General features: G+C 61.1%; 109 protein-coding genes (1 of these 109 running past the window's edge). 81 read left to right on the plus strand and 28 right to left on the minus strand.

Features of this window, described 5'->3' with window-relative positions; genetic code table 11:
- Positions 1–96 precede the first annotated feature (96 nt).
- From fadI to sixA, 3 genes are all read left to right on the plus strand, one after another.
- Positions 97–1407, plus strand: a complete 1311-nt coding sequence (gene fadI / locus WCL58_RS07650; RefSeq protein WP_336850816.1) for an acetyl-CoA C-acyltransferase FadI — start codon at positions 97–99, stop codon at positions 1405–1407.
- The gene (gene fadJ / locus WCL58_RS07655; protein ID WP_087763421.1) at positions 1407–3572 is read left to right on the plus strand and encodes a fatty acid oxidation complex subunit alpha FadJ; all 2166 of its coding nucleotides are present in this window, start codon (positions 1407–1409) and stop codon (positions 3570–3572) included. Before fadI ends, fadJ begins: the two co-directional genes overlap by 1 nt.
- A 388-nt stretch (positions 3573–3960) precedes the next feature.
- Positions 3961–4443: a phosphohistidine phosphatase SixA gene (gene sixA, locus WCL58_RS07660; protein ID WP_004936230.1), complete on the plus strand. Its 483-nt coding sequence runs from the start codon at positions 3961–3963 to the stop codon at positions 4441–4443.
- Positions 4444–4510: 67 nt separating this feature from the next.
- On the opposite strand, the gene smrB is transcribed toward sixA, so the two are convergent.
- Positions 4511–5041, minus strand: coding sequence for an endonuclease SmrB (smrB, locus tag WCL58_RS07665; protein WP_004936226.1), 531 nt, complete (start codon positions 5039–5041; stop codon positions 4511–4513).
- A 170-nt stretch (positions 5042–5211) separates the two neighbouring features.
- Between smrB and prmB the strand changes: the two genes are divergently transcribed.
- The 6 genes from prmB (at position 5212) to WCL58_RS07695 (ending at position 9890) form a co-directional block, all read left to right on the plus strand.
- Positions 5212–6144: a 50S ribosomal protein L3 N(5)-glutamine methyltransferase gene (gene prmB / locus WCL58_RS07670; protein ID WP_033648158.1), complete on the plus strand. Its 933-nt coding sequence runs from the start codon at positions 5212–5214 to the stop codon at positions 6142–6144.
- Positions 6145–6209: 65 nt separating this feature from the next.
- Positions 6210–7295: a chorismate synthase gene (aroC, locus tag WCL58_RS07675; RefSeq protein ID WP_033635387.1), complete on the plus strand. Its 1086-nt coding sequence runs from the start codon at positions 6210–6212 to the stop codon at positions 7293–7295.
- A 5-nt stretch (positions 7296–7300) separates the two neighbouring features.
- A complete protein-coding gene (mepA, locus tag WCL58_RS07680; RefSeq protein ID WP_336850818.1) occupies positions 7301–8128 on the plus strand; it encodes a penicillin-insensitive murein endopeptidase in 828 nt (275 codons plus the stop codon).
- 3 nt (positions 8129–8131) lie between these two features.
- Entirely contained in the window at positions 8132–8938 is an 807-nt protein-coding gene (locus WCL58_RS07685) for a sulfite exporter TauE/SafE family protein (RefSeq protein ID WP_025303718.1), read from the plus strand.
- 80 nt (positions 8939–9018) lie between these two features.
- Positions 9019–9576, plus strand: a complete 558-nt coding sequence (locus WCL58_RS07690; RefSeq protein WP_336850819.1) for an elongation factor P hydroxylase — start codon at positions 9019–9021, stop codon at positions 9574–9576.
- 32 nt (positions 9577–9608) lie between these two features.
- Positions 9609–9890 (plus strand): YfcL family protein, encoded by a 282-nt coding sequence (locus WCL58_RS07695; protein WP_016926855.1) that lies wholly within the window; start codon positions 9609–9611, stop codon positions 9888–9890.
- 41 nt (positions 9891–9931) lie between these two features.
- On the opposite strand, the gene mnmC is transcribed toward WCL58_RS07695, so the two are convergent.
- The gene (mnmC, locus tag WCL58_RS07700) at positions 9932–11953 is read right to left on the minus strand and encodes a bifunctional tRNA (5-methylaminomethyl-2-thiouridine)(34)-methyltransferase MnmD/FAD-dependent 5-carboxymethylaminomethyl-2-thiouridine(34) oxidoreductase MnmC (protein ID WP_336850821.1); all 2022 of its coding nucleotides are present in this window, start codon (positions 11951–11953) and stop codon (positions 9932–9934) included.
- A gap of 170 nt (positions 11954–12123) precedes the next feature.
- Between mnmC and fabB the strand changes: the two genes are divergently transcribed.
- A complete protein-coding gene (gene fabB, locus WCL58_RS07705; RefSeq protein ID WP_016926857.1) occupies positions 12124–13344 on the plus strand; it encodes a beta-ketoacyl-ACP synthase I in 1221 nt (406 codons plus the stop codon).
- Between the two features lie 212 nt (positions 13345–13556).
- Positions 13557–13778, plus strand: a complete 222-nt coding sequence (locus WCL58_RS07710; RefSeq protein WP_004936201.1) for a hypothetical protein — start codon at positions 13557–13559, stop codon at positions 13776–13778.
- 63 nt (positions 13779–13841) lie between these two features.
- Here WCL58_RS07710 and apbE read toward each other — a convergent pair whose 3' ends face one another.
- On the minus strand, positions 13842–14873 hold the full coding sequence (gene apbE / locus WCL58_RS07715; RefSeq protein WP_070915272.1) for an FAD:protein FMN transferase ApbE: 1032 nt from the start codon (positions 14871–14873) through the stop codon (positions 13842–13844).
- 154 nt (positions 14874–15027) lie between these two features.
- Here apbE and WCL58_RS07720 point away from each other — a divergent pair, with 154 nt between their 5' ends.
- A complete protein-coding gene (locus tag WCL58_RS07720) occupies positions 15028–16140 on the plus strand; it encodes an SLC13 family permease (RefSeq protein ID WP_336850822.1) in 1113 nt (370 codons plus the stop codon).
- Here WCL58_RS07720 and pepT read toward each other — a convergent pair.
- Positions 16137–17384 carry a peptidase T gene (gene pepT / locus WCL58_RS07725; protein ID WP_084827334.1) on the minus strand — a complete coding sequence of 416 codons (1248 nt, stop codon included), beginning with the start codon at positions 17382–17384 and terminating at the stop codon, positions 16137–16139. The genes WCL58_RS07720 and pepT overlap by 4 nt on opposite strands.
- Before the next feature lie 217 nt (positions 17385–17601).
- Here pepT and WCL58_RS07730 point away from each other — a divergent pair, with 217 nt between their 5' ends.
- Positions 17602–18498, plus strand: coding sequence for an endonuclease/exonuclease/phosphatase family protein (locus WCL58_RS07730; protein WP_142110291.1), 897 nt, complete (start codon positions 17602–17604; stop codon positions 18496–18498).
- Between the two features lie 27 nt (positions 18499–18525).
- On the opposite strand, the gene pdxR (WCL58_RS07735) is transcribed toward WCL58_RS07730, so the two are convergent.
- A complete protein-coding gene (gene pdxR / locus WCL58_RS07735) occupies positions 18526–19959 on the minus strand; it encodes a MocR-like pyridoxine biosynthesis transcription factor PdxR (RefSeq protein ID WP_197779466.1) in 1434 nt (477 codons plus the stop codon).
- 93 nt (positions 19960–20052) lie between these two features.
- Between pdxR (WCL58_RS07735) and WCL58_RS07740 the strand changes: the two genes are divergently transcribed.
- Complete coding sequence (locus WCL58_RS07740) at positions 20053–20508, plus strand: rhodanese-like domain-containing protein (protein WP_089186250.1); 456 nt, start codon at positions 20053–20055, stop codon at positions 20506–20508.
- A gap of 4 nt (positions 20509–20512) precedes the next feature.
- Here the strand turns inward: WCL58_RS07740 and flk are convergent, their stop codons facing one another.
- Positions 20513–21541, minus strand: a complete 1029-nt coding sequence (gene flk, locus WCL58_RS07745; RefSeq protein ID WP_089186249.1) for a flagella biosynthesis regulator Flk — start codon at positions 21539–21541, stop codon at positions 20513–20515.
- Positions 21542–21746: 205 nt separating this feature from the next.
- Between flk and WCL58_RS07750 the strand changes: the two genes are divergently transcribed.
- The 4 genes from WCL58_RS07750 to WCL58_RS07765 are packed head-to-tail and all read left to right on the plus strand — an operon-like array spanning position 21747 to position 25401.
- Positions 21747–22109 (plus strand): hypothetical protein, encoded by a 363-nt coding sequence (locus WCL58_RS07750; protein ID WP_047730175.1) that lies wholly within the window; start codon positions 21747–21749, stop codon positions 22107–22109.
- A gap of 49 nt (positions 22110–22158) precedes the next feature.
- A complete protein-coding gene (locus tag WCL58_RS07755) occupies positions 22159–24195 on the plus strand; it encodes a protein-disulfide reductase DsbD family protein (protein WP_336850824.1) in 2037 nt (678 codons plus the stop codon).
- Positions 24192–24908 (plus strand): DsbA family protein, encoded by a 717-nt coding sequence (locus WCL58_RS07760; protein WP_038876482.1) that lies wholly within the window; start codon positions 24192–24194, stop codon positions 24906–24908. Before WCL58_RS07755 ends, WCL58_RS07760 begins: the two co-directional genes overlap by 4 nt.
- The gene (locus WCL58_RS07765; RefSeq protein WP_084827340.1) at positions 24901–25401 is read left to right on the plus strand and encodes a protein disulfide oxidoreductase; all 501 of its coding nucleotides are present in this window, start codon (positions 24901–24903) and stop codon (positions 25399–25401) included. Before WCL58_RS07760 ends, WCL58_RS07765 begins: the two co-directional genes overlap by 8 nt.
- Here WCL58_RS07765 and pdxR (WCL58_RS07770) read toward each other — a convergent pair.
- Positions 25398–26864 (minus strand): MocR-like pyridoxine biosynthesis transcription factor PdxR, encoded by a 1467-nt coding sequence (gene pdxR / locus WCL58_RS07770; protein ID WP_084827341.1) that lies wholly within the window; start codon positions 26862–26864, stop codon positions 25398–25400. The two genes, WCL58_RS07765 and pdxR (WCL58_RS07770), sit on opposite strands and share 4 nt — an antisense overlap.
- Before the next feature lie 172 nt (positions 26865–27036).
- On the opposite strand from pdxR (WCL58_RS07770), the gene WCL58_RS07775 reads away from it, so the two are divergent.
- Together WCL58_RS07775 and WCL58_RS07780 are read left to right on the plus strand one after the other, a co-directional pair.
- Positions 27037–28032, plus strand: coding sequence for a DMT family transporter (locus WCL58_RS07775; RefSeq protein ID WP_049200152.1), 996 nt, complete (start codon positions 27037–27039; stop codon positions 28030–28032).
- Between the two features lie 156 nt (positions 28033–28188).
- Positions 28189–28818, plus strand: a complete 630-nt coding sequence (locus WCL58_RS07780; protein ID WP_336850826.1) for a CatB-related O-acetyltransferase — start codon at positions 28189–28191, stop codon at positions 28816–28818.
- 34 nt (positions 28819–28852) lie between these two features.
- Here the strand turns inward: WCL58_RS07780 and WCL58_RS07785 are convergent, their stop codons facing one another.
- The 3 genes from WCL58_RS07785 to WCL58_RS07795 are packed head-to-tail and all read right to left on the minus strand — an operon-like array spanning position 28853 to position 31809.
- Positions 28853–30370, minus strand: coding sequence for a tripartite tricarboxylate transporter permease (locus WCL58_RS07785; RefSeq protein WP_016926872.1), 1518 nt, complete (start codon positions 30368–30370; stop codon positions 28853–28855).
- An 11-nt stretch (positions 30371–30381) separates the two neighbouring features.
- Entirely contained in the window at positions 30382–30813 is a 432-nt protein-coding gene (locus tag WCL58_RS07790) for a tripartite tricarboxylate transporter TctB family protein (protein ID WP_049200155.1), read from the minus strand.
- 15 nt (positions 30814–30828) lie between these two features.
- Entirely contained in the window at positions 30829–31809 is a 981-nt protein-coding gene (locus WCL58_RS07795) for a Bug family tripartite tricarboxylate transporter substrate binding protein (protein WP_336850828.1), read from the minus strand.
- Positions 31810–32085: 276 nt separating this feature from the next.
- On the opposite strand from WCL58_RS07795, the gene WCL58_RS07800 reads away from it, so the two are divergent.
- From WCL58_RS07800 to WCL58_RS07810, 3 genes are all read left to right on the plus strand, one after another.
- Positions 32086–32415 (plus strand): hypothetical protein, encoded by a 330-nt coding sequence (locus tag WCL58_RS07800; RefSeq protein WP_049200156.1) that lies wholly within the window; start codon positions 32086–32088, stop codon positions 32413–32415.
- 167 nt (positions 32416–32582) lie between these two features.
- Complete coding sequence (gene tctD / locus WCL58_RS07805) at positions 32583–33257, plus strand: transcriptional regulator TctD (protein ID WP_038876462.1); 675 nt, start codon at positions 32583–32585, stop codon at positions 33255–33257.
- Positions 33244–34662, plus strand: coding sequence for a sensor histidine kinase (locus WCL58_RS07810; protein WP_087763413.1), 1419 nt, complete (start codon positions 33244–33246; stop codon positions 34660–34662). Before tctD ends, WCL58_RS07810 begins: the two co-directional genes overlap by 14 nt.
- Here WCL58_RS07810 and WCL58_RS07815 read toward each other — a convergent pair.
- Positions 34659–35579, minus strand: a complete 921-nt coding sequence (locus tag WCL58_RS07815; RefSeq protein ID WP_336850829.1) for a DMT family transporter — start codon at positions 35577–35579, stop codon at positions 34659–34661. The two genes, WCL58_RS07810 and WCL58_RS07815, sit on opposite strands and share 4 nt — an antisense overlap.
- A gap of 117 nt (positions 35580–35696) precedes the next feature.
- On the opposite strand from WCL58_RS07815, the gene WCL58_RS07820 reads away from it, so the two are divergent.
- The 15 genes from WCL58_RS07820 (at position 35697) to hisP (ending at position 50004) form a co-directional block, all read left to right on the plus strand.
- Positions 35697–36470 (plus strand): AraC family transcriptional regulator, encoded by a 774-nt coding sequence (locus tag WCL58_RS07820; protein ID WP_038876456.1) that lies wholly within the window; start codon positions 35697–35699, stop codon positions 36468–36470.
- 53 nt (positions 36471–36523) lie between these two features.
- Positions 36524–37645: a 4-phosphoerythronate dehydrogenase PdxB gene (gene pdxB, locus WCL58_RS07825; protein WP_336850831.1), complete on the plus strand. Its 1122-nt coding sequence runs from the start codon at positions 36524–36526 to the stop codon at positions 37643–37645.
- Between the two features lie 110 nt (positions 37646–37755).
- Positions 37756–38766, plus strand: coding sequence for an aspartate-semialdehyde dehydrogenase (locus tag WCL58_RS07830; protein WP_060420019.1), 1011 nt, complete (start codon positions 37756–37758; stop codon positions 38764–38766).
- Positions 38766–39587 (plus strand): tRNA pseudouridine(38-40) synthase TruA, encoded by an 822-nt coding sequence (gene truA / locus WCL58_RS07835; protein ID WP_055311861.1) that lies wholly within the window; start codon positions 38766–38768, stop codon positions 39585–39587. Before WCL58_RS07830 ends, truA begins: the two co-directional genes overlap by 1 nt.
- Before the next feature lie 78 nt (positions 39588–39665).
- Positions 39666–40328: a DedA family protein gene (locus tag WCL58_RS07840; protein ID WP_004936130.1), complete on the plus strand. Its 663-nt coding sequence runs from the start codon at positions 39666–39668 to the stop codon at positions 40326–40328.
- Between the two features lie 232 nt (positions 40329–40560).
- Positions 40561–41469, plus strand: a complete 909-nt coding sequence (gene accD / locus WCL58_RS07845; RefSeq protein ID WP_004936126.1) for an acetyl-CoA carboxylase, carboxyltransferase subunit beta — start codon at positions 40561–40563, stop codon at positions 41467–41469.
- 190 nt (positions 41470–41659) lie between these two features.
- Positions 41660–42925 carry a bifunctional tetrahydrofolate synthase/dihydrofolate synthase gene (gene folC / locus WCL58_RS07850; RefSeq protein ID WP_047730185.1) on the plus strand — a complete coding sequence of 422 codons (1266 nt, stop codon included), beginning with the start codon at positions 41660–41662 and terminating at the stop codon, positions 42923–42925.
- Positions 42926–43675: a cell division protein DedD gene (gene dedD / locus WCL58_RS07855; RefSeq protein ID WP_336850832.1), complete on the plus strand. Its 750-nt coding sequence runs from the start codon at positions 42926–42928 to the stop codon at positions 43673–43675.
- A gap of 234 nt (positions 43676–43909) precedes the next feature.
- Positions 43910–44410: a colicin V production protein gene (cvpA, locus tag WCL58_RS07860; protein WP_004936119.1), complete on the plus strand. Its 501-nt coding sequence runs from the start codon at positions 43910–43912 to the stop codon at positions 44408–44410.
- Between the two features lie 21 nt (positions 44411–44431).
- Complete coding sequence (gene purF / locus WCL58_RS07865; RefSeq protein WP_049200165.1) at positions 44432–45949, plus strand: amidophosphoribosyltransferase; 1518 nt, start codon at positions 44432–44434, stop codon at positions 45947–45949.
- A 131-nt stretch (positions 45950–46080) separates the two neighbouring features.
- Positions 46081–46653: a UbiX family flavin prenyltransferase gene (locus tag WCL58_RS07870; RefSeq protein ID WP_336850834.1), complete on the plus strand. Its 573-nt coding sequence runs from the start codon at positions 46081–46083 to the stop codon at positions 46651–46653.
- Positions 46654–46956: 303 nt separating this feature from the next.
- Positions 46957–47739, plus strand: a complete 783-nt coding sequence (hisJ, locus tag WCL58_RS07875) for a histidine ABC transporter substrate-binding protein HisJ (RefSeq protein ID WP_019453740.1) — start codon at positions 46957–46959, stop codon at positions 47737–47739.
- A gap of 82 nt (positions 47740–47821) precedes the next feature.
- Complete coding sequence (locus WCL58_RS07880; RefSeq protein WP_049200166.1) at positions 47822–48508, plus strand: histidine ABC transporter permease HisQ; 687 nt, start codon at positions 47822–47824, stop codon at positions 48506–48508.
- The gene (locus WCL58_RS07885) at positions 48505–49209 is read left to right on the plus strand and encodes an ABC transporter permease (RefSeq protein ID WP_038876436.1); all 705 of its coding nucleotides are present in this window, start codon (positions 48505–48507) and stop codon (positions 49207–49209) included. The genes WCL58_RS07880 and WCL58_RS07885 overlap by 4 nt, the downstream gene beginning before the upstream one ends.
- Positions 49210–49230: 21 nt before the next feature.
- Positions 49231–50004, plus strand: coding sequence for a histidine ABC transporter ATP-binding protein HisP (hisP, locus tag WCL58_RS07890; RefSeq protein WP_038876434.1), 774 nt, complete (start codon positions 49231–49233; stop codon positions 50002–50004).
- Between the two features lie 7 nt (positions 50005–50011).
- Here hisP and WCL58_RS07895 read toward each other — a convergent pair whose 3' ends face one another.
- From WCL58_RS07895 to yfcG, 3 genes are all read right to left on the minus strand, one after another.
- Positions 50012–50926: a TIGR01777 family oxidoreductase gene (locus WCL58_RS07895; RefSeq protein ID WP_087763410.1), complete on the minus strand. Its 915-nt coding sequence runs from the start codon at positions 50924–50926 to the stop codon at positions 50012–50014.
- Between the two features lie 16 nt (positions 50927–50942).
- On the minus strand, positions 50943–51314 hold the full coding sequence (folX, locus tag WCL58_RS07900) for a dihydroneopterin triphosphate 2'-epimerase (RefSeq protein ID WP_025303682.1): 372 nt from the start codon (positions 51312–51314) through the stop codon (positions 50943–50945).
- A gap of 111 nt (positions 51315–51425) precedes the next feature.
- The gene (gene yfcG, locus WCL58_RS07905) at positions 51426–52055 is read right to left on the minus strand and encodes a GSH-dependent disulfide bond oxidoreductase (protein WP_055317045.1); all 630 of its coding nucleotides are present in this window, start codon (positions 52053–52055) and stop codon (positions 51426–51428) included.
- A gap of 233 nt (positions 52056–52288) precedes the next feature.
- Here yfcG and yfcE point away from each other — a divergent pair, with 233 nt between their 5' ends.
- Together yfcE and yfcD are read left to right on the plus strand one after the other, a co-directional pair.
- Complete coding sequence (yfcE, locus tag WCL58_RS07910) at positions 52289–52840, plus strand: phosphodiesterase (RefSeq protein WP_038876428.1); 552 nt, start codon at positions 52289–52291, stop codon at positions 52838–52840.
- Positions 52841–52939: 99 nt separating this feature from the next.
- Complete coding sequence (gene yfcD / locus WCL58_RS07915) at positions 52940–53485, plus strand: NUDIX hydrolase YfcD (protein WP_004936086.1); 546 nt, start codon at positions 52940–52942, stop codon at positions 53483–53485.
- Between the two features lie 54 nt (positions 53486–53539).
- Here yfcD and WCL58_RS07920 read toward each other — a convergent pair whose 3' ends face one another.
- Positions 53540–54559 (minus strand): LacI family DNA-binding transcriptional regulator, encoded by a 1020-nt coding sequence (locus tag WCL58_RS07920; protein WP_038876425.1) that lies wholly within the window; start codon positions 54557–54559, stop codon positions 53540–53542.
- A gap of 310 nt (positions 54560–54869) precedes the next feature.
- On the opposite strand from WCL58_RS07920, the gene WCL58_RS07925 reads away from it, so the two are divergent.
- The 7 genes from WCL58_RS07925 (at position 54870) to WCL58_RS07955 (ending at position 60089) form a co-directional block, all read left to right on the plus strand.
- On the plus strand, positions 54870–55313 hold the full coding sequence (locus WCL58_RS07925) for a PTS sugar transporter subunit IIA (protein WP_038876423.1): 444 nt from the start codon (positions 54870–54872) through the stop codon (positions 55311–55313).
- 92 nt (positions 55314–55405) lie between these two features.
- Positions 55406–55687 carry a PTS sugar transporter subunit IIB gene (locus WCL58_RS07930; protein WP_025303676.1) on the plus strand — a complete coding sequence of 94 codons (282 nt, stop codon included), beginning with the start codon at positions 55406–55408 and terminating at the stop codon, positions 55685–55687.
- A gap of 23 nt (positions 55688–55710) precedes the next feature.
- Positions 55711–57090 carry a PTS ascorbate transporter subunit IIC gene (locus WCL58_RS07935; protein WP_004936074.1) on the plus strand — a complete coding sequence of 460 codons (1380 nt, stop codon included), beginning with the start codon at positions 55711–55713 and terminating at the stop codon, positions 57088–57090.
- Positions 57091–57103: 13 nt separating this feature from the next.
- Positions 57104–57955 (plus strand): transketolase, encoded by an 852-nt coding sequence (locus WCL58_RS07940; RefSeq protein ID WP_084827352.1) that lies wholly within the window; start codon positions 57104–57106, stop codon positions 57953–57955.
- On the plus strand, positions 57948–58922 hold the full coding sequence (locus WCL58_RS07945) for a transketolase family protein (protein ID WP_336850835.1): 975 nt from the start codon (positions 57948–57950) through the stop codon (positions 58920–58922). The genes WCL58_RS07940 and WCL58_RS07945 overlap by 8 nt, the downstream gene beginning before the upstream one ends.
- Positions 58923–59130: 208 nt before the next feature.
- A complete protein-coding gene (locus tag WCL58_RS07950) occupies positions 59131–59670 on the plus strand; it encodes a hypothetical protein (protein ID WP_084827354.1) in 540 nt (179 codons plus the stop codon).
- Positions 59667–60089, plus strand: coding sequence for a putative T6SS immunity periplasmic lipoprotein (locus tag WCL58_RS07955; RefSeq protein ID WP_084827355.1), 423 nt, complete (start codon positions 59667–59669; stop codon positions 60087–60089). The genes WCL58_RS07950 and WCL58_RS07955 overlap by 4 nt, the downstream gene beginning before the upstream one ends.
- A 71-nt stretch (positions 60090–60160) precedes the next feature.
- Here WCL58_RS07955 and pta read toward each other — a convergent pair whose 3' ends face one another.
- Together pta and ackA are read right to left on the minus strand one after the other, a co-directional pair.
- The gene (gene pta, locus WCL58_RS07960) at positions 60161–62320 is read right to left on the minus strand and encodes a phosphate acetyltransferase (protein ID WP_049203683.1); all 2160 of its coding nucleotides are present in this window, start codon (positions 62318–62320) and stop codon (positions 60161–60163) included.
- Between the two features lie 74 nt (positions 62321–62394).
- Positions 62395–63597 carry an acetate kinase gene (gene ackA, locus WCL58_RS07965; protein WP_055312511.1) on the minus strand — a complete coding sequence of 401 codons (1203 nt, stop codon included), beginning with the start codon at positions 63595–63597 and terminating at the stop codon, positions 62395–62397.
- A 358-nt stretch (positions 63598–63955) separates the two neighbouring features.
- Between ackA and yfbV the strand changes: the two genes are divergently transcribed.
- From yfbV to WCL58_RS07985, 4 genes are all read left to right on the plus strand, one after another.
- On the plus strand, positions 63956–64411 hold the full coding sequence (gene yfbV, locus WCL58_RS07970; RefSeq protein WP_004936061.1) for a terminus macrodomain insulation protein YfbV: 456 nt from the start codon (positions 63956–63958) through the stop codon (positions 64409–64411).
- Between the two features lie 143 nt (positions 64412–64554).
- The gene (locus tag WCL58_RS07975; protein ID WP_016926898.1) at positions 64555–65049 is read left to right on the plus strand and encodes a YfbU family protein; all 495 of its coding nucleotides are present in this window, start codon (positions 64555–64557) and stop codon (positions 65047–65049) included.
- A gap of 17 nt (positions 65050–65066) precedes the next feature.
- Positions 65067–65723, plus strand: coding sequence for a sugar phosphatase (locus tag WCL58_RS07980; RefSeq protein WP_336850837.1), 657 nt, complete (start codon positions 65067–65069; stop codon positions 65721–65723).
- A 79-nt stretch (positions 65724–65802) separates the two neighbouring features.
- A complete protein-coding gene (locus WCL58_RS07985; RefSeq protein ID WP_336850838.1) occupies positions 65803–67653 on the plus strand; it encodes an SLC13 family permease in 1851 nt (616 codons plus the stop codon).
- Positions 67654–67680: 27 nt separating this feature from the next.
- Here WCL58_RS07985 and yfbR read toward each other — a convergent pair whose 3' ends face one another.
- Both yfbR and WCL58_RS07995 read right to left on the minus strand, forming a co-directional pair.
- Positions 67681–68280, minus strand: a complete 600-nt coding sequence (yfbR, locus tag WCL58_RS07990) for a 5'-deoxynucleotidase (RefSeq protein ID WP_025303666.1) — start codon at positions 68278–68280, stop codon at positions 67681–67683.
- 107 nt (positions 68281–68387) lie between these two features.
- Complete coding sequence (locus WCL58_RS07995; RefSeq protein ID WP_004936047.1) at positions 68388–69602, minus strand: pyridoxal phosphate-dependent aminotransferase; 1215 nt, start codon at positions 69600–69602, stop codon at positions 68388–68390.
- A gap of 856 nt (positions 69603–70458) precedes the next feature.
- Between WCL58_RS07995 and lrhA the strand changes: the two genes are divergently transcribed.
- The 14 genes from lrhA (at position 70459) to nuoN (ending at position 87177) form a co-directional block, all read left to right on the plus strand.
- Positions 70459–71403, plus strand: coding sequence for a transcriptional regulator LrhA (gene lrhA, locus WCL58_RS08000; RefSeq protein WP_004936045.1), 945 nt, complete (start codon positions 70459–70461; stop codon positions 71401–71403).
- 707 nt (positions 71404–72110) lie between these two features.
- A complete protein-coding gene (gene nuoA / locus WCL58_RS08005; protein ID WP_025303663.1) occupies positions 72111–72548 on the plus strand; it encodes an NADH-quinone oxidoreductase subunit NuoA in 438 nt (145 codons plus the stop codon).
- 15 nt (positions 72549–72563) lie between these two features.
- Positions 72564–73238, plus strand: a complete 675-nt coding sequence (locus WCL58_RS08010) for a NuoB/complex I 20 kDa subunit family protein (protein ID WP_004936039.1) — start codon at positions 72564–72566, stop codon at positions 73236–73238.
- A gap of 96 nt (positions 73239–73334) precedes the next feature.
- The gene (gene nuoC, locus WCL58_RS08015; protein ID WP_004936036.1) at positions 73335–75131 is read left to right on the plus strand and encodes an NADH-quinone oxidoreductase subunit C/D; all 1797 of its coding nucleotides are present in this window, start codon (positions 73335–73337) and stop codon (positions 75129–75131) included.
- Between the two features lie 2 nt (positions 75132–75133).
- The gene (nuoE, locus tag WCL58_RS08020; RefSeq protein WP_004936034.1) at positions 75134–75685 is read left to right on the plus strand and encodes an NADH-quinone oxidoreductase subunit NuoE; all 552 of its coding nucleotides are present in this window, start codon (positions 75134–75136) and stop codon (positions 75683–75685) included.
- Complete coding sequence (gene nuoF / locus WCL58_RS08025; protein WP_004936030.1) at positions 75682–77028, plus strand: NADH-quinone oxidoreductase subunit NuoF; 1347 nt, start codon at positions 75682–75684, stop codon at positions 77026–77028. The genes nuoE and nuoF overlap by 4 nt, the downstream gene beginning before the upstream one ends.
- 76 nt (positions 77029–77104) lie before the next feature.
- Entirely contained in the window at positions 77105–79843 is a 2739-nt protein-coding gene (nuoG, locus tag WCL58_RS08030) for an NADH-quinone oxidoreductase subunit NuoG (protein ID WP_336850841.1), read from the plus strand.
- Positions 79840–80817, plus strand: coding sequence for an NADH-quinone oxidoreductase subunit NuoH (nuoH, locus tag WCL58_RS08035; RefSeq protein WP_004936022.1), 978 nt, complete (start codon positions 79840–79842; stop codon positions 80815–80817). The genes nuoG and nuoH overlap by 4 nt, the downstream gene beginning before the upstream one ends.
- Before the next feature lie 14 nt (positions 80818–80831).
- On the plus strand, positions 80832–81374 hold the full coding sequence (gene nuoI / locus WCL58_RS08040) for an NADH-quinone oxidoreductase subunit NuoI (protein WP_025160170.1): 543 nt from the start codon (positions 80832–80834) through the stop codon (positions 81372–81374).
- A 13-nt stretch (positions 81375–81387) separates the two neighbouring features.
- The gene (gene nuoJ, locus WCL58_RS08045) at positions 81388–81945 is read left to right on the plus strand and encodes an NADH-quinone oxidoreductase subunit J (protein WP_019453717.1); all 558 of its coding nucleotides are present in this window, start codon (positions 81388–81390) and stop codon (positions 81943–81945) included.
- On the plus strand, positions 81942–82244 hold the full coding sequence (gene nuoK / locus WCL58_RS08050; RefSeq protein ID WP_004936014.1) for an NADH-quinone oxidoreductase subunit NuoK: 303 nt from the start codon (positions 81942–81944) through the stop codon (positions 82242–82244). Before nuoJ ends, nuoK begins: the two co-directional genes overlap by 4 nt.
- Entirely contained in the window at positions 82241–84088 is a 1848-nt protein-coding gene (nuoL, locus tag WCL58_RS08055) for an NADH-quinone oxidoreductase subunit L (RefSeq protein ID WP_336850843.1), read from the plus strand. The genes nuoK and nuoL overlap by 4 nt, the downstream gene beginning before the upstream one ends.
- Before the next feature lie 95 nt (positions 84089–84183).
- Positions 84184–85713 carry an NADH-quinone oxidoreductase subunit M gene (nuoM, locus tag WCL58_RS08060; RefSeq protein WP_336850845.1) on the plus strand — a complete coding sequence of 510 codons (1530 nt, stop codon included), beginning with the start codon at positions 84184–84186 and terminating at the stop codon, positions 85711–85713.
- Between the two features lie 6 nt (positions 85714–85719).
- The gene (gene nuoN, locus WCL58_RS08065) at positions 85720–87177 is read left to right on the plus strand and encodes an NADH-quinone oxidoreductase subunit NuoN (RefSeq protein WP_033635324.1); all 1458 of its coding nucleotides are present in this window, start codon (positions 85720–85722) and stop codon (positions 87175–87177) included.
- Between the two features lie 65 nt (positions 87178–87242).
- Here nuoN and WCL58_RS08070 read toward each other — a convergent pair whose 3' ends face one another.
- From WCL58_RS08070 to WCL58_RS08080, 3 genes are all read right to left on the minus strand, one after another.
- A complete protein-coding gene (locus WCL58_RS08070) occupies positions 87243–87608 on the minus strand; it encodes a helix-turn-helix domain-containing protein (RefSeq protein WP_072022352.1) in 366 nt (121 codons plus the stop codon).
- An 18-nt stretch (positions 87609–87626) separates the two neighbouring features.
- Positions 87627–87887 carry a type II toxin-antitoxin system RelE family toxin gene (locus WCL58_RS08075; protein ID WP_033635320.1) on the minus strand — a complete coding sequence of 87 codons (261 nt, stop codon included), beginning with the start codon at positions 87885–87887 and terminating at the stop codon, positions 87627–87629.
- A 125-nt stretch (positions 87888–88012) separates the two neighbouring features.
- On the minus strand, positions 88013–88888 hold the full coding sequence (locus WCL58_RS08080) for a LysR family transcriptional regulator (protein ID WP_159318310.1): 876 nt from the start codon (positions 88886–88888) through the stop codon (positions 88013–88015).
- A 289-nt stretch (positions 88889–89177) separates the two neighbouring features.
- On the opposite strand from WCL58_RS08080, the gene WCL58_RS08085 reads away from it, so the two are divergent.
- Entirely contained in the window at positions 89178–90413 is a 1236-nt protein-coding gene (locus WCL58_RS08085) for an MFS transporter (protein ID WP_060439364.1), read from the plus strand.
- A 130-nt stretch (positions 90414–90543) separates the two neighbouring features.
- Positions 90544–91053: a DUF1097 domain-containing protein gene (locus WCL58_RS08090; RefSeq protein WP_070915304.1), complete on the plus strand. Its 510-nt coding sequence runs from the start codon at positions 90544–90546 to the stop codon at positions 91051–91053.
- Here the strand turns inward: WCL58_RS08090 and WCL58_RS08095 are convergent.
- Positions 91033–92016: a LacI family DNA-binding transcriptional regulator gene (locus WCL58_RS08095; protein WP_336850847.1), complete on the minus strand. Its 984-nt coding sequence runs from the start codon at positions 92014–92016 to the stop codon at positions 91033–91035. The genes WCL58_RS08090 and WCL58_RS08095 overlap by 21 nt on opposite strands.
- A 268-nt stretch (positions 92017–92284) precedes the next feature.
- Between WCL58_RS08095 and idnO the strand changes: the two genes are divergently transcribed.
- From idnO to menE, 8 genes are all read left to right on the plus strand, one after another.
- On the plus strand, positions 92285–93049 hold the full coding sequence (gene idnO, locus WCL58_RS08100; protein WP_060439368.1) for a gluconate 5-dehydrogenase: 765 nt from the start codon (positions 92285–92287) through the stop codon (positions 93047–93049).
- Positions 93050–93071: 22 nt separating this feature from the next.
- Positions 93072–94103 (plus strand): L-idonate 5-dehydrogenase, encoded by a 1032-nt coding sequence (gene idnD / locus WCL58_RS08105; protein ID WP_060420060.1) that lies wholly within the window; start codon positions 93072–93074, stop codon positions 94101–94103.
- Between the two features lie 81 nt (positions 94104–94184).
- Entirely contained in the window at positions 94185–94496 is a 312-nt protein-coding gene (elaB, locus tag WCL58_RS08110) for a stress response protein ElaB (RefSeq protein ID WP_025160172.1), read from the plus strand.
- A 379-nt stretch (positions 94497–94875) separates the two neighbouring features.
- Positions 94876–96552, plus strand: a complete 1677-nt coding sequence (menD, locus tag WCL58_RS08115) for a 2-succinyl-5-enolpyruvyl-6-hydroxy-3-cyclohexene-1-carboxylic-acid synthase (protein ID WP_187322626.1) — start codon at positions 94876–94878, stop codon at positions 96550–96552.
- Positions 96549–97319, plus strand: coding sequence for a 2-succinyl-6-hydroxy-2,4-cyclohexadiene-1-carboxylate synthase (gene menH, locus WCL58_RS08120; RefSeq protein ID WP_060439372.1), 771 nt, complete (start codon positions 96549–96551; stop codon positions 97317–97319). The genes menD and menH overlap by 4 nt, the downstream gene beginning before the upstream one ends.
- An 11-nt stretch (positions 97320–97330) precedes the next feature.
- Positions 97331–98188: a 1,4-dihydroxy-2-naphthoyl-CoA synthase gene (gene menB / locus WCL58_RS08125; RefSeq protein WP_033635308.1), complete on the plus strand. Its 858-nt coding sequence runs from the start codon at positions 97331–97333 to the stop codon at positions 98186–98188.
- Positions 98188–99171 carry an o-succinylbenzoate synthase gene (gene menC / locus WCL58_RS08130; RefSeq protein WP_060420069.1) on the plus strand — a complete coding sequence of 328 codons (984 nt, stop codon included), beginning with the start codon at positions 98188–98190 and terminating at the stop codon, positions 99169–99171. Before menB ends, menC begins: the two co-directional genes overlap by 1 nt.
- Positions 99159–100544, plus strand: coding sequence for an o-succinylbenzoate--CoA ligase (gene menE, locus WCL58_RS08135; RefSeq protein ID WP_180547518.1), 1386 nt, complete (start codon positions 99159–99161; stop codon positions 100542–100544). The genes menC and menE overlap by 13 nt, the downstream gene beginning before the upstream one ends.
- A gap of 43 nt (positions 100545–100587) precedes the next feature.
- On the opposite strand, the gene katA is transcribed toward menE, so the two are convergent.
- Positions 100588–102024 carry a catalase KatA gene (gene katA, locus WCL58_RS08140; protein ID WP_060420075.1) on the minus strand — a complete coding sequence of 479 codons (1437 nt, stop codon included), beginning with the start codon at positions 102022–102024 and terminating at the stop codon, positions 100588–100590.
- Between the two features lie 338 nt (positions 102025–102362).
- On the opposite strand from katA, the gene WCL58_RS08145 reads away from it, so the two are divergent.
- The 3 genes from WCL58_RS08145 to WCL58_RS08155 all read left to right on the plus strand — a co-directional run bounded on the left by WCL58_RS08145 (position 102363) and on the right by WCL58_RS08155 (position 106283).
- The gene (locus WCL58_RS08145; RefSeq protein WP_180548722.1) at positions 102363–102902 is read left to right on the plus strand and encodes a YfaZ family outer membrane protein; all 540 of its coding nucleotides are present in this window, start codon (positions 102363–102365) and stop codon (positions 102900–102902) included.
- Positions 102903–103102: 200 nt separating this feature from the next.
- Entirely contained in the window at positions 103103–105280 is a 2178-nt protein-coding gene (locus tag WCL58_RS08150) for a TonB-dependent receptor (RefSeq protein ID WP_443004962.1), read from the plus strand.
- 7 nt (positions 105281–105287) lie between these two features.
- Entirely contained in the window at positions 105288–106283 is a 996-nt protein-coding gene (locus WCL58_RS08155) for an ABC transporter substrate-binding protein (RefSeq protein WP_060439380.1), read from the plus strand.
- A 34-nt stretch (positions 106284–106317) separates the two neighbouring features.
- Here WCL58_RS08155 and tyrP read toward each other — a convergent pair whose 3' ends face one another.
- The gene (gene tyrP, locus WCL58_RS08160; protein WP_004935940.1) at positions 106318–107526 is read right to left on the minus strand and encodes a tyrosine transporter TyrP; all 1209 of its coding nucleotides are present in this window, start codon (positions 107524–107526) and stop codon (positions 106318–106320) included.
- Positions 107527–107771: 245 nt separating this feature from the next.
- Here tyrP and WCL58_RS08165 point away from each other — a divergent pair, with 245 nt between their 5' ends.
- Entirely contained in the window at positions 107772–108968 is a 1197-nt protein-coding gene (locus WCL58_RS08165) for a nicotinamide mononucleotide deamidase-related protein YfaY (RefSeq protein ID WP_049200188.1), read from the plus strand.
- Between the two features lie 3 nt (positions 108969–108971).
- Here the strand turns inward: WCL58_RS08165 and WCL58_RS08170 are convergent, their stop codons facing one another.
- On the minus strand, positions 108972–110180 hold the full coding sequence (locus WCL58_RS08170) for an FAD-dependent oxidoreductase (RefSeq protein ID WP_336850852.1): 1209 nt from the start codon (positions 110178–110180) through the stop codon (positions 108972–108974).
- Positions 110181–110296: 116 nt separating this feature from the next.
- On the opposite strand from WCL58_RS08170, the gene WCL58_RS08175 reads away from it, so the two are divergent.
- Together WCL58_RS08175 and WCL58_RS08180 are read left to right on the plus strand one after the other, a co-directional pair.
- Positions 110297–111118 (plus strand): AraC family transcriptional regulator, encoded by an 822-nt coding sequence (locus tag WCL58_RS08175; protein WP_060420087.1) that lies wholly within the window; start codon positions 110297–110299, stop codon positions 111116–111118.
- A 231-nt stretch (positions 111119–111349) separates the two neighbouring features.
- Positions 111350–111502, plus strand: coding sequence for a Hok/Gef family protein (locus WCL58_RS08180; RefSeq protein WP_004935921.1), 153 nt, complete (start codon positions 111350–111352; stop codon positions 111500–111502).
- Between the two features lie 59 nt (positions 111503–111561).
- Here the strand turns inward: WCL58_RS08180 and yfaE are convergent, their stop codons facing one another.
- Together yfaE and nrdB are read right to left on the minus strand one after the other, a co-directional pair.
- Positions 111562–111822 (minus strand): class I ribonucleotide reductase maintenance protein YfaE, encoded by a 261-nt coding sequence (gene yfaE, locus WCL58_RS08185; RefSeq protein WP_033653779.1) that lies wholly within the window; start codon positions 111820–111822, stop codon positions 111562–111564.
- A 3-nt stretch (positions 111823–111825) separates the two neighbouring features.
- Positions 111826–112243, minus strand: partial view of a class Ia ribonucleoside-diphosphate reductase subunit beta gene (nrdB, locus tag WCL58_RS08190; protein ID WP_019453694.1) — the 3' portion only. Its footprint extends 713 nt past the window's final position; 418 of the gene's 1131 nt are visible here — the last part of the coding sequence; its start codon lies beyond the right edge, outside the window; it ends in the stop codon at positions 111826–111828.

A 112243-nucleotide genomic window follows, 5' to 3' on the forward strand; every position in this document is an offset into this window, starting at 1 on the left:
CGGTTTGCCAAATGTAACCGTTTGGTTAACAATGACCTCATCAGGTCAGACCTCTTTCTGCCCATTGCGCTGACGTTATTTTCTTCAGGAGCATTTATGAGTAAGGCACTGCCGTTGGTGACCCATCATGGTGACCGCATTGCGATTGTGAATGGACTACGTACCCCCTTTGCCAAACAGGCGACTGCCTATCACGGCATTCCGGCGGTGGATTTAGGGAAAACGGCGGTGAGCGAGCTGTTGGCGCGCAGCGGTATCGATCCGCAGCTTATCGAACAGCTGGTGTTCGGCCAGGTGGTGCAAATGCCCGAGGCGCCGAACATCGCGCGTGAAATCGTGCTGGGCACCGGCATGAGCGTCCATACCGACGCCTACAGCGTGTCGCGCGCCTGTGCCACCAGCTTCCAGGCGATCGCCAACGTGGCGGAGAGCATCATGGCCGGCAGCATCAGCGTCGGCATCGCCGGCGGGGCGGACTCTTCTTCCGTTTTGCCGATCGGCGTCAGCAAGGCGCTGGCACGCACGCTGGTGGACGTCAACAAGGCGCGTACGCTGTCGCAGCGTCTCAAACTGTTCAGCCGGCTGAAATTCCGCGATCTGATGCCGGTGCCACCGGCGGTGGCGGAGTATTCCACCGGACTGCGCATGGGCGATACCGCCGAGCAGATGGCGAAGAGCCACGGCATCACCCGCGAGGCGCAGGATGCGCTGGCGCACCGTTCCCACGAGCTGGCGGCCAAAGCCTGGCAGCAGGGGTGGCTGCGCGATGAGGTGATGACCGCCTACGTACCGCCGTACCGCGCGCAGCTTTCTGAAGACAACAACATCCGCAAAGATTCCAGCCTGGCGTCCTACGCCAAGCTGAAACCGGCGTTCGATCGCAAGCACGGTAGCGTCACCGCGGCCAACAGCACACCGTTGACCGACGGCGCGGCGGCGGTGTTGATGATGAGCGAGTCGCGCGCCAAAGAGCTGGGGCTGCAGCCGCTGGGCTATTTGCGCAGCTTCGCCTTCGCCGCCATCGACGTGTGGGAAGACATGCTGCTGGGGCCTTCCTACGCCACGCCGCTGGCGCTGGATCGCGCCGGTATCGGCCTGGCCGATCTGACGCTCATCGACATGCATGAAGCCTTCGCCGCGCAAACGCTGGCTAACCTGAAGATGTTCGCCAGCGAAGAGTTCGCCCGCGAGAAGCTTGGCCGCAGCCAGGCGATCGGCGAAGTGGACATGGACAAATTCAACGTCCTGGGCGGTTCCATCGCCTACGGCCACCCGTTCGCCGCCACCGGCGCGCGCATGATCACCCAGACGCTGCATGAGCTGAAACGCCGCGGTGGCGGGCTGGGCCTGACCACCGCCTGCGCCGCCGGCGGGTTAGGGGCCGCGATGATCGTGGAGGTGGAATGATGAGCTTTGAAAACGCATTGCATGAACAGCGCGCCAAACCGTCGGCCTTTCAGCTGACGATTCGCCCCGACAACATCGGCGTGATCGCCATCGACGTACCGGGCGACAAGGTGAATACGCTCAAGGCCGAGTTCGTCGAACAGGTGAACGACGTGCTGATCCGGGCGCAACAGCATACCGCGCTGGAAGGGTTGGTGATCGTTTCCGGCAAGCCGGACTCGTTTATCGCCGGCGCCGACATCACAATGATTGCCGCCTGCACCAGCGCCAAAGAGGCGGAAACGCTGGCCAAGAAAGGGCAGAGCACGCTGGCGCAGATCGCCGCGTTCCCGGTGCCGGTGGTGGCGGCCATTCACGGTGCCTGCCTGGGCGGTGGGCTGGAACTGGCGCTGGCCTGCCACGGCCGCGTCTGTTCGCTCGATGACAAAACCGCGCTCGGGCTGCCGGAAGTGCAGCTGGGCCTGCTGCCGGGCTCCGGCGGTACGCAGCGCCTGCCGCGCCTGGTCGGCGCCGCCAAGGCGCTGGACATGATCTTGACCGGCAAGCACATTCGTGCCCGCCAGGCGCTGCGCATGGGGTTGGTGGACGACGCCGTGCCGCAGTCGATTCTGTTGCAGACCGCTATCGAGCGGGTGAAACAGGGCTGGAAACATCAGCGCGAGCTGCCGTGGCAGGATCGCCTGCTCAACGGCCCGCTGGGCAGAAATCTGCTGTTCAGCATCGTGCGCAAGAAAACGTTGGCGAAAACCCACGGCAACTACCCGGCGGCGGAGCGCATCATTCAGGTGGTGCGCACCGGGCTGGATCACGGCAGCGCCAGCGGTTATGAGGCCGAAGCGCGCGCCTTCGGCGAACTGGCGATGACGCCGCAGTCGGCGGCGCTGCGCAGCCTGTTCTTCGCCTCCACCGCGCTGAAAAAAGAGCGGGGCGGCAATGCTCAGCCGCGCGCCCTGCACCGCGTCGGCATTCTCGGCGGCGGTCTGATGGGCGGCGGCATCGCCTGCGTCACCGCCACCCGCGGCGGTTTGCCGGTTCGCATCAAAGACATCAATGAAACCGGCATCAATCACGCGCTGAAATACAGCTGGGACGTGCTCGGCAAGCGGGTGCGCAGCAAGCGCATGCGCCCGGCCGAGCGGCAAAAACAGATGATGCTGATCTCCGGCTCTACCGATTACACCGGCTTTGAACAGGTGGATGTCGTGGTCGAGGCGGTGTTTGAAGATTTGGCGCTGAAGCAGCAGATGGTGGCCGAGGTCGAAGCAAACTGCGCGCCGCATACCGTGTTCGCCTCCAATACCTCCTCGCTGCCTATCGGCCGCATCGCCGAAAAAGCCCAGCGGCCGCAGCAGGTGATTGGCCTGCACTACTTCAGCCCGGTGGACAAGATGCCGCTGGTGGAAGTGATCCCGCACGCCGGCACCAGCGAAGAGACCATCGCCACCACCGTGGCGCTGGCGCACAAGCAGGGCAAGACCGCCATCGTGGTGGGCGACAGCGCCGGTTTTTACGTCAACCGCATCCTGGCGCCGTACATCAACGAAGCGGCGCGCTGCCTGCTGGAAGGCGAGCCGATGGAGTCGCTGGACAAGGCGCTGGTGGACTTCGGTTTCCCGGTCGGCCCCATCACCCTGCTGGATGAAGTGGGCATCGACGTCGGTACCAAGATCATCCCGGTACTGGTCGAGGCGCTGGGGCCACGCTTCGCCGCGCCGGCTGCGTTCGATGCGGTGCTGAAAGACGGGCGCAAAGGGCGCAAGAACGGCCGCGGCTTCTATCTCTACCCGAGCGAAGGGCAACAGCGGCAGCGGCGCAAACGTGCGGATACCTCATTGTATACGCTGCTCGGCGTCACGCCGAAGGCGCACATGCTGCCGGCGACCGTCGCTCAACGCTGCGTGATGATGATGCTGAACGAAGCGGCGCGCTGCCTGGACGAAGGCGTGATCCGCAGCGCGCGCGACGGCGACATCGGCGCAGTGTTTGGCATCGGCTTCCCGCCGTTCCTCGGCGGCCCGTTCCGCTATATGGACGAACTCGGCGCCGAGAAAGTGGTGAAGACGCTGGACTACCTGCGTCAGCAGCACGGCGAGCACTTCGCCCCGTGCGAACGCCTGCAGCGCATGGCGCAGCAGGGCGAGCGCTTTTACCCGCTGGGGAGCTGAACGCAGGGCGGCCCGATTTGCACTATAGTTGCAACAGGGCCGCGTTGTGATCGCCATCACTCCTTGCAACAGCGTCAGCCGGTGAGGCTGTACAGCGAGGCGGAGGCAGCGGTAAGTTAGCTTGACCGCCATCAATAAATTTCATGGCGGCAAGGTTAAAATTTAACCCGTTGAATTGCTTGTTCTGTGAGCAATCGAGGTTTGCCCGGAGAGGATTGCTGTAAAAAACAGCGTTTTCTTTACGCAAACTTTCAGGCAAAATGCCCGGCCGCCATAAAGAGACGGCGCGTTATCGTTTTAAAGCTTTGGCTTTGGGTTGTAAAACTCGGCGGTACAGCACGCACGGCGTTTCTGTATAGCGTTACTTTGTCAACAACAGCGGTGCAATATGCAAGTTTTGATTATGCGTCACGGAGAGGCGGCGCTCGAGGCAGCCAGCGATGCGGTAAGGCCCCTTACCCTATGCGGCCGCGACGAGTCCCGTCAGATGGCGGCCTGGTTGAACACCAAGTCTGTGGATATTGAACGCGTGCTGGTCAGCCCCTATCTGCGGGCCGAACAGACGCTGGCGACGGTGCGTGAAGCCTTGACGCTGCCGGAGGGCGAAGAAGTGCTGCCCGAGCTGACGCCGGGCGGCAACGCCGAACAGGTCGGCAGCTACCTGCAGGCGCTGGCGATGCAAGGGGTGAGCTCGGTGCTGATCGTGTCGCACCTGCCGCTGGTGGGCTATCTGGTGGCCGAACTGTGCCCGGGTGAGTGCCCGCCGATGTTCGCGACCTCGGCGATTGCCAACGTCGATCTGCCGGCGGACGGCAGCTACGGCAAGTTTGAATGGCAGGTCAGCCCGTCGCAGGTGATGGCCAAAGTGTGAGCCGCGGATGCGGTGCGGAATAAACTCAGGGCGATGTCTGACATCGCCCTGAGTCGTTTCTGCGGGTCTACTCGGCCAGCTCCACCAACAGCAGGATGGCGGCGTTGCCGCCCCATTCCTTCGGCGCCTGGTGGAACGCCAGCACGTCGGGATGCTGCGCCAGCCACAGCGGCGTTTGCTGTTTGAGAATGTGCTTGCCGTGCCCGTGCATCACGCAGGCGCAGTGCACGTGTTCGCGTTTGCAGGCGGCGATCAGCGCCCCCAACTCCTGCTTGGCCTGCAGCTGGGTCAGGCCGTGCAAATCGAGAAACAGCTCCGGCGAATAATCGCCGCGTCGCAGCTTCTTCAGCTCATACGGGCTGCTGCCGGGGCGCACGTAGCGCGTGGGGCCCTCTTCTTCCAGCTGCGGCTGGTATTCATCTGAAAAATAATAGCTGGCATCGACCTGCTCCTGCAGCAGCCGCTGCGGGGCAATCTGTTTGACCTTGGGTTTCGGCGGGCGGTGGACGATGGTGTCCTGGCGCAGCTTTTTCGCGCCCGCCACCGACTCTCTGAAGAGCTGTTGTTCGTCTTTGCTCAGAGGGGGCTTGTTCTTCATGCTTCATTCACCGGAAATCGTTTATTTCGCTAGTTTACCTTGTGAACGAGCGCTGTCGACGCAAAACTCGGGCCAGAATGAAAAGCGCGAGGGGCAAGCGTGATTTGTCGCGGGCTTCATGGCAAACTATGCGGCTAAATCATGAAACACAGCGCCTGCCGGAGGGCAAATTGGACAAAATTTTCGTCGACGAAGCAGTGAACGAACTGCACACCATTCAAGATATGCTGCGCTGGACGGTAAGCCGTTTCAACGCCGCCAATATCTACTATGGTCACGGAACCGATAATCCGTGGGACGAAGCGGTGCAATTGGTGCTGCCAAGCCTGTTCCTGCCGTTGGATATTCCGGAGGACATGCACACCGCCCGTCTGACCTCCAGCGAGCGCCATCGCATCGTTGAGCGCGTGATCCGCCGCGTCAACGAGCGCATCCCGGTCGCCTACCTGACCAACAAGGCCTGGTTCTGCGGCATGGAATTCTACGTCGACGAGCGCGTGCTGGTGCCGCGTTCGCCGATCGGCGAGCTGATCAACGATCGCTTCAGCGCGCTGATCCCACACCCGCCACGCCATATCCTCGACATGTGCACCGGCAGCGGCTGTATCGCCATCGCCTGCGGCTACGCTTTCCCGGAGGCGGAAGTGGACGCGGTGGACATCTCCAGCGAGGTGCTGGCGGTGACCGAGCGCAACATTCAGGCGCACGGCGTCGAACATCAGGTGATCCCGATCCGTTCCGATCTGTTCCGCGACGTTCCCGCGATCCAATACGATCTGATCGTCACCAACCCACCGTACGTCGATGCGGAAGACATGTCCGATCTGCCGCAGGAGTTCCGCTTTGAGCCGGAGCTGGGCCTGGCGGCGGGCAGCGACGGCCTGAAGCTGGTGCGCCGCATCCTGGCCTGCGCGCCGGACTACCTGACCGACGACGGCGTGCTGATTTGTGAAGTGGGTAACAGCATGGTACACCTGATGGATCAATATCCGGACATTCCGTTCACCTGGCTGGAGTTCGAAAACGGCGGCGACGGCGTGTTCATGCTGACCAAACAGCAGCTGGTGGATTGCAAGGAACACTTCAGCCTCTACCGCAGCTAAACCGCATTTCCAGGGCCCGCACGGCGGGCCTCATAACGATAAAAGACTAACGGTAAGGAGCCGTGATGGCAGGAAACAGTATTGGGCAGATTTTCCGCGTCACCACCTTCGGTGAATCTCACGGGGTGGCGCTGGGTTGTATCGTCGACGGCGTGCCGCCCGGCATTCCGCTCACCGAAGCCGATTTGCAACACGATCTGGACCGCCGTCGTCCGGGCACCTCGCGTTACACCACCCAGCGCCGCGAACCGGATCAGGTGCGCATTCTCTCCGGCGTATTCGAAGGCGTGACCACCGGTACCAGCATCGGTTTGATCATTGAGAACACCGATCAGCGCTCACAAGACTACAGCGCCATCAAAGACGTGTTCCGTCCCGGGCATGCCGACTACACCTACGAACAAAAATACGGCCTGCGCGACTATCGCGGCGGCGGCCGTTCTTCGGCGCGTGAAACCGCCATGCGCGTCGCGGCGGGCGCTATCGCCAAGAAATACCTGCAGCAGAAGTTCGGCGTGCAGGTACGCGGCTATCTGGCGCAGATCGGCGACGTGACCTGCGAGCTGAAAGACTGGGATCAGGTCGAGCAGAACCCGTTCTTCTGCCCGGATCCGGACAAGCTGGAAGCGCTGGACGAACTGATGCGCGCGCTGAAAAAAGAGGGCGACTCCATCGGCGCCAAGGTCAGCGTGATCGCAGAAAACGTGCCGGTTGGCCTGGGCGAGCCGGTATTTGACCGTCTCGACGCCGATCTGGCGCATGCGCTGATGAGCATCAACGCGGTGAAAGGCGTTGAGATCGGCGACGGGTTTGCCGTGGTGACCAAACGCGGCAGCGAAAACCGCGATGAAATCACCCCGGAAGGCTTCCAGAGCAACCATGCCGGCGGCATTCTCGGCGGCATCAGCAGCGGCCAACCGGTGGTGGCGCATCTGGCGCTGAAGCCGACCTCCAGCATCATGGTGCCGGGCCGCACCATCAATCGCCAGGGCGAAGCGGTGGAAATGGTCACCCGCGGTCGCCACGATCCGTGCGTGGGCATCCGCGCCGTGCCGATCGCCGAAGCGATGATGGCGATCGTGCTGATGGATCACCTGCTGCGTCAGCGTGCGCAAAACGGTGATGTGGTTTCCGACGTGCCTCGCTGGTAATCGCCATGAAAAACTGGATGTTGGGCCTGGTGGCCCTGACGGCCTCCGCCTCCGCCATGGCGCTGACGCCGTGGCAGAAAATCGATCACCCGGTGGCCGGCGCGCCGCAGGCGGTGGGCGGTTTCGCCAACGGCTGCATCATCGGCGCGCAGCCGTTGCCGCTGAACTCACCGAACTACCAGGTGATGCGTACCGACCAGCGCCGCTATTTCGGCCACCCGGATCTGCTGGCGTTTATTCAGCGCCTCAGCAGCCAGGCGAACCAGAAAGCGCTGGGCACGGTGCTGATCGGTGATATGGCGATGCCGGCCGGCGGCCGCTTCAGCAGCGGCCACGCCAGCCACCAGTCGGGGCTCGACGTCGACATCTGGCTGCAGCTGCCGCGCCAACGCTGGAGCGCGCAGCAATTGCTGAAACCACAGCCGATCGATCTGGTATCAGGGGACGGCAAACAGGTGGTGGCCAGCCAATGGCAGTCGCAAATTGAGTCGCTGATCAAGCTGGCGGCGCAGGACGCGGAGGTGACGCGCATCTTCGTTAACCCGGCGATCAAGCAGCGCCTGTGCCTGGATGCCGGCGCCGATCGCGCCTGGTTGCACAAGGTGCGCCCGTGGTTCGGCCATCGTGCGCACATGCACGTGCGCCTGCGCTGCCCAGCCGGCAGTCTGGAGTGCCAGGAGCAGGATACGCCGCCGCCGGGCGACGGCTGCGGCGCCGAACTGGCGAGCTGGTTCGTGCCGCATCAGCCTAACGCCAAGCCGGGCAAATCCGTGCCGCCGCCGTTACCGCCGACCTGTCAGGCATTGCTGGATCACCATTTCTCAGCGGAATAACACATGGACTGGTTTGTCATTGGCCCCGAGATGCTCGGGGTGTTGTTTGCGGTAGCGCTGCTGGCGGGGTTTATCGACTCCATCGCCGGCGGCGGTGGGTTGCTGACGGTACCGGCCCTGCTGGCGGTGGGGGTTCCCCCGGCGCAGGCGCTGGCCACCAACAAGCTGCAGTCGGTCGGCGGCTCCTTCTCCGCCAGCCTGTACTTTATTCGTCGGCGTGCGGTGAACCTCAACGACCAAAAGCTGACGATATTTCTGACGCTGATCGGTTCGATCGCCGGCGCCATTCTGGTGCAGCATATGCGCGCCGATTTGCTGCGGCAGATGTTGCCGTTGCTGGTGATCGGCATCGGCCTCTATTTCCTGCTGATGCCGCGGCTGGGTGAGGAAGATCGTCAACGCCGCCTCGGGGCCTTGCCGTTTGGGCTGGTGGCCGGTGGCTGCGTCGGGTTTTACGACGGTTTCTTCGGCCCCGGCGCCGGGTCTTTCTACGCGTTGGCCTATGTGACGCTGTGCGGTTTTAACCTCGCCAAGTCCACGGCGCATGCCAAGGTGCTGAACTTCACCTCCAACGTCGGCGGGTTGGCGCTGTTCATCATCGGCGGCAAGGTGGTGTGGAGCATCGGTTTGGTGATGCTGGTGGGGCAGGTGCTGGGGGCGCGTCTGGGGGCGCACATGGTGCTGACCCGCGGGCAGAAGCTGATTCGGCCGATGATCGTGATCGTCTCGCTGGTGATGAGCCTCAAGCTGCTGTACGACAATCACGGCGCGGAAATTCAGCAGTGGTTGACCGCCTTGGTGCACGGTTAAAGATGAAGAGGGGGCGTTGCTTACGCGCCCTGTCTTATCGGGTATAATGGCCTCTTTATTTTTGTGGTTATAGAGTTTTTATGTCAGACACGCAGACCCGCTATCACTATGAACAGCTGATCGAGATCTTCAATCAGTGCTTCAGCGATGATTACAACACCCGCCTGGTGAAGGGCGACGACGAGCCTATCTATCTGCCGGCCGACGACGAACTGCCGTATCACCGCATCGTGTTCGCCCATGGCTTCTACGCCAGCGGCCTGCACGAAATCTCGCACTGGTGCATCGCCGGCGAAGCGCGCCGCCAGCTGGTGGACTTCGGTTACTGGTATTGCCCGGACGGGCGCGACGTGCAAACCCAGAGTGAATTCGAAGCGGTAGAGATCAAACCGCAGGCGCTGGAATGGATGTTCTGCGTGGCGGCCGGTTTCCCGTTCAACGTCAGCTGCGACAACCTGAACGGCGACTGCGAGCCGGATCGCATCGCGTTCCAGCGCAAGGTGCGCGCCCGGGTATTGGCGCTGCTGGAGCAGGGAATACCCACACGGCCTGCGCGCTTTATTCAGGCGTTGCAATCGTTCTACAATACGCCACCGTTGGCGGCCGAGCATTTTCCGTACCCGGAAGATCTCAACTGACGCCACAGCCCGCTATTTAATGAGGAAATTTGATGATCGCAGAATTCGAAGCGCGCATTTTGGCGCTGATTGATGACATGGTAGAGCACGCCAGCGATGATGAACTGTTTGCCGGTGGCTACCTGCGCGGTCATCTGACGCTGGCGGTGGCCGAAGCGGAAGAACAGGGTGAGCACACTGCCGAAGCGCTGAAGGCGCGGGTGGAAGAGAGCCTGCACAAGGCGATCGCCGCCGGGGAACTCTCGCCGCCGGATCAGATCCTGGTGCGCGGCATGTGGGAAAACCTCTATCAGGCCGCCACGCCTGCCGCCTGACCGCCATGCCGGGGCGCATCACCGCGCCCCTCATTTATGAATTAAACCGCACGCCCTTTCAGCAGCTTTCGTACCCACATCCGATTCGGATTCAACGCCGCCAGCAGACGCGCATCGCCCGGTAACGGTTCGCCGAACAGCTGCGCCGCCAGAATTTCCGCTGCGAGCGGCGCCGAGCACAGCCCGCGCGATCCCAACCCGCCGATAGCAAACAGGCCGGGATAGACCGGCGCATCGGCGACGGTTTCGCCGCGCTGGTTCTGCCGCTGCAAATCCTGATACTGCGTCACCGTGGCCTGATAGTCCGGCAGCGCGCCGACCATCGGCAGATGATCGCGGGTGGCGCTGCGCACGCCGCAGCGCGCCTGATGAGCGCTGACGTCCACCTGCTGCGGCCAGGCCTGTTCCGGCAGGCAGCGCAGCAGGCGCTCGCGGTTTTCCTGTTGCTCCTGCTCGCGGTAGTCGGTGGTGGTGTCGCCACGCTGGTAGCTGGCGCCGATGCAGTGTTGGCCGTTGTTGGCGTTGACCGGCGTCAGGTAGCCGTCGTAGCACAAGACCTGTTTCAACTGACCGAGGGCCGGCGAGCTTGGGATGTGCGACACCTGCCCGCGCACCGAGTACAGCGGCAGGGCTTGCGTCGGCGCCAGCTCGGCCAACCGGTGTCCGTTGGCCAGGATCACCGTCGCATGGCGGTGGCTTTCGCCGTGGGTGAAGTCGATGCGCCAGCCGTTTTCTTCACGCGCCAGCGCCTGCGCGTCGTGCCGGTAGCGGCAGACCAGACCCTGCCGCTGCGCCAGCGCGATAGCGCCGCGCGTCAGCTCGGCCGGGCAGAGCCAGCCGCCCTGCGGGTAGGTGATGCCGCCGAAGCCGGTATCGACGCCGCACAGTTCGCTGAGTGTCTCGCGGTTGGCCGCCATCGCCAGCGCCGGCGGCCAGTCGGTTTTCAGCATATTGGCGATCTTGACCCCGCTCTTTTCGTCGTAGGCCAGCTGGCTGACGCCGCACCACTGGTGATCAAAGGTGACGCCTTGTTGCAAGAGGGTGTCGTATTGACGACGGGCGAAGGGAAACGCGGCGCTGAAGAAACTCTCCAGCGCGTCGCCGCTGCCGTTCAACAGAGGATAAATCGCCCCCTGACGGTTGCCGGAAGCGCCCTCGGCCGCCTGCTCGTCGGCGCAGTACAGCGTGACGCTGGCGCCGCGCCGCAATAAGGCCAACGCGGTGAGCGCGCTGGCGACGCCGCCGCCGATCAGGGCGATGTCGGCGGTGTTGTCCGCCGCCGGACGCCGATACCAGGGTGCCGGGTGGGGTGTAGGCTGCGTATCGGCCGGCAGACCGCCGGCGAGCATCTCACGTTTTTGGCCGAAGCCTTTGCAACGGTTGACCTGAAAACCGGCCTGCTGCAAGCCGCGGCGCACGAAGCCGGCGGCGGTAAAGGTGGCGAAGCTGCCTTCCGGCCGGGCGAAACGCGCCATGGCGGCGAACAGTTGCTCGGTCCACATGTCGGGATTTTTGGCCGGTGCGAAGCCGTCGAGGAACCAGGCGTCGACCTGGTTATTCATGCTGGCGTCGAACTGAGGCAGCAATTCGTTGACGTCACCGAACCACAGATCGAGCGTAATGCGGCCTTCGGCCAACAGCAGGCGATGGCAGCCCGGCAGCGGCAGCGGCCATTGGGCGCGCAGCTCGTCGGCATAGGGAGCCAGCTCCGGCCAGCGCGCATGCGCCGCCGCCAGATCGGCCTGCTGCAGGGGGAATTTTTCAAAGCTGATAAAGTGCAGGCGTTGCAGCGCGGCGTCCGGCTCGGCCTGGCGGAAGCCCGCGAAGGCCTGCCACAGGGTCAGGAAATTGAGCCCGGTGCCGAATCCGGTTTCCGCCACCACCAACAGCGGGCGCGGGTGAGTGGCGAAACGCTGCGGCAGCCGGTTGCCGTGCAGGAAGACATAGCGGGTTTCTTCCAGCCCATCCTGATTGGAAAAATAGACGTCATCAAACTGTTTCGAAACAGGTGTACCCTGTTCGTTCCAGGTTAGCGTTGCGGTTTGGATGGGGGCGTGGTTCACGGTCAATAGCTCGAAATTCAAGGGATGCCGCGAATTCTAACGGCGCTGGCGCCCTGGCGCAAACTGGACAACAATAAAGCTGAAAAACGCTGATCGGACTTGTTCGGCTTACATCTGTACGCTAAAGTGCGATGCAAAATCCCGTAGGTAAATAGTGGAAGAGGTATTGAATGAAACGTGCAGTGATTACTGGCCTGGGAGTTGTCTCCAGCATTGGTAATAACCAGCAGGAGGTCCTGGCGAGCCTGCAGGAAGGACGTTCTGGGATCACTTTCTCCCAGGAACTGAAGGATTCCGGCATGCGTAGTCACGTATGGGGGCAAGTTAAGCTCGACACGACCGGCCTGATCGACCGCAAGGCGGTGCGTTTCATGAGCGATGCTTCCATCTATGCCTTCCTGGCGATGCAAGAAGCGATCGCTTCTTCCGGCCTGAAGGAAGAAGAGTATCAAAACAACCCGCGCGTGGGCCTGATCGCCGGTTCCGGCGGCGGTTCTCCGCGCTTCCAGGTGTTCGGCGCCGATGCGATGCGCAGCCCGCGCGGCCTGAAAGCGGTTGGCCCGTACGTGGTCACCAAAGCCATGGCTTCCGGCGTTTCCGCCTGCCTGGCGACGCCGTTCAAAATCCACGGCGTAAACTACTCCATCAGCTCCGCTTGCGCGACCTCTGCACACTGCATCGGTAACGCGGTTGAGCAAATTCAGCTGGGCAAACAGGACATCGTGTTCGCCGGCGGCGGCGAAGAGCTGTGCTGGGAAATGGCCTGCGAGTTCGACGCGATGGGCGCGCTGTCCACCAAGTACAACGACACGCCGGAAAAAGCCTCCCGTACCTACGACGCCGATCGTGACGGTTTCGTCATCGCCGGCGGCGGCGGTATGGTCGTGGTTGAAGAACTGGAGCACGCGCTGGCGCGCGGTGCGCACATCTATGCAGAAATCGTTGGCTACGGCGCAACGTCTGACGGCGCCGACATGGTTGCGCCATCGGGCGAAGGCGCAGTACGCTGCATGAAGATGGCGATGCAGGATCTGGATGCGCCTATCGACTACATCAACGTGCACGGCACCTCCACGCCGGTAGGCGACGTGAAAGAGCTGGGCGCGATTCGCGAAGTGTTCGGCGACAATACCCCTGCTATCTCCTCCACCAAGGCGATGACAGGTCACTCGCTGGGCGCCGCAGGCGTGCAGGAAGCGATCTACAGCCTGCTGATGCTGGAGCACGGCTTTATCGCGCCGAGCATCAACATCGAAACCCTGGATGAGCAGGCGGCCGGCATGAACATCGTGACTCAGCCGACTCAGCGCGAGCTGACCACCGTGATGTCCAACAGCTTCGGCTTCGGCGGCACCAACGCCACCCTGGTGATGCGCAAACTGGCGAAATAATTCCGCCTGAGCTTCATCTCGTCATCAAGCCCGCGTTTTCGCGGGCTTTTTACCGTTCAAAGCCCGCCGGGCGAGCGCTCGGAGTTTTCCCAAATCACATCCCCTGACACATCATTACCTCGCCATTACACGCGTTGGGCATACAATAGCCAGGTAGCGTGATTATCGCTCGGCGTGGCTTTCTAAAGTGATCGAACATTGAGGCAAGAAGTATGAAAAAGTTAATTGCGGTTGGGTTACTGTCGGCCGTGTTGGCCGGATGCGCCACTGATTCTCCCTGCGTTCCGGTCTACGATGACCAGGGGCGTCTGGTGCACACCAACACCTGCATGAAGGGCACCACTCAGGATAACTGGGAAACCGCGGGCGCGATCGCCGGCGGCGCGGCGGCAGTGGCCGGTCTGACCCTCGGCATCATCGCGCTGACCAAGTGATCGGCGCGGCGCCTGCGGGCGCATGCAACCAGCCCGGCCATTGCGTGCCGGGCTTTTTTTATCTCACTGCACCAAAAACGCCTTGAACTGCGGCGTCATCACGGCGCTAAAGCCGTCGTCGGTTTTGCTGATCAGGTAGACCGCCAGCCCTTTCTCTTCGGCAAGTTTCAACGCTTTCTCCGTGCCCAGCACCATCAGGCCGGTATCCCAGCCGTCGGCCTCGAGCGCGGTGGGGGCGATCACCGTGGCGGAAACCAGCCGGTGGTTGATCGGCCTGCCGGTGGTCGGATCGATGACATGAGAGTAGCGCTGGCCGTTTTGTTCAAAGTAGTTGCGGTAGCTGCCGGCGGTGCTGATGCCGTAACCGTGCAGATCCACCAGCGCCTGCACCGCGTTTTCACGGTCGGTTGGCTTTTGGATTGCCACCCGCCAGGGTTTGCCCTGGCCGTTGACGCCGCGTGAAGAGACCGCGCCGCCGACCGATACCAGGTAGTTGGTAATGCCGTTGCGGTTCATCAGGCGCACCAGTTCATCGGCACCGTAGCCTTCGCCCAGCGTCGAGAGATCGACGTACATGTCCGGCAGATCTTTTTGCAGCCACTCCCCGCGATTGTCGCTGATAAGCTTCAGGTGCTGCAGGCCGATGCGCTGCTTCGCCGCGTCGATCTGCGCCTGTTCCGGCACCTTGACCGGATGCTTGTCGGGGCCGAATCCCCACAGGTTCACCAGTGGGCCAACGGTAATGTCCATGGCGCCGCCGGTATCGCGGCCGATGCGCTGGGCCATCAGCACGATGTCCGCCATGCCGCGCGGGATCGGCTGCGGTTCGAGGCTGGCGCTACGGTTAAATTGCGACAGCACCGAGTCGGCGCGGTAGGTGGAGATATCGTCGTTGGCCCGTTCGAGCACCGCGTCGATCTGCCGCTGCAGTTCTTGCTTGCCGATCGCGACGTCACCGCTGACTTTAACGCTGTAGAAGGTGCCCATGGTCTTGCCGTCGATAGCGATTTGCGGGCGGGAGGAGGCATCGTCGCAGGCGGCGAGCAGGGCGCATAAGGCGCTGAGCAACGCCCCTTTGGCGAACAGGGAAGCCATAACATGTCCTTTGAAAACGAGAAAGCCGCTACAAATAAAGTAAAGCGCGGCAAATGGAAAGCGGATAAAGGTAAAATAGCATTTTGCTGGCGTTGCGGCTGCGCCTGAGCTAACGTCTCGCTCATGCTTTTCGCTGAGGTTTCAAGCTGCCACCATGAGTGCAACCGCCATTTCCCGGCTTATCCATCCCTTTGTCAAAGACCGTTTCCTGCATGCGCTGTTGCTGGCCGGCGTGGCGATGTTCGCCTTTCATCCGCAGCCGCTGGCGGCGCTGGGCGGGTTTATCGACGGCCGCACCCTCATTACCCTGTTGGGGCTGATGCTGCTGACCAAAGGCGTCGAGGTCAGCGGCTACTTCGACTTCGTTGGCCGCAAGATTATCAACCGGCTGCATAGCGAACGGCGGCTGGCGCTGTTCCTGGTGTTTTCCGCCGCGCTGCTGTCGTCGTTTCTGACCAACGACGTGGCGCTGTTTATCGTCATTCCGCTCACCATCACGCTGAAAAAGCTATCGGCGCTGCCGGTGGGCCGTTTGATCATCTTTCAGGCGCTGGCGGTGAACGCCGGTTCGCTGCTGACGCCGATCGGCAACCCGCAAAATATCCTGCTGTGGAGCCGCTCCGGCCTTTCTTTCCTCGGCTTCATCGGCCAGATGGCGCCGTTTGGCGCCGCGATGATGCTGAGCCTGTTGGCGTTGACCTGGTTCAGCTTCCCGGCGCGCGACATCGTGAAAACGCCGAATACCGAGGGCTACCCCTATCAACGGCCGCTGTTGCTGAGCTGCGTGGGGCTGTATGCGACCTTCCTGCTGTGCCTGGATATCGGTCTGCCGCTGTATGGGCTGCTGGCGGTGTTCGCCGGCTTTTTGTTGCTGGCGCGCCGGGTGCTGTTGCAGATCGACTGGAGCCTGATTTTCGTGTTCGCCGCCATGTTTATCGATGTTGGCCTGTTTACCCGCCTGCCGCCGCTTCAGCCGGCGTTTGCCGCTATCGCCGGGCTGAGCGACGGCGGGGTGTATGCGCTGGGCGTCGGGCTGTCGCAGATCGTCAGCAACGTGCCGGCCACCATTTTGCTGCTCAACTATGTGCCCTCCAGCGCGCAGTTGGCCTATGCGGTCAATGCCGGCGGCTTCGGGTTGGCGGTCGGCTCGCTCGCCAACCTGATTGCGCTGCGCATGGCGGGGGAGCGCAAGATCTGGTTGCGCTTCCACTATTACTCGCTGCCGTTGCTGGCGTGGGCCGCGCTGGTCGGCTGGCTGTTGAGCTAGCCCGGATTACCGCTCTGCCGGGCGGCCAACAGGCAAATGCTGCGGGTTACCTGGTAGGATTTCACAAAGGCGCTGACGGGTAAAAACTCGAAGCGCGAGTGGAAGTTATGTGCGCCGGTGAAGTAATTGGGCGTCAGGATGCCGCGGCTCGAGAGCGCCGCGCCGTCGGTGCCGCCGCGCATCGGGATCACCTTCGGCGGGATGCCGTGGGCGGCAAGGGCGCCAAAGATCAGATCGATGGCGCGCCGATCTTCGCTGATTGCGTTGCTGATGTTGCTGTAGATGTCGCTGATGCTGCAGCTGACGTTGGCGCGCGGATAATTGGCCGCCACCTGACGCACCGTCTCCTCAAGGCGGGTTTTGCGCGCCTCGAAGGTGGCGCGATCGAAGTCGCGAATCGACACCTTCAGCGTCGCCTGATTGGCATTGGCGGCCAGATCCGTGAACCAGAAATAGCCCTCGCGCCCGTCGGTGTGTTCCGGGGTATCCTGCACGTCGAATCGGTTGATGATGTCGTTGGCGATGCGTATCGGGTTGATTAACACGTTTTTCGCCGACATCGGGTGGGCGGTTACCCCTTCGATGCGGATCTCCGCCGCCGCCGCGTTGAAATTCTCGTAAACCACTTCACCCAGTTCGCAGCAGTCGATGGTGTAGGCGAAATCGACGGCGAAACGCTGCAGATCCAGCGCCTTGGCGCCGCGCAGGCCGATCTCTTCATCCGGCACGAACGCCACTACGATATCGCCGTGGCGATCGGCGGCGGTCAGGTTGGCCAGCAGCGTCATCACCACGGTGACCGCCGCCTTGTTGTCGGCGCCCAGCACGCTGGTGCCGTCGCTGAACAGGATCTCTTCGTTCCGGTAGGGCAGGATCTCCGGGTGCTCGGCGGTGCGCAGCCAGATATCTTGCTCGGCGTTCAGGCATAAATCTTCGCCGGTGAAGCGCAGGCGCTGCGGGCGAATTTCGGGCGACAGGCCGACGTCCACGGTGTCGATATGGGTGATGAAGCCGATGCGCGGCGCGCCGGGTTGGGTGCCGGGCTTGCGGGCGGTGACGGTGGCGTGGTCGTCTATCTGCACGTCGGCCAGGCCGAGCCGGCGCAGCTCTTCCGCCAGCAGCTGTGCCATCTCATGCTGCCCCGGCGTGCTGGGCAGGGTGGTTGCGGCGGCGTCGCTCTGGCTGGTCACCGCCAGGTAGCGGAAGAAACGTTCGGTGAGCTGTTCGGCAATCGGGCTGGTCATCGGAACTCCTCGCGGTTGGCAATCTACCGGTTTTAAAACGAAATCAGCCGTTTGTCCAACGATGCAATGCGTAAACCGCCAGAATGCGAAGCATCGCGCAGAAACAAAAAATAGCGGTGAAACTAGGAAATCGTCGCAGGTTTCTGCGGCAAAATCGGTGTTAGCTGTGGGCCGGGAAGCGCCCGCATAACACTTATCTGTTCCTCAAGGAGAATTCATGCACACCGGTCACGCTCTGCTTATCACCATACTGTCCCTTGGCCTCTCTCCCAGCGCCTGGTCCTCTGCCGACACCGGACATGCCAACAGCAACGCCAACAGCCGCGAAGTGGCCAGCGCGCTGGGCGGCCTGAAAAACAAAACCTACGAACTGGAACAGGCGCCGAAGATCCGCGTCGCCAGCTTCAATATCGCCGCCGGCAAGGTCAGCGACATGACCGCCATCGCCAAGGCGATTCGCGCGATGAACGTCGACGTGGTGGCGCTGCAAGAGGTGGATAAGCTCACCGCCCGCAGCGGCCGCGTCGATCAGGCGGCGGAGCTGGCGAAGCTGACCGGCATGCAAGCGGTGTTCGGCCGGGCGATCGACTTCGACGGCGGTGAATATGGCCTGGCGTTTCTCTCCAGGTATCCGCTGCACGACGCCGTGATCTATCCGCTGCCGTCCGGCCAGCGCGAACAGCGCATTGCCTTCAGCGCCAAGGTCGACGTGCCGGAGTTCCCGGCGCCGATCACCCTGTTCAACACCCACCTCGATACCAAGGAAGACCCGACAATGCGCCTGGATCAGGTGCGGGAGCTGAACGATCGCACCATAGAAGTGCGCGGTATCAAGCTGCTGTTCGGCGACATGAACGATGTGCCGGGCAGCGTGACCTGGCTGGAATTGAGCCGCTATTGGAACGACATCATGCCTAACGGGCAGGATGGCCGCAGCTGGCCGGCGGAAAACGCCGAGATCAAGGTGGATTACCTCTTCACCGGCAACGCGCAGCGCTGGCATCTGGACAGCCTGACGGTACCGAACGCCAGCGGCGACTGGAACGGCGTGCATTGGCCGGCGGTGAGCGACCACCTGCCGCTGGTGGCGGAAATGCGCCTGACCGAGCAATAAGCCGGTCGGCATTCCGTTGGGGCCGGGCTAAGCCACGGCGATCTGCGCCAGCCGCTCGACGGCGCTGCGGATCTCGCCCGGCGTCAGGGCCGAAAAGCCCAGCAGCCAGCCGTCGCGCTGCGCCTGCGCCGTCTGGTATTGTGCCGTCAGCCGGGGCGTGAGGATGCCGAGCCGCTGCGCCTGTCGGCTGAGCGCCGCCTCCTGGCCGGGCGGCAGCCAGACGCTGAGCTGCAGGCCGCCGGCGGCGGGAGCGGGCGTGGCGAAGTGGCCGAGTTTTTCGCGAACTTCCGCCAGCAACACATCGCGCCGGCTACGGTAGAGCTGGCGCATGTAGCGGATATGCGCGGCAAAGTGCCCCTGGCGGATGAATTCGGCGGTGACCGCCTGCATCAGCTGCGCGCTGTGGCCGTCATACACCGTGCGCGCGGTGACGAACGCGTCAACCAGCGTGGGCGGGACGATCAGGTACGCCAACCGCAGCGAAGGGAACAGCGATTTGGAGAAGGTGCCGAGGTACAGCACCCGGCCACGGCGATCCAGGCCCTGCATCGCCGGTATCGGCAGGCCGTCGTAATGAAACTCGCTGTCGTAATCGTCCTCGACGATCCAGGCCTGCTGCCTGTCCGCCAGCGCCAGCAGCGCCAACCGGCGTGCCAGGCTGAGCGCTGCGCCGGTTGGGTATTGGTGCGAGGGCGTCAGATAAATCAAACGAGGGTCGGGCAAGGAGGGGTCAGCGCGCAGGCCGTCGCCGTCCACCGCGACCGGCGTCAGGGCGGCTCCGGCGCTGATAAAGGCGTTTCTTGCCCCGGTGTAACCCGGTTCTTCCATCCAGACGCTGTCGCCGCTGTCCAGCAGCAGCGTGGCGATCAGCTGCAGCGCCTGCTGCGAACTGGTCAGCACGATAACCTGCCGTGCATCGCAGATCACGCCGCGCGTTTGATTGACGTGGGCGGCAATCGCTTCACGCAGCGGCAAATAGCCCTGAGGGTCGCCGTAGCGCAGCAGGCTTTCTCCCTGTAGCCGCAGGCGCTGTGCGGTCAGTTGCTTCCACAAGGCCAGCGGAAACGCGCGCAGATCCGGCGAACCGGCGGCAAACGCCCGTGGCTGCTGCGGATCGCGGCAGCCGCCGGTTTGTACGATCTGTTGGCCGCGCTGCGAAAGGCGCGGTATGCCGGCAGCGGTCGCCGGCGGCGGTGATTTGGCGATGATAATCGCCACAAAGGTGCCCTGGCCGACGCGGCGCTGCAGGTATCCCTCCGCCTCCAACTGACCGTAGGCCGCTTCGACGGTCACTCGCGAGAGGCCCAGATCGCTGGCCAGCACCCGGCTGGAAGGCAGGCGTTGCCCAATGCTCAATGCCCCTTGGTGGATGGCCTGCCGCAATGCGCCGCACAGGCGATCGCGCAGCGTGCCGGCGGTGTGGGGCGATTGCTGAAACAACGTGACCAGCGAGTGCCGCATAATGGGTCTTATCACAGTTGGGAAATGGGTATCAATCATAAGACCAAAATGGGGCACTATTGTCATCTGTCTTGATACACGGGAGTGAGTGGTATGTCGAAAGAATCATTAGTGCTGGCTTTTCCTCCGGCGGCGCCGGAAGAGAGCCTGGCCTACCTGGCGGCCAAACTGAGCCGCTATGCGGATGCCTGGGACGTGGCGGAGGATCTGCGCAATGGCGTGGAGGGGGTGGTAGTGATAGACACCCGCGCGGAGGCGATGTACGCCGCCGGGCATATTCCCGGTGCGCTCAGTTTGCCGCATCGCCTGATGGATGAAGCCGGCACGGCGCAGCTGGATCGCGAAAAAGTGTATGTGACCTACTGCGACGGCATCGGTTGCAACGGTTCCACCAAGGGCGCTTACAAGCTGGCGAAGCTGGGATTCCGGGTGAAGGAGCTGATCGGTGGGCTGGACTTCTGGCTGCGCGACGGCCATCCGTTGGCCATCGGCGAACAGCCGGGATCGTTGCGCGATCGGGCGGCTGTTGCGGACTGCGGCTGCGCCTGAGGCGTTAAAACACCAGCGCCAGCACGATCGCCAGCGCCAACAGCAGCAGGATCAGCGCGACGGCGGGTTTGCTGAGCGCTTTTTGCAGCGGCAGCGGCAGGGCGGCGATCAGCGGGTTGAGCAGCGGCTGCGGATCGACAGGGTGGCTGACGATAGCCTGGGCCTGGCCGGCTTTTTCCAGGCGGCGGGCAAACAGTTGATGAATGGCGTCGCTCATTTGCGGATGCGTCAGCGGCGCATTGGCACCGCAGTTGAAGCGCGCCTGGCAGTAGTCGTTCATCTGCTGCAGCTCTTGCTCGTCCGCCGGCTGCTTGAGTGCCGCCAGCAGATTGTTCAGCGTCGGCGCGCTCTGCGGGCTGAGAGCCACCTTCACTTGCAAGAATTGGTTTAACAGCTGGAAGTGGCGCGCAGGGAGCGGATCGTTGGTTTTCACGCCCGCCAGATCAAACAGCGTTTGCCAGATTTTAGCCGGCGCTTCGCCGGTGGCCGCGCTGAGTTTGGTGACCTGCTGCTGCAGGCTCTGATGCTCTGCGGGCAGCAGCGGGCGATCGCTGGTGGCGGTTTGCTGCGGCTGAGGAATGGTCAGGCCGCCGGTCTGCAACAGATTCAGCACCTGCTGCAGCTGTGGTGGGCTCAGCTGGCTCAGTACCGTGTGGCCGAACTGCTGGCGAATAAAGTCGCTGACCGCCTGGCGGTTGTTGCCCTGCGGCAGCAATTCGGCCAGCTGTTGCAACAGCTGGCGCCCGGCGTGGTTTTGCTGCGCCTGCGTCAGGCGCGTTTGCAGCAGCTGTTCCGCCGGTTGAAAATGGCGCGCCAGCAGTTCACCGCCGTTGTCGGCGCCGAGCTCGTGGCGCAGAGTCGCCCAGATCTCCGCCGATTTTGCCGGGCTGAGCGTCATGATTTTCACGATCAGCTTTTCCAGCGTCGTGCGCTGTGCCGGAGAAAGGGGTTGATCGTCAGTGGCCGCCGTTTTGCCCGGGGAGGGAGGGCGTTCGCCGGCGATTGGGGTGCCCGGCCCACTCAAAGGTTGCATATCACCAGTCCTTCGCTGTGTATCCCCGCAGAATGCCTGGAGGAGAGAATCATCATCGTACCCGGCGAAAAGCGCAGGCTTACCCGCTATGATACCTGTAAATCGCCGCCATCAATACCGCCGCTCAGACATTTCTTTACCGACAAAACGTTGCTAATCGCGCCCGCGTCGCTAAGATAACCCCAGACCCGAACATGAGGATGGCATGGTTAAACGGCAGCGGATTGCAAAATGGTTTTTATGCCTGGCTTGCCTGGTGGTGCTGACGTGCATGACCCAGCGCATGGCGGGCCTGCATGCGCTGCAGCAAACGCTGGGGATCCCGGCCGCCACCGCCGTTCAGTCCAGTGACACCGCCGCCGAAGCGCAGCCGACGCCCTGTGAACTGAGCGCCAAGTCATTGCTGGCCGCGCCGCCGGTGATGTTCGAAACCGTACTGTTCGGGCTGGGCCTGCTGCTGGCGCTGTTGGCGCCGACCATTGCCGCGCGCCTGCGTATTCCTCCTCCTCGCGCCATTTCACCGCCCACCCTCAGGGTGCACCTTCGATTATGCGTTTTCCGTGAATGAGTTAATCGCCCGTTTTTCGCGGTGAATTAATCATTTATGGAGAATTAACATGTTGAAAATTATCAGGCTGGCCTGCGCTTGCCTGTTTATGCTGTGGCTGCCTGCCTTGCAGGCGGCGGACAGCGGCTGGCTGCAAAACCCGGCCAACGATCATGCCAAGGTGCGGCTGCGTGCCGACACGTCACAGCCGGGGGAGACCCGCCTGCTACTGTCGGTCGAGCTGCAAAAGGGCTGGAAAACCTACTGGCGTTCCCCAGGCGAAGGCGGCATCGCGCCGGCTATCGTCTGGCAGGGCAACCCGCCGCCGGCGACCTGGCACTGGCCGACGCCGCAGCGTTTCGAGGTGGCCGGCATTTCCACCCAGGGCTATCACGATCGGGTCACGCTGCCGATCGTGATGTCAGGCCAGATATCCGGCCCGCTGGCGGGCACCCTGACGCTATCCACCTGCAGTAACGTCTGCATTCTGACCGACTACCCGTTCAGCCTGGATCTGACGACGCCGAACGATCCGCAGTTTAACCACGACTTCGCGCAGGCGATGGGACAGGTGCCGATCGCCGCCGGGGTGGCGGAGAGCGTCAAGGCCGGTTACCGCAACGGCGAGCTGCAGATCGCCGCCGAACGCGCCGCCGGCTGGCAGCAGCCCGCGCTGTTCTTCGATACGCTGGCGGATGCCGATCTCGGCAAGCCGCAGGTCGAGACCGACGGCGCTCAGCTGTTGGTGCGAGTGCCGGTCAGCGATGGCTGGGGCGATGCGGCGCCGGATCTGCGCGGCAAAACGCTGACGCTGGTGATCGACGACGGCGGCATGGCGCAGCAGATTACGCTGCCGATTGGCGATCCGCTGGCCGCGCCCGCCGGTGCGGCATTCCCGCTATGGCAGGCGGTATTGATGGCGCTGGCGGGCGGGTTGATCCTCAACCTGATGCCGTGCGTGCTGCCGGTGCTGGGCATCAAGCTTGGCTCCATCCTGCAGGTGGAACGGCGCGATCGGCGCAGCGTGCGTTTGCAGTTCCTGGCGTCGTCGTTGGGTATCGTCGCCTCGTTTATGGCGTTGGCCTTACTGATGACGCTGCTGCGGCTCGGCAACCATGCGCTCGGCTGGGGCATTCAGTTCCAGAATCCATGGTTTATCGGTTTTATGGTGCTGGTGACGCTGCTGTTCAGCGCCAACCTGTTTGGCCTGTTCCATCTGCGCCTCTCGTCCGATCTGAATACGTCGCTGGCGACCCATAATGGGCACGGTCTGAGCGGCCATTTCTGGCAGGGCGCGTTTGCCACGCTGCTGGCGACGCCGTGCTCGGCGCCGTTTCTCGGCACGGCGGTGGCCTTCGCGCTGGCGGCGTCGCTGCCGGTGCTGTGGGGCATGTTCATCGCGCTCGGCATTGGCATGAGTCTGCCGTGGCTGCTGATCGCCGCCTGGCCATCGCTGGCGCTGCGCTTGCCGCGCCCCGGTCGCTGGATGAATACCGTCAAGCTGGCGATGGGGTTGCTGATGCTGGCGTCGTCGCTGTGGCTGCTGAGCCTGCTGAGCAATCATATCGGCGTGCAGGCCACGCTGTGGCTGGGAGCGTTGGCGCTGCTGGCGTTGCTGCTGGCGGTGTGGCGTCAGCAGGGCGCACGGTTGGCGGCCAAGCTGGCGGCGGGCACGTTGGTGCTGGCGGGCGTGGCCTTGCTGGCCGGATCGCTGACCGCCGGCCTGTGGCGCCAGCCGTTGCAGGATCGGGTGCAGTGGCAACCGCTGAGCGAGCAAGCGATTACCGAGGCGCTGGCCCAGCATAAGCGGGTGTTCGTCGACGTGACCGCAGACTGGTGCGTGACCTGTAAAGCCAATAAATTCAATGTGCTGCTGCGCGATGACGTACAGCGCGCGCTGAGCGCCGACGACGTGGTTGCGCTGCGCGGCGACTGGAGCCGCCCGTCGGCCGACATCAGCGCCTTCCTGCAAAAGCGCGGCAGCGTCGCCGTGCCTTTCAACCAAATCTATGGCCCCGGCAGCCCGGACGGCGAGGTGTTATCCCCGCTGTTGACCCGTGACGCCGTGCTGCAAACGCTTTCCCATGCCAAAGGAACCGAACAATGAAAAAGCTACTGATTTTACTGATGATTATCGCCGCCCCGGTGTGGGCCGCCGAGCCTTTCACCCCGGCACAAGAGGCGCGTATCAAAGAGATGATCCGCGAAACGCTGGTGTCCAACCCGGACATTCTGGCGCAGGCGGTGGACGCCTGGCAGCAGCAAACCGCCGGCCAGCAAATCAGCCAGGCTATCAAGCAGAACGCCAAAACGTTGTACCAGGATCCGGCCAGCCCGCGCCTCGGCGCCGCCAACGCCAAACTGACGCTGGTGACCTTTACCGACTATAACTGCCCGTACTGCAAGCGTTTTGATCCGATGCTGGAGAAGATCGTCAAGCAATACCCGGACGTGGCGCTGGTGGTGAAGCTGCTGCCGTTCAAGGGCGAAAGCTCGGTCAGTTCGGCGCGCGTGGCGCTCACCACCTGGCAACAGCACCCGGATCAATTCTGGGCCCTGCACCAGCGGCTGATGGCGAAAAAGGGCTTCCACGACAACGCCAGCATCGCCGCCGCGCAAGAGAAAACCGGCGTCAAGGCGGTGGCGCCCAGCGAACAGAGCATGACCACGCTGCGCACCAATATGGAGCTGGCGGAACAACTGGGCGTGCAGGGGACGCCGGCGACGCTGATCGGCGATCGGATGCTGCCGGGGGCGGTGTCGTATGAAGAGCTGGAAGCGATGGTGAAGCAGCAGCTGGCGAAGGCCAACCATGGCTAAGCTCAAGCGCTGGGGGCGCGAGTTGCTGCTGCTGGCGCTGATCGCGCTGGCGGTGGTGACGGTGATGGATTGGCTGAACGCGCCGCAGGCGCCGCCGGCCTTCGATGCTCAGACCCTGACCATGCTGGACGGCGAGCGCGTGTCGTTGGCGCAGCTCAGCCATGAGCGGCCGCTGCTGGTTTACTTCTGGGCCAGCTGGTGTGGCGTCTGCCGCTTCACTACGCCGGACGTCGCCCGTTTGCAGGCGGCGGGCGGCAACGTGCTGACCGTCGCGCTGCGCTCGGGCGACGATACCCAGGTGAAACACTGGCTGGCGCGCAAACGGCTGGCGCTGCCGGTGGTCAACGATCCGGCCGGTACGCTCTCGGCGCAGTGGCAGATTGGCGTGACGCCGACCTTCGTGGTGGTCTCGCAGGGCAAGGTGGTGCAGAGCACCACCGGCTGGACCAGCTACTGGGGGATGAAGCTGCGGCTGTGGTGGGCCGCCGTCTAACCGGCGCTTTTCTCCGTTATCACCTCCTCAATCGCCCGGCACAGCCGGGCGATACCTTCTTCAATCTGCGGCGGCGAGTTGGCGGCGAAGTTCAGCCGCAGGCCGTGCGCGCCCAGCTGTTCCTGCGCATAAAAGCATTCGCCGCGTGCGAAGGTTACGCCGTGCCGCCAGGCGACCGGCATCAGTTCGGTGGTGGTCACCGTCGCCGGCAGCGTCAGCCAGATAAATAAGCCCCCCTGCGGCGTTTCGAAGCGGCACCCCGGCGGCAGCCGCCGTTGCAAGGCATCAATCATCACCTCCAGATGGCGGCGGTAGACGCGCCCGGCGCGCCGCAGTTGCTTGTCGTAACGGCCGACGGTGACGAACGCGTCCAGCGCCCGCTGGATCAGGCTGGAACTGGTGAAGCTGTCGACGTGTTTCAGCCTGGCGAAACGCTGATAGTGTTCGCTGTCCGCCACCAGATAGCCGATGCGCATGCTGGGCAGCAGCATTTTGGAGAAGGTGCTGACGTAGATCACCGCGCCCGGCTGCGCCAGCGCGCGCAGCGACGGCAGCTGTTTGCCTTGATAACGCAGATCGCCGACGAAGTCGTCCTCCAGGATCACCACGCCGGCCTGTTGGGCGACAGTCAGCAGGCGTCGCCGCCGCGCCTCGCTCAGGCAGCGGCCGGTCGGGTTGTGGAAATTGGGGATGGTGTAGATCAGTTTGGGGCGGTGGCGTTCCAACAACTCCGGCAACAAATCCACCCGCATGCCGTGGCGGTCGCCCGGTACGGTGACGATATTGATGCGGTGCTGGCGCAGCAGGCCCAGCGCTTCGGCGTAGGTCGGCTCTTCGACGATCACTGTATCGCCCGGCGCCAGCAGGCTTTGCACCACCAGACTGATGGCGTGCTGCGAGCCGTTGGTGATCAGCACCTGTTCCGCCTGCGTGGGGATGCCCTGCGCGCTGAGAATGCGGCTCAGCGTATCGCGCAGCGGGTAGTAGCCGCAGTATTCCCCGTAGCTGAAGGCCTCTTCCGCATGGCGGCTGAGCACCGACAGCAGCACTTTGCGAAACGCCTCCAGCGGAAACACCTTAGGGCTGCCGACGCCGGCGGCGAAGTTGATCAGCCCCTCCGGCAGCGGGGCGTCGGCGTAGCCGTCCAGCCGCGAGGTGAGGGTGGTGAAGCTCTCCAGTGGGAATGGGGCATCGCTGCTCGGCCGGGCCGGGCGCGCCTGCGCCTGCGGGTGCGCGACATAGGCGCCGCTGCCGCGCCGCTGATGCAAAAAGCCCTTGGCCGCCAGTTCGGCGTAGGCGTTATCCACCGTTAAACGGCTGACCGCCAGTTCGGCCGCCAGGGTGCGCGTCGAGGGCAGTTTGTCGCCATCGACGAACACGCCGGTGAGGATGGCGCGCCGCAGCGCTTCTTCGATCTGTAAATAGAGCGGAACGTCCTGCTCGCGATCCAACGGGATATGCATGCGAAATTGGCCCGGTTATGGAGAGTGATTTTTACTATACCCCATGTCAACAGGGCTTCAAGCGCAGAAAAGTGGCCTGCATGACAACGCCGTAAAGTGGCTATAGTGAGAAAAAATGGCCGCGTTACACTGTCCACCTGAGCATTTACGTCGCCATTTCTCCGAGGATCTCATGTCATTACCGTCAGGCGTTTCCGCCCGGCCGGCGCTGCCCGGCGCGCGCCTCTTTCAGGGCAGCCACCAGGGTTACGTCATCGCTATTATCAGCGCCATGTTGCTGGCCTTTACCGCCATTATCATCCGCGCGCTGACCGAGTACTATCACCTGCCGACCTTCGTGCTGGCGTTCTGGCGCGCGGCGCTGGTGGCGCTGGTGCTGTTGCCGCTGCTGTTGCTGGTGAAACCGCAGTGGGCGCGCCTGCGCCGTGAACAGGTGGTGTTCTACGCACTTTACGGGCTGCTGCTGGCGCTGTTCAACAGCCTGTGGACGCTGTCGGTAGCGCTGAACGGCGCGTCGGTGGCGACCATTCTGACCTACTGCTCGGTGGGCTTTACCGTGTTCCTCGGCTGGGTGATGTACAGCGAACGCCTGACGCTGCGCCAATTGCTGGTGATCGCCATCAGCCTGGGCGGTTGCTTCCTGGTCAGCAACGGCGACAGCATGGGGAACAGCCACTTCGATCTGCTGGGGCTGTTGGTCGGGATGCTGTCGGGCATCGGTTATACCCTGTATACCCTCGGCGGGCGGGTGGCCAGCGAACGCGGCTATCCGGTGTGGAACACCATCCTGTACGTGTTCGGTTTTTCGGCGCTGTACCAGCTGGTGTTCAACGCGGCGCTGACGGCGTTCCCGCTGGCGGCGTTCCACGGCATGGCCGGCTCTCTGTGGTTCCTGTCGCACGGCGCACAGGGCATCCAGTGGAGCGGCTGGCTGTTGCTGCTGGCGCTGGCCGCCGGGCCGACGCTGCTGGGCTTCGGGCTGTACAATATCAGCCTGAAAACGCTGCCGCTGGCGGTGGCCAACCTGATCCTGTCGCTGGAGCTGGTGTTCACCGCGGTGATCGCCTATTTCCTGCTGGGGGAGAGCATGAATCAGCTGCAGCTGCTGGGCAGCGCGCTGGTGATGGGCGGGGTGCTGCTGTTGAAAAGCAAGACCGCCGAGGCGTGATCGGCTACCATTACGCCTCGCAAGAGAGGCCGTAATGATGAATAACCCGAGATTGAAACGAGCGCTTATCGCTTGAATGACCGTGTTGAGTGAACGACAACACGGCCACAGACATTCCGTTCCGTGGCTTTTATTCCCGTAACAAGAGAATACGCCATGTCCGAAAAACACTGGTCCAAAACCGAGCTGCTGCATCAGACGGTGACCAACCCGAATATAATCGTCAAAGGCACCCACAGCTACTACAGCGACTGCTGGGATAACGGCTTCGAGCGCTCGGTAGTGCGCTATCTGCACGGCGACGCGGTCAGCCGGCAATGGCAGCCGCTGGGCGAAATAGACCGCCTGCTGATTGGCGATTACGTGTGCATCGCAGCCGAAGCGGTGATCCTGATGGGCGGCAACCATACCCATCGCATCGACTGGCTGAGCCTGTATCCGTTTATGGCAACCATCAAGCAGGCGTACCTCTCTAAAGGCGACACCCGGCTGGGCGACGGTTGCTGGATCGGCATGCGGGCGATGCTGATGCCGGGAATCTCGATAGGCGAAGGGGCGATCGTCGCCGCCGGCAGCGTGGTGGCCGGCGATGTTGAGCCTTATGCCATCGTCGGCGGTAACCCCGCGCGGTTTATCCGTTGGCGGTTCGCGCCGGAGGTCATCGCGCGGTTGCTTGCCTTGCGCCTCTATGACTTGTCCGAGGCGGACTTTGCGGTGATTCAGCCCCTGCTCGCCGATGACGATATCGAGGCGTTGGAAAGGGGGATTGCGGCCCTACGCCGTTAAATACAACGGGCGGGGGATCCCCGCCCGTTTCGCGTTACTCGGCTTTGGCCTCGGCCGCCGGTTGGCGGCGTTTGCGCATCAGGCGCAGCAGCGGCGGCAGCGCCAGTACCGCAACCGCCAGCACCAGCAGCGTTTGCGCGATGCTGCTGCTCCACAGAATGCCGAACTCGCCGTTGCTGATCGACAGCGCGCGACGCAGATTCTGCTCCAGCATCTCACCCAGCACGAAGCCCAGAATCAGCGGCGACATCGGGAAGTGCATTTTGCGCAGGATGTAGCCGAACACGCCCAACCCGACCATCAGCAACAGGTCGAAGGTGGTGCTGTGCACCGCATAAACCCCCACCGCCGACACTGCGGCGATCGCCGGCACCAGGAACCACAGCGGGATGGTCAGCATGCGGGTGAACAGGCCGACCAGCGGCAGGTTCATGATCAGCAAAATGACGTTGGCGATCAGCAGCGCGGCGATCAGCCCCCAGACGATATCCGGCTGTTCGGTGAACATCGCCGGGCCGGGGGTGATGTTGTACAGCGTCAGCGCACCCATCATCACCGCCGTGGTGCCGGAACCCGGCACCCCCAGCGTCAGCATCGGAATGAACGAACCGCAGGCCGAGGCGTTGTTGGCCGCTTCCGGCGCCGCTACGCCGCGGATGTCACCCTTGCCGAAGGTGTCGCTGTTGCCGCTGATTTTCTTCTCGGTCATGTAGGTCAGCGCACTGGCGATAGTGGCGCCGGCGCCCGGCAGAATGCCGACGAAGAAGCCGATCACCGACGAGCGCAGGGTTGGGCCTGCGCACTGCGCCGCCTCTTTGCGGTTGAACAGCAACCGGCCGGTTTTACGCACCAGCTTTTGCCCGGCGCTGGTGCTTTCCAGCATCAGCAGGATTTCGCTGACCGAGAACAGGCCGATCACCACCACGATAAACTGCACGCCGTCGGAGAGGTGCACGCTGTCAAAGGTAAAGCGGTAAACGCCGGTGTTGGCGTCGACGCCCACCGTCGCCAGCCCCAGGCCGATCAGCGCCGCCAGCAGCGATTTCAGCGGGTTTTGGCTCATCATGCTGCCGAGGCAGGCGATGGCGAACACCATCAGAGCGAAATACTCCGCCGGGCCGAAGGCCAGTGACCAGCGGGCCAGCAGCGGCGCGAACAGGATGATGCCGCCGATGGCGATCATCGATCCAACGAACGAACTGACCGCCGAGATGGACAACGCCACGCCGGCGCGCCCCTGCTGCGCCATCGGGTAGCCGTCCAGCGCGGTCATGATCGCCGCCGCGTCGCCCGGTACGTTAAGCAGTATCGACGAGATGCGCCCGCCGTACTCGCAGCCGATATACACCGTCGCCAGCAGGATCAGCGCCGATTCGGCCGGCAACTTGAGGGCAAACGCCAGCGGCAGCAGGATCGCCACGCCGTTGATCGGCCCGAGGCCCGGCAGCAGGCCGACGATGGTGCCGACGAAGCAGCCGATCAGGGCGATAATCAGGTTCTGCGGCACCAGCGCCACTTCGAACCCTTGAGTCAAATACATCCAGGTATCCATCATCGCTCCCGTTAGCTCAGCCAGGCGCCGAGCGGCAGTGTGACATCGAGAAGTCGGTCAAAGGCGTAATACAGCGCTGCGCCCATGACGACGCCGGAAATGGCCGCCGCCGGCAGGCTGGCTTGAAACAGCAGGCCGATGCTGAACGTCAGCAGCGCGGTCGCCAGCGGGAAGCCCAGCCATTCAAAGCCCCAGGCATACAGCACCAGGGTGATCACCAGCACCAGCAGCCGCTGCAGCACCTTGTTGTGCGGCCACTCCACCGCCTGCGGGCGGCGCAGCAACAGCAGGGCCGCGCACAGCGCCATCAGGCTGAGGATCGCCAGCGGGAACGGGCGCGGCCCCAGCGGTTCATAGCTGTATTCGCTTTGGATGCCCCAGCCGATGAACAGCCCGCCGATACACAGCAGCAGCCAGAAGCCGGCAAAAATACGATCGCTCATGGTTTTCCCCTGCGGTTATTTGGCCAGGCCGAACACTTTTGCCTGCTCACGGTATTGGGCAACCTGATTCTTCACGTAGGCGTCCAGCTCTTTGCCGGTCATGTTGAATTCGAACAGGCCGCGCAGATCGCGCTGTTGCTTGAATTCGTCGGTCGCCATCATTTTCTGGAAGGTGTAGATCCACCACTGATACTCTTCATCGCTGACTTTCGGCCCGACGTAGAAGCCGCGAATGATCGGCCACACCAGGCTGTATCCCTGCTCTTTGGCGGTGGGAATGTCGGCCAGCTGGCCCGGCAGACGTTGCTCGGCATACACCGCCAGCACGCGGATCTTGTCGCCCTGCAGATAAGGCACCATCTCGCTCAGGTCACCGGAGACCGCCTGGATATGGTTGCCGAGCAGCGCGGTGACCGGCTCACCGCCGCCTTCGAATGCCACATAGCGCATCTTGCGCGGATCCACGCCGACTTCGCGCGCCAGCAGCGCGGTTTTCATCCAGTCCTGGCTGCCGATGGAGGCGCCGGCGCCGAACACCACGCTGTTGGGATCTTTTTGGAAGGCGTCCATCAGGTCTTTCAGGGTTTTGTAAGGCGAGTCGGCGCGCACCGCGATCATGCCGTAGTCGGTACCGACCGCCGCCAGCCATTTCACGTCGTCCACGTTATAGCGGCCGAACTTGCCCTGGGCCAGATTGAGCAGCGAGCCGCCGGAGAAGGCCACCACGGTGCCGAACTCCGCCGGGCGCTGCGCGACGATGGCGTTGTAGGCCACTGCGCCGACGCCGCCGGGCATATAGGTGACGCGCATCGGCTTATCGATGGCCTTGGTGTCCTGCAGCGACACCTGAATCAGCTTGCAGGTCAGATCGAAGCCGCCGCCGGGCTTGGCCGGCGCGATGCATTCGGTGCGTTTGGGCGCTTCCACGGCAAAGGCCTGATTGGCCGCCAGCAGCAGGGCGGCGGCGGTAAAGGTACGGGTCATTATTTTTTTCATTGTGACTTGCCCTCGGTATTGTTCTGGTTGTGAAATCCCGCCGGGTGCGGTTGCAGGATTGTTAAAACAACAACCTTTCATTTACCTTTCAGCGGTCGGAAAAGTTTCCAGTCTGTGATTGGGGTCGCTTGTCGCGAGCGGAGAGCGGGTGCGCTACCATAGAAAGGAAGAGAAGAACAGGGGGCAAAACCGGCCAAAATCCTGCGTAATATCAGGTTTGCGGTTCTGCTTTCGCGATAGAATCATGAGCAATGAAATGAATAGAGACGCAGTAATATGTTTTCGTTAGGGAAATTGTTTGGTGGCAGGGACAGCGCCAAAGTGTGCGCGATTAAACGGCTGCCGGAGGTCTATGCAGAGATGACCGGTGAAACCGGGCAGTGTCGTTTAAAGCGGCTGCGCGCCGATATTGGCGTATTTGAGCTGCATTTCGTCAATGCCGACGGTGAAAAGTATGCCTGCCAGATGACCGCCTGCGTGACCGGCATCGATCTGGTGTTTGCCGCCAACAATCGCTCCGTGCTGGTTTCTTCACCGTTTACCGCCGACAAGCTGCGCCCGGTGCTGGACATTGCCGTTGCCGACAGCCCGATTCCGCTGATCTGATACCGGCCTGCGATCGCGCTCCATATGCATAATTGTGTGCCAGCTCCCAAAACTGGCGGCGCGGCGCTCTTTTATCCCCTTATTTTCCATGCCATTCTCTGTTATCGATCTGTTAACAAGCGCGCTATCGGCGTCAGGTTGTTCAGGTAAATCAATGGAATGGAAACATGCGACTGTTATTGGTTGAAGATCACCCCGAGCTGTCTCACTGGTTGCAAAAGGCGCTGACCGGCGCCGGCTTTGCCGTCGACGTCGCCCCGGACGGCGTGGCGGCCGATCATCTGTTGCTCAACGAACGCTATGCGCTGGCGGTGTTGGATGTGGCGCTGCCGCGTTTGAACGGCCTGGATTTGCTGGCGCGCCTGCGCAAGCGCGGGCAGGATCTGCCGGTGCTGCTGCTGACGGCGCGCACCGACGTGGCCGATCGGGTGAAGGGCCTGAATCTGGGGGCGGACGATTACCTCACCAAGCCGTTCGAACTGGACGAGCTGGAAGCGCGCATTCGGGCGCTGCTGCGCCGCAGCGTCGGCGCCGCGCAGCCGGCGTTACAGTACGGCGCGTTGACCTATCACGACGAAGGCTATTTCCTGCTGGAAGGCAAGCCGCTGGCGCTGACGCCGCGCGAACTGGCGGTGTTGACCGCGTTGATGCACCGCCGCGGCCGCCCGGTGGCCAAGCAGCAGCTGTTCGAGCAGGTGTTTACGCTGTCCGACGAGGCCAATCCGGAGAGCATCGAGCTTTACGTACACCGTTTGCGGAAAAAGCTGCAGGGCAGCGACGTGGCAATCATCACGCTGCGCGGTCTGGGTTACAGCCTGGAGCGGTGCAATGCGGTGGTTTAACGCGCCGCGATCGTTGTTCTATCAACTGCTGCTGTTTTTTGGCCTGCCGCTGGTGGCGTTGGGCGGCATCTCGATCTACACCCACTATTTCAGCGCCATGAGCGCCGCCACCCTGGCTTACGATCGCACGCTGCTGGCGTCGGCGCGCACCGTGGCGGAGCGGCTGGTGGTGCGCGACGGCAAGCTGGCGGTTGATGTGCCCTATGTGGTGCTCGACAGCTTCGAGCGCAACATGAACGATCAGCTCTATTACGAGGTGATCTCGCCGCAGGGGAAAAGCATTTCGGGCTATGACGATTTGCCGTCGTTGCCGCCCCATATCCCGCGTTCCACGCTCTACCCGGCGCTGGTGCATTTTTACGATGCGGAATACCTAGGCCGGGCGATCCGCGTGGCGGCGCTGTTTCAACCGATCAACGAGTCGGGCGTGAGCGGCATGGCGACCATTCTGGTGGCGGAAACCCTGGAGTCGCGCCGTTACCTGGCGCGACAGATGATGATCGCGGCGCTGTTGAGCCAGGGCACGGTGGTGGTGTTGACCCTGATTCTGGCGTTCGCGCTGCTCAAGCGGGTGTTGAAGCCGATGCGCAAGCTCTCCGGCATCATGCTGCGGCGCGATCCGGGCGAGCTGACGCCCCTGCCGCGGGTATTGCCGTGGTCGGAGATGCAGCCGCTGCTGGTGGCGTTCAATCGCTATATCGAACGGCTGCGGCTGATGGTGGCGCGCCAGGAGCGTTTCAGCGCCGATGCTTCGCACCAACTGCGCACGCCGCTGGCGGTGTTGAAGACTCAGGTTGGGGTAGCGCTGGCCAGCGACCGGCCGCAGCAGTGGCGCGAAAGCCTGCAGGCGATGAGCGCGACGCTGGATAATACCGTGGCGCTGACCGACCGCCTGCTGCATCTCTCACGCCTGAAGGCCAGCGAGCACCGGGCCGAGCGCCAGCTGCAGCCGGTCAATCTGGCGCAGGTGCTGCGCGACGCCTGTTTTTCCCGCTTGCCGCAGGCGCGCAGTAAACAGATCGATCTCGGATTTGAAGGCGAGGCGGCGTGCCAGGTGGCGGGGGAACCGCTGCTGTTGGCCGAACTGTGCGCCAACCTGCTGGACAACGCGCTGAAATACACGCCGCGTCAGGGCGTGGTGACCGCGCGCCTCACTCAGGATCAGGCGGCAGGGGAAGGCGTGCTGGAGATTGAAGACAGCGGCCCCGGCATCGCCTTGCAGGACAAGGCGCTGGCGCTGCAGCCGTTTCATCGGCTGGACAACGTGGGCGATCAGCCGGGCGCCGGCCTGGGGTTGGCGCTGGTGAAGGACATCACTGCGTATCACGGCACCCGCCCGGAGCTGCTGAGCTCCGCCGCGCTGGGCGGCCTGTTGGTGCGGGTGCGTTTCAGGCTGCTGCCTTAGGCCTGTTCTTTGCAGGATTCGACGTCGGCCGCCGGGGCTTTGGCTTTACGCGTCAGCGGCGTGCGCAGCCGCTGCGACAGAATAACGCCCAGCAGGGTGATGCCGCCGCCGATCAGGTGGTAACCGTGCAGCTGCTCATGCAGGAACAGCACGGCGATAGCGGCGGTAAACACCGGCGCCAGGTTCATAAAGATCGAGGCGGTATTGGCGCCCAGGCGCATCACGCCCTGGATCCACAGGAACGGGGCGATAATCGAAGCCGGAATGCCGGCGAACAGCACCAGCGGCAGGTTATGGCCGTTCAAGCCGACATCCTGCGCCATCAGGAAATTAGGCAGCAGCAACAGCACGCCGAACAAGATCTGCACGTACAGCGATTGCCAGTTCGGCAGCGCGATGGCCCAGCGTTTGGTCAACACGCCATACAGCGCGTAAGAGGCGGTGGCGAGCAGCATCATCAATTCCCCCTTGCCGATACCGTGCTGCAGCAGCACGCCGGGCTGACCGCCGCTGACCAGCCAGATCAGGCCGCAGAAGGAGAGTATGCTGCCGAGCAGCACGCCGACGGTTGGTGCAATGCGCAGCAGTACGATGCTGATCAGGATGGTCAGCAGCGGGATCAGCGATACGATGATGCCCATAAACAGCGCGCTGACGCTGTGTGCGGCGTAATACGCCAGGCTTTGGTACAGCACCATGCCCAGCAAACCGAGGATCATCAATTTCCACCAGTTGGCGCACACCTGCGCCCAGTTGCGCAGCACGCCCGGCAGCACGAACGGCGTCAGGGCAATCAACGCCAGCAGCCAGCGGTAGAGCGAGATGGCCGCCGGATCGATGGCGGTGGCGGAGAGTTTGCTGACGACGGCGTTAATCGACCAAATCAGCACGGCCAACAGCGGGAAAAGCATATTCATGATAATTATTCTCAATAACGTCCAACATGCTGGCTAGTCTACGCGTGTCCGGTTTATCATATATAGCGATATCCAGACAAAAATCGGCGTAAACAAGACAAATCACGGGACGAAACCATGCCAGAAATCCGCCATTTCCCCGAGTCGCTGATCCCGGCGCCGAAGCCGGTGCAGTTCCGCTGCGAGGAGTTCAACGCGCGCACCGAATTCCAGCCGCACAGCCACACCTGGGGCCAGTTGATGTGGGTCAAAGCCGGGGTGATGGTGCTGCGCATCGGCGGGCAGCGCTTTCTGGCGCCGCCGGAGTTCGTGCTGTGGGCGCCGGCCGGCATCGAACACTCCTGCTATAACCAGCGGCTGGCGCAGTGCCGCATGGTGGACATTACGCCGGCGCTGTGTGCCGGCATGCCGGCCGACCCTTGCCTGGTGAGCGTGACGCCGATATTCCGCGCCATCGCCGAGGATTTCTATGCGCGTAAGCAGTACATTCCGCAAACGGAAGAGGATTTGCGCCTGTGCCAGGTGCTGATCGACCAGCTGCGCCTGTCGCCGCGCCAGCAAACCTATCTGCCGTCGTCGGACGACAAATTTTTGGCGCCGGTGCTGGAAGCGCTGGAGCACTGCCCGGCGGACAACACCTCGCTGGCGGCGTGGGCGGCTCGGGTCTACACCACCGAGCGCACGCTGTCGCGCCGCTGCCAGCAGGATCTGGGCATGTCGTTCAGCGAATGGCGCCAGCGCCTGCGTTTCCTGCATGCCGTGTCGCTGCTCGAGCAGGGCAAGACCGTGCAGGACGTGGCGCTGGACGTCGGCTACAGCTCCGCGTCGGCGTTTATCGTCATGTTCCAGCAGATCGCCGGCACCACCCCTGAGCGCTTTCGCCGTGCCTGATTCAGTGGCACACTATTTCGCAGACAAATAGCCGTAAACCGTCGGAGAACGCAGTGAAAATTCTGGTTGATGAAAATATGCCGTACGCGGCCGAGCTGTTCAGCCGCCTGGGCGACGTGCAGGCAGTGCCGGGCCGCCCGATCCCGCGTGAGGCGCTGGCGGATGCCGATGCGCTGATGGTGCGTTCGGTCACCAAGGTCAATGAAGCGTTGCTGGCCGGCAGCCGCATCGGCTTTGTCGGTACCGCCACCGCCGGCACCGATCACGTCGATGACGCCTGGCTGCAACGGCAGGGCATCGGCTTTTCCGCCGCACCGGGCTGCAACGCCATTGCGGTGGTCGAGTATGTGTTCTCTGCCTTGATGCTGCTGGCCGAACGCGATGGCTTCCATCTGCGGGATAAAACCGTCGGCATCATCGGCGTGGGCAACGTCGGTTCCCGCCTGGACGCGCGCCTCAAAGCGCTGGGCGTGCGCACGCTGCTGTGCGATCCGCCGCGTGCCGATCGCGGCGACGCCGGGGAGTTTTGGCCGCTGGAGAAGCTGGTGGCCGAGGCCGACGTGTTGACCTTCCATACGCCGCTGAATAAATCCGGCCCATACCATTCGCTGCATCTGGCGGACGCCGATCTGTTGGCGGCGCTGCCGGACAACTGCATTCTGATCAACGCCTGCCGCGGGCCGGTGGTGGATAACGCCGCGTTGTTGCAGGCGCTGGAAAAGGGCAAAAAGCTGAGCACGGTGCTGGACGTGTGGGAACCGGAGCCGGATCTCTCCTTGCCGCTGCTGGCGCGGGTGGATATCGGCACTGCACACATCGCCGGGTATACGCTGGAAGGCAAGGCGCGCGGCACCACTCAGGTGTTCGAAGCGTTCAGCCGCCATCTGGGGCAGCCGCAGCAGGTGGCGCTGGCCTCGCTGCTGCCGGTGCCGGAGTTCAGCCAGATCCGCCTCAACGGGCCGCTGGATGAAGCGCGGTTAAAACGATTGATGCACTTGGTGTATGATGTGCGCCGCGATGATGCGCCGCTGCGCAAAGTCGCCGGACAACCGGGCGAATTCGATCGCCTGCGCAAGCACTATCAGGAACGCCGCGAGTGGTCGTCGCTGGCCGTGCAATGCGATGACAGCGCCAGCGCCGAGCTGCTCGGCAAGCTGGGTTTCAGCGTGGCATAGCGCGTAAGGTTGTCTTAAGCCAACGCCGCTACAGTGAGCGGCAAAGATTATCGGGCGGTGATTGCACTGCCCGTCTGCTTTTATGAATGAAATACTCTGGAGAAAACCCGATGTCTGACGGCTGGAATATCGCGCTGCTCGGCGCCACTGGCGCGGTAGGTGAAGCGTTGCTGGAATTGTTGCAGGAACGCCAGTTCCCGGTGGGTGAGCTCTATCCTCTGGCAAGCGAACGCAGCGCGGGCGCCAATGTGCGCTTCAACGGCAAGTCTCTTCTGGTGCAAAACGCCGAAGAGTTCGACTGGTCACAGGCGCAGCTGGCCTTCTTCGTCGCCGGCAGCGAAGCGTCCGCGCGCTATGCCGAAGAAGCTGGCAACATGGGCTGCCTGGTGATCGACACCAGCGGCCTGTTCGCCATGGAGCCGGATGTGCCGCTGGTGGTGCCGGGCGTTAACCCGCAGGTGCTGGCGGATTACCGCAACCGCAATATCGTGGCGGTGGCCGACAGCATGGTCAGCCAGCTGCTGACGGCGATCAAGCCGCTGACCGAACAGGCGGGGCTGTCGCGTCTGCACGTCACCACGCTGATGTCGGTATCGTCGCGCGGCAAGGTGGCGGTGGACGACTTGGCCGGCCAGAGCGCGCGCCTGCTGAACGGCATCCCGGCCGAGGAAGGCGTTTTCGGCAAGCAGCTGGCGTTCAACCTGTTGCCGCTGATTGCCGACGAGCAGGGTAGCGTGCGCGAAGAACGCCTGATCGTCGATCAGGTGCGCAAGGTGCTGCAGGATGAAGGGCTGCCGATTTCGGTGAGCTGCGTTCAGTCGCCGGTGTTTTACGGCCACGCGCAGGTGGTGCACCTGGAAGCGCTGCGCCCGCTGTCCGCCGAAGAGGCGCGCAGCGAGCTCGAAGAGATCGAGGACATTCAGCTGAGCGAAGAGGACGATTACCCGACTCAGGTCACCGACGCCTCCGGCAGCGATGCGCTCAGCATCGGTTGTCTGCGTAACGATTACGGCATCCCCGAGCTGTTGCAGTTCTGGACGGTGGCGGACAATGTGCGCTTCGGCGGCGCATTGATGGCTATCGAAACCGCCGAGCGTTTGGTGCAGGAGCAGATGTACTGATGTCTGAGGTGGTCTCGCCCGTTCAGCCAACGCTGAAAATTGCGCTGGGCATCGAATATGACGGCAGCCGGTACTACGGCTGGCAGCGGCAGCAAGAAGTGGCCAGCGTGCAGCAACGCCTGGAGCAGGCGTTGAGCAAGGTGGCGGATGCGCCGATTAGCGTGCTGTGCGCCGGGCGTACCGACGCCGGGGTGCACGCCACCGGGCAGGTGGTGCATTTCGAAACCACCGCGCGCCGCAAGGACGCCGCCTGGACGATGGGGGTAAATACCCATCTGCCGCCGGATATCGCGGTGCGTTGGGTGAGCCCCGTTGCCGACGATTTTCACGCGCGTTTCAGCGCCACCGCGCGCCGCTACCGCTATATTATTTTCAACCATCGCTACCGGCCGGCGGTGCTGCAACAGGGGGTGACGCATTTTTATCACCCGCTGGACGCCGATCGCATGCATCGGGCGGCGCAGGCGCTGCTGGGCGAAAACGACTTCACTTCGTTCCGCGCGGTGCAATGTCAGTCGCGCACCCCGTGGCGCTGCGTAAAACACGTTAAGGTTACGCGCTACGGCGAATATATTGTGGTAGATATCAAGGCGAATGCCTTCGTGCATCACATGGTTCGCAACATCGTCGGCAGCCTGATGGAGATCGGCTGCGGCAATCAGGATGAGAACTGGATGGCCGAGTTGCTGGCGCTGAAGGATCGCAACCTGGCGGCGGCGACGGCGCGAGCCGAGGGGCTGTATCTGGTTGCCGTGGATTACCCTGACCACTTTGGTCTACCGCGGCCGCCGATGGGGCCGCTGTTTTTACCCGACGATTAAACGCCGGCACGCCTGAAAGCGTCGCTCCCTTGTGCTTCTGCCGGGTGATTGAAACACTCGGCATCAATGAGAGAATTTATGGATATCATCAAGTTTATTATTGATTTCATTCTGCATATTGATGTGCACCTGGCCGAACTGGTCGCACAATACGGCATGTGGGTCTACGCTATTCTGTTCCTGATTCTGTTTTGCGAAACCGGTCTGGTGGTGACGCCGTTCCTGCCGGGGGATTCCTTGCTGTTTGTCGCCGGTGCGCTGGCGGCGTTGCCGACCAACGATCTGAACGTGCATACCATGGTGGCGTTGATGGCCGTGGCGGCGATCATCGGCGATGCGGTGAACTACACTATCGGGCGGCTGTTCGGCGAGAAGCTGTTCAGCAACCCGAATTCGAAAATTTTCCGCCGCAGCTACCTGGACAAGACGCACCAGTTCTATGAAAAACACGGCGGGAAAACGATTATTTTGGCGCGATTCGTGCCGATCGTGCGTACTTTTGCGCCGTTCGTCGCCGGGATGGGGCATATGTCCTATCGCCACTTCGCCGCCTACAACGTGATTGGTGCACTGGTTTGGGTGCTGCTCTTCACCTATGCTGGCTACCTGTTCGGCGATCTGCCGGTGGTGCAGGAGAACCTGAAACTGTTGATCGTAGGGATCATCATCGTTTCGATTCTGCCGGGCGTGATTGAAATTTGGCGCCACAAGCGCGCGGCCGCCCGCCAGCAAAAACAGTAAAAACATCGTTTAACCTGTCGGTTCGACCAGTTTTTTGTCCACAGCGTCGGGCCGATATGGTTTAATGAGCGACATTATGGTCTGTTCCTGCGAACAACCCTGAAGCCGATGCCTCAGTCGCCGCGCTTGCCGCGCCGCGAACGGGCATTTTTTCATTGGGGTGTTTTCGGGGGGATTGTTAAAGCATGAACAGCGGACTGGCGTGTGCCAGGTTCAAACAGAAAGGTCATCGATGAGCTGGATTGAACGAATTCTTAACAAAAGCAATATCACACAAACCCGTAAGGCGAGCATTCCTGAAGGGGTCTGGACCAAATGCGACAGCTGCGGCCAGGTTCTCTACCGCGCCGAGCTGGAGCGTAATCTGGAAGTGTGTCCGAAGTGCGACCACCACATGCGTATGGGCGCGCGCGCGCGTCTGCATACCCTGCTGGACGAAGGCAGCGAAGTGGAGCTGGGCAGCGATCTGGAGCCGAAAGACGTTCTGAAATTCAAGGATTCCAAGCGCTATAAAGATCGCCTGGTCGCCGCACAGAAAGCGACCGGTGAGAAAGACGCGCTGGTGGTGATGAAGGGCACGCTGTATGGCATGCCGATCGTCGCAGCCTCCTTCGAATTCGCCTTCATCGGCGGCTCGATGTCTTCCGTGGTCGGCGCGCGCTTCGTGCGTGCGGTTGAGCAGGCGCTGGAGGACAACTGTCCGCTGGTGTGCTTCTCCGCCAGCGGCGGCGCGCGCATGCAGGAAGCGCTGATGTCGCTGATGCAGATGGCGAAAACCAGCGCGGCGTTGGCCAAAATGCAGGAGCGCGGCTTGCCGTACATCTCCGTGCTGACCGACCCGACCATGGGCGGCGTCTCCGCCAGCCTGGCGATGCTGGGCGACATCAACATCGCCGAGCCGAAAGCGCTGATCGGCTTTGCCGGCCCGCGCGTCATCGAGCAGACCGTGCGCGAGAAATTGCCGCCGGGCTTCCAGCGCAGCGAGTTCCTGATCGAAAAAGGCGCGATCGACATGATTGTTCGCCGTCCGGAAATGCGCCAGACGCTGGCGAGCATTCTGTCCAAGCTGACCAACCAGCCGCAGCCGCATTTCGATGAGGCCGCGCCGGTCATTGAGCCGGAGCAGCAGGCCGACGCCTGAGGCAAAGACAGATCCCGCCCGGGTTCAGCCGCCACTTTGTGGCTAAGTGACGGCTGATGCCCGTTCCCTGCCGGCCGCAGCCCTCTCGCTGCGGTTTGCAGGCTGGCGGCAGTCACGAAGCGCATCGCCTTTACCGCGGTGAGGGTGGTGCCCTGATGGATTAATGAACCCAAGTTCAGTGATGGGACTCATGCAAAACCACCAAATTCCTCAAGCCACGTCGCCATTGAGCTCGTGGCTTTATTATCTGGAACGTCTGCACAGCCAGGCGATCGAACTCGGCCTTGAGCGCGTACAGCGCGTCGCGGCGCATCTGGATTTACTGACCCCCGCTCCCACGGTGTTCACCGTTGCCGGCACCAACGGCAAAGGCACCACCTGTCGCACCCTCGAAGCCATTCTGCTGGCCGCCGGCCTGCGCGTCGGCGTCTACAGTTCGCCGCATCTGGTGCGCTATACCGAACGCGTGCGCATTCAGGGGGAAGAGCTGAGCGAAGCGGAGCACAGCCGCTCGTTCGCCGCCATTGAAGCCGGCCGCGGCGAAACGTCGCTGACCTATTTCGAATTCGGCACCCTGTCGGCGCTGCAGCTGTTCAAACAGGCGCGGCTCGACGTGGTGATCCTGGAAGTGGGGCTGGGCGGGCGTCTCGACGCCACCAACATCGTCGATCCGAGCGTGGCGGTGATCACCAGCATCGCGCTCGATCACACCGACTGGCTGGGCAACGATCGCGAAAGCATCGGCCGCGAGAAGGCCGGTATTTTCCGCAGCGGCAAGCCGGCGGTGGTGGGCGAACCCGACATGCCGGACAGCATTCGTCAGGTTGCCGAAACGCTGGGCGCGCCGCTGTATCGCCGCGGCGAAGCCTGGAGCTTCAGCGAGCAGGGCGATCGCTGGCAGTGGCAGGGCGGCGACACGCTGCTGACCGATCTGCCGACGCCGAACGTACCGCTGGCCAACGCCGCTACCGCGCTGGCGGCGCTGAACTGCTCCCCGCTGGAAATCGACGAACGCGCGATCTTCACCGGGCTGCAACAGGCGACGCTGCCGGGGCGTTTCCAGATCGTGCGGCGGGAGCCGACGCTGATCCTCGACGTGGCGCACAACCCGCACGCCGCCGGCTATCTGGCCGGGCGCCTGGCCAAACTGCCGCGCGACGGCGGCAAGGTGCGCGCGGTGGTGGGCATGCTGTCGGACAAAGACATCGCCGGCACGCTGGCCTGCCTCAGTGAGCAGGTGGATGAATGGTACTGCGCGCCGCTCGACGGGCCGCGCGGTGCCAGCGTCGAACAGCTGGCGCAACATCTGACGGAACCGCGCCGCTTTAATGATGTCGAAACTGCCTGGCGGCAGGCTATGCAGGATGCTGATAAACAGGATATTGTGATCGTCTGTGGATCGTTCCACACCGTGGCGCAGGTGATGGCGGCGTTAGACGAGATGCGGGGAGTGTGAGTGGCGAGTAAATTTCAGAACCGACTGGTCGGAACCGTGATTCTGGTGGCGCTGGGGGTAATCATCCTGCCAGGGCTGCTGGACGGCAAAAAGAAGCATTACGAGGATGAATTCGCGGCCATTCCGTTGGTGCCGAAGGCGGGCGATGTCGAAGAGAACGACGTGCTGCCGCCGGTGACGCAGCCGCTGCCGGCACAGCCGCCGGAAGGAGCGGGCGCGCTGGTCGAGCAGCAGGCGACCAACGAAGCGGCGGCGCAACAGGCGGCGCGGCAGACTGCTCAGCAGCCGACGCAGGTGGCACCGCCTCCGGTCGAAACGCGTCCTCAACCGGTGCCGCAGCCCAAGCCGAAACCGGTAGAAACCAAACCGGTAGAAGTGAAGCCGAAACCGGCACCGCAACCGAAGCCGGTAGAAGTGAAGCCGGCGCCGAAGCCGGAACCAAAACCTGAACCGACGCCGAAGCCTGAACCGGCACCGCAGCCGAAACCGGCGGAAGAAAAAGCGCCGGCTGGACAAGCCTATGTCGTGCAGCTCGGGGCGTTGAAAAACGCCGCCAAGGCGAATGAGATTGTCGCCTCGCTGCGCCTCTCGGGCTATCGCGCCTTTACCGTGCCGTCAACGCCGGTGCAGGGGCAGATCACCCGCATCTACGTTGGCCCGGACGCTTCCAAGCAGAAGCTGCAGGCGGCGCTGCCGTCGCTGAACTCGATCAGCGGGCTGAGCGGGCAGGTGAAACCGTACGGCCGTTAAACCCCGCGGGGGCGCAGCACGATGCGCCCCTGAATTAAGGAGTGGTGGAGAGAAAGCGAGAAAAACCGCGCCTTTTACAGGCGAAATCACCTATGTAGGCGCGGCGATTGGGAATTTTTTGATCGCCGCTTTTTATTTGTAACGTGGTAGGAAATCCCCTACGCAAACGTTTTCTTTTTCTGTTAGAATTCGCCGCGAATTGGATGCAGGGGCGATTCATCATTGGAATAGTTCATGGTCTGGATTGATTACGTCATTATAGCGGTGATTGGATTTTCGGCTCTGGTGAGCCTGATCCGAGGGTTTGTTCGCGAAGCATTGTCACTTGTGACATGGGGATGTGCGTTTTTTGTTGCCAGCCATTTCTACTCTTACCTTGCGGTCTATTTCACTCGTTTTGAAGATGAACTGGTGCGAAACGGCATCGCGATCGCGATTTTGTTCATCGCGACCTTGATCGTAGGGGCTATTGTTAACTATGTGATTAGCTCACTGGTAGAGAAAACCGGGTTGTCGGGCACCGACCGCGTGTTGGGCATCTGCTTCGGCGCGCTGCGCGGAGTGTTGATCGTCGCGGCGATCCTGTTCTTCCTGGACACCTTTACCGGCTTCTCACAAAGCGCCGACTGGAAACAGTCGCAGCTCATTCCCCAGTTCAGTTACGTCATCAGGTGGTTCTTTGACTACCTGCAGAGCACGTCGAGTTTCTTGCCGACCCAATTGCCGGGGCGGTAGCGCTGATGAGGAAAAGACAACATGTGCGGTATTGTCGGTATCGCCGGTTTCATGCCGGTAAACCAGTCGATTTATGATGCGCTGACGGTGCTTCAGCACCGTGGCCAGGATGCCGCAGGCATCGTCACCATTGACGCCCACAACGGGTTCCGTTTGCGTAAAGCCAACGGCCTGGTGAAGGATGTGTTTGAGGCGCGCCATATGCAACGCTTGCAGGGCAACATGGGCATTGGCCATGTGCGTTACCCGACGGCCGGCAGCTCGAGCGCCTCTGAGGCCCAGCCTTTCTACGTCAACTCGCCGTTCGGCATTACGCTGGCCCACAACGGCAACCTGACCAACGCCCATGAGCTGCGCCAAAATCTGTTCGAAAGCGGCCGCCGCCATGTCAACACCACCTCCGACTCGGAAATCCTGCTGAACGTGCTGGCCAGCGAGCTGGACCGCTTCCCGCACTACCCGCTGGAGGCCGACAACATCTTTACCGCGGTCGCCGCCATGCATCAGCAACTGCGCGGCGCTTACGCCTGCGTGGCGATGATCATCGGTCATGGCCTGCTGGCGTTCCGCGATCCGAACGGTATTCGTCCGCTGGTGATCGGCAAGCGCACGCTGGAGGATGGCCGCAGCGAGTACATGGTGGCTTCGGAGAGCGTGGCGCTGGATACCCTGGGCTTTGAGTTCCTGCGCGACGTGGCGCCGGGCGAAGCGGTGTACATCACCACCAAGGGCCAGCTGTTCACCCGCCAGTGCGCGGAGAACCCGAAAACCAACCCGTGCCTGTTCGAATACGTTTATTTCGCGCGCCCGGACTCCTTTATGGACAAGATCTCGGTCTACAGCGCCCGCGTGCGCATGGGCCAGAAGCTGGGTGAGAAGATCGCCCGCGAGTGGGAAGATCTGGACATCGACGTGGTGATCCCGATTCCGGAAACCTCCTGCGACATCGCGCTGGAGATCGCGCGCATTCTCGAGAAGCCATACCGCCAGGGCTTTGTGAAGAACCGCTACGTCGGCCGCACCTTCATCATGCCGGGCCAGCAGGCGCGTCGCCAGTCGGTGCGCCGCAAGCTGAACGCCAACCGCGCCGAGTTCCGCGACAAGAACGTGCTGCTGGTGGATGATTCCATCGTGCGCGGCACCACGTCGGAACAGATCGTCGAGATGGCGCGCGAAGCGGGCGCAAAGCGCGTGTATCTGGCTTCCGCCGCGCCGGAAGTGCGCTTCCCGAACGTCTACGGCATCGACATGCCGAGCGCCAACGAACTGATCGCCCACGGGCGTGAAGTGGATGAAATCCGCCAGATCATCGGCGCCGACGGGCTGATTTTCCAGGACCTGGACGATCTGATCGAAGCGGTGCGCGAAGAGAACCCGGACATCACCCAGTTCGAATGTTCGGTGTTCAACGGCATCTACGTGACCAAAGACGTCGACCAAAGCTATCTGGAATACCTGGAGTCGCTGCGCAGCGACGACGCCAAGGCGCTGCGGGTGCAAACCGAAGCGGAAAATCTGGAACTGCACAACGAAGGCTAACCGCCTGCGTTGATCCCTCAGGGTGCATCGCCGCGTCTGCGGCGGTGCACCTTGCTCCTCTGACTTGCTTATCCCTCGCCATTGCGGCAAAGTCTGCCTGATCTTACTTTTTACGGCAGAGGCCATTTTCCATGAAACGACTCATCATCGGCATTTCCGGCGCCAGCGGCGCTGTCTACGGCGTGCGCCTGTTGCAGGTTTTGCGCGACGTCGCAGAGGTGGAAACCCATTTGGTGATGAGCAACGCGGCAAGACAGACGCTGGCGCTGGAAACGCCGTACAGCCTGCGTGAAGTGCAGGCGCTGGCCGATGTGGTGCACGACGCGCGCGACATCGCCGCCGGCATCTCCTCCGGCTCCTTCAAGACCCTGGGCATGGCAATCCTGCCCTGCTCGATCAAAACCCTGTCCGGCATCGTTAACAGCTACAGCGACGGGCTGCTGACCCGTGCCGCCGACGTGGTGCTCAAAGAGCGCCGCCGTTTGGTGCTGTGCGTGCGGGAAACGCCGCTGCATTTGGGGCACCTGCGGTTGATGACCCAGGCGGCGGAGATGGGGGCGGTGATCATGCCGCCGGTGCCGGCGTTTTACCACCAGCCGAAAAACGTGGAAGACATCATCGATCAGACCGTCAATCGGGTGATCGATCAGTTTGATATCGAACTGCCGACCGACCTGTTCACCCGCTGGCAGGGTGCTAATTAACAGTTTTATCCCTAAATTGGTACATTTGTGCAACACCGCACTGAATTGGGGCGGAGTATGCACCATAATGATCCCACTTCATCACGCTCACTGTTTCATGGCGCCGCCTTGTCGCGGCTGCCAGTGGCGCGGCCCCGACCGGCCGATTTAATTTTGCGGTTATCGTCCCAGGAAACAGTATTGTGAAGGCCGGAGCCGTTCCCTCCGCCCGTAGCACCGAATGTGGCACGATTACTGCAAATTGATTTGGTGGGGAAAGTAATGCCCGTAGTGGCATCAAAAAAATCAATTTGAGGGTAATTTATGAAAAAGCGGGTTTTGATTTTGCCGTTAGTTCTGGCTTTGAGCGCCGCCAGCAGCGCCTTTGCCGCCATTCCTTCCACGCTGAAGATTGGCACCGATCCGACATACGCGCCGTTTGAATCCAAAAACGCCAAAGGCGAGCTGGTCGGCTTTGACATCGATTTGGCCAAAGAGCTGTGCAAACGCATCAATACCCAATGCACCTTCGTGGAGAGCGACTTCGACGCGCTGATCCCATCCCTCAAGGCGAAGAAGATTGACGCCATTATCTCTTCGCTGTCCATCACTGAAAAACGCCAGCAGGAAATCGCCTTTACCGACAAGCTGTATGCCGCCAACGCGCGTCTGATCGCGCCGAAGGGCTCCAAGCTGCTGCCGACCGCCGAAGCGCTGAAAGGCAAGAGCGTGGGCGTGCTGCAGGGCACCACCCAGGAAGCCTACGCCAACGCCATGTGGCAGCCGAAAGGGGTGACCGTTGTGCCTTACCAGAACCAGGATCTGGCTTATGCCGACCTGGCCTCCGGCCGTATCGATGCCGCCTTCCAGGATGAAGTGGCGGGCAGCGACGGCTTCCTGAAACAGCCGCCGGGCAAAGACTATGCGTTCGCCGGCGAATCGGTGAAGGATGACAAGTTCTTCGGCGTCGGCACCGGCATGGGGCTGCGCAAGACCGATACCGAGCTGAAAGCGGCGCTGGACAAAGCCTTCGCCGAGATGCGTAAAGACGGCACCTACGACAAATACGCGAAAAAGTACTTCGACTTTGACGTCTACGGCGGGTAATCCGCTTCCCGTTCCATGCTGTGACTGCGGGGCCGGTGCGCCGGCCCCGATGGTTCGGATCCTAGACCACAGGGTGAAGTAGATGCTGCAAGGCTATTCCCAACTGATTTTCGAGGGGGCTCTGGTGACGTTGGAGCTGGCCCTCAGTTCCGTGGTGCTGGCGGTGGTGATCGGTCTGATCGGCGCCGGTGGCAAACTGTCTCATAACCCCTTTATCTCCGGCCTGTTCGGCGCCTATACCACGCTGATCCGCGGCGTGCCCGATCTGGTGCTGATGCTGCTGATCTTTTACGGTTTGCAGATCGCGCTGAACAACATCACCACGCTGCTGGGCTTCGCGCAGATCGATATCGATCCGCTCGGCGCCGGCATCATTACCCTCGGCTTTATCTACGGCGCTTATTTTACCGAGACCTTCCGCGGTGCCTATCTGGCGGTGCCGAAAGGACAGATCGAAGCGGCGACGGCCTACGGCTTCAGCGGCGCGCAGATCTTTCGGCGCATTCTGTTCCCGGCGATGATGCGTTTCGCCTTGCCGGGCATCGGCAACAACTGGCAGGTGATCCTGAAGGCGACGGCGCTGGTGTCGATCCTCGGCCTGAACGACGTGGTGAAAGCCACGCAGCTGGCGGGGAAAGGCACCTATCAGCCGTTCTTCTTCGCCATCGTGGCCGGCGTGGTTTACCTGATCTTCACTACCGTTTCCAACGGCGTGCTGCTGTGGCTTGAACGGCGTTACTCACTGGGCGTCAAGAGGGCCGAGCTATGATTGAGATCCTGCAACAGTATTGGCAGTCGCTGCTGTGGAGCGACGGCTACCGCTTCACCGGCGTGGCGGTAACGCTGTGGCTGCTGATCGCCTCGGTGGTGATGGGCGGGCTGCTGGCGATCCCGATGGCGGTGGCGCGCGTCTCTTCCATCCGCTGGGTGCGTTTCCCAGTGTGGCTCTACACCTATGTGTTTCGCGGTACGCCGCTGTACGTGCAGCTGCTGGTGTTCTACTCCGGCATGTACAGCCTTGAGATCGTGCGCGGCAGCGAGTTTCTCAACGCATTTTTCCGCAGCGGGCTCAACTGCACCATCCTGGCGCTGACGCTCAACACCTGTGCCTATACCACCGAGATCTTCGCCGGGGCCATCCGCTCGGTGCCGCACGGTGAAATCGAGGCCGCCAACGCCTACGGTTTCTCGCGCTTCAAGATGTATCGCTGCATCATTTTGCCTTCGGCGCTGCGCACCGCGCTGCCGGCTTACAGCAACGAAGTGATCCTGATGCTGCACTCCACCGCGCTGGCGTTTACCGCCACCGTGCCGGATCTGCTGAAGATCGCGCGCGACATCAACGCCGCGACCTATCAGCCGTTCTACGCCTTCGGCATCGCGGCGGTGCTGTACCTGATCATCTCCTACGTGTTAATCAGCCTGTTCCGCAAGGCTGAAAGACGCTGGATGGCACACGTTAGTCACTGATAAATGACGGGAAGAAAAACCATGTCTGAGAATAAATTAGCCGTCACGGAACTGCATAAACGCTATGGCGACCACGAAGTGCTGAAGGGTGTCTCGCTGGCGGCCAACGCCGGGGATGTGATCAGCATCATCGGCTCCTCCGGCTCCGGCAAAAGCACCTTTCTGCGCTGCATCAACTTCCTCGAGAAGCCGAGCGAAGGCTCGATCAGCCTGAACAACGAAGACATTCGCATGGTGCGCGACAAAGACGGCCAGCTGAAGGTGTTCGACAAAAAGCAGCTGCAACTGTTGCGCACCCGCCTGACCATGGTGTTCCAGCATTTCAATCTGTGGAGCCACATGACGGTGCTCGAGAACGTGATGGAGGCGCCGGTGCAGGTGCTGGGGCTGAGCAAGGCCGAAGCGCACGAGCGCGCGGTTCGCTATCTGGATAAGGTGGGTATCGATGAGCGGGCGCGCGGCAAATACCCGGTGCACCTGTCGGGCGGCCAGCAGCAGCGCGTTTCTATCGCCCGCGCGTTGGCGATGGAGCCGGAAGTGCTGCTGTTTGACGAGCCGACGTCGGCGCTGGATCCCGAGCTGGTGGGCGAGGTGCTGCGTATCATGCAGAAGCTGGCGGAGGAGGGGAAAACCATGGTGGTGGTGACGCACGAAATGGAGTTTGCGCGCCACGTTTCCAACCACGTGATCTTCCTGCACAAAGGGTTGATTGAAGAGCAGGGGCCGCCGGCCGAGCTGTTCGGCAACCCCAAAAGCCCGCGCCTGCAGCAGTTCCTGTCCGGCGCGTTGAAGTAACTTCAGATCAGCGGGCTTCGGCCCGCTGATTAATCACGTCATCCAGAGCCTGTTCCAGCTCCAGATAGCGGAAGTGGAAGCCGGCCTCCTCCAGCCGCTTCGGTACCGCCCGCTGGCCGCCGAGCACCAGCACCGCCGCTTCCCCCATCAACAAACGCATGACGAACGCCGGCACCCGCAGAAACGCCGGGCGATCGAGCACGTTGGCCAATTGGGCGGCGAACTGTTCGTTATGCACCGGGTAGGGAGCGACCATGTTGAACGGGCCGGTCAGCGTGGCGTGATCCAGCAGATAAATAATGGCGTTGACCATGTCTTCGAGATGGATCCACGGCAGGTATTGGCGACCGTCGCCGATCGGGCCGCCCAGCCCGAAGCGGAACGGCGGCAGCATTTTAGCCAGCGCGCCGCCCTGTGGCGCTAGCACCACGCCGGTGCGCAGCAGGCAGACCCGGGTGGCGTCGCTCTGCGCCTGCAGCGCCAGCGCTTCCCAGCGTTGGCACAGCTGGTGGGTGAATTCGTCGTGCGGCGGCTCCTCTTCGGTGACCACCGCCTGCCCCTGGTCGCCGTAGTAGCCGACGGCGGAACCGGAAATCAGCACGCCGGGCGGCGTGCTGCCGGCCTTGATAAGCTGCGCCAACCGCTCGGTCAGATCCCAGCGGCTATGGCACAGCCGCTGTTTCTGCTGTGCGCTCCAGCGCTTGTCGGCGATAGGTTCGCCGGCCAAATTGATCACCGCATCGAAGTCATCCAGCGACTGCCGGTCGTCCAGCGTTTGCCAATAGCTCGGCTGGTCGCCCAGCCTGGCCCGGGCTCGCCGTTCGTCTCGCGTCAGCACCGTAATGTGGTGAGAAAGCGCCAGCAGCCTGGCCGTCAGGCTGCTGCCTATCAATCCCGTTGCGCCGGTGATCAGGATCCGCATGGTCGACCTCCCTGAGTTAGTCCCGGCGGTAGCTCATGGTCATGGAGACCGAATCGGCGTAGCGCAGGGCCAGAAGTTTATCTATCTCCACTTCAGCATAGGTCACCCAGGCATGTTCTTTTACGATATCGAGCACATCCTGCGTTAATTTTTCCAGCAGCGCGAAACGGTTATCTTCCACATGGCGGATGATCGCTTTGGTGATGGTGCGGTAGTTGAGCGCGTCGGCGATGTCTTCGCTGTTGCGCGCCTTGTCCGCCGGGTAGTGGATCACCACGTTAATCAGGACGTCCTGTCGGTTGTTGATTTCTTCTTCCTTGATACCGATGAACGTGCGCAACCGCAGATTTTTAATGCGAATAACGGCGTCGGGTTGACTGAAAGACATCAGCGATTCTCCATAGGTCTGATTATTGGCGTTCAGAATACACGGAAAGTAGGGAAATGATAACGCAGGGGCGATGTGACTCCCCGGCGGCGGGGAGTCGGGGAGCGGGGGTTAGCCCTGTTCAGCCAGCTTATAGGCGCGCTCGGTCGCCGGGCGGTTGCTGATGCGCTCGAACCAGTTGCGCACCGCCGGGTAATCCGCCAGATCGATGCGCTGGCGCGGATGCGACACCACCCACGGGTAGGTGGCGATATCGGCGATGCTGTAGTTGTCGCCGCCCAGGTACGGGTGCTTTTGCAGTTCGGCTTCCAGCACGCCGTACAGCCGCTTGGTCTCCAGCTGGTAGCGCTCAATGGCGTAAGGCACCGGCTGCGGCGCGTAGTGGTTGAAGTGGTGATTCTGCCCGAGCATCGGCCCGAAACCGGCCACCTGCCAGAACAGCCACTGCAGGGTGGCGGCGCGTTCGCGCAGGCCCTTGCTCAACAGCTTGCCGGTTTTCTCCGCCAGATACAGCAGGATTTCCCCGGACTCGAACAGGCTGATTGGCGCGCCGCCGTCCACCGGTTGCTGATCGACGATCGCCGGGATTTTGTTGTTGGGAGAAATGCTCAGAAAGTCCGGTTTGTACTGCTCGCCGGCGCTGATGTTTACGCGATGGATACGGTAGGGTAAGCCGACCTCTTCCAAAAACAAGGTGATCTTGTGACCATTGGGAGTAGGCGCGTAATACAGGTCAATCATGTTGCCTCCTGCGGTAAGGTGATCTGTAATTCATTACACGTTGCTGCGGTCTTCGCCGCGCACAAAGGTATATCAGAGATCCAACAATAGCAGCTAAGGATAGCAGGCTATGTGGGATTCGTCCGATGCTATCTGCGCGGTTGGATCACAATTCTCCACCGGGGCGGACGGCGGTTTGCCGCACGGCGCCGGCGCGGTAAAATGGCGCTTATTTCCCTCTATAGGACAAGGTTATGAAGCTGATGTTCGCCTCGGATATTCACGGATCGCTGCCGGCCACCGAACGCGTGCTGGAATTGTTCGAACAAAACGGCGCCGACTGGTTGATTCTTCTGGGTGATTTGCTGAATCACGGCCCGCGCAACGCGCTGCCGGCCGGGTATCAGCCCGCTCAGGTTGCCGAACGATTGAATCGCTATAGCGACAAGATCATCGCCGTTCGCGGCAATTGCGACAGCGAGGTCGATCAGATGCTGCTGACGTTTCCCATCGAGGCGCCCTGGCAACAGGTTTTACTGCAAAAAAGACGATTGTTTTTGACCCACGGTCACCTTTATCATCCCTCGGCACTGCCGCCATTATCCCGCGGTGACGTCCTGGCCTACGGCCATACGCATCTGCCGCAGGCGGAGCGGCAGGGTGAGATCTATTGCTTCAATCCGGGCTCGGTCAGCATTCCCAAAGGGGGCTTTCCGGCCAGCTACGGCATGTTGGATCGGGGCACTTTGCGCGTGCTGACGCTCGACGACGGCAAGGTCGTCGCGGAAGTGGCGTTAACACGCTAAACGCACTAATTTATACACACACAATAAAAATCTTTGAAAAACACTCATTGATTAACCAGCGCGCGGGATGCATCGCGCCAAAATAGAAGGTTTTAGAGGATGGCGGAACAGGGTCAGGCTGCAGATACCGAATGGGTTGATATCGTCGACGAGCAAAACGAGGTGATCGCGCAATCCAGTCGTCAACAGATGCGGGCGGAGCGGCTGCGTCATCGTGCTACCTATATTGTGGTGCATGATGGGATGGGAAAAATTCTGGTGCAGCGTCGCACCGAGATCAAGGACTTCTACCCGGGCTGGTTGGACGCAACGGCGGGTGGCGTAGTGCAAAGCGGTGAAAACGTGCTGGATTCGGCGCGCCGCGAGGCGGAAGAAGAGCTGGGCATTGCCGGTGTGCCTTTCGCCGAACACGGTCTGTTCTACTTCGAAGAAGAGCAGTGCCGGGTGTGGGGCGCGCTGTTCAGCTGCGTATCGCACGGCCCGTTCGCGCTGCAGGAAGAAGAAGTGGCCGAGGTGTGCTGGCTGACGCCGGAAGAGATCACCGCGCGCTGCGACGAGTTTACCCCGGATTCGCTGAAGGCGCTGTCGCTGTGGCTGACGCGCAACAACGAACAGGATTACGGTAAGCCGCTCGACAACCACTGAGACGCCAACGCGTGAGAAAGCCGGTCATCGACCGGCTTTTTTTATGGCGCGGATTCAGCAGCTGTCGCGGCGGCACAGCGTGGCGGGCAGGGAGCCTGCCGGCAGCCAGGGCTGCTCGTTCAGGCGCGCCAGCAGCGCCTGGCCGGCCTGAATGCCGATGTCGCGATGCGGAATGGTCATGGTGGTCAGCGGCGGCTGGCAGACCCGGCTGAACTCGCTGTTGCCGAACCCCACCACCGCCAGATTGTCCGGCACCTTGATGCGCCGCCGTTGGCATTCATACAGCGCGCCGCCGGCCAGTTCGTCCGAGGCGCACACCAATGCGTCCAGTTCCGGCCAAGCCAGCAGGAATTCTGGCAGCTGCTGCGCGCCGGTGCTGAAGCTAGCGGGCTGCGCGGCGTTGATCACCCGATGCGGCGACATATGGTTGCGCAGCAGCGCCTTGTGCCAGCCCTGCAGGTGCTGCTGGAAGATCCACTGTTCCTGATTGGCGCACAGCAGCCCGATGTTCTGGTAGCCGCTGGCGATCACCGTTTGCGTCAGCTGATACATGGCCGCCACGTAGTCGATGCCGATGCTCATGTCGATAGGATCGGCGCGCACGGCGCCGATCTCCACCACCGGAATGTTGGCGGCGATCAGCGCGTTGCGGGCATTTTGCGAATGCTCGACGCTGAGCAGCACCGCCGCCGCCAGGTTGTAAGAGAGCAGGGTCTCCAGCAATTTCTCTTCGCGTTCGAGGTGATGCTGCGACTCCGCCAGCATGATGTGATAACCGGCCGGCTGCAGCACTTTCTGCAGGCCGGCGAACATCTCGGCGCAGCCGGATTCGGACAGGCTGGGCACCACCATGGCGATGGTGTAGGACGAGGCCGACGCCAGCGAACTGGCGGCCAGGTTGGGCAGATACCCCAGTTCGCTCACTGCGGCTTCAATCTTCTCGCGCAATTTGTCTGAAACCTGCTCCGGCGTGCGCAGCGCGCGCGACACCGTCATGGTGCCGACGCCCGCCAGCTGCGCTACGTCAGCCAACGTCACCCTGCCCGTGCTGCGTCGTTTTTTACCGATCGACATGCCTAATCCCGACTGAAATGCGCGCGCGGCGCATAAAAATGGTGAGGGTGGGAAGCCGACGGCGCGGCTTCGACGATCCCCGTATGCGGCACATTCTACCCCGTTACCCGAAAGAGCGAGAAAAAATTGTGGTTAACGCCATGCCGCGGCGCGGCGTTTTGATAGCGCTATCACAGATCTGCATGATAGCGCTTTGGTAGCGCTATCTTTGTGATATCCATCACTGTGTGGCCGGGTGGGGTTGATTAAAGTTTTACCGTCGTCGGTGAATTAATCACCGGCCGAAACCATCAACCTTTAGGAGGGTAACGTGCTGAAAGAGTGGCTGACCGCCGATCATATACAGCTGTGCGAACGGGTGGAGGACTGGCGCCAGGCGGTAACGCTGAGTGCGCAGCCGCTGCTGCAAGACGGCGTGATCACGCCGAATTACCTGACGGCCATCTTTCATCAGCAGGAGAAGCTCGGGCCTTACTTTGTCCTGGCGCCGGGCATCGCCATGCCGCACGCCCGGCCCGAAGAGGGCGCCAACGCGTTGGGATTATCGCTGTTGAAGATCCATCAGGGGGTGAACTTTCATTCCGCGGATAACGATCCAGTTCAGGTGGTGGTGATGCTTTCGGCGCCCGACGGCGACAGCCACATCGAATTGATTTCGCAACTGGCGGAATTATTTTCAGACAATCAGGCCATGGAGGCGTTATTTCACGCCAAAGATAAACGGCAAATCGAGGATATTATCGCCCGCTATTAACGCTTAATCACCAGGAACACTATTAATGCTAACAACGCCGGGAATATGACCGGCGGCGCTACCCTACACGCTAAATTCAACAGGTGGATATTATGAAAATCATGGCGATTTGCGGTTCCGGTCTCGGCAGCAGTTTTATGGTGGAAATGAACATTAAAAAGGTGCTGAAAAAGATGGGCGTGGAGGCCGAGGTCGAACACTCCGATCTGTCGTCCGCCACCCCCGGCGCCGCCGACGTGTTCGTGATGGCGAAAGACATCGCCGACAGCGCCAGCGTACCGGCCGAGCAGCTGGTGGTGATCAGCAACATCATCGACATTAATGAGCTGGAAGCCAAGCTGCGCGCTTACTTCGAAGCCCACTCAATCATCTGAATAAAACGATTGGCGAGGTGGATATGTTTATCCAGGAAACGCTTAAGTTTGTGGTGGATATATTAAAGGTGCCTTCGGTGCTGGTCGGGCTTATTGCGCTGATCGGTTTGCTGGCGCAAAAGAAATCGTTTTCCGACGTGGTAAAAGGCACGGTAAAAACCATTCTCGGCTTTATCGTTTTGGGCGGCGGCGCCACGGTATTGGTCGGATCGCTCAATCCGCTGGGCGGCATGTTCGAACACGCGTTCAATATTCAGGGCATCATTCCGAATAACGAAGCCATTGTCTCCATCGCGCTGGAGAAATACGGCGCCTCCACCGCGCTGATCATGGCGTTCGGCATGGTGGCGAATATCGTGGTGGCGCGCTTCACCCGGCTGAAATACATCTTCCTGACCGGCCACCACACCTTCTACATGGCCTGCATGATCGGCATCATCCTGACGGTGGCGGGCTTCGAGGGCGTGCAGCTGGTGTTTACCGGCGCGCTGACCCTGGGGCTGGTGATGGCGTTCTTCCCGGCGATCGCCCAGCGCTATATGCGCCGCATCACCGGCAATGACGATATCGCCTTCGGCCACTTCGGCACCCTGGGCTACGTGCTGTCCGGCTGGATCGGCTCGAAGGTGGGTAAAAACTCGCGCTCGACCGAGGAGATGAACCTGCCGAAAAACCTCAGCTTCCTGCGCGACAGCTCCATTTCGATCTCGATGACCATGATCGTCATCTACCTGATCCTGGCGATCTGCGCCGGGCGGGCCTATGTGGAAAGCGAGCTCAGCGGCGGCCAGAACTACCTGGTGTATTCGATCATTCAGGCCATCACCTTCGCCGCCGGGGTGTTCATCATCCTGCAGGGCGTGCGTTTGATTCTGGCGGAAATTGTGCCGGCGTTCACCGGCTTCTCGGAAAAGCTGGTGCCGAATGCGCGGCCGGCGCTGGATTGCCCGGTGGTCTATCCCTATGCCCCCAACGCGGTGCTGATCGGCTTCCTGTTCAGCTTCCTTGGCGGATTGGCCGGGCTGTTCCTGCTGGGGCAGCTGAAGATGGTATTGATCCTGCCCGGCGTGGTGCCGCACTTCTTCACTGGCGCTACCGCCGGGGTGTTCGGCAACGCCACCGGCGGGCGGCGCGGCGCGATGCTGGGCGCCTTCGCCAACGGGCTGCTGATCACCTTCCTGCCGGTATTGCTGCTGCCGGTGCTGGGGGCGCTGGGCTTTGCCAACACCACCTTCTCCGACGCCGACTTCGGCGCGATCGGCATCCTGCTGGGCAATATGGCGCGCTTTATGTCGAAGGAGATGATCATGCTGGCGATCGTCGCCGTGTTCGCGCTGCTGGTGGCGCATAACTTCCTGGGAAAACGCAAAGGCGCGCCGGCCGCTGACCGCGTCGAGAAATAACGAGGGCAGACTGATGAACTACACAACGAGCGAAACGGAAATTGAAGAGCTGTATACCCTGGCGCGGGCGATCCGCCTGGAAACGCTGAAAGCGCTGACCGGGCTGGGCTTCGGCCACTACGGCGGCTGTATGTCGGTGGTGGAGACGCTGGCGGTGTTGTACGGCAGCGTGATGCGCATCGATCCGGCGGATCCGGACTGGCCGGAGCGCGATGACTTCGTGCTGTCGAAAGGGCACGCCGGCCCGGCGCTGTACAGCACGCTGGCGATCAAGGGCTACTTCCCGCTGGCGGAGCTGAAGACCCTCAACCAGAACGGCACGCGTCTGCCGAGCCACCCGGATCGGCTGCGCACGCGCGGCGTGGACGCCACCACCGGCTCGCTGGGGCAGGGTGTGTCGATCGCCGCCGGCATGGCGTTGTCCCATCGGCTGGCGGGGCGCCGCAATCGGGTGTTCAGCATCCTCGGTGACGGGGAACTGAACGAAGGGCAGTGCTGGGAGGCGTTCCAGTTTATCGCCCACCACAATCTGAACAACCTGACGCTGTTCATCGATTACAACAAGCAACAGCTGGACGGCGCGCTGGACGAGGTGATCCAACCGTTCGATCTGGCCGCCAAGTTCCGCGCCTTCGGCTTTGAGGTGCAGACCATCAAGGGCGACGACATCGCGGCGCTGCTGGCGGCGGTGGCGCCGGCGCGCGGCGGTGAACAGCGGCCGCTGGCGATCGTGCTCGACAGCATCAAAGGGCAGGGCGTGGCCTATCTGGAAAACCTGTCGAACTCTCACCACCTGCGCCTGACGCCGGACGTGCAGCAGGAAATCGAAAAAGCCATCGCCGAACTGGAGGCCGCCCATGTTTAACGTAGTGACGCAGTTGGAAAACGACGCCGTCGAAATGCGCAAAGTCTACGCCGGCGCGGTGCGTCGGCAGATTGAGGCGGGCGCGCCGATCATCGCGCTGGAGGCGGATCTGATGAGCTCGATGGCGATGGACGGCGTGCACAAGGATCATCCGCAGCACGTGATCAACTGCGGCATCATGGAGGCCAACGTGATCGGCGTCGCCGCCGGGCTGTCGCTCACCGGCCGGGTGCCGTTCGTGCATACCTTTACCGCCTTCGCCAGCCGCCGCTGTTTCGATCAGCTGTTCATGTCGCTGGATTATCAGCGCAACAACGTCAAGGTGATCGCCTCCGATGCGGGGGTGAGCGCCTGCCACAACGGCGGTACCCACATGTCGTTCGAGGACATGGGCATCGTACGCGGGTTGGCGCATTCGGTGGTGCTGGAAGTGACCGACGCCACCATGTTCGCCGACATTCTGCGCCAGTTGATGGATCTGCGCGGTTTCTACTGGGTGCGCACCATCCGCAAGCAGGCGACGCGCATCTACCAGGAAGGCTCGCGCTTTACCATCGGCAAGGGCAACCTGCTGCGCGACGGCGAAGACGTCACGCTGATCGCCAACGGCATCATGGTGGCGGAGGCGCTGAAGGCGGCGCAGATGCTGGCGCAGCAGGGCGTCAGCGCGGCGGTGATCGATATGTTCACCCTCAAGCCTATCGACCGTGAACTGATCAAAACCTACGCGGCCAAAACCGGGCGCATCGTCACCTGTGAAAACCACAGCATTCATAACGGGCTGGGATCCGCAGTGGCGGAGGTGCTGGCGGAAGAGTGCCCGACGCCGATGCGGCGCGTGGGGGTGAAGGAGCGTTACGGCCAGGTGGGCACCCAGGCATTTCTACAGCAGGAGTACGGCCTGACCGCCGAGCATATTCTGGAGGCTGCCGGGCAATTGCTGCAAAAACAGTTCTCGAGTCAATAACAACTGCTGTAACGAATGAGGTCTGGTGCTATGTATAAAGCACATACCTTCCTGCCTAGTATCTGAGTTATGACTCACACGTTATCAACTGAGAAGCCCCTTAAGGGGCTTTTTGTTTTTAATGGATAATAGATGGCCAATGCTTGGGTAAAAAGAGATAATAAAAACAATCTAATAAATACAATAAGTTATATTCATGGAGTGAATAATGATAACAACAAGAGGCTCGTTCAGAAGGCTGACGCTAGGCGAGATCACACTATCCCGTTTTCTCTATAAAAATGCCATCGACTACAGTCTTGTTAAAGTGCATAACGCGAGCTATTTCCCGTTTGGTTTGCAGAATGAGGAAACGGCCGTTACGCCTAATGGTGAACTTTATTGGCCTGAAAAACACTTCAGGGAAGATTTTTCCACAGAAACAACGCGCTACCTATGGTGGTTCATGCATGAAATGGCCCACGTATGGCAGTATCAGATGGGGATGAACGTCCGGCTGCGGGGAATAATGAGCTGGGCGGTAACTTATAAATACTCGCTGCCTGATTACTACTCCTTAGCTGATTATGGTATGGAGGCACAAGCCAGCCTTCTTGCAGATTACTTCATCCTTTCTCGTTATGGCAAAGAACGGTGGTTTGAGGTGAAACTGATGCAAGGTATTATAGGTCCTGATTTGAAAAGCCGTTATGAGCATGTTTTGAAAGGATTTCTTAATTCTCCTGCCGACAGGAAAAACCTGAAATGAGAAGAATCTATACCCTCATCATGATGATGTTGCTCAGTGGCTGTATGCTTGAAAAGCAACGTTTTTACGCTGCGGACATTACGCTGCGGGGAAATGATCTCTGTTTCTCTTTACCGCAAGCCTACTCAACACAGAGTGGCAGGGTCAGTCTGGTCAGCATCGCTATTGAACAACGGTTGGATAGTCAAACGCATGAGCTCTGGCGCAGGACCACTCTACCACCGAAGCCCGTTGAGACGATTACGCCCGGCCAATGTATCCCATACTCGTTCAAGGCATTTGAGAGCAATGCGCTATACACCGTGGCAATCAGTACCGTGGATCCTCAGGATGCTGATTCCAAACGTTTCTGGCAGCGCAGTTTCTCACTGAAAATCAGCGACGGCCAGATTTTGCAGGTTATTGCCAGCGCGGAGTAATAAAGCGAGAGAAGGGATGAATGAAATAGCAAGGGCCGGCAATGCCGGCCCTTGTTTCGTTTGGCGATGAATTACGCCTTGGCGGCAGCGTCAGCCTGGGAAGACTGGATCGCCGTCAGCGCAACGGTGTAGACGATATCGTCAACCAGTGCACCGCGCGACAGGTCGTTCACCGGCTTGCGCATGCCTTGCAGCATCGGCCCGATGGAGACCAGGTCAGCGGAACGCTGTACCGCTTTGTAGGTGGTGTTGCCGGTGTTCAGATCCGGGAAGATGAACACGGTCGCCTGGCCGGCTACCGGTGAGTTCGGCGCCTTGGACTTGGCAACGTCGGCCATGATGGCGGCGTCGTACTGCAGCGGGCCGTCGATGATCAGGTCCGGGCGTTTTTCCTGCGCCAGACGGGTCGCTTCGCGCACTTTCTCGACGTCGCTGCCCGCACCGGAGTTGCCGGTGGAGTAGGAGATCATCGCTACGCGAGGCTCGATGCCGAAGGCCGCGGCGGAATCCGCAGACTGGATGGCGATCTCAGACAGCTGCTCGGCGGTCGGATCCGGGTTGATCGCGCAGTCGCCGTAGACCAGTACCTGGTCAGGCAGCAGCATGAAGAACACGGAGGACACCAGCGAGCTGCCCGGCGCGGTTTTGATCAGCTGCAACGGCGGACGGATGGTGTTGGCGGTGGTGTGAACCGCGCCGGAGACCAGACCGTCGACTTCGCCTTGTTCCAGCATCAGGGTGCCGAGCACCACGTTGTCTTCCAGCTGCTCGCGCGCGACCACTTCGGTCATGCCTTTGCTCTTGCGCAGCTCAACCAGACGCGGCACGTAGTTTTCACGTACGGCGACCGGATCGACGATTTCGATGCCTTTGCCCAGCTCAACGCCTTGCGCTGCCGCGACGCGCTGGATCTCGTCCGGGTTGCCGAGCAACACGCATTCCGCGATGCCGCGTTCGGCGCAGATGGCTGCCGCTTTCACGGTGCGCGGCTCGTCGCCTTCCGGCAGCACGATGCGTTTGCCGGCTTTACGCGCCAGCTCGGTCAGCTCGTAACGGAACGCCGGTGGAGACAGACGGCGTGAACGTTCGGAGGTGGCGGTCAGCGAGTCGATCCACTCGGTGTTGATGTGGCTGGCCACGTAGTTCTGCACTTTCTCGATGCGCTGGTGGTCGTCCGCCGGCACTTCGAGGTTGAAGCTCTGCAGGCTCAGCGAGGTCTGCCAGGTGTTGGTGTCGACCATGAACACCGGCAGGCCGGTCTGGAAGGCGCGTTCGCACAGCTTCTTGATCGGCTCGTCGATGGCGTAGCCGCCGGTCAGCAGGATGGCGCCGATTTCCACGCCGTTCATCGCCGCCAGGCAGGCGGAGACCAGCACGTCAGGACGGTCTGCGGAGGTCACCAGCAGAGAGCCCGGGCGGAAGTGTTCCAGCATGTGCGGGATGCTGCGCGCACAGAAGGTCACGGACTTCACGCGGCGAGTCATGATGTCGCCTTCGTTGACCACGCGGGCCTTCAGGTGGCGAGCCATGTCGATGGCGCGGGTGGCGATCAGATCGAAGCTCCACGGCACGCAGCCCAGAACCGGCAGCGGGCTGTTGGCGAACAGCTGCGCAGGATCGACGTGGGCGATGCTGGCTTTGGTGGAGTCGTCGAAGATTTCGGATAGGTCAGGACGGGTGCGGCCCTGATCGTCGACCGGTGCGTTCAGCTTGTTGATGATTACGCCGGTGATGTTTTTGTTCTTGCTGCCGCCGAAGCTGGTGCGCGCCAGTTCGATGCGCTCTTTCAGCTGCGCCGGGGAGTCGTTGCCCAGCGCCAGCACGAAGACGATCTCGGCGTTCAGGGTTTTGGCGATCTCGTAGTTCAGCGCGTTGGCGAACTGATGCTTGCGGGTCGGCACCAGGCCTTCGATCAGCACCACTTCCGCGTCTTTGGTGTTCTCGTGGTAGCGCGCCACGATCTCTTCCATCAGCACGTCTTGCTGGTTGGAGCTCAGCAGGCCCTCAACGTAGTCCATGCGCAGCGGTTCGGCCGCCGTAATGGTGGAGTTGCTGCTGCGGATGATGGTGGTGGTCTGGTCGAGCGCGTTGTCGCCGGTGCGCGGTTGAGCGATAGGCTTGAACACGCTCAGACGAACGCCTTTTTGCTCCATGGAGCGGATGACACCCAGGCTGACGCTGGTCAGGCCGACGCTGGTGCCGGTGGGGATCAACATAATAGTACGTGACACAGAATAGTCCTCTTCACGATTAACATGAGGCTAAAACAACACCGTCAGCCTGGGCTGACGGTGTTTTGAGAGCATTACGCGGTCAGGCGGGATGCGTCCTGCGCGATGACCAACTCTTCGTTGGTCGGGATCACCAGCGCCAGGCGGCTGCCGTCTTTGGTGATGGCGCCGGATTTGCCGAAGCGAGCGGCCATGTTGCGGTCGTGGTCGATTTCGAAGCCCAGCAGGCCCAGTTTGTTCAGGGTCAGCTCACGCACCATGCCGGCGTTCTCGCCGATGCCGCCGGTGAAGATCACCGCGTCCAGACGGCCTTCCATCAGGGCGCTGTATGCGCCGATGTATTTGGCCAGACGGTGGCAGAACACGTCCATGGCGCGTTTGGCGTCGGCTTTGCTGTCGTAGTTGTCTTCAACGTAACGGCAGTCGCTGGTGACTTCGGTCAGGCCCAGCAGGCCGGATTCTTTGGTCAGCATCTTGTTGATCTGGTCAACGCTCATGCCCAGAGAATCGTGCAGGTGGAAGATGATAGCCGGATCGATGTCACCGCTGCGGGTGCCCATCACCAGGCCTTCCAGCGGGGTCAGACCCATGGAGGTGTCAACGCACTGGCCGTTGCGCACTGCGGTAACGGAACCGCCGTTGCCCAGGTGGCAAGTGATCACGTTCACTTCTTCTACCGGCTTGTTCAGCATCTTCGCGGCTTCCTGAGTCACGTAGAAGTGGCTGGTGCCGTGTGCGCCGTAGCGGCGAACGCCGTGGTCGCGGTACAGGCTGTACGGCAGGGCGTACAGGTAAGATTCTTCCGGCATGGTCTGGTGGAACGCGGTGTCGAACACGGCAACGTTCTTGTCGGCCAGGTTAGGGAAGGATTTCAGCGCTTCCGCGATGCCGATCAGGTGAGCCGGGTTGTGCAGTGGTGCAAACGGCACGGAATCTTTGATACCCTGCAGAACTTCGTCGTTGATCACGGCGGAAGCGGTAAACTTCTCGCCGCCGTGCACGATGCGGTGGCCGATAGCGGTCAGCTGCGCAGAAAGCTCTGGTTTTTGTGCCAGAATAGTATTAACAATGAAGTTCAGCGCTTCGCTGTGTGCAGCGCCGGCCCCCAGGGCAGCTTCGTGTTTGGCGCCGTCCATTTTCCACTTGATGCGAGCTTCAGGCAGGTGGAAACACTCGGCCAAACCGGAGAGGAATTCGTCGCCGTTAACGGCATCGATGATGGCGAATTTCAGAGAAGAACTGCCGCAGTTAAGAACCAGTACTAGCTTACTCGACATGGAAGTACCTACTTAAATAGTCGTGTTGTTAAAAGAAAATCGAAAACACGTGGTGAATTAATCGTCAATCAGACAACAAGCGTAGCGCATAGTGCCGATGACATTTATGATTAACATCATGTGAAGTGCACAAATCACAGGATGATGGAAAAACCGATGATTTCTCTGCGGTTTAAATAATCTTGATTTTTATAGGGCTAAAAGTTGACAAAATTTGCGTCATCTTCTACCGGCCACAAGGCCGGCTTAGGATACCGATAGCCCGGTGCAAACACAAAATAAATTTAAAGCTTCAAATTTTTTAGTATGGTCTCTGGCAGCACGCTTTTAGTTTCTTTACGTGACGTTGAGGTACGCAATGACGAGCAAACCGTCCGGTTCCGTAAGCTGGTTTCAGGTCTTCCAGCGCGGGCAGCATTATATGAAAACCTGGCCGTCGGACAAACGTCTGGCACCGGTCTTTCCGGAGAACCGCGTTGCGCGTGCCACCCGTTTCGCTATCCGTTTCATGCCGCCGTTGGCGATTTTCACGCTGACCTGGCAGATCGCGCTTGGCGGTCAGCTCGGCCCGGCGATCGCTACCGCGCTGTTCGCCTGCAGCCTGCCGATGCAGGGACTGTGGTGGCTGGGGCGCCGTTCGGTCACGCCGCTGCCGCCGACGCTGCTGCAATGGTTCCATGAGGTGCGCAACAAGCTGACGGAAGCCGGGCAGGCGGTCGCGCCGCTCGAAGGCACGCCGACCTATCAGACGTTGGCCGATCTGCTCAAACGTGCTTTTAAGCAGCTGGACAAAACCTTCCTCGACGATCTGTAACTGAGAAAAGGCCGCGTTGATGCGGCCTTTTTCGTCAAAGCGCCAATAACCCCGGTTTAAATCAAAGAACGGTCGAGTTGTGATTTCCTGCGTTCTTGCGCTGTGCGATGCTCCCGCCATCACACAGAAATGAGGAAATCCTGATGGAAATGACCAACGCCCAGCGGCTGATCCTGTCGAACCAGTACAAGATGATGACCCTGCTCGACCCGGACAACGGCGACCGTTATCGCCGGCTGCAAACCATCGTCGAACGCGGCTTCGGGTTGCAAATGCGCGAACTGGATCGCGACTTCGGCGAACTGAGCGAAGAGGTGTGCCGCACCATCATCAACGTGATGGAGATGCACCATGCGCTGCAGGTTTCCTGGGGCAACCTGAAAGAGAAGCAGGATCTGGACGAGCGCCGCCTGGCGTTTCTCGGCTTCGACGCCGCCACCGAAGCGCGCTACCTGAGCTACGTGCGTTTCCTGGTCAGCACCGAGGGGCGTTATACTCACTTCGATTCCGGCAGCCACGGTTTCAACGCCCAGACCAAAATGTGGGAAAAATACCAGCGTATGCTGGCGATCTGGCTGGCCTGTCCGCGCCAGTATCACCTGAGCGCCGTTGAGATAGCGCAAATCATCAATGCTTGATTAAGAAGAGGTTTTCTGTGGAGTGTAAGGGTTTTCTGTTCGATCTTGATGGCACCCTGGTGGATTCATTGCCGGCGGTAGAGCGCGCCTGGACGCACTGGGCCGAGCGCCGCGGTGTCAACCCGCAAGCGGTGCTGGATTTCATTCACGGTAAACAGGCCATTACTTCTCTGCGCCACTTTATGCCGGGCGAAAGCGAAGCGGAAATTCAGCGCGAGTTCCAGCTGCTGGAGCAGGCCGAAGCGCAGGATACCGACGGCGTTCGCGCGCTGCCGGGCGCGATTGCGCTGCTGGAGCGCCTGAACGCGCTCGGTATCCCTTGGGCGATCGTCACCTCCGGTTCGGTGCCGGTGGCCGGCGCTCGCCGCCAGGCTGGCGGTTTGCCATTGCCGGAGGTGTTCATCACCGCCGAGCAGGTTAAACACGGTAAGCCACAGCCCGACGCCTATCTGCTGGGCGCCGAGCGCCTGGGGCTTGCGCCGCACGAGTGCGTGGTGGTTGAAGACGCGCCGGCCGGCATTCTCTCCGGCCTGGCGGCGGGCTGCCAGGTGATTGCGGTCAACGCGCCGGCGGATGCGCCGAAGCTGGAGCAGGTCGACCTGCGGCTGGATTCGCTGGCGCAGATCGCCGTCGATAAAACGGCGCAGGGCGCGATCGTTCGCCGGCTGGCCTGAGCGGCATTATCTTCACCCTAATTGATTAGACCCCGCTTCGGCGGGGTTTTTTTATGCTATTTTTTAGACCCTTGGACATTTGCCGGATGAGGCCGTTTTGAACAGCGAATTACTGTGGGTGCTGAGTTTACTGCTGATTGCCATCGTGCTGTTTACCACCAACAAGCTGCGCATGGACGTGGTGGCCCTGTTGGTGATCATCGCCTTCGTGCTGAGCGGCACGCTCAGCCTGCAGGAGGCGACGGTCGGTTTCAGCGATCCCAACGTGATTTTGATCGCGGCGCTGTTCGTGATCGGCGAAGGGCTGGTGCGCACCGGCGTGGCCTATCAGGTGGGGGACTGGCTGGTGAAAGTGGCCGGCAGCAGCGAAACCAAAATGTTGATGCTGCTGATGGTGACGGTCGCCGGGCTGGGGGCGTTCATGAGCTCGACCGGCGTGGTGGCGATCTTTATCCCGGTAGTGCTCAGCGTGACGGCCAGAATGAAGATCGCGCCGGGGCGGCTGATGATGCCGCTCAGCTTCGCCGGGCTTATCAGCGGCATGATGACGTTGGTGGCCACGCCGCCCAACATGGTGGTCAACAGCGAGCTGGTGCGAGAAGGCATCCATGGTTTCGGTTTCTTCAGCGTGACGCCCATTGGCCTGGTGGTGCTGGCGCTGGGCGTCGGTTACATGCTGATCGCCCGGCGTTGGCTGGGCAGCGGTGAAACGGGCAAAGCCAGCGATGACTGGCAGCGCCGTACCTTCCGCGATTTGATCCGCGACTACAAGCTGACCGGTCGCGCGCGGCGGCTGGCTGTCCGCAGCGCTTCGCCGCTGATCGGGCGTTCGCTGGATGAACTGCACCTGCGTGCGCGTTATGGCGCCAACGTGGTGGGTATCGAGCGCTGGAAACGCTTCCGGCGGGTGATGGTCAGCGCCTCTGGCAGCACCGAGCTGCGCGAGGGCGACGTTCTTTTGATCGACATGTCGGACAGCCAGGTCGATCTGCGCGAATTCTGCGGCGAGCAGCGGCTGGAGCCGATGGTGTTGCGCGGCGATTACTTCTCTGAACAGTCGCGCAACGTCGGCATGGCGGAAGTGTCGCTGATCCCGGACTCGGCGCTGCTGGGCAAAAGCCTGCGCGAAGCGGCGTTCCGCAGCCGCTACGATCTCAACGTGGTGGGCATCCGCCGCCACGGCGAGACGCTGGGCGGCAAGCTGGTGGACGAGCCGCTGGAGCTGGGCGACATTTTACTGGTGATCGGCGACTGGAAGGCGATCCGTCAGCTGCAGGCCAAAACCCACGACTTTATCGTGCTCAACTTGCCGGCCGAGGTGGACGAAGTGGCGCCGGCGATCACGCAGGCGCCGCACGCGCTGTTTTGCCTGGCGCTGATGGTGGCAATGATGTTGACCGACGAAATCCCCAACCCCATCGCGGCGCTGATCGCCTGCCTGCTGATGGGCAAGTTTCGCTGTATCGATATGGAGAGCGCCTATAAATCGATCCATTGGCCGAGCATTATTTTGATCGTCGGGATGATGCCGTTTGCGCAGGCGCTGCAAAAGACCGGCGGGGTGGATCTGATCGTCAGCGGGCTGATGGACATCGCCGGCGGCGCGGGGCCGCGCGTGATGCTGCTGTGCCTGTTCGTCTTGTGCGCCACCATCGGCCTGTTTATTTCCAACACCGCGACGGCGGTGCTGATGGCGCCGATCGCCATCGCCGCCGCGCGCGAAATGGGCGTCTCGCCATACCCGTTCGCGATGATTATCGCCATCGCCGCGTCCGCCGCCTTTATGACGCCGGTCTCTTCACCGGTCAACACGTTGGTGCTGGGGCCGGGCAATTACAAGTTCGGCGATTTCGTGCGTCTCGGCGTGCCGTTCACTCTGCTGGTGATGGCGGTCAGCGTGATTGTGGTGCCGTGGCTCTACGGCTTTTAACGGCGCAGCGAGGCTGCGCCGGCGGGGTTACAGCGAACTGTCGAGGCTGATTTCGTCCAATGACAGGCTGAAGCTGGGAATGAACACGTCCATGAAGTAGTCCATTTCCGGGCTGCGGCGCTGTTCCAGGGTTTTATCCAGCCGCGCCTTGGCCAGGGTGAATTCGTTGTTGCCGGCAGAGAGTTCCTCCAGGCATTTCAGGTAGGCGCACAGCGCGTCTGCCTGCTTCACTACCTGCTTTTCATCTTCGCTGTAGTAGTGCTCATCGAGAATGGTGCGGAAATCGTTGCGCAGCTCCGCGGGGATCATGTCCAGCAGCTTTTGCTGGGCGATCTTTTCGATCTTCTTGTATTCATGGGCGATCTGCGGATTGTAGTACTTGATCGGCGTCGGCATGTCGCCGGTGATCACTTCGCTGGCGTCGTGGTACATCGCCAGCAGCGCAACGCGGTCGGCGTTGAGGTTGCCGTTGAATTTGCGGTTCTTGATCACCGCCAACGCGTGGGCGACAAAGGCCACCTGCAGACTGTGTTCGGAGACGTTCTCGGTACGCACGTTGCGCATCAGCGGCCAGCGGTTGATCAGTTTCAGGCGGGACAGATGGGCGAAGAAATGGCTCTGGCTCATGGTGCTCTCTTTAACGGCAAGTGAGGGCCCCATTGTGAAGCAGTGACGGCGAATTTTGCAACCGGGCAATGAGAGAAGGGCGCAGCAAGGCGCTGCGCCCCAGGCGATTACTGGTGGTAACCTTCCAGGAAGCGGCCCAGTTTGCCGACCGCCATTTCCAGTTCGTCTACGCGCGGCAGGGTGACGATGCGCACGTGATCCGGGTAAGGCCAGTTGAACGCGGTGCCCTGCACCAGCAGCACTTTTTCCTGCAGCAGCAGATCAAGCACCAGCTTCTGGTCGTCGTGGATGTTGAAGCGCTTGGCGTCGATGCGCGGGAACATATACAGCGCGCCCTGTGGCTTCACGCAAGAGACGCCCGGAATGTCGTTGAGCAGTTCCCAGGTGCGATTGCGCTGTTCGTACAGGCGGCCGCCAGGCTGAATGAATTCGCTGATGCTCTGATAACCGCCCAGCGCGGTTTGAATGGCGTGTTGCATCGGCACGTTGGCGCACAGGCGCATCGAAGCCAGCATCTCCAGCCCTTCGATATAGCCTTTGGCGTGTTTCTTCGGCCCGTTCAGCACCATCCAGCCCTGGCGGAAGCCCGCCACGCGGTAGGTTTTCGACAGGCCGTTGAAGGTCACGGTCAGCAGATCCGGCGCCAGCGCGGCGATCGAATGGTGCTCGGCTTCGTCATACAGGATCTTGTCGTAGATCTCGTCGGCGAAGATGATCAGGTTGTGTTGACGGGCGATCTCGACGATCTGTTCCAGCAGCGCTTTGCTGTAAACCGCGCCGGTCGGGTTGTTCGGGTTGATGATCACGATGCCGCGGGTGCGCGGGGTGATCTTGCTGATGATGTCGTCCAGATCCGGGAACCAGCCGGCCTGCTCATCGCACAGGTAGTGCACGGCCTTACCGCCGGAAAGCGATACCGCAGCGGTCCACAGCGGGTAGTCCGGCGCCGGCACCAGCATTTCGTCGCCGCTGTTGAGCAGCGCCTGCATGGATTGGACGATCAGCTCCGAGACGCCGTTGCCAATGTAGATATCCTCAACGGTCACGTCACGCATGTTGCGCGCCTGGTAGTGCTGCATGATCGCTTTACGCGCCGAGAAGAGGCCTTTGGAATCGGAGTAGCCTTGCGCCGTGGGCAGATTGCGGATCACGTCGACCAGGATTTCGTCCGGGGCGTCGAAACCGAACGGGGCAGGGTTGCCGATGTTCAGTTTCAGGACTTTGTTGCCTTCTTCTTCAAGACGTTTAGCTTCTTTAAGCACCGGGCCGCGAATGTCATAGCAGACGTTGTCCAGTTTGCTGGATTTCTCAATGGGGGACATAAAAAGTTGAGCCTTTTGCTGGGATAGGGGCGCTCCTACCGTGGGACGCCGCAACCCGCCCAATGTACTCCTGGCGTAGTTGCTTTTGAAGGGTTTTGCACGCCTTTGGTGCAAATGCATGTCGTAACGGGGGATTTTAGTTATGATAAGCAAAGGTAAAGTTATTTTGTGGTTCATAATTTCATGAACTATAATTTTACTAGGGTTTTGTTCTGTAAAATCCCGCCTCGATAAACGCGACGTGCCGGCGATCGTGGCTGGCAGCAGTGAACTGATAAGCCGAAAGGGAGAATAGGCTTCAATAAACTGTAAAGGAACGATAATACCGGAGTTGTCTGATAGCGGGGTGTCAGTTAGCGCACCACACTAAGAAAAATGACATATTTACATTAGCTTTACTTTATATTTTACCTTAAGCATTGTTTATGTGGTTATAGGATTATTATTTAAAGCAAAAATCTTACTGATTGAATTTATTAAATTCATTGAGTGGTAACACGAAGTCGGTAGCGTTAATTATTTATCTTTTTTGCTCTGTAATGCAGTCTGAACGCCGGTTGATAAGGGTTCTCAGTAGCACGAATGGAGTGGAAATTAGGCAGTATGAATGAGTAAAATCTCAGGTTCGGTGGGGGTTTTCCCTTTTCACCGGTATTCAGTCCCCCGCGTTCTATAAGCACCATCGATAGATCGCATTTTAAAAAGCGATAGAGGTAACGAATCATAAGTAATTTTTTTGCCCTCCACTTATGAGTGGGGTACTGTCATAACAGGCTCCGTCCTTTTCAACGGCGTCTGAGAAACACACCAGGGTAGTAGTTCGTAAATTAGAATTTAAAAAAGTGAAGAATACACTATGACAACTGCAAATCGTCCGATACTTAATCTCGACCTCGATCTGCTAAGAACCTTTGTTGCGGTTGCTGATTTGAATACCTTTGCGGCGGCGGCGGTTGCCGTATGCCGTACTCAATCAGCCGTCAGTCAACAAATGCAGCGATTAGAGCAACTGGTCGGCAAAGAACTGTTTGCCCGCCATGGGCGTAACAAACTCCTGACTGAGCATGGTATTCAGCTTCTCGGTTATGCCAGGAAGATCCTGCGCTTTAACGACGAAGCCTGTACCTCGCTGATGTACAACAATATTAAAGGTGTTCTGACCATCGGCGCTTCCGACGACACCGCCGATACCATTCTGCCTTTCCTGTTGAACCGCGTGACCGCCATCTATCCGAAGCTGGCCATTGACGTGCGCGTAAAGCGCAGCACGACGATGGTCGATCTGCTGGAAGAGGGCGAGATCGATCTGGCGGTGACCACGGCCGATCCGGCCGGACATCCGCATATCGTGCTGCGCACATCGCCGACGCTGTGGTACTGCGCCGCCGATTACCACTATCAGGCGGGCGAACCGATCCCGTTGGTGGTGATGGATGAGCCAAGCCCGTTCCGCGCGCTGGCGATCAAGCAGCTGGACGAAGCCGGTATCCCTTGGCGAATCGCCTATGTCGCTTCCACGCTGTCCGCGGTGCGGGCGGCCTGTAAGGCCGGCCTGGGCGTGACCGCGCGGCCGATCGAGATGATGAGCCCCGATCTGCGGGTGCTGGGGGCGGTGGAAGGTTTGCCGCCGCTGCCGGATACCCAGTATGCGCTGTGCAAAAACGCGCAGTGCAGCAATGAGCTGGCGATGGCCATCTTCAGCGCAATGCAGGGCGGCAATGACGGTTATGGCTTCAACGGCGCGGAAGCCGGTCTCCAGGGCGATCAGGATGACGCCAGCCTGGTGGACGAAGAAGAATAACGCCGCGGCGTTAGATCTGATGAAAACCTCTGCTTCGGCGGAGGTTTTTTTTGCCCTTTTTTTTGCGATTTTTACTGTTATAGGGATTTAATGACGATTTTGTTATGAGTTGGCTGTTTTATTAACTTTTAAGCGTTACTGAAAAGAGAGTTTGGCCGGGTTTAAGACGCTGAGTTTGTTTTTTGAGCAATAAGATTGAATGGGTTAAAGGCATGGTAATAGCAGGGTTATTTTGTTAGCTTATAGCGGCCGTTTTTGCGGCTTAATTTGAGGAAAATTGTTAAAGGGCCACACTTTTTTTGAGGATTTATGCTGAAAACGTGTCCTGGATCAAAAAAATACCCCTAGGTAGTGAGTGGAAGAACAGGGAATTCCTGAGACAATGGTATAGTAAAACTGAAATGTGCACGTTGGTTTATATCTATCTGTTTCTACACAAAAATTAACTGACACGATTTAGCCAGCCCCTGGCGCATCAAATGTTAATCAAATGATACGTATGTAAACTAGTGTGTAGATACTTTTGTCAAAGTTGACAAAAGGTTATAGAAAGGAGTAAAAAGCCCACAGAAAAACGCTGCCTAACTCGCTGTAAAAGCAGTTTGTTTGTGTGGTTATTTATCCTTCCCTTAAATCGATGTGGCGCACTAACTGCCGGTGACAAGAGCAGCGCGATCGACGCCACTTTTGATGAGTAAGCATAGAGTATGTCAACAACCACTGAAGTTATCGCTCATCACTGGGCGCTCGCCGTATTTCTCGTCGTGGCTATCGGGCTTTGCGGCTTAATGCTGCTGGGTGCGTTCTTCTTGGGCGGGAGAGCCCGGGCGCGCGCCAAACACACCCCGTTTGAATCAGGCATCGACTCGGTCGGTACGGCGCGCATGCGCTTGTCCGCCAAGTTCTACCTGGTGGCCATGTTCTTCGTTATTTTCGACGTTGAAGCCTTATACCTGTATGCCTGGTCGGTCTCGGTTCGCGAGAGCGGTTGGGTAGGCTTTATCGAAGCCGCCATTTTCATTTTGGTGCTATTGGCCGGTCTGGTTTATCTGGTGCGCATCGGCGCGTTGGATTGGACTCCGGCGCGTTCCCAACGCCGCAGCAAACCGAGCACGATCACTAACACCAACAGTCATCCGCAGTAACAGCGAGGCATTAAGATGGACTATACGCTCACCCGCATAGACCCGAACGGTGAGAACGACCGTTATCCCCTGCAAAAACAGGAGATCGTCGCCGATCCCCTGGAACAACAGGTCCACCGCACGGTTTACATGGGTAAACTCGAACATGCGCTGCATGACATGGTGAACTGGGGGCGTAAAAACTCTATTTGGCCGTATAACTTCGGCCTTTCGTGCTGTTACGTGGAGATGGTGACGTCGTTTACCGCCGTTCACGACGTGGCGCGTTTCGGTGCGGAAGTACTGCGCGCCTCCCCGCGTCAGGCTGACCTGATGGTGGTGGCCGGTACCTGTTTCACCAAGATGGCCCCGGTCATCCAACGCCTGTACGAGCAGATGCTGGAGCCTAAGTGGGTGATCTCGATGGGCGCCTGCGCCAACTCCGGCGGCATGTACGACATCTATTCCGTGGTGCAGGGCGTGGACAAGTTCCTGCCGGTCGACGTGTACATTCCCGGCTGCCCGCCGCGTCCGGAAGCCTACATGCAAGCGCTGATGCTGCTGCAGGAATCCATCGGCAAAGAACGTCGCCCGCTGTCGTGGGTTGTCGGCGATCAGGGCGTTTACCGCGCCAATATGCAGTCTGAAAGAGAGCGTAAACACGGCGAGCGCATCGCGGTGACCAACCTCCGGACGCCTGACGAGATTTAAGACGTTCATTTAACGTCCATCTTAGTGCGCTATTGGTTAACACAGCGAAAAGTGAAACTTGCGGCGAATAACCCTTTAGTGTGGTGAAAAAAAATTATGACAGATTTGACGACGCACGACGCCTTGCCTGCCTGGCAGACCCGAGATCACCTTGACGACCCGGTGATCGGCGAACTGCGCAACCGTTTTGGGCCGGAAGCCTTTACTGTTCAGGCCACCCGTACCGGCATGCCCGTGGTATGGGTTAAACCTGACCAGTTGCTGGAAGTAATGACGTTCCTGAGAAAACAGCCGAAGCCGTATGTCATGCTGTTCGATCTGCATGGCGTGGACGAACGTCTTCGCACCCACCGCGACGGCCTGCCCGCTGCGGATTTCTCCGTTTTCTACCATCTGATTTCCATCGAACGCAACCGCGACATCATGCTGAAGGTGGCGCTGTCTGAAAAAGACCTGCACGTGCCGACGGCGACCAAGGTGTTCCCGAACGCCAACTGGTACGAGCGCGAAACCTGGGAAATGTTCGGCATCACCTTCGACGGCCACCCGCACCTGTCGCGCATCATGATGCCGCAGACCTGGGAAGGGCACCCGCTGCGCAAGGACTACCCGGCGCGCGCCACCGAATTCGATCCTTTCGTGCTGACCAAGCAGAAAGAAGATCTGGAGATGGAAGCGCTGACCTTCAAGCCGGAAGACTGGGGCATGAAGCGCGGTACCGAGAACGAAGACTTCATGTTCCTCAACCTCGGCCCGAACCACCCGTCCGCGCACGGTGCGTTCCGCATCATTCTGCAGCTGGACGGCGAAGAGATCGTCGACTGCGTGCCGGATATCGGCTATCACCACCGCGGCGCCGAGAAGATGGGCGAGCGTCAATCCTGGCACAGCTACATTCCGTACACCGACCGTATCGAGTACCTCGGCGGCTGCGTGAACGAAATGCCTTATGTGCTGGCGGTCGAGAAGCTGGCCGGCATCAAGGTGCCTGAGCGCGTCGACACCATCCGCGTGATGCTGTCCGAGCTGTTCCGCATCAACAGCCACCTGCTGTACATCTCCACCTTCATTCAGGACGTCGGCGCGATGACCCCGGTGTTCTTCGCCTTTACCGACCGTCAGAAAATCTACGATCTGGTGGAAGCGATCACCGGTTTCCGTATGCACCCGGCCTGGTTCCGCATCGGCGGCGTCGCGCACGATCTGCCGCGCGGCTGGGATCGCCTGCTGCGTGAATTCCTCGACTGGATGCCGAAGCGTCTGGACTCCTACGTGAAAGCGGCGCTGAAGAACAGCATCCTGAAAGGCCGTTCCATCGGCGTAGCGTCTTACAACGCCAAAGAAGCGCTGGAGTGGGGCGTGACCGGCGCCGGCCTGCGTGCCACCGGCGTCGAGTTCGACGTGCGTAAATGGCGTCCGTACTCCGGCTACGAGAACTTCGACTTCGAAGTGCCGGTCGGCGACGGCACCAGCGACTGCTACACCCGCGTGATGCTGAAGGTGGAAGAGCTGCGCCAGAGCCTGCGCATTCTCGAACAGTGCCTGAACAACATGCCGGAAGGCCCGTTCAAGGCCGATCACCCGCTGACCACGCCGCCGCCGAAAGAGCGCACGCTGCAGCATATTGAAACGCTGATCACCCACTTCCTGCAGGTTTCCTGGGGTCCGGTGATGCCAGCCAACGAATCATTCCAGATGATTGAAGCCACCAAAGGGATCAATAGCTACTACCTGACCAGCGACGGCAGCACCATGAGCTACCGCACCCGGGTACGTACGCCGAGCTTTGCGCACCTGCAGCAGATCCCATCGGTCATCCGTGGCAGCCTGGTTTCCGACCTGATCGTCTATCTGGGTAGTATCGATTTTGTAATGTCAGATGTGGACCGCTAACTATGCATGATCAAAAAGACAATCACGCAGTCAATGATGCGCTCGAGCCCATCAACGCAGCCGCTCCTCAGAGCGGCGTTGATGCATTTGTACTGAGCGCGGAAGAACGTGATGCGATCGAGCACGAAAAGCACCATTACGAGGATCCGCGCGCCGCTTCCATCGAAGCACTGAAAATTGTGCAGAAGCAGCGCGGCTGGGTTCCGGACGGTGCGATTTACGCCATCGCGGAAGTGCTGGGCATCCCCGCCAGCGACGTAGAAGGCGTGGCCACGTTCTACAGCCAGATTTTCCGTCAGCCAGTAGGACGTCACGTGATCCGTTATTGTGACAGCGTTGTCTGTCACATCACCGGTTACCAGGGCATTCAGGCCGCTATCGAGAAGAAGCTGAACATCAAGCCGGGTCAAACCACCTTTGATGGCCGCTTCACGCTGTTGCCGACCTGCTGTCTGGGCAACTGCGATAAAGGGCCGACAATGATGATTGACGAGGACACTCACAGTCAGCTGAAGCCTGAAGATATCGAGACGCTACTGGAGCAGTATCAATGACCAAGCACATTGTACGCACTCCCGAAACGCACCCGCTGACCTGGCGTCTGCGCGATGACAAGCAGCCGCTGTGGCTGGACGAGTACCGCAGCAAAAACGGCTATGCCGGTGCAGAAAAGGCCCTCAAAGGCCTGGCCCCGGACGAGATCGTCAGCCTGGTGAAAGACTCCGGGCTGAAGGGCCGCGGCGGCGCGGGCTTCTCCACCGGTTTGAAGTGGAGCCTGATGCCGAAGGACGAATCCATGAACATCCGTTACCTGCTGTGTAACGCCGATGAGATGGAGCCGGGCACCTATAAAGACCGCCTGCTGATGGAGCAGCTGCCGCACCTGCTGGTGGAAGGCATGCTGATCTCCGCGTTCGCGCTGAAAGCCTACCGTGGGTACATCTTCCTGCGCGGTGAGTACATCGAAGCGGCGGCGCACCTGCGTCGCGCCATCGCGGAAGCCACCGAAGCCGGCTATCTGGGCAAGAACATTCTCGGCACCGGGTTCGATTTCGAGCTGATCGTGCACACCGGCGCCGGCCGTTACATCTGCGGCGAAGAAACCGCGCTGATCAACTCGCTGGAAGGCCGCCGCGCCAACCCGCGTTCCAAGCCACCATTCCCGGCCAGCGCCGGCGTATGGGGCAAACCGACCTGCGTCAACAACGTCGAAACGCTGTGCAACGTGCCGGCCATTTTGGCGAACGGCGTGGAGTGGTACACCGGCATCTCCGGCAGTGAAGACAAAGGCACCAAGCTGATGGGCTTCTCCGGCCGGGTGAAAAATCCGGGCGTCTGGGAGTTGCCGTTCGGCACCACCGCGCGCGAGATCCTGGAAGACTACGCCGGCGGCATGCGCGACGGTCTGCGCTTCAAAGCCTGGCAGCCGGGCGGCGCGGGGACCGACTTCCTGACCGCCGATCACCTCGATCTGCCGATGGAATACGGCGCGATCGGCAAAGCCGGCAGCCGTCTCGGCACCGCGCTGGCGATGGCGGTAGACCATGAGATCGGCATGGTGCCGCTGGTGCGTAACCTGGAAGAGTTCTTCGCCCGCGAGTCCTGCGGCTGGTGTACGCCATGCCGCGACGGCCTGCCGTGGAGCGTGAAGATCCTGCGTGCGTTGGAAAACGGCGAAGGGCAGCCGGGGGATATCGAAACCCTCGAACAGCTGTGCCGTTCCCTCGGCCCGGGCAAAACCTTCTGCGCCCACGCGCCAGGTGCCGTAGAGCCACTGCAAAGCGCGATTAAATATTTCCGTGAAGAGTTCGAGGCGGGCATCGCCGTGCAGCACTTCGGCAACGCCCATGCGATTGGCGGCATTCAGCCGAACAATCTGCTGAAGCAGCGCTGGTAAGCCGACTCGCCCGAACACGGCCAGAATTTTTGATTAACGCCTGCCGCAAGGCAGGCCACTTGGAAGCATGCTGACTATGGCTACGATTCATGTAGACGGCAAAGAGTATGAGGTAGACGGAGCGGACAACCTGCTGCAGGCTTGTCTTTCCCTCGGCCTTGATATTCCTTACTTTTGCTGGCATCCGGCGCTGGGAAGCGTCGGCGCTTGCCGCCAATGTGCGGTAAAGCAATACCAAAACGCGGAAGATACGCGCGGCCGTTTGGTGATGTCCTGTATGACCCCGGCATCCGACGGCACCTTCATCTCCATCGATGACGGCGAAGCGAAGCAGTTCCGTGAAAGCGTGGTCGAGTGGTTGATGACCAACCACCCGCACGATTGCCCGGTCTGTGAAGAAGGCGGTAACTGTCACCTGCAGGATATGACGGTAATGACCGGCCACAGCTTCCGCCGCTACCGCTTCACCAAGCGCACCCACAACAACCAGGAGCTGGGGCCGTTTATCTCGCATGAGATGAACCGCTGCATCGCCTGCTACCGCTGCGTGCGTTACTACAAAGACTATGCGGACGGCACCGACTTCGGCGTGTACGGCGCGCACGACAACGTCTACTTCGGTCGCCCGGAAAGCGGCACGCTGGAAAGCGAGTTCTCCGGCAACCTGGTGGAAGTGTGCCCGACCGGCGTATTCACCGACAAAACGCACTCCGAACGCTACAACCGTAAATGGGACATGCAGTTCGCACCGAGCATTTGCCAGCAGTGCAGCATCGGCTGTAACACCAGCCCGGGCGAACGCTATGGCGAGCTGCGCCGTATCGAAAACCGTTACAACGGCAGCGTGAACCACTACTTCCTGTGCGACCGCGGCCGTTTCGGTTACGGCTACGTCAACCAGAAAGATCGTCCGCGTCAACCGCAGCAGCTGCGCGGCGATGACTGGATCACCCTGAACGCCGAGCAGGCGATGCAGGGCGCGGCGGACATCCTGCGTCAGGCGAAGAAAACCATCGGCATCGGCTCCCCGCGCGCCAGCCTGGAAAGCAACTTCGCACTGCGCGAGCTGGTCGGCGCCGAGAACTACTACACCGGTATCGCTCAGGCGGAGCAATCACGCCTGGCGCTGATGCTGAACGTGCTGAAAAACGGCGGCGTCCATACGCCGGCGCTGCGTGAGATCGAAGATTACGACGCAGTGCTGGTGCTGGGCGAAGACCTGACGCAAACCGGTGCGCGTATCGCGCTGTCCGTGCGCCAGGCCGTCAAGGGTAAAGCCCGCGCGATGGCGGCGGCGCAACGCGTGGCCGACTGGCAGATCGCGGCGGTGCAGAACATCGGTCAGCACGCCAAGTACCCGCTGTTCACCACCAACGTCGACAACACCCGTCTGGACGACATCGCCGCCTGGAACTACCGCGCGCCGGTGGACGAGCAGGCGCGCTTCGGCTTCGCCATCGCTCACGCGCTGGACAGCGCGGCGCCGGCGGTGAACGATCTGGCTGAAGGCCTGAACAAGAAAGTCGATATCATCGTGCAGGCGCTGACCGGCGCACGCAAACCGCTGATCGTGACCGGCAGCAACGCCGGCAGCGAAGCCATCATCGAAGCGGCGGCCAACATCGCCAAAGCGTTGAAGGGCCGCGGTTCCGATGTCGGCATCACCTTCGTGGCGGGCGCAGCCAACAGCATGGGCCTGGCGATGATCGGCGGCGGTTCGCTCGATCAGGCGCTGGAACAGCTGGCGAGCGGCGCAGCCGACACCGCCATCGTGATGGAAAACGATCTCTATCGCCATGCGCCGGCGGCGCAGGTGGATGCGGCGTTGGCCAAGGTCAACAACCTGATCGTCGCCGACCACCAGCGCACTGCGATCATGGACAAAGCCAACCTGATCCTCTCCTCGGCCAGCTTCGCCGAGAGCGACGGTACGCTGATCAACCAGGAAGGCCGCGCGCAGCGCTTCTTCCAGGTATACGATCCGGCTTACTACGACGACGCCAAGAAGAATCAGTTCACCGTGATGCTGGAAAGCTGGCGCTGGATGCACTCGCTGCACTCCACCTACACCAGCCGCCACGTGGACTGGACCCAGCTCGATGACGTGATCGCCGCTTGCGTTGCCGCGTTGCCGCAGCTGCAGGGCATCGTCGACGCTGCGCCGGACGCGACTTTCCGCATTCGCGGTCAGAAGCTGGCGCGTTCGCCGCACCGCTCCAGCGGCCGTACCGCCATGCGCGCTAACATCAGTGTGCACGAGCCGCGTCAGCCGCAGGATAAAGACACCATGTTCGCCTTCTCGATGGAAGGGAACAACAGCCCGCTGGCCGATCGTCAGCAGATCCCGTTCGCCTGGGCGCCAGGCTGGAACTCACCGCAGGCATGGAACAAGTTCCAGGCCGAAGTGGGCGGCAAACTGCGCCACGGCGATCCGGGCGTGCGCCTGATCGAAGCGGGGGAGGGCAGCCTCGGTTACTTCGATCGCGTGCCTGCCGCGTTCAATCCGGTCGACGGCTGGCGTGTCGCGCCTTACTACCACCTGTTCGGCAGCGACGAAATGTCGCAGCGCTCTCACGTGATCCAGCAGCGCATGCCGGAAGCCTACGTGATGGTCAACCCGGCCGACGCGGCGATGCTTGGCGTCAACGCGGGCAGCCTGGTGGAGTTCAGCTGTGCGGGTCAGACCCTGCGTCTGCCGGTGCGTCTGAGTGAAACCCTGACCCAGGGCCAGGTTGGTTTGCCGCTCGGCTTGCCAGGGATCCCGCCGATCTTGGTGGGTGCTAAGGTAGACAATCTGCGGGAGGCAGCACGATGAGCTGGTTTACCCCTGAGGTGATCGACATTCTGATCGCCATTCTTAAAGCGGTCGTGATCCTGTTGGTGGTCGTGGCGTGCGGGGCATTCATGAGCTTCGGCGAACGCCGTCTGCTCGGCCTGTTCCAGAACCGCTACGGACCGAACCGCGTAGGCTGGGGCGGCTCGCTGCAGCTGGTCGCCGACATGATCAAAATGTTCTTCAAGGAAGACTGGGTACCGAGATTCTCCGACCGGGTGATCTTCACCCTGGCGCCGATGATCGCCTTTACTTCCCTGTTGCTGGCATTTGCCATCGTTCCGGTCAGCCCGACCTGGGCGGTGTCCGATCTCAACATCGGTATTCTGTTCTTCCTGATGATGGCCGGCCTGGCGGTGTACGCCGTGCTGTTCGCCGGATGGTCGAGCAACAACAAATACTCGCTGTTGGGCGCGATGCGCGCCTCCGCGCAAACCCTGAGCTACGAAGTGTTCATCGGCCTGTCGCTGATGGGCGTGGTGATGCAGGCGGATTCGTTCAACATGCAGGCCATCGTTGAATCCCAGGCGCACGTCTGGAACGTCATTCCGCAGTTCTTCGGCTTCGTGACCTTCGCGATCGCCGGCGTGGCGGTGTGCCACCGTCACCCGTTTGACCAGCCGGAAGCCGAGCAGGAACTGGCCGACGGTTACCACATCGAATATTCCGGCATGAAGTTCGGTCTGTTCTTCGTGGGGGAATACATCGGTATCGTCACCGTGTCCGCCCTGATTGTGACGTTGTTCTTCGGCGGCTGGCAGGGTCCGTTCCTGCCGCCATTCATCTGGTTCGCGTTGAAAACGGCCTTCTTCATGATGATGTTCATCCTGATCCGTGCCGCGCTGCCGCGTCCGCGTTATGACCAGGTGATGTCCTTCGGCTGGAAAGTGTGCCTGCCGCTGACGCTGCTGAACCTGCTGGCAACCGCCGCGGTCATTTTGTACAACGCTCAATAAGGGGTGAATAAACCATGACATTGAAAGAGTTAGTGGTTGGTTTCGGCACCCAGGTGCGCAGCATTTGGATGATTGGCATGCATGCCTTCGCCAAGCGCGAAACCCAGATGTATCCGGAAGAACCGGTTTACCTGCCGCCGCGCTACCGTGGCCGCATCGTGCTGACGCGCGATCCGGACGGCGAAGAGCGCTGCGTCGCCTGTAACCTGTGTGCGGTGGCCTGCCCGGTCGGCTGTATCTCGCTGCAAAAAGCGGAGCAGAAAGACGGCCGTTGGTATCCGGAGTTCTTCCGCATCAACTTCTCGCGCTGCATTTTCTGTGGCCTGTGCGAAGAGGCTTGCCCGACTACCGCTATCCAGCTGACGCCGGATTTCGAACTGGGTGAGTACAAGCGTCAGGATCTGGTGTACGAAAAAGAAGATCTGTTGATCTCGGGGCCGGGTAAATATCCGGAATATAACTTCTACCGGATGGCCGGTATGGCGATTGACGGCAAAGCCAAAGGCGAAGCCGAAAACGAAGCCAAACCGATCGACGTCAAAGGTCTGTTGCCCTAAGGAGCCAGCAAGCATGGAAATTGCATTTTACCTGGCAGGTTTGATTGCGGTGGCCGCGACGATTCGCGTGATCACCCATACCAACCCTGTGCATGCGCTGCTGTATCTGATCGTCTCGTTATTGGCGATCTCGGCAGTCTTCTTCTCGCTCGGCGCCTACTTTGCCGCCGCGTTGGAAATCATCGTCTATGCGGGCGCCATCATGGTGCTGTTCGTGTTCGTGGTGATGATGCTGAACCTCGGCAACGTGCAGCAGCAAGAGCGCGACTGGATGAAGCCGACGGTGTGGATCGGGCCTGGCCTGTTGTCGCTGGCGCTGCTGGTGGTATTGATCGTCGCGATCCGCAGCGTATCCGACCAGGGTATCAGCGGCGAGATGGTCGACGCGAAGGCGGTGGGCATCAGCCTGTTCGGGCCTTACGTATTGGCGGTTGAGCTGGCCTCAATGCTGCTGTTGGCGGGTCTGGTTGTCGCCTTCCATATCGGCCGCGAGCACAAGCCTGGCGAGGTGCTGAGCAACGCGCCGGCGAGTGGCGAAATGGCGAGAAGAAAATCGGAGGAGCAAGCATGATCCCTCTTCAACACGGCCTGATCCTGGCGGCTATCCTGTTTGTGCTCGGGCTGACCGGGCTGCTGGTGCGCCGCAACCTGCTGTTTATGCTGATCAGCCTGGAAGTGATGATCAACGCTGCGGCGTTGGCGTTTATCGTGGCGGGAAGCTACTGGGGCCAGGCGGACGGTCAGGTGATGTACATCCTGGCGATCAGCCTGGCGGCAGCCGAGGCCAGTATCGGCCTGGCGCTGCTGCTGCAGCTCTACCGTCGTCGTCATACCCTGAATATTGATACTGTCAGTGAGATGCGCGGATGAACCTATTATATTTAACAATTCTGCTACCGCTGATCGGGTTCCTGCTGCTGGCATTTTCCCGCGGTCGTTGGTCTGAGAACACGGCGGCTACCGTCGGCGTGGGCTCTATCGGCCTGGCTGCGCTGGTCACGGTGTATGTGGCGATGGATTTCTTCGCCCAGAAAGCCGCCGGCGTGCAGCTGTTCGAGCAAAGCCTGTGGACCTGGATGGCCGTCGGCAACTTCAATATCGGCGTGACCCTGGTGCTGGACGGCCTGTCGCTGACCATGCTGTCGGTGGTCACCGGCGTCGGCTTCTTCATCCACATGTTCGCCTCCTGGTACATGCGCGGTGAAGAGGGCTACTCGCGCTTCTTCGCTTACACCAACCTGTTTATCGCCAGCATGGTGGTCTTGGTGCTGGCGGACAACCTGCTGCTGATGTATCTGGGTTGGGAAGGCGTGGGCCTGTGCAGCTACCTGTTGATCGGTTTCTACTACAAAGATCCGGCCAACGGCGCGGCGGCGATGAAAGCCTTCATCGTGACCCGCGTGGGCGACGTGTTCCTGGCGTTCGCGCTGTTCATCCTCTACAACGAGCTGGGCACGCTGAATATCCGCGAGCTGATGATCCTGGCACCGCAGAAACTGGCGGTGGGCGATACGGCCATCACTTGGGCGACCCTGATGCTGCTGGGCGGCGCGGTCGGTAAATCGGCGCAGCTGCCGTTGCAAACCTGGTTGGCGGACGCGATGGCGGGCCCAACCCCGGTTTCCGCACTGATCCACGCGGCGACCATGGTGACCGCGGGCGTCTATCTGATCGCCCGTACGCACGGCCTGTTCCTGATGGCGCCGGAAGTGCTGCACCTGGTGGGCATCGTCGGTGCGGTCACTCTGCTGCTGGCCGGCTTCGCCGCACTGGTGCAGACCGACATCAAGCGCGTGCTCGCTTACTCCACCATGAGCCAGATCGGTTACATGTTCCTGGCGCTGGGCGTGCAGGCATGGGACGCGGCGATCTTCCACCTGATGACCCACGCGTTCTTCAAGGCGCTGCTGTTCCTGTCGTCCGGTTCGGTGATCCTGGCTTGCCACCACGAGCAAAATATCTTCAAGATGGGCGGCCTGCGCAAGAGCATCCCGCTGGTGTACGTCTGCTTCCTGGTGGGTGGCGCGGCGCTGTCTGCGTTGCCGCTGGTCACGGCCGGCTTCTTCAGTAAGGACGAGATCCTGGCGGGCGCGATGGCCAACGGCCACATCAACCTGATGGTGGCCGGCCTGGTCGGTGCGTTCATGACCTCGCTGTACACCTTCCGTATGATTTTCATCGTGTTCCATGGCGAAGAGAAAATCAAAGCGCATGCCGGTAAAGGCATCACTCACCACCTGCCGCTGCTGGTTCTGCTGGTGCTGTCCACCTTCGTCGGCGCGATGATCGTGCCGCCGTTGCAGGGCGTGCTGCCGGATACGACCGAGCTGGCGCACGGCAGCGTGCTGACGCTTGAAATCACCTCCGGCGTGGTAGCTATCGTCGGCATTCTGCTGGCGGCCGCGCTGTGGCTGGGCAAACGCAGCCTGGTCAACAGCATCGCCAGCAGCGCGCCGGGGCGTTTCTTCTCGACCTGGTGGTTCCATGCCTGGGGCTTCGACTGGCTGTATGACAAAGTGTTCGTCAAGCCGTACCTGGGCATTGCGAAGCTGCTGCAGCGCGATCCGCTGAACTCGCTAATGAACCTGCCGGCCGTCTTCTCCCGCTGGGGGAACCGCGGTCTGACGGTGAGCGAGAACGGTCAGGTGCGTTGGTACATAGCGTCTATGGGTGTGGGTGCAGTGGTCGTATTGGCTCTGTTGATTTTGGTTTAATTGAATAATTTAAACAGACGCATTTTTCGGGCGTAGCGCCGGGCAGGCGCTACGTACAAAGTTTGAAATTATTCGTATAAGGGACACAAAACGCCATGCTATTACCTTGGCTAATTCTTATCCCCTTTATCGGCGGTCTGCTGTGCTGGCAGCTTGAGCGCTTCGGTACTAAGGTGCCGCGCTGGATAGCGCTGATCGCAATGGGGCTGACGTTGGCGCTCTCTCTGCAGCTGTGGATGCAGGGCGGCTATACCTTGACCACGCCGAAAGGCATTCCGCAGTGGCAGAGCGAATTCCTGCTGCCGTGGATCCCACGCTTCGGCATCTCCATCCACCTGGCGCTGGACGGCCTGTCGCTGCTGATGGTGGTGTTGACCGGTCTGCTGGGCGTGCTGGCGATCCTCTGTTCCTGGCGTGAAATCCAGAAGTATCAGGGCTTCTTCCACCTCAACCTGCTGTGGATCCTGGGCGGCGTTATCGGCGTGTTCCTCGCCATCGACATGTTCCTGTTCTTCTTCTTCTGGGAAATGATGTTGGTGCCGATGTACTTCCTGATCGCGCTGTGGGGCCACAAGGCGTCGGACGGTAAAACCCGTATCACCGCGGCGACCAAGTTCTTCATCTACACCCAGGCCAGCGGTCTGGTGATGCTGATTGCGATCCTGGGCCTGGTGTTCGTGCACTACAACGCGACCGGCGTGTGGACCTTCGATTACGAAGACCTGCTGCAAACGCCGATGTCCCACAACGTGCAATATCTGTTGATGCTCGGCTTCTTCATCGCCTTCGCGGTGAAAATGCCGGTGGTGCCGCTGCACGGCTGGTTGCCGGACGCGCACAGCCAGGCACCGACCGCAGGTTCCGTCGACCTGGCGGGCATCTTGCTGAAAACGGCGGCCTATGGCCTGCTGCGTTTCAGCCTGCCGCTTTTCCCTGAGGCTTCGCACGAGTTTGCGCCAATCGCCATGTGGCTGGGCGTGATCGGTATCTTCTACGGCGCCTGGATGGCGTTCGCGCAGACCGACATCAAGCGTCTTATCGCCTACACCTCGGTTTCGCACATGGGCTTCGTGCTGATCGCCATCTACACCGGCAGCCAGCTGGCTTACCAGGGCGCGGTGATCCAGATGATCGCGCACGGTCTGTCCGCCGCCGGTATGTTTATCATCTGCGGCCAGCTGTATGAGCGTCTGCATACCCGCGACATGCGTCAGATGGGCGGCCTGTGGGGGCGGATCAAGTTCATCCCTGCGCTGTCGCTGTTCTTCGCCGTGGCTACGCTGGGGATGCCGGGTACCGGTAACTTCGTCGGCGAATTCATGATTCTGTTCAGCAGCTACCAGGTGGTGCCGGTGATCACCGTGATTTCTACCTTCGGTCTGGTGTTCGCTTCGGTTTACTCGCTGATCATGATGCAGCGCGCTTATTACGGTGCGCCTAAATCCGACCAGCCGCTGCAGGGCATGACCGCGCGCGAGCTGTTCATCATTCTGCTGCTGGTGGTGTTGCTGGTTCTGCTGGGGGTTTACCCGCAGCCGATTCTGGATACTTCCAACGCGGCGATGAGCAACGTGCAACACTGGTTTGGTTCGTCAGTTTCAGCAATTTCAACAACAAGGCCGTAATTCGCCATGACAATAACTCCTCAACAACTGATCGCACTGCTGCCGCTGTTGATCGTCGGATTGACGGTGGTGGTTGTGATGCTAGGCATTGCGTGGCGACGCGACCACTTTATCAACGCCACCCTGACCGTGATCGGTCTCAACCTGGCGCTGCTTTCGCTGTACTTTGTCGGCCAGGCAGGCCCAATGGACGTCACCCCGCTGCTGCGGGTTGACGGTTACTCGATGTTCTACACCGGGCTGGTGCTGCTGGCGAGTCTGGCGACCTGCACCTTCGCGTATCCGTGGCTGGTCGGCTATCCGGATAACCGCGAAGAGTTCTACCTGCTGGTGCTGATCGCCGCCATGGGTGGCATCCTGCTGGCGAGCGCCAACCATCTGGCTTCGCTGTTCATCGGTATCGAGCTGATCTCGCTGCCGCTGTTCGGCCTGGTGGGCTACGCCTACCGCCAGAAGCGCCCGCTGGAAGCCGCCATCAAGTACATGCTGCTGTCCGCCGCCGCGTCGTCGTTCCTGTTGTTCGGCATGGCGCTGCTGTATGCCGAGTCCGGCGATCTGTCGCTGGCCGGCCTCGGCAAGAGCCTGCAGGAAAACATGATGCACCAGCCGCTGATCCTGGCCGGTATGGGCATGATGATCGTCGGTCTGGGCTTCAAGCTGTCGCTGGTGCCGTTCCAACTGTGGACGCCGGACGTGTATCAGGGCGCGCCTGCGCCGGTCTCGACCTTCCTGGCGACCGCCAGCAAGATCGCGATCTTCGCGGTCGTGATGCGTCTGTTCCTGTATGCCCCGGCCGCCGACAACGAGGCGCTGCGCATGGTGCTGTCGATCATCGCGTTCTGCTCTATCTTGTTCGGTAACCTGATGGCCATCAGCCAGACCAACATCAAGCGTCTGCTGGGCTACTCGTCGATCGCTCACCTGGGCTACCTGCTGGTGGCGCTGATTGCGGTGCAAACCCATCAGCTGTCGCTGGAAACCGCCGGCGTTTACCTGGCCGGTTACCTGTTCAGCAGCCTGGGCGCCTTCGGCGTGGTTAGCCTGATGTCCAGCCCGTACCGCGGCCCGGATGCGGATTCGCTGTTCTCTTACCGTGGTCTGTTCTGGCACAAGCCAATCTTGTCCGCGGTGATGACGGTGATGATGCTGTCGCTGGCCGGTATCCCGATGACGCTGGGCTTTATCGGTAAGTTCTTCGTGATCGCGATGGGCGTCAGCGCACACCTGTGGTGGCTGACCGGCGCAGTCGTGGTAGGCAGCGCCATCGGCCTGTACTACTACCTGCGCGTGACCGTCAGCCTGTTCCTCAGCGCGCCGGAATCGCTGCAGCGCGATACCCCGAACAACTGGGCGTTGACCGCCGGTGGCGTCGTGGTGCTGATCTCAGCCGCGCTGGTGCTGCTGTTGGGCGTCTATCCGCAGCCGCTGATTTCGCTGGTGCAGATGGCTCAGCCGACGTTCTGATAACGCTTCAGACGGTAAAAAGGTCGCTTCGGCGACCTTTTTTTATGGGCGGGGGAAAGAAGCTATTACAACGTCATTTGTGCCGGTTGGCAGCGATAGAGGACAGCCAGCTTTTCCCGGGTTTTCTTTTGTGGTTTCGAGTGAGGGGCTTCCCATTGGGAAACGGCGGATTGTGTCGTGCCCAATTTTTCCGCTACATCGTATTGCGAGAGGCCACGGAAAATTCGCCAAGCGGCAATCAAGCTGACGTCTTGATCCAGCATGATGGAAACGACTTCATGGGGGACGGTTTCATCATCATGCTTATCGGCATGGTAGGGAAGAGGCTCGTAGTCCTCTTGCTGTCTCACAAGCCTTTTATACTCATCGAGCGGCAATACCACATAGAGCGGCTGGCCGGAGTCATCATGGATATACTGTAACTTCGCCATTCGGCATACCTCTGACTTTCAATAAGTTGTCGATGTTCTGCGTTTTACCTGCTGAATCAGGCACACGACAGGTTCATCATCGACGATCTCAAAAATAATGCGGTAGTTCCCTGCGCGTAGACGGTACTGGTTATCGGTACCGTGCAGCTTTTTAATGTCCAGTCTGACGGTCGGGAAAGTGCCCAAGAGTTCAACCTTGTGCGCAATGGCCAACCGGTTCTGAGAAGGCAGTGTCATCAATTGTTTCAGTGCTTTACGTGACCAGCTGATCTTTGCCATTGTTCCCTCGGGCCGAATGCACGTCCTGTGCAGTGATTAGATAATAAGCTTTATATCTTATTATTTCAATCTTGGACGAAGAAGGATACGTGAGACATCAGCGATGTTTCTCCACGTGTCGGCACTCAGCCGTAATGGGCGCTAAACGACGTTTCCAGCGCCTGCACCACCGCGCGCACGCGGGCGGCGCGTTGCAAATCGGGATGCAGCACCAGCCAGATATCCACCCAGTCTTTGTTCTCCGGGAGCAGGCGCATCAGCTCCGGGTCTTTGTCCGCCAAAAACGCGGAGAGCAGGCCGATGCCCAGCCCGCTGCGGGTGGCGGAGCGCAGCAGCAGCTGCGAATTGCATTGCAGCACGACGTTGGGCTCGTGCAGAGCCTCGCCGCAGAAATTGTTCCAGTGGCGCGGCACCAGCTCGCGCGGGAACATCAGCAGATCGTGGCCGCGCAGCTGCTCGCCCCTGACCGGCATGCCGCGCCGCGCCAGGTAGTGCTGAGAGGCGTACAGACCCATTTCGATGGTGGCTAAGCGTTTGATGATCAGCTCATCGTCATCGGGACGGGCGCCGCGGATCGCCAGATCTGCGCCGTGGTAAGAAATATCGGCGATGTTGACCGCCGTCAGCAGCGTGACGGTGATGGCGGGGTAGCGTTCCCGCAGATCTTGCAGCGCCGGCATCACGAAGGCTTCGGCCAGGGTGTCGGTGGTGGCGATGCGCACGTTGCCGCACAGGCTTTCGTCACCGCTGGCGGCTTTACGGTTGATCGCCTGCACCGCATTTTCCATCTTCATCACGTCCGCCAGCATTTCCTCCCCCAGCGGGCTGAGGGTGAAGGATTTCGGCGTGCGGATAAACAGCTTGGAGCCGAGCGCATCTTCGAAAGCGGACAGCCGTCGACCGACGGTCGCCTGATCGACATGCAGCTGGCTGGCGGCTTTGCGTAGCGTGCCGCAGCGCGCAACGGCCAAAAAGAAGCGCGCGTCGTCCCAATTCATCATGCCATTTCCTCTCTGCAGATTTGTCGGCACCGTGGGGCACGGGCCAAGCCAGGCGAACAATAACGGTTTCTATCATAAAGCGTTGTTCCGTCCGGGGGGAGACAAAGACGGTTAACGGCCTGCACATCGGCGGTTATTTCTCCGGTGATGCAAGAATGCATCAGGGTGATTCATTCTTGACGATACTTCGCCCGTCGCCGTAACGCTATGATAAGCGCCGTTCCCGGCTCGTCGGGTGAGGAAAAACGTCGATGGCAGGCCGCCACCTGCCGACTTTGGGAGTTAAAGCATGTCAGAAAATACCGCCATCCAGGACACGGTGCCGAAAAACGCGCAGGCATCGCGCATGGGTATTCTATTGTTCCTGGCATTGGCACTGATGTCGGCATTGCTGAACAGCAGTGCGCCGACGCCGCTGTATCCGCTGTATCAGCAGCAGCTTGCGCTGAGCTCCGTCAGCCTCACCGTTGTTTACGGCGCTTACGCCGCCGGCGTGCTGATCGCTTTGTTCGGCGTCGGTAATCTGTCCGGCAAAGTGAAGGATTTGCGCAGCATGATCGTGCCGGCATTGCTGGTGGTGTTGAGCGGTGCGCTGCTGTTCGCGCGGGCTGATACCTTTGCCATGATGCTCATGGCGCGACTGTTAGCCGGGGTGGGCACCGGGGCATTGACCGGTGCGGCAAACATCGCGTTGGTGCGTTTTGGGCCACGAGACGGCGGTAAAAACGCCGCGCTGATCGCCACGTTGTCCTTTACCACAGGATTGGCGCTGGGCCCGATCTTCAGCGGCATCGCTTTGCAGACCGGTTTTCATCCCACGACGCTGCCGTTCGTTTTCATCATGGTCATTGCCGCCGTGGCTGCGTTGGGCGTGATGTTCTCGTGGCCGCGTGGCGTGGTTACGGCGCCGACCCATGCTACGCCGGCTGCGACAGAAAAAAGCTCGCTGCTCGATGGCCTGCGCGCCACCGGCGGTAAATTCTATGTCTGTGCCGGGGCGCTGTTTATCTGTTGGGCCCTGGCCGCCAGCATTTTGGCTATCGGCCCCAGCGTGGCGGAAACGCTGTTAGGCCTGCACGCTCGAGGCGTCTTTGGCTATGCGATTGCGGTTTATCTGTTGATCGCCGGTATCAGCCAGATCCTGAGCCGCCGCCTTAACGCCCGCCATTCGCTGTTGTTCGGTTGCCTGGCGCAGGTGCTGGCGGCGGTGGTATTCGCCGTGGCGATCCAGTGGCATTCACTGTGGCTGGCGGCTGCGGGGCTGGTGGTGGCCGGCTATGCTTACGGCGCCATTTTCGTTGGCAGCGCGACCCTGGTAAACCTGATTTCGCCGCCGGCCAGCCATGCACGTTTGCTTTCGCTGTTTTACGTGATCGCTTATATCGCCAACTGGGTGCCTATCTTGCTGGGGATCGTGGTCGACCGTGTCGATCTACAGCAGGCAACCCATCTGCTGTTCCTGAGCAGCACCACGGTATGCCTGTTGTTGGCATGGATGACGGTACGTGCTGGGTTCCCACGTTAATAGTTTTGTGATTGAAGTCTCTTTTATTTAATTAATTATTCTTTAATTGCATTTATATTGTGATTTTAATCACATGAAATGACCGGCTTTCGGGTAAACTGCGCGCTTTCTTTTTGCCGCGGGTCACTTTATGAACGTTCTTTTCGCCATTGCCGTTACTACCGGGATCCTCTCCGGCGTGTGGGGCTGGGTTGCCGTCAGCCTGGGGCTGATCGGTTGGGCCGGTTTTCTCGGCTGCACGGCGTATTTCGCCTGCCCGCAGGGTGGGTTGAAAGGGCTGGTGATCGGCGCGTTGACCTGCTGCAGCGGCGTCTTCTGGGCAATGGCGATCATCCACGGCAGCGAACTGGCGCCGCAGTGGAATCTCTTGGGGTATCTGCTGACCGGCGTCGTGGCATTCCTGATGTGCATTCAGGCTAAACAGCAGTGGCTGGGGTTCGTGCCCGGCACCTTTATCGGCGCCTGCGCGACCTTCGCCGGCGGCGGTGATTGGCCGCTGGTGACGCTTTCCCTGCTGGTGGGCCTGCTGTTCGGCTATGCGATGAAAAACAGCGGTTTGTGGTGGGCGGCGCGCAGCGAAAAAGCCCGCGCTACGCCGCCGATGGGCCCGAATGCCGGCTCAAACGGTGCCGCCGAGTGAGAGGCGGTAATGCAGATCGTGGCGCTCGGCGCAAGGTTCGCCCGCGATCCGCAACAGCAGCATTTCGGCGGCGGTTTTCCCCATGTCAAAGCGCGGCGTGATCACGCTGGCGATGCTCGGCGTGGTCGCCTGGCCAATATCCAGGCCGTGAAATCCCGATAACGCAACCTCTTGCGGCACGCGCACGCCGAGACGCAGACAGGCCTGCAACACGCCCACCGCCAGATCGTCGTTGGTGCACAGGATACCGTCGAACTGCGGGTAGCGTTCGCGCGCCATCGCCAGCATGTCGGCGCCGATCGAAACCGAAGAGACCCGATGCGGCGCGATCTGACGCGGCATTTGCCCCTGAGCCGCCATGGCGCGGCAGTACCCCCGATAGCGTTTATTGTCGCGGGCGTCCGACATGGCGCCAAAGTAAACGATATGCCGTTTGCCGCTGGCGAGCAGCGCTTCGGTCATGTCATACCCCGCCTGTTCATTATCGAACCCCACCGCAATCCGCCCCGGCGGCGCGTCGAGATCCATCACCTGCGCGAGGGGGATTTTGGCGGCGCCGAGGTAGGTCTCTGCGCGCAAGGTATGCGCAGAATCGGTGAGGATCAGCCCGGCGATCGGGTAGCTCAACAGCTGCGCGATCTGCTCTTCTTCCCGTTGCGGGCTGTAATCGTAGTTCATCACCAGCGTTTGGTAACCCCGTGCTTGGGTAACGGATTCGATGCCGGCCAGCAGATCGGCGAAGATCTGGTTGTTGAAAGAGGGGATCAGCACGCCGAGGCGCGGTTTTCTGCCGGCCTGTGCGGCATCGGCGCCGGTGACGTTCAGCTCCCGCATGACCTGCGCAATGCGTTCGGCGGTGCCGGCCGCCACTTTTTCCGGCGTGCGCAGGAAGCGGCTGACGGTCATTTTGGTCACGCCGGCCAATTGTGCGATGTCCTGTAGCGTAACGCGGGGGTGTTTCATTCGGTGGCCTTCACGGGCGGCGCGGCAAGGGCGGATAGCGGTATGTTAACAAATCGATTTGGCGATAACAATGAATGCACCTCTATTGAAAATAGCCATTTTTCAATCGGATAGCTGATTTTTACCCGCGTGCTGCCTGCGTGAGATCACGTTAAGGGTAACAGGGTTTCGTAACATGATTTTCAGTGATTTCCATCACGTTTTTACCGGTAACAATCGGCTGAGATAGAGGCCTGTCCGATTGGAGGCCTGATGGCCGGGAATCACCATGAACAATCTGTTTTCACTGGATAACAAAATCGTCTTGATCACCGGCGCCTCGCGCGGCATCGGTTTTCTGCTGGCGCGCGGCCTGGCGCAGCAAGGCGCACATATTCTGGTCAACGCCACCACCGAAGAACATGCCCGGCACGCCGCCGAGCGCCTGCGCGAAGAGGGCCTGCGTGCCGATGCGGCGGCGTTCGACGTCACCGATTCCCAGGCGGTGCAGGCCGCCATCGACCGTATCGAAGCGGATATCGGCGCGATTGACGTCTTGATCAACAACGCCGGCATCCAGCGCCGCCACCCGTTCACCGAGTTTCCGGAGCAAGACTGGGACGACATCATCGCCGTCAACCAGAAGGCGGTCTTCATCGTGTCGCAAACCGTGGCGCGTTACATGGTGCCGCGCCGGCGCGGCAAGATAGTCAACATCGGCTCGATGCAAAGCGAGCTGGGGCGGGACACCATCACCCCTTATGCGGCGTCCAAGGGGGCGGTGAAAATGCTGACGCGCGGCATGTGCGTGGAGCTGGCACGCTACAACATTCAGGTCAACGGCATTGCCCCAGGCTATTTCAAAACCGAGATGACGCAGGCGCTGGCCGACGATCCGGCCTTCACCGCCTGGCTGACCCAACGCACACCCGCCGCGCGCTGGGGCGATCCGCAGGAGCTGATCGGCGCGGCGGTGTTCCTGGCCGCCGACGCCTCCGCCTTCGTCAACGGGCAGCTGCTGTTTGTCGATGGCGGCATGTCGGCGGCGGTGTAACCTTTTTTCGTGGAGTCTTGAGATGAAAATTCAAACTCAGTCCTGCGTGGTCAATGGCAAACGAGACGTGGCGGTGATCGCGCAAGAAGTGGATTACCGGGGGCAGGGAACGCTGGTGAAAATCAGCCGCGGCGGTATCTGCGGCTCGGATCTGCATTACTTTCAGGAAGGCAAGGTCGGCAATTTTCAGGTGCGTCAGCCGATGGTGCTGGGCCATGAGGTGATCGGCGAGGTGGTCGCCAGCGATTCACCGCGGCTGCCGGTCGGGCAGAAGGTGGCGCTCAATCCCAGCAAACCCTGCGGGCAGTGCAAATACTGTCTGGCGCAGCAAAGCAATCAATGCGTCGAGATGCGTTTTTTCGGCAGCGCGATGTATTTTCCGCACGTTGACGGCGCTTTTACCCAATACAAAGTGGTGGATAGCGCGCAGTGTGTCCCTTACGGCGCCGATCGCGACGACAGGGTGATGGTGTTCGCCGAACCGCTGGCGGTGGCGATCCACGCAGCGAAGCAGCCCGGCGACGTGACGGGAAAAAAGGTCTTCGTGTCCGGCGTCGGCCCGATCGGCTGCCTGTTGGTGGCGGCGCTGAAAGCGCTGGGCGCCGCCGAGATTGTCTGTGCCGATCTCAGCCCGCGCTGCCTGGCGATCGCCAGGCAAATGGGGGCCGATCGGTGCCTGCATGCCGCGGACGACGATGTTAGCGATTATCAGCAGGGCAAGGGGTATTTCGACGTCGCCTTCGAAGTGGCGGGGCATCCGCAGTCGCTGCAGCGCTGTCTGGAGATCACCCGCGCCAAAGGCACCGTGGTGCAGGTGGGCATGGGTGGCAGCTTTCCCGATTTCCCGCTGATGTTGTTGATCGCCAAGGAGTTGAACCTGCTCGGATCCTTCCGCTTCGTGGCGGAGTTTGCGCTGGCGGTGGCGTGGCTGGCCGACGGCGTGGTCGATCCGCTGCCGTTGCTGTCGGCGGAGTTCGCCAGCGGGCAGCTGGCGCAGGCGCTGGAGTTTGCCGGCGATAAGCGCCAGGCCGCCAAGGTGCAATTGGTGTTTTAGGGTAAAAGTCCGATGGCCGCAGGCGGCGATCCTTGTCTATAGTGTAGGAACGCTTAATTTTTCAACCACGGAGATCTCACGATGGCAAGACATACGGATGCTGAGCAAACTACGCTGGATGACGATCTGAGAATGCTGACCGAGACGCTGGAAGAAGTGCTGCAATACACCGGCGATCGCGCGGATCAGGCTTACGTCGACATCAAGTCGCACGCCGAGCAGGCGCTGAGTGAGGTCAAGGCGCGCTGGGCGAACACCGGTGAATCCTACTACGCGCGCGCCAAAGAAGCGGTACATCGCACCGACGACTACGTGCGGGATAAACCCTGGCACAGCGTAGGTATCGGCGCCACCGTTGGGCTGGTGCTGGGGCTGCTGCTGGCCCGTAAATAATGACGGCATCGGGGCGGCGCAGGCCGCCTCGTGCTTTTCTGCAGACTGTGTTGTTCATCTCGCTGTTTCCCCGCTGGCTTTCCCTTATCCCGCCTATACTTCCCGCTAGCCGTCGTCGGAGAGCCTCTATTTCCCTTGTTTTTGTATGGACGGATTGAGCCGGCGCCGCCGCAAGTGTAAAGTATTTGTGTCTTTATTGTTTATTTTTTGTTCTAAATCAAATAATTATCTGGTGTAAACACCCAGGGATATACGGCGTTCTTGCGCTGGCGCAAAAGCCGTGAAAATAACACCTCATATAATACAGAGCGTAACTACAGGCGCGGCGTCCGTCGGCTGCGCCGGAGACGATCTCTGCTAACTGACTTGTGAGCGAACTATGTCGACAAGTGTTTTTAATCGCCGGTGGGCGGCTGTGCTGCTCGAGGCGCTGGCCCGCCATGGGGTGCGGCATGTTTGTATCGCTCCGGGATCGCGCTCCACGCCGCTGACGCTGGCCGCTGCGGCCAACCGATCGTTTATCTGTCATACCCATTTTGATGAGCGCGGGCTCGGCCATCTGGCGCTTGGGCTGGCGAAGGCGGCGCGTGAGCCGGTGGCGGTGATTGTCACGTCCGGCACCGCGGCGGCGAACCTTTATCCCGCGTTGATCGAAGCCGGCCTGACCGGTGAGCGGCTGGTGTTTCTCACCGCCGATCGGCCGCCGGAACTGATCGACTGCGGCGCCAATCAGGCGATCCGTCAAAGCGGCCTCTACAGCAGCCACCCGACGCTGGCGATCGATCTGCCGCGCCCTACGCCGGATATTCCGGCCGCGTGGCTGGCCTCCAGCGTCGACAGCGCGATGGCGCGCCTGCAGCACGGCGCTTTGCACATCAACTGCCCGTTCGCCGAGCCGCTGTACGGCGGCGACGAACGTCACTATGCCGATTGGTCCGCCGCGCTGGGCGACTGGTGGCAGAGCGATCGTCCGTGGCTGCAGGAAAGCGAGACGCATGCGGCGCCATTGCCGCAGCCGGACTGGTTCTTCTGGCGGCAGAAACGCGGCGTGGTGCTGGCCGGGCGCATGAGCGCGCAAGAGGGCGCTCAGGTGGCCGAATGGGCCGCAACGCTGGGCTGGCCGCTGATCGGCGACGTGCTGTCGCAGACCGGGCAACCGCTGCCCTGCGCCGATTTGTGGCTCGCTCACCCGCAGGCGCAGCGCGTACTGCAAGATGCGCAACTGGTGGTGCAGTTCGGCGGCAGCCTGACCGGCAAACGCCTGCTGCAGTGGCAGGCGCAGTGCCGGCCGGAAGAGTATTGGGTCATCGACGAGCTGCCGGGGCGGCTCGATCCGGCCCAGCACCGGGGGCGGCGACTGCGCGCCAGCGTGGCGCAGTGGTTGGCGCAGCACCCGGCACAGCCGCGCGCGCCGTGGGCCGCCGGGCTGGCCGCGCTGGCGGATAAGGCGCTGACGGCGGCATCCACGCATCTGCACGATAACTTTGGCGAAGCGCAGCTGGCGCATCGCCTGCCGGAACTGCTGCCGGAGAACGGCCAGCTGTTTCTCGGCAACAGCCTGGTGGTGCGACTGATCGACGCGTTAACGCCATTGCCCGTCGCCTACCCGGTATTCAGCAACCGCGGCGCCAGCGGCATCGACGGCCTGATCTCCACCGCCGCCGGCGTGCAGCGCGCAACCGCCAGGCCGACGTTGGCGGTGGTGGGCGATCTTTCCGCTCTGTATGACCTCAATGCGCTGGCGCTGCTGCGCCAGAGCTCGGCGCCGACGGTGCTGATCGTCGTCAACAACAACGGCGGCCAAATTTTCTCGCTGCTGCCGACGCCGGAAGAGGATCGTCAGCGCTTTTACTGCATGCCGCAGAACGTCGAGTTCAGCCACGCGGCGGCGATGTTCCAGCTGGGTTACGCGCGGCCGGAGAACTGGAGCCAGCTGCAACAGGCGGTTGAACAAGGCTGGCGGCGCAGCGGTGCCACGCTTATCGAACTGCAGGTGCCGCCGAGCGCGGGGGCCGAAAGCCTGCAATACCTGGTGCAACAGATGGCGGTGCAATGATGCTGGCGACGCGAATTTTGCAACAGGGCGAAGCGGGCCGCCCGTGGCTGGTGTGGCTGCATGGCCTGCTCGGCAACAACAATGAATGGCGGGTGATCGCCGCACGCTGCCCGGAATGGCCGTCGCTGGCCATCGATCTGCCCGGCCACGGCGATTCCGTGGCGGTGAGCTGCCGCGGCTTCGACGACATCAGCGCGCAGATTGCCGCCACGCTGCAGCTGCGCAATATCGAACGCTATTGGCTGGTGGGCTACTCGCTCGGCGGGCGCATCGCCATGTATCACGCCTGCCACGGCCGCCATGCCGGCCTGCAGGGGGTGATCGTCGAGGGCGGCAACCCGGGGCTGGAGGACGAAGAGCAGTGCCGCCGGCGCTGCGAACAGGATGCGCTGTGGGCGGCGCGTTTTCGCAGTGAGCCGATCGCCGAGGTCCTGGCGGACTGGTATCAGCAGCCGGTGTTCAAAGAGCTTAGCCACGTGCACCGCCAGGCGCTGATCGCCGCACGCTCGGTCAACAGCGGCCCGGCGATCGCCGACATGCTCGAAGCCACGTCGCTCGGGCGGCAGCCCTATCTGGCGCCGCAGCTGCGCCAACTGAGCGTGCCGCTGCAGGTGCTGTGCGGTGAGAACGACCCCAAATTTCAACGGCTGGCGCGCGACGCCGGGTTGCCGTTGCGCATCGTGCCGCAGGCCGGGCACAACGCGCATCTGGCCAATCCGCAGGATTTCGTCGCCGAGCTGCAGACCTTTCTCGTTAACCCTGGTTAAAGGAACCGAACATGCTTTATCCGAATGAAGAACAGCTGTATGCCGCCATCGCCTGGCAGGATTGCACCGGCGATTTCGAAGACATTCTGTATCACAAGTCCGCCGACGGCATCGCCAAAATCACCATTAACCGGCCGCAGGTGCGCAATGCGTTTCGCCCGCAAACGGTTAAAGAGATGATCGACGCGCTGGCCAACGCCCGTTACGACGACGGCATCGGCGTCATTATTCTGACCGGCGCCGGCGATAAGGCCTTCTGCTCCGGCGGCGATCAGAAAGTGCGCGGCGACTACGGTGGCTATCGCGACGACAGCGGCGTGCATCACCTCAACGTGCTGGACTTCCAGCGCCAGATCCGCACCTGTCCAAAACCGGTGGTGGCGATGGTGGCCGGTTATTCGATCGGCGGCGGCCACGTGCTGCACATGATGTGCGATCTGACCATCGCGGCGGATAACGCCATCTTCGGCCAGACCGGCCCGAAAGTGGGCTCGTTCGACGGCGGCTGGGGTGCGTCTTACATGGCGCGCATCGTCGGCCAGAAGAAGGCGCGCGAAATCTGGTTCCTGTGCCGCCAGTACGATGCCGCTGCCGCGTTGGACATGGGCCTGGTCAATACCGTGGTGCCGCTGGCCGATCTGGAAAAAGAGACGGTGCGCTGGTGCCGAGAAATGCTGCAGAACAGCCCGATGGCGCTGCGCTGCCTGAAGGCGGCGCTGAACGCCGACTGCGACGGCCAGGCCGGTTTGCAGGAGCTGGCGGGCAACGCCACCATGCTGTTCTACATGACCGACGAAGGGCAAGAAGGGCGCAACGCGTTCAACGAGAAGCGTCAGCCGGACTTCAGCAAATTCAAGCGTAACCCGTAATGAGCGGGGTAAACCGCAGCGCGGCGCTTTACCGTTACAGCCTGCCGATGGAGGCGGGCGTGGTGCTGCGCAATCAGCGGTTGAAAACGCGTGACGGATGGGTGGTGCAGCTGCGTCAGGGCGAGCGTGAAGGCTGGGGCGAGATCGCGCCGCTGCCGGAATTCAGCCAGGAAACGTTGGCGCAGGCCGAACAGGCCGCGTTGGACTGGCTGCAGGCCTGGTTGGCGGGCAACGAACCGGATGACAGCACGCTGCCCTCGGTGGCCTTTGGGATTAGCTGCGCGCAGGCCGAGCTGGAGCAGCGCTTGCCGACGCAGGCGGATTTTCGCAAGGCGCCGCTGTGCACCGGCGATCCGGACGAGCTGTTCGAGATATTGAGCGCCTTGCCGGGCGAGAAAGTCGCGAAAGTGAAGGTGGGGCTGTATGAAGCGGTGCGCGACGGCATGATCGTCAACGTGCTGCTGGAGGCGCTGCCGGATCTGCGGCTGCGGCTGGATGCCAACCGCAGCTGGACCCGCGCCAAAGCCGACGGTTTCGCCAAATACGTCAACCCGGCGTGGCGCGATCGCATCGCCTTTTTGGAAGAGCCCTGCAAAACTCGTGATGAATCGCGCGATTTCGCCCGGGCGACCGGCATTGCCATCGCCTGGGATGAGAGCGTGCGTGAGGCGGACTTTGTGGTGCAGGCCGAGCCGGGCGTGGCAGCCATCGTGATCAAGCCGACGCTGGTCGGCAGCCTGGCGCGCTGCCAGGCGCTGGTGGCGCAGGCGCATGCGGCGGGGCTGACGGCGGTGATCAGTTCCAGCATCGAGTCCAGCCTGGGGTTAATCCAGCTGGCGCGCATCGCCCGCTGGCTGACGCCGGACACCGTGCCGGGGCTGGATACGCTGGGGCTGATGCAGGCGCAGGTGCTGCGGCCTTGGCCAGGCAGCGCATTGCCGCTGCTGGATATTTCGGCGCTGGAGTGCTTATGGCGCCGTTAAGCGATTGGCCGTGGCGACACTGGGCGCGCCTTCAGCCGCAGGCGACGGCCCTGCTGCTCGGCGAACAGCCGCTGAGCTGGCTGGCGTTGCAAGGCCAGGTGGATGAGCTGGCGGCGGATTTTCAGCACCAGGGCGTGGAGCCCGGCTGCGGCGTGGCGCTGTGCGGCAAAAACAGCTATCCACTGCTGTTGGCCTACCTGGCGCTGCTGCAATGCGGCGCGCGCCTGTTGCCGCTCAATCCCGCCTTGCCGACGCCGCTGCTGACGCAGCTGTTACCCGAATTAGACATCACCTTTGCCTTCGGCCCGGATCCGTTGCCGACGCTGCCGGCAGAGGTGATTCGATTGACGCCGCCCTCGACCGAGCCGCGCTGGCCGAACCTGCCGAGGTGGGATGTGCGGCGTCTGGCGACGCTGACGCTGACCTCGGGCTCTAGCGGCATGCCTAAAGCGGCCGCACACAGCTACGCCAACCATCTGGCCAGCGCCGACGGGGTGTTGCGGTTGATGGATTTTCAGCGCGAGGATTGCTGGCTGCTGTCACTGCCGCTGTTTCACGTCTCCGGCCAGGGCATCGTCTGGCGCTGGCTGGCGGCGGGTGCGCGGCTGGCAGTGCGCGAAATGCATCCGCTGGCCGAGGCATTAGTGGGCTGCACGCATGCCTCGCTGGTGCCGACACAGCTCTGGCGGCTGCTGGCGCAACCGCTGACGGGCACGACGCTGAAAGAGGTGCTGCTCGGCGGCGCAATGATCCCGGTGGCGCTGACCGAACGGGCGGAGGCGGCGGGGATCCGCTGCTGGTGCGGCTACGGCTTGACCGAACTGGCTTCCACGGTGTGCGCCAAGCGCGCCGATGCGCGGCCGGGCGTTGGCCTGCCGCTCGGCGGCCGCGAGATCAAACTGGTGGACGAAGAAGTCTGGATCCGGGCCGACAGCCTGGCGCTCGGCTACTGGCGTCATGGGCATCTGCAGCCGCTGGCCGATGAACAGGGCTGGTTTGCGACCCGCGATCGCGGCGCGATGGCCGAGGGGGAACTGCGTATTCTCGGCCGGTTGGACAACCTGTTTTTCAGCGGCGGTGAAGGGGTGCAGCCGGAGGATATCGAACGCGTGCTGGCGGCGCATCCGCAGATCACGCAGGCGTTTGTGGTGCCGGTGGCGGACGCCGAGTTCGGCCAGCGGCCGGTGGCGGTGATCGACGGCGAACCGTCGCTGTCGCTGGCGGCGTTGCTCGCCTGGTCGCAGGATAAGCTGGCCAATTTCCAACGCCCGGCGGCGTTGCTCCCGCTGCCTGAGGAGCTGAAAAACGGCGGCATCAAGATTTCGCGCCGCCAGTTGCAGCAGTGGGTGACGCAGCGTCTCTCTCAGGCATAAAAAAGCCGCCCGAAAGGGCGGCTGAGCGGATGGCCGCAGGGGGTTATTTCAGCCCCAGCGCCTTGGCGACGCCGGCGCCGTAGTCCGGGTGCACCTTGGTGAATAGCTCGACCTGACGGCGCTGGATGTGTTCCGGCACCTGCGATAGTTCGCCGGCGATGCGGGTGAACATGCGCTGGTGCTCTTCGGCGCTCAGCAGGTTGAACAGCGCGCGCGGCTGGCTGTAGTAATCGTCGTCTTCACGATGATTCCAGTGGTCGGCCGCGCCCTCAATGCTCAGCGGTGGCTCGCTGAAGTCCGGCTGCTCCTGGAACAGGCCGAAGCTGTTCGGTTCGTAGGTGGCGCCGTTGCCGCTGTTGCCGTCCACGCGCATCGCGCCGTCGCGATGGTAGTTGTGGAACGGGCATTTGGCGCCGTTCACCGGGATCTGGTGGTGGTTGACGCCCAGGCGATAACGGTGCGCATCGCCATAGGAGAACAGACGGCCCTGCAGCATTTTATCCGGCGAGAAACTGATGCCCGGCACCACGTTGGCGGGGTTCATCGCTACCTGCTCAACCTCTGAGAAGTAGTTGTCGGGGTTGCGGTTCAGCTCGAAATAACCGACGTCGATCAGCGGATAGTCGCCGTGCGGCCACACCTTGGTCAGATCGAACGGGTTATATGGCGTCTGCGAGGCTTCGTGTTCCGGCATGATCTGAATTTGCAGCTTCCAGCGCGGGAAGTCGCCGCGTTTGATCGCGTCGAACAGATCGCGCTGTGAGCTTTCGCGATCCTTGGCGATGATCGCTTCCGCTTCTTCATCCATCAGGTTTTCAATGCCTTGCTCGCAGCGGAAGTGGAATTTCACCCAGAAACGTTCGTTGGCGGCATTGATAAAGCTGAAGGTGTGGCTGCCGAAACCGTGCATGTGACGGTAGGATTTCGGAATGCCGCGATCGCTGAAGTCGATGGTCAGCTGGTGCAGCGATTCCGGCAGATGGGAGAAGAAGTCCCACTTGTAGACGGGGTTGCGCAGGTTGGTATGCGGATCGCGTTTCACCACGTGGTTGAGATCGGGGAACTTCAGCGGATCGCGCAGATAGAACACCGGCGTATCGTTGCCCACTAAATCCCAGTTGCCTTCTTCGGTATAGAACTTCATGGCGAAGCCGCGAATGTCGCGCTCGGCGTCGGCGGCGCCGCGCTCACCGGCGACGGTGGAGAAGCGGATAAACATGTCGGTCTGTTTGCCGACCTCGGAGAAGATCTTGGCGCGCGTATAGCGGGTGATGTCGTGGGTAACGGTAAAGGTGCCGTAGGCACCGGATCCTTTGGCGTGCATGCGGCGCTCGGGGATAACCTCACGGTCGAAGTGGGCCAGTTTTTCCAGGAACCACACGTCCTGCAACAGCATCGGGCCGCGTTTGCCTGCGGTGATCACGTTATTGTTATCGACAACCGGGGCGCCGGCTGCGGTGGTCAGTCCTTTCTTGCTCATCACTTGCTCCTTATCGTAGTGCAGTTAAGTAAAGACTCGGGCGGTTTAAGCGTTCATCAGCATAGTCCTTTGGCGGGGCTTCTTCCCCTGACCTTGGTCAAAGCCACTACTAGTTGTAGCCCTATTGGCGCGCGGCGGCAAATAGGTCTCGGTTATCGTTGGCATCGCCTTGACGAATATAGAATCTTGTTTGCAAATATTTACATTTATTTGATTATTGAAGAATTTTTTCGCTTTTATCCCTTAAATACTCATTGCGCTTTGGTATAGACTCGTGACGTTATTATTATGCGTTGATTCGATCATTCGGTACGGATGACAAACCAGAGGGAAAGATGATGAAAAAGACTTGGGTCGCGTGCGCGGCAGGATTGCTGTTTGTGACCGGCGCGGCGAACGCCATCAGCGTGTCGGGCGAAGCCGGGCAGCACTACACCAACCTGGGCGTCGGCATGAGCACCGGCTCTTCAGGCCTGGGCCTGACCGGCAACTGGGCGCGCAGCGACCACGACGGCAACGTCGGCAGCCTGGGGTTGAACTTCGGCGTGCCGCTGGGGCCGTTGACGGCGACCGTGGGCGCCAAAGCGCTGTACCTCAGCCCGAAAGACGGGAAGAGCGGCGGGGCGGTGGCGCTGGGCGGCGGCCTGGAGTGGGAAATCAACCGTTACTTCAGCCTGCATGGCGAAGGGTACTTTGCGCCTGACTCTTTCACCAGCGGCGTGAAAGCCTATAACGAAGCCAGCGGCGGCCTGCGCTGGAAGTTCCGTCCGCTGAGCGTGGACGTGGGCTACCGTTACATGCAAATGGAAGGCAAAGACGGGCGTCGCGACAATACGCTGGCCGATGGCCCTTATGTCGGTGTCGGCCTGAGCTTCTAAGGCCGGCTGACGGGCTGTGGCCCATCGCGTTTTCCGAATCCCTCGGTCATTGGCCGGGGGATTTTTATTTGTGCCATCAACGGGAAATCCATCCGGACTCTGAATGGCAAAAGATTAAATAATTTAAAGACTCGACGATCGGCATCGCCATATGGGGGCACATGCCGTAAAATTCGCAATATAAATACTTATATAACGATATGGACGTCATGACTTACCGAAATCCACTGGCGGCGCTGATGCCGCTGTTTGCCTCACTCTTTCCTTATACCGCTGCGGCGCAGGCCGATCGTGACGAGGTGTTGACCGTCACCGGCAGCGCGTTATCCCCCGCGACGAAAAGCGCATCCGGCGCCGGTTTTAAAACGCCGGAGATTGAACTTGGGCCGCTGGGCACCAGGGCGTGGATCGATACGCCTTATTCTTCTACCACCGTGACCCAACCGATGATCAAAAATCAGCAGGCGAAAAGCGTCGCCGAATTGCTGAAATATTCACCGAGCACGCAGATGCAGGCTCGCGGCGGCATGGACGTCGGGCGGCCTCAAAGCCGCGGCATGCAGGGCAGCGTAGTGGCGAATAGCCGCCTGGATGGGTTGAACATTGTCTCCACCACGGCCTTTCCCGTTGAAATGCTGGAACGGCTGGATGTGCTCAACAGCCTGACCGGCGCGTTGTATGGCCCTGCGAGCCCGGCCGGGCAGTTCAACTTTGTGGCTAAACGCCCGACGCCGCAACCGTTACGCGAGGTGACGCTCGGGTATCAGAGCCGCAGCGCCTTTAGCGGCCACGTCGATCTCGGCGGCCATCTCGACGACGACAATACGTTTGGCTATCGCATCAATGCCCTCAACGAAGAGGGTGAAGGCAGCGTTGACGACAGTACCTTGCGCCGTCGGCTGTTGGCCGTGGCGTTCGACTGGAATATCAAGCCGGGCACGCAGCTGCAGCTGGACGCCAGCCATTACGAATTCCTGCAAAAGGGCTACCCCGGCGGCTTCAGCTATGGGCCGAATGTTCCGTTGCCCTCCGCCCCTAATCCGCAAAATAAACACCTGGCGCTCGAGACGGCGGGCAACGATTTAACCACCGACACCCTCAGCACGCGCCTGGTTCATTACTTCAATGACGATTGGTCAGTCACGGGCGGCATAGGGTGGCAACAGGCGGATCGTGCCATGCGTTCGGTATCCAGCACTCTGCTAAACGGCAGCGGCGATATCAAACGGTCGATGAGCGACTCCAGCGCTTCGGGGCGATTTCGGGTGTTGAGCAATACGCTGGCGCTGAACGGCCATGTCGATACCGGTTCGGTGGGGCATGAGTTGACGCTCGCCACGACGGGCTACGTCTGGTCTATCTACAGCGGCAAGGGGGCCAGCCGGCGCTACGATTTGGGCATCGACAATATGTACCATCCGTCGGCGCTGCATGAGCCGGGCGACGGAAAAATCCCCAAGAACGGCGCACGCTATAAATCCAGCGAGAACAGCCAGCAGAGCGTGACGTTCGGCGATACGCTGACCTTCAATCCGCAGTGGTCGGCGATGCTCTATTTAAGCGAAAGCTGGTTGCAAACGCGCAACTACGGCGCCGACGGCAAGAAAATCGAAGAGGACAATCAACAGGGTTTGAGCCCGAATGCGGCGTTGATGTACAAAATTACCCCGACGCTGATGGCCTATGTCAGCTATGCCGACTCGCTGGAGCAAGGCGGTACGGCCCCGTTGGGGGAAGGCGTGAAGAACGAAGGGCAGACGCTCAAGCCCTATCGCAGTCGGCAATATGAGATTGGCCTGAAAGCCGACGTCGGGGAGATGAACCTCGGCGCCGCGCTGTTCCGCCTCAAGCGGCCGTTCGCTTATGTTGACGCCGAAGACCGGGTGTACAAGGAGCAAGGCGAACAGGTGAACAATGGCCTTGAGCTGACGGCCGCCGGGCGCGTGGGTGACGGGCTGAGCCTGTTTGGCGGCGTCACGCTGCTCGATCCGCAACTGAAAGAGACGGTTTCCGACAGCACGCGCGGCAAACGCGTGGTCGGTGTGCCGAAGGTGCAGGCCAATATGCTGGTGGAGTACAGCCTGCCGTCGATGCCGCAATGGGTCTATAGCGCCAACGTGCACTATACCGGCAAGCGAGCGGCGAACGACACCAACAGCGCCTGGGCTGACAGTTACACCACGCTGGACTTGGGGGCCCGCTACGTCACCCGCATTCATTCCGTGCCTGCGACCTGGCGGCTGGCGGTCAATAACGTCACTAACGAACATTACTGGGCCTCTATTTTCCCCTCGGGCACGGATGGTAATGGCGGTTCGTCGAGCGCCTTTCTCGGCAATGGCCGTGAAGTGCGCGCATCTGTCACGTTTGACTTCTGAGGGCGCTATGAGGATCGCATCGTTGTCTGCATGGGCACTGTTGGTTGGCGTGTTGTTGCACGGCGATTTGTGGGCTGCATCACCTGCGAGCGAAATGCGCATTGCCTCGCCGTGGCCCGCGCAAAACGCCATCATCGCGATGCTGGGTTATGGCGATAACATCGTCGGCACCTCGAATGTCGCGAAACAGATCCCGCTGTTTCGCCAAAGCCTGCCGCGCATTGACGCCGTTCCGGTGGTGAGTGTGAATAGTGGGCAAGCGTTGAATCCGGAACAAATCATCGCGCTTGGCACTCGGCTGCTGTTTGTGCCTGACAGCATGAAAGTGCCGCAATTGGATTTACTCGAACGGGCTGGGGTGCGCGTATTGGCGTTTAAAGCCAATTCGATGGCGGCTCTGCGCGCGCGAGTGTTAAAAACGGGGGCCGCGCTGGGGCCGGATGCACAGGAAAAAGCGTTGGCTTACGAGCGCTATTTTTCTCGTAATGTGGCGCGCGTCGCCGAGCGACTGAAGGATTTACCGCCAGGGCAGCGCATTCGCGTTTATCACAGCATGGGCAATCCGCTGACCACCTCAGGGCGACCGTCGCTTAACCAGGATTGGATGGATCTGGCCGGCGCCGCCAACGTGGCGGAAACGTGGTTTGGTCTGAAAAAAGAGGGGGCGGGCGAAGTGGCGTTGGAGCAGATCGTGGCCGCCAATCCGCAGGTGATCGTGGCGATGAACAGGCGCGATGCCGAAGAGATACGCACGTCCGCGCAATGGCAGGGCATCGATGCCGTTTTGCGGCATCGGGTCGTGGTCAATCCCAAGGGGATGTTCTGGTGGTGTCGCGAGACCAGCGAAGAGGCGCTGCAGTTTTTATGGTTGGCGAAAACGCTTTACCCGGCACGTTTTGCCGACATTGACATGCGGGAAGAGACGAGAAGTTTTTATCGGGACTTTTTCGGTCTGTCGCTCACTGCGGCGCAGATTGACGCTATTCTTAATCCACCCGCTTGAACAGATTCGGGGGCCCAAACGGCCCCCGAATGCGTTACCCCACCGCCGGCAGCATGCCGCTGGCGATGCCCAGTTGAATCGCGATGACCGTCACCCCGCAGACAAACACCAACGCCAGCGCCGGCGTACCGCCCCAGACGCGATACTGCGCCTGATGTTTTTGGCGCGTTTTCCACACCAGCAGTGAAGGCAACAGCAGCGCCAGCACCGACAGGGCAATGGCGGCGAATCCCAACGCCAGCACGAAGCCGCGCGGGTAGAACAGCGCAAAGGCCAGCGGCGGCAGGAAGGTGATGGCGCCGGTTTGCAGGCGGCCACGCACGTTGTCTTGCCGTTTGAACAGGTCGGCCAGGAAATCGAACAGCCCGAGCGCCACGCCGAGGAACGAGGTCGCCAGCGCCAGATCGGCGAACAGGTGCACCGCCAGTTCAACGTGCGGCGAAGCCACCGCATCGCGCACCGCCTGCAACAGGCCATTCAGCCCGGCCTGCTGCGCCAGAATGCCGACGAAGGTGTCGGAGCTGATGCTGCCCAGCGTCGCCAGCTGCCAGAAAATATAGGCGATCAGCGGGATCGCACTGCCGATGATAAACACCCAACGCAGTTTGCGAATGTTGCCGCCCATGTAGTTGACGATGCTCGGCACGCTGCCGTGGAAGCCGAAGGAAGTGAAAATAACCGGAATGGCCGACAGCGCCAGGCCTTGCTCCAGCGGCAGCGTCATCAGATTGGTCTGGTGGATATTCGGCAACATCAGGCCGAGCATCACCACCAGAAACACCACTTTGGCGCTGAACAGGATGCGGTTGAACAAGTCGACCGAGTGGGTGCCGATGCAGACCACGCCGCCGGCCACCAGGGTGAACAGCAGCACGCCGAGCGACACCGGGAAGTCCTGCGACGTCCATTGGCTGATGCTGGTGGCGAGCAATTCGCCGGCGCCGCTGATATAGGCGGCGGTGAGGGCATACATCAGGAACATCATGCTAAAGCTGGTCAGCCACTGGCCGCCGCCGCCGAGATAACGTTTGGCGAGCGTGCCCAGACCGGTATCCGCTTGCTCATGCTGGTAAACCTCCACCAGCAGCAGCGCGGTGTAACACATCAACAGCCACAGCCCGACCAGTAAGGCCAGCGTGACGCCGAAGCCGACGCCGGCTGCCGCCAGCGGCATCGCCAGCATCCCGGCGCCAATGGTGGTGCCCGCCACGATAAAAACACTGCCAAGAGTGCGATTCTTCACGTTTTTTCTCTACCAGCCGAAAGATTTTGAAAATTATAGGTAACGATTTATGAGGATGGCAGGATAGTGGAAGCCCTAATTTGTGTCAAACCGGCGTTACGCATGATGTACAGTAATGTTTACATTGCGGCGGGCTGCATGGCGCATGAGGAACGGGCCCATGGCTGAAATTATCCGCAGGCGGCTAGTGAAAAGTTATTTACGGGCTTCTATAGTGGAATGACCAAAAAATGTGGGAGAGATCAATGTTAAGGGTGGAGATGCTCAGCACCGGCGATGAGGTGCTGCACGGGCAAATTATTGATACCAACGCCGCCTGGCTGGCGGACTACCTGTTCCAGCAGGGGGTGCCGATGAGCGGGCGTGAAACGGTCGGGGACAGCCTCTCTGCGTTGATCGAGATCCTGCAGGAACGAAGCCATATCGCCGATGTGCTGATCGTCAACGGCGGCCTGGGGCCGACCAGCGACGATCTCAGCGCGCTGGCCGCCGCGAAAGCCTGTGGCGTCGAGCTGGTCGAACGGGCCGACTGGCTGGCGCGCATGGAAGCCTATTTCGCCGAGCGCGGGCGGCCGATGGCCCCTTCCAACCGCAAGCAGGCGCAGATCCCGGCCAACGCGGAAATGCTGGATAACCCGGTAGGTACCGCCTGTGGGTTTGCGCTGCAGCTGAACAAATGTCAGATGTTCTTCACCCCCGGCGTGCCGTCGGAATTCAAAGTGATGGTCGAACAGCAGATCGTGCCGCGCCTGCGCCAGCGCTTCACCTTGCCGGCGCCGCCGCTGTGCCTGCGCCTGACCACCTTCGGTACCTCCGAGAGCGATCTGGCCGCCGAGCTGGATGGCATGCCGCTGCCGCCGGAAGTGGTGCTGGGCTACCGCTCATCCAGCCCGATTATCGAGCTGAAGCTGACCGGGCCTGAAAGCCGGCGTGCGGAAATGGAGCAGGCCTGGCGGCGCGTGCGCGAGGTGGCGGGGGACAACTGCATCTTTGAAGGCACCGCCGGGTTGCCGGCGACGCTGACGCAGCGTCTGAATCAGCAAGGGCTGAAGCTGGCGTTGAGCGAGCAGTTCAGCGCCGGGTTGATCAATCTGCAGCTGCAGAGCGAAGGGGCGCCGCTGGCGGGGGGCGAGCTGCTGCCGGCGCACTGCATCGAAACGCTGGAAACGACGCTGGCGCGCGCCCGCTCGCTGGCGGAATTGACCGGTGCGCCGTTGGCGTTGGCGGTCAGCGCCATGCGCGACGAGCAGGTGAGCATTGCGCTGCATACGCCGCGCGGCGGCATTGGCCAGACGGTGCGTTATCGGGCGTCGCGCCACGGCCTGCGGCTGCGGCAGGAGTCGGTGGCGATGCTGGCGCTGGATATGCTGCGCCGCTGGCTGAATGGGGGCCAGGCGTGCGGTAAAAACGCCTGGCTGGAGGTGGTGGAAATTATCGAGTGACGGTCATGATGCTGAGTCGCCGGCGTCACGGTTTTGCTGCAACCGTTCGGACGCCAGGCGTGAAAGGCGTATCGCCGCCGCGCCCCGCGTTTGCAGATCTGCACCATAGTCCTTGAGCGCCTGCGCGGCGCTGCCGGCCTGCGCCAGATGCATCGCCAGGCTGGCGGCGTCCGCCAACGCGGTGTTGGCGCCGAGCCCGCCCGCCGGGCTCATGGCGTGCACGGCGTCGCCGAGAAAGGCGATACGTTCGCTGTGCCACACCGGCATCGTCTGCGTGACCTGCACCGCCCGCACGCTGAGCGACAGGGGATCCGCCAGCGCTAACGCCGTTTGCAGAGCGGGGGCCCATCCCTGCGAGATATGCCTTACGCGCGCCTGCAGCGCAGCGCTTCCCTCCGCCCGCGCCGGCCCGCCGAGCCGTTCAGCCGTTCCGATACAGGCCCAATAGAGATAGTCGTCTACCGGCGTGAGGGGGCAGTCCGGCGCATAGTCGGCTGCCAGCTGCGCCATGGGCGCCTGAAAGCGCATCGGTTCAATCACCAGCGACAAGCCGTCGGCGAAGACGACCGACACGCCGCGCAGCAATTCGGGGGCCAATTGGGCACAGGTCGCCGCATCGAGCGGCGTTTTGCCGTAGAGGGTGACCGCGCCGCTGTCTTCGGGCCCTGCCTCGGGCAGGCAGCGCCGCCGCACCAGCGAGTTGACGCCGTCGGCGGCGATCACCACATCGACACGCACATGCTCGCCGTTGGCGAACTGAAGCTCCAGGCCCTGCGGCGTTTGTGCAAATTCACACAGGGTATAGCCGAAGCGCACCCGGTCTTGCAGACCGGTGAGCAGGATTTCGCGCAGCGTTTGCCGATGAATGCCGAGATCGCCGCTCGGTTCCTGCGCCTGCCGCGGGCTGGAGGGCAGCCAGTGCTCGGGGCGTCGGGCGTTGAGCGGGGCAAGCTGCGGATCCCATAGATTGCTCTCGCCGCTGTTTTGCGCGCTGCTGGCACAGAGCAACCGGTAATGCGCCGGCGGCAGACAGGCGGCCAGTGCCTGCTGGCCCGTCGGATCGATGCGCAGCCGGTAGCCCTGATCGCGCGCTTGCGGCGTGGTGTCACGTTCAAACACCGTGGCGTGGATGCCGAAGCGGCGCAGTCCCTGAGCCAGACACAGGCCGCCGGGCCCGGCGCCGATAATGCCAATGCTGAGTGTTGTCATCATGTTCCCTCGTGAGTCAGTGGCCACAAACGGGAGCGGCCGGAAGCATTTCATTATGTCGGCGCAGGAAAAGGTTGATATAACGGTATCTGGACTAAAAATAGTGATAAGTGGCCAATATGAACGATAATCCTCACTTCGCCGACGCTGACTGCAGCGAATGGCGGGCGGGCCCCTGGCTGATCGCCCTTGGCGGCCGCGACGCGGCAGGCCGGGAGTATCGGTTGGGCACGCGCGAATACGGCTGGCATCAGCATGTACGCGGGCAGCTGTTGTGCGTCGAAAGCGGTTTGCTGCATATACGCACGGCGCACGGCGATTGGGTGCTGCCGCCGCAGCGGGCGGGGTGGATCCCGCCGGCGACGCAGCACCGGGTGCAGGTCTGCGGCGCGCTGAGCGGCTGGAGTTTGCTGCTGGCGCCGGAGGCCTGCAACGATCTGTCGAATGCACCCTGCGTCATCGGTATTAGCCCCGTGTTGCAGGCGCTGGCTCTGCGAGCAGAAGGCTGGGATAAACGCAGCGCGCTCACCCTGGAGCAGGATCGCATGGCGCAGGTGATGCGGGACGAGATACGTCTGGCGCCAACGGAGCCGCTGCATTTGCCGATGTCGTCCCATCCGCGCCTGGCCGGCGTTCTGCAGGCCTTGCTGGCGCAGCCGGGGAGCGAGCGTTCGCTGGAAGCCTGGGCCGAATGGGGGGCGATGTCGCCGCGTACCCTGCGGCGGCTGATGATCGGCGAAACGGGGCTGAGTTTTACCCAGTGGCGCCAGCAGGCTCGGTTGTCATATGCATTGGCGAAGCTGGCCGAAGGTGAAACGGTGTTGCAGATCGCGGAAACGCTGGGGTATGCCTCGCCGAGCAATTTTATTGCCATGTTTCGCAAAGCCTTTGGCGATTCTCCGGCGCGTTATTTTTCCGCATCGGCAGGAAAGGGGCGCTAAGCGAAATACTTTGAGGATGGTTATATATCCCTGATTAATCATAATCTTATAGGGGATATTCGCGGCGAGGGAATGCTGTTACTCTTTTGGCGGGTGCTTGAGACTGTTCGTCTTGGGCATTGTGTGACAAGGCGGATAGATGAAAGCCCCAAACTGACTCTCAATCAGAATGGGGCTGCACATACCGCCTAGACACCGGTATGGTAGCCCCTTCACAGCAAGGAGGCAAGCATGCGCTTAAGGCATGTGTTTCATTCGCTAACCGTTGTATGTATTACGGTTTTGTTATTTATCTGGATGATAAGAGACTCGCTGTGCGAGCTGAAAATCTACCAGGAAAATATCACTATCCTGATCAGGTTGGCGTGTGAGGTGAAGCGGTAATCATAGGGCGGGGGCAACCCCGCCTTCTGGTCTCCAGGCGCGGTTTCCGGCACCCGACTTTACATTTCCAGCTCGATGTCCGTCAGCGGCATACAGCAGCAGGGCAGGATCTCGCCGGCATTGATAAACGCCAACGGCTGTTGGCGGTAGGCCACTTCGCCTTTCACCAGCTTCAGGCGGCAGGCGCCGCAATAGCCGGAGCGGCATTGGTACTCCACCTGCACGTCGTGCAGTTCCAGCACGTCGAGCAGGCAGTTTTCACTGTTGGGGCAGGAGAGCTGCGTGCCGGCGGCGCGCAGCGTTACGATTGGCGTCGCCATCGCTTACAGTTCGAAGTCGCTCAGGTCGTCGGCGTTGATCTCCGAGTCGATCTGGCCAACCAGGTAGGAGCTCACTTCAACTTCCTGCGGCGCTACCTGTACGTTGTCGGATACCAACCAGGCGTTGATCCACGGGATCGGGTTGGAGCGGGTTTCGAACGGCAGACCGAGGCCGACCGCCTGCATGCGGATATTGGTGATGTACTCCACATATTGGCACAGGATGTCTTTGTTCAGGCCGATCATCGAACCGTCGCGGAACAGGTATTCCGCCCACTCTTTTTCCTGCTGGGCGGCCAGCACGAACAGATCGTAGCACTGCTGCTGGCATTCTTCGGCAATCTCTGCCATTTCCGGATCGTCGGCGCCGGAACGCATCAGGTTCAGCATGTGCTGGGTGCCGGTCAGGTGCAGCGCTTCG

The organism is Serratia sp. TMDUHS_CL, from assembly GCF_037137105.1.
Lineage (GTDB): Bacteria > Pseudomonadota > Gammaproteobacteria > Enterobacterales > Enterobacteriaceae > Serratia > Serratia nevei.

Excerpts from the sequence above, each read along its gene's own strand:
- folC (WP_047730185.1), top strand. The coding sequence starts at position 41,660 with ATGCAAAACCACCAAATTCCTCAAGCCACGTCGCCATTGAGCTCGTGG.
- WCL58_RS07690 (WP_336850819.1), top strand. The coding sequence starts at position 9,019 with ATGTCAGACACGCAGACCCGCTATCACTATGAACAGCTGATCGAGATC.
- WCL58_RS07755 (WP_336850824.1), top strand. The coding sequence starts at position 22,159 with ATGTTGAAAATTATCAGGCTGGCCTGCGCTTGCCTGTTTATGCTGTGG.
- yfcD (WP_004936086.1), top strand. The coding sequence starts at position 52,940 with ATGGCGGAACAGGGTCAGGCTGCAGATACCGAATGGGTTGATATCGTC.
- WCL58_RS07750 (WP_047730175.1), top strand. The coding sequence starts at position 21,747 with ATGGTTAAACGGCAGCGGATTGCAAAATGGTTTTTATGCCTGGCTTGC.
- fadI (WP_336850816.1), top strand. The coding sequence starts at position 97 with ATGAGTAAGGCACTGCCGTTGGTGACCCATCATGGTGACCGCATTGCG.
- nuoJ (WP_019453717.1), top strand. The coding sequence starts at position 81,388 with ATGGAAATTGCATTTTACCTGGCAGGTTTGATTGCGGTGGCCGCGACG.
- WCL58_RS07710 (WP_004936201.1), top strand. The coding sequence starts at position 13,557 with ATGAAAAAGTTAATTGCGGTTGGGTTACTGTCGGCCGTGTTGGCCGGA.
- WCL58_RS07870 (WP_336850834.1), top strand. The coding sequence starts at position 46,081 with ATGAAACGACTCATCATCGGCATTTCCGGCGCCAGCGGCGCTGTCTAC.
- WCL58_RS08075 (WP_033635320.1), bottom strand. The coding sequence starts at position 87,887 with ATGGCAAAGATCAGCTGGTCACGTAAAGCACTGAAACAATTGATGACA.
- purF (WP_049200165.1), top strand. The coding sequence starts at position 44,432 with ATGTGCGGTATTGTCGGTATCGCCGGTTTCATGCCGGTAAACCAGTCG.
- WCL58_RS08165 (WP_049200188.1), top strand. The coding sequence starts at position 107,772 with ATGTTAAGGGTGGAGATGCTCAGCACCGGCGATGAGGTGCTGCACGGG.
- pdxR (WP_084827341.1), bottom strand. The coding sequence starts at position 26,864 with ATGCATATCCCGTTGGATCGCGAGCAGGACGTTCCGCTCTATTTACAG.
- WCL58_RS08080 (WP_159318310.1), bottom strand. The coding sequence starts at position 88,888 with ATGATGAATTGGGACGACGCGCGCTTCTTTTTGGCCGTTGCGCGCTGC.
- WCL58_RS08170 (WP_336850852.1), bottom strand. The coding sequence starts at position 110,180 with ATGATGACAACACTCAGCATTGGCATTATCGGCGCCGGGCCCGGCGGC.
- lrhA (WP_004936045.1), top strand. The coding sequence starts at position 70,459 with ATGACAACTGCAAATCGTCCGATACTTAATCTCGACCTCGATCTGCTA.
- WCL58_RS07975 (WP_016926898.1), top strand. The coding sequence starts at position 64,555 with ATGGAAATGACCAACGCCCAGCGGCTGATCCTGTCGAACCAGTACAAG.
- WCL58_RS07795 (WP_336850828.1), bottom strand. The coding sequence starts at position 31,809 with ATGAAAAAAATAATGACCCGTACCTTTACCGCCGCCGCCCTGCTGCTG.
- cvpA (WP_004936119.1), top strand. The coding sequence starts at position 43,910 with ATGGTCTGGATTGATTACGTCATTATAGCGGTGATTGGATTTTCGGCT.
- tctD (WP_038876462.1), top strand. The coding sequence starts at position 32,583 with ATGCGACTGTTATTGGTTGAAGATCACCCCGAGCTGTCTCACTGGTTG.
- nuoC (WP_004936036.1), top strand. The coding sequence starts at position 73,335 with ATGACAGATTTGACGACGCACGACGCCTTGCCTGCCTGGCAGACCCGA.
- WCL58_RS07840 (WP_004936130.1), top strand. The coding sequence starts at position 39,666 with ATGGATATCATCAAGTTTATTATTGATTTCATTCTGCATATTGATGTG.
- aroC (WP_033635387.1), top strand. The coding sequence starts at position 6,210 with ATGGCAGGAAACAGTATTGGGCAGATTTTCCGCGTCACCACCTTCGGT.
- nuoG (WP_336850841.1), top strand. The coding sequence starts at position 77,105 with ATGGCTACGATTCATGTAGACGGCAAAGAGTATGAGGTAGACGGAGCG.
- idnO (WP_060439368.1), top strand. The coding sequence starts at position 92,285 with ATGAACAATCTGTTTTCACTGGATAACAAAATCGTCTTGATCACCGGC.
- WCL58_RS07880 (WP_049200166.1), top strand. The coding sequence starts at position 47,822 with ATGCTGCAAGGCTATTCCCAACTGATTTTCGAGGGGGCTCTGGTGACG.
- WCL58_RS07730 (WP_142110291.1), top strand. The coding sequence starts at position 17,602 with ATGCACACCGGTCACGCTCTGCTTATCACCATACTGTCCCTTGGCCTC.
- nuoI (WP_025160170.1), top strand. The coding sequence starts at position 80,832 with ATGACATTGAAAGAGTTAGTGGTTGGTTTCGGCACCCAGGTGCGCAGC.
- WCL58_RS08090 (WP_070915304.1), top strand. The coding sequence starts at position 90,544 with ATGAACGTTCTTTTCGCCATTGCCGTTACTACCGGGATCCTCTCCGGC.
- menH (WP_060439372.1), top strand. The coding sequence starts at position 96,549 with ATGATGCTGGCGACGCGAATTTTGCAACAGGGCGAAGCGGGCCGCCCG.
- WCL58_RS07780 (WP_336850826.1), top strand. The coding sequence starts at position 28,189 with ATGTCCGAAAAACACTGGTCCAAAACCGAGCTGCTGCATCAGACGGTG.
- idnD (WP_060420060.1), top strand. The coding sequence starts at position 93,072 with ATGAAAATTCAAACTCAGTCCTGCGTGGTCAATGGCAAACGAGACGTG.
- folX (WP_025303682.1), bottom strand. The coding sequence starts at position 51,314 with ATGTCTTTCAGTCAACCCGACGCCGTTATTCGCATTAAAAATCTGCGG.
- WCL58_RS08085 (WP_060439364.1), top strand. The coding sequence starts at position 89,178 with ATGTCAGAAAATACCGCCATCCAGGACACGGTGCCGAAAAACGCGCAG.
- WCL58_RS07995 (WP_004936047.1), bottom strand. The coding sequence starts at position 69,602 with ATGTCCCCCATTGAGAAATCCAGCAAACTGGACAACGTCTGCTATGAC.
- WCL58_RS08145 (WP_180548722.1), top strand. The coding sequence starts at position 102,363 with ATGAAAAAGACTTGGGTCGCGTGCGCGGCAGGATTGCTGTTTGTGACC.
- yfbV (WP_004936061.1), top strand. The coding sequence starts at position 63,956 with ATGACGAGCAAACCGTCCGGTTCCGTAAGCTGGTTTCAGGTCTTCCAG.
- apbE (WP_070915272.1), bottom strand. The coding sequence starts at position 14,873 with ATGGCTTCCCTGTTCGCCAAAGGGGCGTTGCTCAGCGCCTTATGCGCC.
- nuoL (WP_336850843.1), top strand. The coding sequence starts at position 82,241 with ATGAACCTATTATATTTAACAATTCTGCTACCGCTGATCGGGTTCCTG.
- yfcG (WP_055317045.1), bottom strand. The coding sequence starts at position 52,055 with ATGATTGACCTGTATTACGCGCCTACTCCCAATGGTCACAAGATCACC.
- WCL58_RS07940 (WP_084827352.1), top strand. The coding sequence starts at position 57,104 with ATGAACTACACAACGAGCGAAACGGAAATTGAAGAGCTGTATACCCTG.
- katA (WP_060420075.1), bottom strand. The coding sequence starts at position 102,024 with ATGAGCAAGAAAGGACTGACCACCGCAGCCGGCGCCCCGGTTGTCGAT.
- WCL58_RS08150 (WP_443004962.1), top strand. The coding sequence starts at position 103,103 with ATGGACGTCATGACTTACCGAAATCCACTGGCGGCGCTGATGCCGCTG.
- WCL58_RS07810 (WP_087763413.1), top strand. The coding sequence starts at position 33,244 with ATGCGGTGGTTTAACGCGCCGCGATCGTTGTTCTATCAACTGCTGCTG.
- WCL58_RS07920 (WP_038876425.1), bottom strand. The coding sequence starts at position 54,559 with ATGTCGATCGGTAAAAAACGACGCAGCACGGGCAGGGTGACGTTGGCT.
- WCL58_RS07935 (WP_004936074.1), top strand. The coding sequence starts at position 55,711 with ATGTTTATCCAGGAAACGCTTAAGTTTGTGGTGGATATATTAAAGGTG.
- WCL58_RS08070 (WP_072022352.1), bottom strand. The coding sequence starts at position 87,608 with ATGGCGAAGTTACAGTATATCCATGATGACTCCGGCCAGCCGCTCTAT.
- WCL58_RS07815 (WP_336850829.1), bottom strand. The coding sequence starts at position 35,579 with ATGAATATGCTTTTCCCGCTGTTGGCCGTGCTGATTTGGTCGATTAAC.
- WCL58_RS07775 (WP_049200152.1), top strand. The coding sequence starts at position 27,037 with ATGTCATTACCGTCAGGCGTTTCCGCCCGGCCGGCGCTGCCCGGCGCG.
- hisP (WP_038876434.1), top strand. The coding sequence starts at position 49,231 with ATGTCTGAGAATAAATTAGCCGTCACGGAACTGCATAAACGCTATGGC.
- WCL58_RS07685 (WP_025303718.1), top strand. The coding sequence starts at position 8,132 with ATGGACTGGTTTGTCATTGGCCCCGAGATGCTCGGGGTGTTGTTTGCG.
- nuoH (WP_004936022.1), top strand. The coding sequence starts at position 79,840 with ATGAGCTGGTTTACCCCTGAGGTGATCGACATTCTGATCGCCATTCTT.
- ackA (WP_055312511.1), bottom strand. The coding sequence starts at position 63,597 with ATGTCGAGTAAGCTAGTACTGGTTCTTAACTGCGGCAGTTCTTCTCTG.
- fadJ (WP_087763421.1), top strand. The coding sequence starts at position 1,407 with ATGAGCTTTGAAAACGCATTGCATGAACAGCGCGCCAAACCGTCGGCC.
- sixA (WP_004936230.1), top strand. The coding sequence starts at position 3,961 with ATGCAAGTTTTGATTATGCGTCACGGAGAGGCGGCGCTCGAGGCAGCC.
- WCL58_RS07945 (WP_336850835.1), top strand. The coding sequence starts at position 57,948 with ATGTTTAACGTAGTGACGCAGTTGGAAAACGACGCCGTCGAAATGCGC.
- WCL58_RS07895 (WP_087763410.1), bottom strand. The coding sequence starts at position 50,926 with ATGCGGATCCTGATCACCGGCGCAACGGGATTGATAGGCAGCAGCCTG.
- WCL58_RS07785 (WP_016926872.1), bottom strand. The coding sequence starts at position 30,370 with ATGGATACCTGGATGTATTTGACTCAAGGGTTCGAAGTGGCGCTGGTG.
- pepT (WP_084827334.1), bottom strand. The coding sequence starts at position 17,384 with ATGACCAGCCCGATTGCCGAACAGCTCACCGAACGTTTCTTCCGCTAC.
- nuoA (WP_025303663.1), top strand. The coding sequence starts at position 72,111 with ATGTCAACAACCACTGAAGTTATCGCTCATCACTGGGCGCTCGCCGTA.
- nuoE (WP_004936034.1), top strand. The coding sequence starts at position 75,134 with ATGCATGATCAAAAAGACAATCACGCAGTCAATGATGCGCTCGAGCCC.
- WCL58_RS08180 (WP_004935921.1), top strand. The coding sequence starts at position 111,350 with ATGCGCTTAAGGCATGTGTTTCATTCGCTAACCGTTGTATGTATTACG.
- mepA (WP_336850818.1), top strand. The coding sequence starts at position 7,301 with ATGAAAAACTGGATGTTGGGCCTGGTGGCCCTGACGGCCTCCGCCTCC.
- WCL58_RS07830 (WP_060420019.1), top strand. The coding sequence starts at position 37,756 with ATGTCTGACGGCTGGAATATCGCGCTGCTCGGCGCCACTGGCGCGGTA.
- WCL58_RS07765 (WP_084827340.1), top strand. The coding sequence starts at position 24,901 with ATGGCTAAGCTCAAGCGCTGGGGGCGCGAGTTGCTGCTGCTGGCGCTG.
- WCL58_RS07790 (WP_049200155.1), bottom strand. The coding sequence starts at position 30,813 with ATGAGCGATCGTATTTTTGCCGGCTTCTGGCTGCTGCTGTGTATCGGC.
- menB (WP_033635308.1), top strand. The coding sequence starts at position 97,331 with ATGCTTTATCCGAATGAAGAACAGCTGTATGCCGCCATCGCCTGGCAG.
- truA (WP_055311861.1), top strand. The coding sequence starts at position 38,766 with ATGTCTGAGGTGGTCTCGCCCGTTCAGCCAACGCTGAAAATTGCGCTG.
- nuoM (WP_336850845.1), top strand. The coding sequence starts at position 84,184 with ATGCTATTACCTTGGCTAATTCTTATCCCCTTTATCGGCGGTCTGCTG.
- yfaE (WP_033653779.1), bottom strand. The coding sequence starts at position 111,822 with ATGGCGACGCCAATCGTAACGCTGCGCGCCGCCGGCACGCAGCTCTCC.
- nuoN (WP_033635324.1), top strand. The coding sequence starts at position 85,720 with ATGACAATAACTCCTCAACAACTGATCGCACTGCTGCCGCTGTTGATC.
- nuoF (WP_004936030.1), top strand. The coding sequence starts at position 75,682 with ATGACCAAGCACATTGTACGCACTCCCGAAACGCACCCGCTGACCTGG.
- WCL58_RS07720 (WP_336850822.1), top strand. The coding sequence starts at position 15,028 with ATGAGTGCAACCGCCATTTCCCGGCTTATCCATCCCTTTGTCAAAGAC.
- WCL58_RS07930 (WP_025303676.1), top strand. The coding sequence starts at position 55,406 with ATGAAAATCATGGCGATTTGCGGTTCCGGTCTCGGCAGCAGTTTTATG.
- WCL58_RS07955 (WP_084827355.1), top strand. The coding sequence starts at position 59,667 with ATGAGAAGAATCTATACCCTCATCATGATGATGTTGCTCAGTGGCTGT.
- fabB (WP_016926857.1), top strand. The coding sequence starts at position 12,124 with ATGAAACGTGCAGTGATTACTGGCCTGGGAGTTGTCTCCAGCATTGGT.
- hisJ (WP_019453740.1), top strand. The coding sequence starts at position 46,957 with ATGAAAAAGCGGGTTTTGATTTTGCCGTTAGTTCTGGCTTTGAGCGCC.
- menD (WP_187322626.1), top strand. The coding sequence starts at position 94,876 with ATGTCGACAAGTGTTTTTAATCGCCGGTGGGCGGCTGTGCTGCTCGAG.
- elaB (WP_025160172.1), top strand. The coding sequence starts at position 94,185 with ATGGCAAGACATACGGATGCTGAGCAAACTACGCTGGATGACGATCTG.
- WCL58_RS08155 (WP_060439380.1), top strand. The coding sequence starts at position 105,288 with ATGAGGATCGCATCGTTGTCTGCATGGGCACTGTTGGTTGGCGTGTTG.
- WCL58_RS08010 (WP_004936039.1), top strand. The coding sequence starts at position 72,564 with ATGGACTATACGCTCACCCGCATAGACCCGAACGGTGAGAACGACCGT.
- nuoK (WP_004936014.1), top strand. The coding sequence starts at position 81,942 with ATGATCCCTCTTCAACACGGCCTGATCCTGGCGGCTATCCTGTTTGTG.
- WCL58_RS07695 (WP_016926855.1), top strand. The coding sequence starts at position 9,609 with ATGATCGCAGAATTCGAAGCGCGCATTTTGGCGCTGATTGATGACATG.
- yfcE (WP_038876428.1), top strand. The coding sequence starts at position 52,289 with ATGAAGCTGATGTTCGCCTCGGATATTCACGGATCGCTGCCGGCCACC.
- pdxR (WP_197779466.1), bottom strand. The coding sequence starts at position 19,959 with ATGCGGCACTCGCTGGTCACGTTGTTTCAGCAATCGCCCCACACCGCC.
- yfbR (WP_025303666.1), bottom strand. The coding sequence starts at position 68,280 with ATGAGCCAGAGCCATTTCTTCGCCCATCTGTCCCGCCTGAAACTGATC.
- WCL58_RS07950 (WP_084827354.1), top strand. The coding sequence starts at position 59,131 with ATGATAACAACAAGAGGCTCGTTCAGAAGGCTGACGCTAGGCGAGATC.
- WCL58_RS07885 (WP_038876436.1), top strand. The coding sequence starts at position 48,505 with ATGATTGAGATCCTGCAACAGTATTGGCAGTCGCTGCTGTGGAGCGAC.
- WCL58_RS08095 (WP_336850847.1), bottom strand. The coding sequence starts at position 92,016 with ATGAAACACCCCCGCGTTACGCTACAGGACATCGCACAATTGGCCGGC.
- WCL58_RS07760 (WP_038876482.1), top strand. The coding sequence starts at position 24,192 with ATGAAAAAGCTACTGATTTTACTGATGATTATCGCCGCCCCGGTGTGG.
- WCL58_RS07740 (WP_089186250.1), top strand. The coding sequence starts at position 20,053 with ATGTCGAAAGAATCATTAGTGCTGGCTTTTCCTCCGGCGGCGCCGGAA.
- WCL58_RS07820 (WP_038876456.1), top strand. The coding sequence starts at position 35,697 with ATGCCAGAAATCCGCCATTTCCCCGAGTCGCTGATCCCGGCGCCGAAG.
- smrB (WP_004936226.1), bottom strand. The coding sequence starts at position 5,041 with ATGAAGAACAAGCCCCCTCTGAGCAAAGACGAACAACAGCTCTTCAGA.
- menC (WP_060420069.1), top strand. The coding sequence starts at position 98,188 with ATGAGCGGGGTAAACCGCAGCGCGGCGCTTTACCGTTACAGCCTGCCG.
- flk (WP_089186249.1), bottom strand. The coding sequence starts at position 21,541 with ATGCAACCTTTGAGTGGGCCGGGCACCCCAATCGCCGGCGAACGCCCT.
- accD (WP_004936126.1), top strand. The coding sequence starts at position 40,561 with ATGAGCTGGATTGAACGAATTCTTAACAAAAGCAATATCACACAAACC.
- WCL58_RS08175 (WP_060420087.1), top strand. The coding sequence starts at position 110,297 with ATGAACGATAATCCTCACTTCGCCGACGCTGACTGCAGCGAATGGCGG.
- menE (WP_180547518.1), top strand. The coding sequence starts at position 99,159 with ATGGCGCCGTTAAGCGATTGGCCGTGGCGACACTGGGCGCGCCTTCAG.
- WCL58_RS07800 (WP_049200156.1), top strand. The coding sequence starts at position 32,086 with ATGTTTTCGTTAGGGAAATTGTTTGGTGGCAGGGACAGCGCCAAAGTG.